Genomic DNA, 113,927 nt, shown 5'->3' with positions numbered 1-113,927 from the left:
CGATCCCCTGGCCTTCGTCGAAGCCTTCAAGGTGCGCTATCGCGTGCCGACGCTGGACGGCCTGCCACGCTTCAACGGTGGCCTGGTGGGCTACTTCGGCTACGACAGCGTGCGCTACGTCGAGCGGCGCCTGGCGGCCTGCCCCAATCCCGATCCGCTGGGTACGCCCGACATCCTGCTGATGGTGTCCGATGCCGTGGTGGTGTTCGACAACCTGGCGGGCAAGATCCACGCGATCGTGCTGGCCGATCCGGACGAGGCCGACGCCTTCGACGCCGCCCAGGCGCGTCTGGCCGACATCCTCGACCGCCTGCGCCAGCCCATCGTGCCGCGCCGCGGCCTGGATCTCGCCGCCCCGGCCGGTCCGGAGCCGAGCTTTCGTTCCAGCTTCAGCCGCGAGGATTTCGAAGGCGCGGTGCAGCGCATCAAGGACTACATCCTGGCCGGCGACTGCATGCAGGTGGTGCCCTCGCAGCGCATGTCCATAGCCTTCCAGGCGGCGCCCATCGACCTCTATCGGGCGCTACGCTGCTTCAACCCAACGCCCTACATGTATTTCTTCAACTTCGGCGACTTCCATGTGGTGGGCAGTTCGCCCGAGGTCCTGGTGCGGGTAGAGGACGGCGATATCACCGTGCGTCCCATTGCCGGGACCCGTCCGCGTGGCGCCACCGAAGAAGCCGATCTGGCCTTGGAACGCGATCTGCTGGCCGATGCCAAGGAGCTGGCGGAGCACCTGATGCTGATCGACCTGGGGCGCAACGACGTGGGCCGGGTCTCCACCACCGGCAGCGTGACCTTGACCGAGAAGATGGTCATCGAGCGTTATTCCAACGTGATGCACATCGTCAGCAACGTGACCGGTCGGCTCAAGCCCGAGCTGAGCGCCATGGACGCCCTGCGCGCCATCCTGCCGGCCGGCACCCTGTCCGGCGCGCCGAAGATCCGTGCCATGGAGATCATCGACGAATTGGAGCCGGTCAAGCGGGGCATCTACGGCGGCGCCGTGGGCTACCTGGCCTGGAACGGCAACATGGACACCGCCATCGCCATCCGCACCGCGGTGATCAAGGACGGCGAGCTGCACGTGCAGGCCGGGGCAGGGATCGTCGCCGACTCGGTGCCGGCGCTGGAGTGGGAAGAGACCCTCAACAAGCGTCGCGCCATGTTCCGCGCCGTCACCCTTGCCGAACAGTCCGTCTGAGGAATCCGCCATGCTGCTGATGCTCGATAACTACGATTCCTTCACCTACAACCTGGTGCAGTACCTGGGCGAGCTGGGCGCCGAGGTCAAGGTGGTGCGCAACGACGAGATGCCGGTCGAGGCACTTGAAGACCTGGCGCCGGAGCGCATCGTCGTCTCTCCCGGTCCCTGCACGCCCAACGAGGCGGGCATCTCCCTGGCCACTCTGGAGCGCTTCGCCGGCAAGTTGCCGGTGCTGGGCGTCTGCCTGGGGCACCAGAGCCTGGGCCAGGCCTTTGGCGGTGAGGTGGTCCGGGCCCGCGAGCCGATGCACGGCAAGACCAGCCCGGTCTACCACAACGGCGAAGGCGTCTTCGCCGGCCTGCCTAATCCCGTTACCGTGACCCGCTACCATTCGCTGGTGGTCAAGCGCGAGACCCTGCCCGAGTGCCTGGAGATCACCGCCTGGACCCAGCATCCGGACGGCAGCATGGACGAGATCATGGGCCTGCGGCACCGCGAATTCATGATCGAGGGGGTGCAGTTCCACCCCGAATCCATCCTTACCGAACATGGCCATGACCTGCTGGCCAACTTTCTCCAGCAGCAGGGAGGGCGGCGCTAGATGGACATCAAGCAGGCCCTGAATCGCATCAGCGGACAACTCGACCTCAACGTCGCCGAGATGCAGGCGGTGATGCGCCAGATCATGACCGGTGGCGCCGACGAGGCGCAGATCGGTGCCTTCCTCATGGGCATGCGCATCAAGAGCGAGACCATCGACGAGATCTGCGGCGCGGTCAGCGTGATGCGCGAGCTGGCCACCCCGGTGGTGCTGCCGAGCCTCGATCACGTGGTCGACGTGGTGGGTACCGGTGGCGATGGCGCCAATATCTTCAACGTCTCCTCCGCCTCGGTGTTCGTGGTCGCGGCGGCGGGCGGCAAGGTCGCCAAGCACGGCAATCGCGCGGTGTCCGGCAAGAGCGGCAGCGCCGATCTGCTGGAGGCCGCCGGCATCTACCTGGAGCTGACTCCGGCGCAGATCGCCCGCTGCGTCGAGCAGGTGGGCGTCGGCTTCATGTTCGCCCAGTCGCACCACAGCGCCATGCGTCACGCCGCCGGGCCGCGCCGCTCGCTGGGGCTGCGCACCCTGTTCAACATGCTCGGTCCCCTGACCAATCCGGCCGGGGTCCGGCACCAGGTGGTCGGGGTGTTCAGCGCCGCGCTGTGCCGGCCGCTGGCCGAGGTGCTGCAGCGCCTGGGCAGCCACCATGTGCTGGTGGTGCACTCCCGCGACGGCCTGGACGAATTCAGCCTGGCCGCGGCGACCCAGGTCGCCGAACTCAAGGACGGCAGCATCAGCGAATACCAGGTGCTGCCGGAGGATCTGGGCATCAAGAGCCAGACCCTGGTCGGCCTCACCGTGGACGGCCCCGAGGCCTCCCTGGCGCTGATCCGCGACGCCCTCGGCCGGCGCAAGACCGAGGCCGGGCAAAAGGCTGCCGACATGATCGTGCTCAATGCCGGCGCGGCGCTCTACGCCGCGGATCTCGCCCACAGCCTGCACGAAGGGGTACTCTTGGCCCACGACGCGCTCTACAGCGGCCTGGCCCGGGAAAAGCTGGACGAGCTCGCCCATTTCACATCCGTCTATCGCGAGGAGGGTCGCCCGTGAGTGTGCCAACCGTGTTGCAGAAGATCCTGGCCCGCAAGGCCGAGGAGATCGCCCGGCTCAAGGCTCGGACCAGCCTGGCCGAACTCGAGGCCCAGGCCCGTGCCGCCGACGCCCCGCGCGGCTTCGCCCGCGCCCTGCAGGCCCAGGTGGCGCGCAAGGAGGCAGCGATCATCGCCGAGGTGAAGAAGGCCTCGCCGAGCAAGGGTGTGATCCGTGAACACTTCGTGCCGGCCGAGATCGCCCACAGCTACGCCCTGGGCGGGGCCACCTGCCTGAGCGTGCTCACCGACGTGGACTTCTTCCAGGGTGGCAACGCCTATCTGCAGCAGGCGCGCGCCGCCTGCCAGATGCCGGTGATCCGCAAGGACTTCCTCGTCGACCCCATCCAGGTGGTGGAAGCCCGGGCCATCGGTGCCGACTGCATCCTGCTGATCGTCGCCGCGCTGGACGACGGCCTGATGGGCGAACTGGCCGCCACGGCCAAGGACGTCGGCCTGGACGTACTGGTCGAGGTGCATGACGGCGCCGAGCTGGAGCGCGCCCTGACGGTGCTGGACACCCCGCTGGTGGGGGTCAACAACCGCAACCTGCACACCTTCGAGGTCAGTCTGGAAGCCACCCTCGATCTCTTGCCGCGTATCCCCCAGGATCGCCTGGTGATCACCGAGAGCGGCATCCTCAATCGCGCCGACGTGGAGCTGATGGAGATCAACGAGGTACGCGCCTTCCTGGTCGGCGAAGCCTTCATGCGCGCCGACGAGCCGGGTCAGGAGCTGCAGCGTCTGTTCTTCCCGGATCGCCGGTTCCCGCTCAGAGACGCCTGAGGCGCCGGTCGTTCGCATAAGGCCCCGGGGATAACCCCGGGGCTTTTTTCTTTCCGCAGGGTGATCCATGTCGACTCGCGCCCACCCCGGGTGGCGGGAACGACCTCCGTGTGCCCGCTGCCGACGCAGGGCTTTGTTTCCATCGGAATAAACCCGGTTAATGGCCTCCGACTCGCTGAACCGTGGCGAGGCGCGGAGACGGCTGGCTGTCGCAGGACAAGACAGCGCTCCGCCGCACCAGGCCATCCATAACCAGGGCAAGCAAGCACCATGGCAACGGAAGAAAAAAGCGAAACACTTGATATCAGCGTCACCGATCCCTCCCGGACCGAGGAGTCGCGCCGGGATCGGCGGCTCGCCGGCACCACCGACTGGGTAGTCTTCGGCGTCACCAGCATCGCCGCGCTGGCCTTCGTGATCTGGGGCTTCGTCAGCCAGGCCAGCCTGGCCAGCAGTGCCTCGACCGCCCAGGGCTGGGTGATCACCCACTTCGGCTGGCTATTCGTGCTCACCTCCACCGGCTTCGTGGTCTTCGTCATCTGGCTGGCCGCCAGTCGCTATGGGCGGATCCCCCTGGGGCGCGACGACGAGCAGCCGGAATTCCGCACCCTCTCCTGGGTGGCGATGATGTTCAGCGCTGGCATGGGGATCGGCCTGATGTTCTTTGGCGTCGCCGAACCGCTGTCGCACTATCTCAATCCGCCGCCCGGTGGCGCCGCCGGGCAGAGCAGCGCCGCCCTGCAGGTGGCCATGGCGACCACGCTGTTCCACTGGACCCTGCATCCCTGGGCCATCTATGCCGTGGTCGGGCTGGCCATCGCCTATGGCACCTATCGGCGCGGTCGCAGCCAGCTGATCTCGGTGGCCTTTCGCCCCCTGATCGGCGAACACGCCAATGGCCCCGTCGGTCGCGTCATCGACATGATGGCGATCTTCGCCACCCTGTTCGGCTCGGCGGCCTCCCTCGGTCTGGGCGCCCTGCAGATCGCCGGTGGACTCGAACACAATGGCTGGATCGAGCAACCCGGAAAAATGCTCTACATCAGCATCATCACGGTGCTGACGGTGGCCTTCGTCATCTCCGCGGTGTCCGGGGTCGAGAAGGGCATCCAGTGGCTGTCCAACACCAACATGGTGCTGGCGGTGGCCCTGGCGCTGTTCGTCTTCGTCGCCGGTCCGACCCTGCTGATGCTCAATCTGCTGCCCACCGCCATCGGCGACTACATCGACCTCCTGCCGGAGATGATGGCGCGCACCAGCGCCAGCGGTGGCGAGGCCATGGGCAACTGGCTGTCCAGCTGGACGGTGTTCTACTGGGCCTGGTGGATTTCCTGGACGCCCTTTGTCGGCATGTTCATCGCCCGCATCAGTCGCGGTCGCACCATCCGCCAGTTCGTCACCGGCGTGCTGCTGGTGCCGAGTCTGGTCAGCGTGGTCTGGTTCGTCATCTTCGGCGGCGCGGCCATCGACGCCATGCGCCTGGGTGCCTTCACCCTGGTCGACGGCGCGGTGAACAGCAACTTCGCCCTCTACGACCTGCTGGCCAGCTATCCCTGGGTCTCGGTGACCTCGGTGCTGGTGATGGTGCTGGTGGCGATCTTCTTCGTGTCCGGCGCCGACGCCGCGTCCCTGGTGATGGGCACCCTGTCCGAGCGTGGCACTACCGAGCCTTCGCGGCGCACGGTGATCTTCTGGGGCGCCCTCACCGGCGCGGTGGCGGCGATCATGCTGGCCATCGGTGACCCGGGCAACCCGGGTGCGGCGCTCAACGGCCTGCAGAATCTGACTATTGTGGTCGCGCTACCCTTCGTGGTGGTGATGGCGCTGCTGTGCCTGGCGCTCTATCGCGATCTGCGTTGCGATCCGCTGATGCTGCGGCATCTGCGCGGTACCGAGCTGATCGAGAAGGCGGTGCTCTATGGCGCGGTCAAGCACGGCGAAGAATTCCACTTCGTCGTGGGCGAGCCCAAGGCCAAGGGCAATGACGAGAAGACCGTCGACGAAAAAGCCACGGTGCGGGTCGCGAAGGTCCAGCCGCAGGTCGAGAACTGAAGCCAGGATGGGCGGGGGGAGCGGCCCCCGCCTGCTGGCAGGGGCACGCTAAGCGGGCTCAGCGGGTGCCGAACACCACCATGGTCTTGCCCTTGACGTGGACCAGACCCTGTTCTTCGAGGGACTTCAACACGCGACCGACCATCTCGCGGGAGCAACCGACGATGCGGCCGATTTCCTGACGGGTGATCTTGATCTGCATGCCATCCGGGTGGGTCATGGCGTCGGGCTGCTTGCACAGGTCGAGCAGGGTACGGGCCACGCGACCGGTGACGTCGAGGAAGGCCAGGTCGCCGACCTTGCGGGTAGTCTGGCGCAGGCGCTCGGCCATCTGGCGACCGAGGGAGAACAGCATGTCCGGATCGTGCTGGCTCAGTTCGCGGAACTGACCGTAGCTGATCTCGGCGACTTCGCACTCGGTACGGGCACGCACCCAGGCACTGCGCTCGGGCTCGCTGCCTTCCTTGGAGAACAGCCCCATCTCGCCGAAGAAGTCCCCGGCATTGAGATAGGCGATGATCATTTCGCGGCCTTCATCGTCTTCGATGAGGATGGTCACCGAACCCTTGAGGATGAAGAACAGGCTTTCGCTGTTGTCGCCAGCGTAGATGATGGTGGTTTTTGCGGTATAGCGGCGACGCGAGCAGTGCGCTAGCAGCTTGTCGATGTGCTGTAACTTCGCGGGTGGGATGATAGCGGCCATGCTGATTCCTGAGGTTGAAAGCTAACCTGAGTCGGGGGCACCGAGGTCCGAACCGGTGCATGCACAGGCTGCGCCGGTTCCAATCCAAAGACCGGATAAGAACATGCGCAGCTTAAATGCGAGCTGAATAACCCTTCACTGCGCCCCAGTTTACGCCATCCAGCATGTTAAGCTGATCACCATTTGCATATATAAGTAGGACGAAAGCGATGAAAGCGCGCATCCAGTGGGTAGGCGAGGCCATGTTCCTCGGTGAATCCGGCAGTGGCCATGTGGTAGTCATGGACGGCCCGCCGGAAAGCGGTGGTCGCAACCTCGGCGTGCGGCCGATGGAAACCGTGCTGATCGGCCTGGGCGGCTGCGCCAGCTACGACGTGGTCAGCATCCTGCGCAAGGCGCGGCAACCGGTGGAAAGCTGCGAAGCCTTCCTCGAAGCCGACCGCGCCGACACCGAGCCGAAGGTGTTCACCCGTATCCACCTGAAGTTCGTGGTCAAGGGCCGTGGTCTCAAGGAGGCCCAGGTCAAGCGCGCCATCGAGCTGTCGGCGGAAAAGTATTGCTCGGCGTCCATCATGCTCGGTCGGGCCGGCGTCGAGATCACGCACAGCTACGAACTCGTCGAACTCGCCTGATGCTCTTGCAGGCGACGCCCTTCCAGGCGTCGCCCTCCGCGTCACCCCTTCCCGCCGACATCAATTCATCACCTGGGCCCGGCAGACTCTGGCCCCAGCCGCTGCCGATCTGCATAATGCGCCGCTCTTAAGGGGCAAGCCCCCGACAAGTACAGCCAATCGCCATCGCGAAGAGGTGTTCGCCGCCCTACGCAGCTTGCGCAATCCGCAACTGACGGGCACTCAGGACCGCGGTCAGAGACCGCACGACGGGAGCTTTACCACCGTGAAAAGCAAACTCAGGCTTCATGGTTTCAACAACCTGACCAAGACCTTGAGCTTCAACATCTACGACATCTGCTACGCCGAGACGTCGGAAGATCAACAGGCCTATGTCCAGTACATCGACGAGGAATACGACGCCGAGCGTCTGACCCAGATCCTGACCGACGTGGTCGATATCATCGGGGCCAACATCCTCAATATCGCCCGCCAGGATTACGATCCCCAGGGCGCCAGCGTGACCATCCTGATCTCCGAGCAACCGGTCGAGCCGACCGAGAGCCAGATCGAGGAGTCGCCCGGTCCGCTGCGCGAGACCATTCTCGGCCACCTGGACAAGAGCCACATCACGGTGCACACCTATCCGGAGATCCATCCGGACGACGGCATCGCCACCTTCCGCGTCGACATCGACGTTTCCACCTGTGGCGTGATCTCCCCGCTCAAGGCCCTGAACTACCTGATCCACCAGTTCGACTCGGACATCGTCACCGTGGACTACCGGGTGCGCGGTTTCACCCGCGACATCGAAGGGCGCAAGCACTTCATCGACCACGAGATCAATTCGATCCAGAACTACCTGTCCGAGGACACCCGCGCGGCCTACCAGATGACCGACGTGAACGTGTATCAGGACAACCTGTTCCACACCAAGATGCTGCTCAAGGAATTCGAGCTGGACAACTATCTGTTCGGCGACGCCTCGCGCAGCCTCTCCTCCGAACAGCGTCAGCAGATCACCCAGCGCCTCAAGCACGAGATGCGCGAGATCTTCTCCGGCCGCAACCTGCCGCGCTGATCGCTTGGGTACCCAGAAACCCCCGCCATGGCGGGGGTTTCTCGTTTCCGGGGATCAGTGATGCTCGTCGCGCGCGACCGGGGCGCCACCGGTGACGCTCTTGACCACCCGGCCGATGGTCAGGCCCTGGCCGAGGATGGAAACCAGCACCACGATGTAGGTCAGGGCGAGGATCAGATCCCGTTCCGGGCCGGCCGGCAGACTCAGCGCCAGGGCCACGGAGACCCCGCCGCGCAGGGCGCCCCAGGTGAGGATGCGCGCCGTGCCACGGGTCATGTTGCGCCAGTGCGGGCTGAGCAGCACCACCGGTGCCACGCTGATCCAGCGGGCGAAGAGGATCGCCAGGGTCACGAGCAGCGCCGCGCCCAGGTGAGCCCAGCTGAACGGCAGTACCAGCAGCTCCATGCCGATCAGGGCGAACAGCAGGGCGTTGAGGATCTCGTCGATCAACTCCCAGAAGCCGTCCAGGTAACGCCGGGTGAAGTCGCTCATTGCCTTGGTTCGCCCCAGGTTGCCGATGATCAGACCGGCCACCACCATGGCGATGGGACCCGAGACGTGCAGGTGGCTGGCCAGCGTCGAGCCGCCGATTACCAGGGCCAGCGACAGCATCACCTCGATCTGATGCTGCTCGATACTCAGCATCAGCCAGTAGCAGGCGAAGCCGATCAGCAGGCCGAACAGGATGCCGCCACCGGCTTCTTCGAGAAACAGCCAGAGCGCCGCGTTGACCGTGGGCGCCTCGCCCAGCTGGATCACCCCCAGCAGCACCGAATAGACCACCACGGCCACGCCGTCATTGAACAGCGCCTCCCCGACGATGGTGGTTTCCAGCGACTTGGGCGCGCCGGCCGAGCGGAGGATGCCGAGTACGGCGATGGGATCGGTCGGAGAGATCAGGGCACCGAAGATCAGGCAGTAGAGGATGTCGACGTGCCAGCCCAGCCAGCCGAAGATCCAGTGGCTGAGATAGCCGATCAGCACCGTCGAGATGATCACCCCGAGGGTCGCCAGGCCGCCGATGGCCCATTTGTAGTCGCGCAGATCCTTGAGATTGACGTGCAGGGCGCCGGCGAACAGCAGGAAGCCGAGCATCCAGTTCATCAGCAGGTCGTTGAAGTCGATCTGCCCGAGCAATTCGCCGATGCGGTGTTCCAGGCCGGGAAAGCCGAGCCAGGAAAGACTTTGCAGGCCGACCGAGAAGATCAGCGCGATGACCATGACGCCGATGGTGGGCGGCAGGCCGACGAAGCGATAGTTGAGGTAGGTGAGCAGCGAGGTGAAGCAGATGAAGGCAGCAGCGAGTTCAAGCATGGCGTTCCAGATCCATCAGACAGCGAGCCCCTGCGAACGCAGGGCCTAGGGGTAGGATGGGGCGGACGCCGCAAAAGTTACATTTTCGATAGCTGGCTAGCCAATCGTTCGCCGAAGAACAGCCGTGAACCGCCCTGGGCCGTCGCTGAACGGGCGGCGCCAGGGTGATCCAGAAGACGGACGGTCAGGGTGCTGCCGGCCTAGAGCGGCGCGGCTATTGCCGTGGTCGCTTCGCGCAGCGGCAACGGATGGGGGGCGGCGATGCGCGCCTCCAGCGTGGCCACGTAGCTGCGGGCATCGGCTTCGCTGAGAAAAGTGATGGCCTGCTTGTCGATGCAGACCTGCCAGGCACTGGTGGTGGACTTGCGCAGGGGACGAACCACGATCTTCATGCTGGTACCCTCGGGGACAGACGGAAAGTGGAAACCCGAGTCTAGAGCTGTTTTGATTGCAATACCGTGACATTCGTCGCTTAGCCGCTAGGCGCGCGCCTTCTGCCGTTCGGCATACCAGACCTCGAACTCTTCCGGCGGCAGCGGCGGACTGAACAGGAAGCCTTGGCATTGCTGGCAACCCAGCTTGCGCAGGATGTCCCATTGCTCGGTGGTCTCCACCCCTTCGGCGAGCACGTCGAGATCCAGCCCCTGGCCCAGAGCGACGATGGCCGCGGCGATGGCCTGGCTGCTGTGGGTGCCGCTGTCGCTGCGCAGTTCGTGCATGAAGCTCTGGTCGATCTTGAGCTTGTCCAGGGGGAAGCGGCGCAGGTAGGCCAGCGAGGAATAGCCGGTGCCGAAGTCGTCCACCGCGATGCGCACCCCCAGGGTCTTGAGGGTGGCCAGAGACAGCAGCGCCTCCTCGACATTGTTCATCAGGGTGCCTTCGGTGATCTCCAGCTCCAGATTCTCGGCCGGAAGGCGACTGCGCGCCAGGGCGCGGGAAATGGTGCTGGCCAGGTCGCGCTTGGCGAATTGCCGGGGCGAAATGTTGATCGCCAGGGTTTCCAGCTCCAGTCCCTGGGCGAGCCAGCTGTGCATCTGCTGGCAGGCGCTTTCGATGATCCAGTCGCCCAGCGGCACGATGAGTCCGGTCTCTTCGGCCAGCGGAATGAATTCGGTGGGCGGGATCAGCCCCAGCTCCGGATCCCGCCAGCGCACCAGGGCTTCCACGCCAATGGTCTGGGCGGTGCTAACGCTCATCAGCGGCTGGTAGTAGAGGACGAAGTCACCGCGCTTGAGCGCCGTGCGTAGCCGCGATTCCAGATTCAGCCGCCGCCGCGACTGCTCGGTGAGGGCCTGGGTATAGAAACGGAAGGTGTCGCGACCCTGGTCCTTGGCCTGGTGCATGGCGGTGTCGGCATTGCGAATGAGGTCATCGGCGGTGGCGCCATCGTCGGGAAAGAGACTGATGCCGATGCTGGCGTTGAGATAGATGTCGTGTTCGCCGAGGTGAAAGGGCTGCTCCAGCTTGCTGAGCATGGCCTGGGCGATCTGGGCGGCGAATTCGGGCCGGTCTATCCGTTCGATGATGACCAGATACTCGTCGCCACCGATGCGCGCCAGGGTGATGTCTTCGCTGAGCAGGGCGCGCAGGCGGGCGGCGAATTCCACCAGCAGTTCGTCACCCAGGGCATGGCCGTGGCTTTCGTTGACCGTACGGAAATGATCGAAGTCGAGGATCAGTACGGCGACCAGGTATTCCTGAGGCTCGGCCAGGGCCAGGGCGTGCTCCAGATGGGTGCGCGCCAGCAGGCGATTGGGCAGGTCGGTCAGGGGGTCGTGATGCGCCAGGTGACTCAGCCGCGCCTCGCTTTCCCGCAGGCGCGTAGTATCGCTGACGGTGACTGTATACTGCCGGGTTTCCCGGGGGTAGAGGGTGTCGATGGCGGTCCACGCCGGAAAGGTAGTGCCGTCGAGGCGCGGCCAGAGCAGTTCGCCCTCCCAGCGGCCCTCGCGGCGCACCGTGCGCCAGAGTTCGCGGTAGAAGCGCTGGTCCTGGCGACCGCCGCCGGGCAGTCCCAGCCGCTGGCCGAGCAGGGTGCCTTCCTGGGTGCCCAGCAGGCGGGCAAAGGCCGGATTCACCGCCAGGATCCAGCGGCGCTCGTCGAGCAGCAGCAGGCCGTCGCGACTGTTCTGGAACATCGCCGCGGCCTGGCGCAGGCTTTCTTCCTGCTGCTTGCGCAGGGTGATGTCCTGGGCGGTGCTGATGAAATACTGGGGCACCCCCTGGTCGTCGCGGATCAGGCGCGTGGTGACATTGGCCCAGACCGACTGGCCACTGCGATGCAGATAGCGTTTTTCCAGGGTGTAGCGGTCCTGGCCGGTGTCGACCAGTTGTTTGCGCAGGGTGGCGCCCAGGGCGCGCTCGTCCGGATGGGTCACCGAGGCGGTGTCCTTCTGCAGCAATTCCGGTTGCGAGTAGCCGAGCATCTGGCAGAAGTGGTGGTTGGCGCTCAGCCAGCGACCTTCCAGGTCGCTCAGCATGATGCCGGTGTAGGCCTGCTCGAAGATGCCGCGGTAACGCGCCTCGCTCGCGCGCTGCGCCTGGACCACGCGCTGTTGCCGGATGGCCAGCACTGCGAGGCGGGTGAATTCGGTGATCAGCGCCTGGGTTTCCGTCTCGGGCAGCCGCGCCTCTCCGTAGTAGACGCCCAGGGCGCCCACGGCGCGCTGCTGCTCGTCCTGCAAGGGCAGGGCCCAGGCGCCGCGAATGCCGGCCGCCTGGGCGGCCGGTAGCAGCTTCTGCCAGGCCGGATCCAGTTCGACATCGATGGTGAACACCGGGGCATTGGTGGTGACGGCACTGCAGCAGCCTTGGTCGTGGTGGCTGCGCGGCACGCTTTCCAGTGCCGCCTGGAAGGCGGGTGGTAGGCTCGGCGCGGCGGCGACCCGTAGATGCTCGCCCTGGTCATCCAGCAACAGGGCGACGCGCATCTCCGGATAGATCCTTTCCAGCCGCTGGGCGATGCCCTGCTGGATCTCCGCCAATGGCAGGCCGGTGAGCAGATCGTCGAGGACGTCGCTGCGGGCCTGTTGCAGCTGCTGCGCCTGGTAATCGTGATGAATGTCGGTGAGGGTGCCCTGGATCTCGCCATCGAGACCGGCGCGCAGCTCCATCTGCATCCATCGATGGCTTTCCACCGACAGGCGCAGCCGTACCACACCATTCCAGTGCAGGCGCTGACCGACGGCGAAATCATCCACCAGCTGGCGCAGTCGGGCTCCATCCTGGGGGTGGAAGGCCTGATCCAGGGGGTGGTTGAGTCGCTGGCTGGCGGGTTGGCCGGTCAGGGCTTCCCAGGCCGGATTGAGAAACTGCCAGCGGCCACGGTGATCACTGGCGAAGACCACCAGCGGCAGGTGCTGGACCAGTTCGCGATAGCGTCTCTGGCTGTCCTGCAGCGCCTGCTCGGCCAGCTTGTGGCTGGTGATGTCGACCAGGGCACCGCGCGTGGTGCCGGCTTCGTCGAAGTCGCTTTGCCAGTTGAGCCAGCGCCAGCTGTCCTGGCCATCGGCAAAATGCGCGGAGAAGTTCAGCGGGCCCTGCATGTGCTGTAGGCGTTCGAGCATGCTGTGCACATGATCGCGGTCATCGACACGGGCGCAGGCCGCGATGGTGGCGAAATCCAGCGGATCGCTGCCCTTGGGCTGGTGCAGCATCACTAGGGTGCGTTCGGAACAAAGCAGGCGGCCATCGGACGTCAGCTGCCAGTCGCCGGTATTGGTCAGGCGCTGGACGAAATCCTGGGTGGCGCGCTGGTTCTGTAGCTCTTCGATAAAGCCTTCGCGATAGCTGACCTGGCGCCGCAGCAATGCATAGAGCACCAGCGAAAGCAGACTAATGAAGGCCAGGCCCTTCAAGGTGTGCCACAGATAGACACTGTCCTGATCGCTGACCAGCAGATACAACAGCCCGTCGCTGCCGATCACCCAGAGGGCACTCAGCAGCAGATAAACCAGGGCAATGCGCGCAGGAGAAAGAGGCCGCATGCCGGATCCTCAAGGCCCGATCGCAGGTGTCGGGTTCGATTGCGCTTTGACCGGATAAAGGTATGGCAGTTCTGGCCTGGTCACGTGGAAACCTTTCCATAAGTCTGGCTTTATCGGGCAAGGTGCCCTGGTAGGCCGCTCTTCCCATCCAGGCTCAAGAGTCGTCTGACCTCGTGCAAATTACCAGGCCTATCCACCTGTCAATTGCATTTTGCCCGCCCCTTGCTTTCGTCTTATTTTCATAAGTCATTGATTAATAATGTCTTTAACGATTCTTGGAATTCGGCGCGGCCGTTGCGCTCTACATCTAGGTCGCTGCTACCAGGACCTGGCGCAGTACAACTAAGGAAAACAGGAGTCATCTCATGAAAAAGACTTTCGGTACTTTTGCCCTCGCTGCCGTTACCGCTTCCGTACTGAGCCTGCCGCTGGCCGGCGGTGCCTTTGCTGCCACCAGCCAGAACATGACCCTGGCCGCAAACAACACCATGGACAAGACCGAAGAAGCCGCGTCCGACACCTGGATCACCAGTAAGGTGAAGGCTTCCTTCCTGGCCGACGAACACATCAAGGGTACCTCGATCAAGGTCGAGACCAACAAGGGTGTCGTGTCCCTTTCCGGCACCGTGGCGACCGAAGCCCAGCGCGACCTGGCGATCAAGGAAGCCAAGGCCATCAAGGGCGTCAAGGCCGTATCGGCTGACGCGCTGAAAGCCGCCCAGTAAGAACGCCCGGTACACCCGGCACGATGGCGGCGCCGCGCGCTGCCATCACCCCTGTCCTTCGCCCCGGAAAACTGCCATGACCAGCACGACCGAAACCCTCAACGATCTGATCGAGATCGCCCGTGACGGCAAGAATTTCTACGAGCACGCCCTCACCGAAGTGAAGAACCCCGAATTGAAGGCCCTGTTCACCGAGATCGCCCAGAGCAAGGCCGAGATCATCAGCGCTCTGAGCAGCCAGGTATCGGCCTCGGGTGAAAAGCCCGCCGAACAAGGCACCTTCGCCGGCAGCTTCCGCAAATACTACACCGACGTCAAAACCTCCTTTGCCAGCAAGGAAAAGGAAGAAGTCACCTATGTCAGTGAGCTGGAAGAGCAGGAAGACCGCCTGCTGCACGCGCTGGAGCGTGCCGTTAACGAACATGCCACCCCGGATGCCCAGGCCAATCTGCGCAGCCAGCTGGAAAAGGCCCGTGCGACCCATGATCGTATGCGTGATCTGAAGCACCGTATGCAAGCCGCCCACTAAGGCGCTCGAAGAAACAGCCCCGCCTAGGCGGGGCTTTTCTTTGGGCCGGCGTTCAGCCTTGTGGCGCGCGATTGAGGCGGGCGTCGATCAGGCTGTCGACCACCGACGGATCGGCCAGGGTCGAGGTATCGCCCAGGCTGTCCAGTTCGTCGCAGGCGATCTTGCGCAGGATGCGCCTCATGATCTTGCCGGAGCGGGTCTTGGGCAGGGCGGGTGCCCACTGCAGGAATTCCGGCTTAGCGAAGCTACCGATCTCATCGGCTACCTGCTGGCGCAGGCGGGCCTTGAGTTCGTCGCTCGGCGTCACTCCTCCCTTGGTGGTGACGAAGGCATAGACCGCCTGACCCTTGACCTCGTGGGGGCAGCCGACCACAGCGGCCTCGGCCACGTCCGCATGTTCGGTCAGCACGCTCTCTACCTCGGCGGTGCCGATGCGGTGACCGGACACGTTGAGCACGTCGTCCACCCGCCCGGTGATCCAGTAGTAGCCATCCTCGTCCCGGCGTGCGCCGTCGCCGGTGAAGTAGTAACCCGGGTAGGCGCTGAAATAGGTGTCGATCAGGCGCTGGTGGTCGCCATAGACGGTGCGGATCTGGCTCGGCCAGCTGGACTTGATCGCCAGTACGCCACTGCCGGGTCCGTCGATCTCCTTGCCCTGCTCGTCCAGCAGCACCGGCTGGACGCCAAAGAAGGGCAGGGTGGCCGAACCAGGTTTCAGCGCCAGGGCGCCGGGTGGCGGGGCGATCAGGATGCTGCCGGTCTCGGTTTGCCACCAAGTGTCGACGATGGGGCAGCGCCCTTCGCCCACTACTCGGTGATACCACTCCCAGGCCTCGGGATTGATCGGCTCGCCGACGCTGCCCAGCAGCTGCAGGCTCTTGCGCGAGGTGCGCTGTACCGGCCCGTCGCCTTCGCGCATCAAGGCGCGCAGGGCGGTGGGGGCGGTGTAGAAGATGTTGACCTGGTGCTTGTCCACCACCTGCCAGAGGCGACTGGCATCGGGATAGCTCGGGACGCCTTCAAACATCAGGGTGGTGGCGCCGTTGGCCAGGGGGCCATAGACGATGTAGCTGTGGCCGGTGACCCAGCCGACATCGGCGGTGCACCAGAAGACCTGACCCTCGTGGTAGTCGAAGAGGTACTTGAAACTCAGGGTAGCGCCCAGCAGATAGCCGCCAGTGGTGTGCAGCACGCCCTTGGGTTTGCCGGTGGAACCGGAGGTGTAGAGGATGAACAGCGGATCCTCGGCGTCCATGGGCTCCGCAGGGCAGTCGGGCGACGCCGCGGTCACCGCCTGGGCATAGGGCAGGTCGCGTCCCTCCTGACGCGCCACGGCGGCGCCGGTGCGTTCGACCATGACCACGGTGTGGACCTCCGGACACTTGGCCAGGGCCTTGTCGACATTGGCCTTGAGTGGAACGCGCTTGCCGCCGCGCACACCCTCGTCGGCGGTGATCACCACCCGACAGTCGGCATCGAGGATGCGGTCGCGCAGCGCCTCGGGCGAGAAGCCGCCGAATACCACCGAATGCACCGCGCCGATGCGGGCGCAGGCGAGCATGGCGTAGGCCGCCTCAGGAATCATCGGCATATAGAGACAGACGCGGTCGCCTTTCCTGACCCCGCGATCCTTGAGCACATTGGCCAGGCGACTGACGTGCTCGTGCAACTGGCGATAGCTGATGACCTGGCTGTCGGCGGGATCGTCGCCTTCCCAGAGGATGGCAGCCTGGTCGCCGCGAGCGGCGAGGTGGCGATCAATGCAGTTGTAGGCGACGTTGAGCTGGCCGCCGCTGAACCAGCGGGTCTGGCCCTGGCGCATATCGCCGCTATGGACTTCTTCCCAGGTGCGCGACCAGTCGAGCAGGGCGCTGGCCTGCTCGCTCCAGAAGCGCTCCGGCTGTTCCACCGAGCGCTGGTAGAGCTCGCGATAACGGGCTTCGTCGAGGTGGGTGCGGGCACTCAGGCTCTCGGGCACGGGATAGCGTTGGCTCATGGCCGGCTCCTTCTTGGTGTTGTTGTGCTCTCAGTTTAGGCCGCGGATAGCCTGCCGGGGTTCAGCGAGGCGATAAAACGAAAAAGCGCCGCAGAGCGGCGCCTTTTAGAGCGGACCTTGATCGATCAGCCGCGGTGACGACCGCGGAAATAATCGATCAGGCCCTGGGTCGAACCATCGTCGGCCTTGCCTTCGCTACGGCCGATGATGTGCTGGTAGACGTCCTTGCCTAGCTCCTTGCCCAGCTCGACGCCCCACTGGTCGAAGCAGTTGATGCCCCAGATGACGCTCTGCACGAACACCTTGTGCTCGTACAGGGCCACCAGCGCACCCAGGCGCCGCGGCGAGATGCGCTCCAGCACCAGGGTGTTGCTCGGGCGGTTGCCCGGGATCACCTTGTGCGGCGCCAGCTTGGCGATCTCGGCTTCGCCCAGACCCTTCTCGCGCAGCTCGACCTCGGCTTCTTCGCGGGTCTTGCCCAGCATCAGCGCCTGGCTCTGCGACAGGCAGTTGGCATAGAGCCACTGCTGGTGATCGGCCACCGGGTTGTGGCTCACCACCGGCACGATGAAGTCGCCGGGGATCAGCTGGGTACCCTGGTGCAAGAGCTGGTGGTAGGCGTGCTGACCGTTGCAGCCGACGCCGCCCCAGATCACCGGGCCGGTCTCCACGCTCACAGGCGAGCCGTCCTGACGCACGCTCTTGCCGTTGGATTCCATGTCCAGCTGCTGCAGGTGCTTCACGAAGTTACGCAGGTGGTGGTCGTAGGGCAGGATGGCGTGACTGGTCGCGCCCCAGAAATTGCCGTACCAGACTCCCAGCAGGCCCAGCAGCACCGGCATGTTCTCTTCGAAGGGGGCGCTGGTGAAGTGCTGGTCCATGGCATAGGCGCCGGCAAGCAGGTCCTTGAAATTGGACATGCCGATGGCCAAGGCGATGGGCAGGCCGATCGCCGACCACAGCGAATAGCGGCCGCCGACCCAGTCCCACATGGGAAAGATGTTCTCTTCGGCGATGCCGAATTCCACCGCCACCTTGACGTTGCTGGAGACGGCGATGAAGTGTTTGTGCAGCTCCGGCTCCGGGCAGCCCTGGGCCAGGCACCAGGCGCGGGCGGCCTGGGCGTTCTTCAGGGTCTCCAGGGTGCCGAAGGACTTGGAGGAGACGATGAACAGGGTGGTGTCGGCGGCGAGCTTGGAGGTCACCTCGCGGAATTCGCTGCCATCGATGTTGGCCAGGTAGTGGCAACGCACGCCGCGCTGGGTGAAGGGCACCAGCGCCTCGGAGACCAGTTGCGGACCGAGGAAGGAGCCACCGATGCCGATGTTGACCACGTCGGTGATCGGCTTCTCGGTGTAGCCGCGCCAGAGGCCGTTGTGGATGCGGGTGACCAGCTGGGTCATCTGGTTCAGGACCCGGTGCACCTCGGGCATGATGTCCTGGCCGTCGATCTGCACGCTGTCGCCCACTGGGCGGCGCAGGGCGGTGTGCAGGGCGGGGCGGTGTTCGGAGGAGTTGACGTAGGCGCCGTCGAACAGGGTGTGGATGGCGCCTTCCAGGCCCGCTTCGCGAGCCAGGTTCACCAGCAGCTCGCGGGTCTGCTCGGTGATGAGATTCTTGGAATAGTCGAGGAACAGACCACTGGTGTTCAGGGAGAACTGCGTGAACCGCTGCGGGTCGGCGGCGAAGGCGTCGCGCATGCGAAAGTTCTGCATGGCCTTGCGGTGCTCTTGCAGCGCTTTCCAGGAGGCGAGCTGGGTCACGTCGAGGGGATGTTGATAGTACTCCATGGGTAGGCTTTTCCTTGGTGGCTCTTGTTTGCTGTTGTGCCCCACAAGCCGCTGGCTTGCAAGAGAAAGTCGGTGACCGCGAGACGCCGGTCGTGGCGCCGCGCTTCGAGCATGAAAAAGCCCGGTATGTTCCGGGCTTCCAGGGTTCAGTCAGGGTCGGGTGAGCTAACCTTCGGTTGCGTCACACTCGGGCCCTGCGGCGAAAGCTCAGGTTGTCGATCAGGCGGGTCTGGCCGAGGTAGGCCGCTACCAGCAGGACCAGTGCCGAGGTGTCCGGCCCGGCCGGTTGCAGGCTCAGCTGTTCACGCAGTTCCAGATAGTCCACCTTAAGCCCCTGAGCTTGCAGTTCGGCGACACCGGCGGCCAGGGTGGGCTCCACCGCGGCGCCGGCGGCGAGCTGATCGGCGAGCCGCCTGAGCAGGCTGTACAGGCAGGGCGCACTGGCGCGCTGGCCGTCATCGAGATAGCCATTGCGGGACGACAGCGCCAGGCCGTCGGTGGCCCGCACCGTGGGCTGGGCGACGATCTCGATGGGCATGTCCAGGTCCTGGACCAGCTTGCGGATCACCGCCAGCTGCTGATAGTCCTTTTCGCCAAAGACCGCCACGTCCGGTTGCGCCATCTGGAACAGCTTGGTGACCACCGTCGCCACGCCCTCGAAATGCCCGGGCCGGCGTGCGCCGCAGAGGCCTTCCGACACCTGGGGGACGTTTACCCGGGCCAGGCCGTCCATGCCACTGGGATACATCTCGGCCACCGCCGGTGCGAACAGCAGATCGCAATGGGCTTCGTTCAACTGGCGGCTGTCTTCCGCCAGGGTGCGGGGATAGGTGTCCAGATCCTCGCCGGGGCCGAACTGCAACGGATTGACGAAGATGCTCGCCACCACGAAGTCGGCGTGACGCTGGGCAGTCTCCACCAGCGCGATATGGCCGGCGTGCAGATTGCCCATGGTGGGCACCAGGCCGATGCGCAGGCCCTGGCGGCGCGCGGCGGCGACGGCGGCGCGCAGTTCGCGGACGCTATGGACCGTTTTCATGCGGAGAATCCGTGTTCGGGAGCGGGAAAGCTGCCGTTTTTGACGGCGGCGACGTAGGCCGCCAGGGCAGCCTGGATGCTGTCCTGGCCTGCCATGAAGTTACGGACGAATTTCGGCGTGCGCCCGCGCAGGGCCAGGCCGAGCATGTCGTGCAGCACCAGCACCTGGCCATCGGTGGCGGCACCGGCGCCGATGCCGATCACCGGCACCCGGGCGGCCCGGGTGATTTCCTCGGCCAGCGCCGAGGGCACGCATTCCAGCAGCAGCATGGCCGCGCCGGCTTCTTCCAGCTCCCGCGCGGCCTCGCGCAGCTGCTGCGCGCGGAGCGGATCGCGGCCCTGCACCTTGAAGCCACCGAAGACGTTGACCGACTGGGGCGTCAGGCCCAGGTGGGCGCAGACTGGCACGCCATTGGCGGCCAGGCGGCGAATCGGCTCGGCCAGCCAGGCATCGCCCTCGAGCTTGACCATCTGCGCGCCCGCCTGCATCAGGCGACCGGCGCTGGTCAGGGTCTGCTCCAGGGTGGCATAGGTCATGAACGACAGGTCGGCGACGATGAAGGCACCCGCATGACCGCGCTTGACGCAGGCGGTGTGGTAGACCATATCGTCGAGGGTCACCGGCAGGGTGCTGTCGTGACCCTGCAGCACCATGCCGAGGGAATCGCCGATCAGCAGCATCTCCACGCCGGCCTGACTGGCGGCCTGGGCGAAGGTGGCATCGTAGGCGGTCAGCATGGCGATCTTTTCGCCGCGCTGCTTGAGCCCCTGAAGGGTCGTGAGGCTGATATCAGGCATGCAAGGGGTCCTCGTGGGACGGCGCTATGGTTGTTGTCTGGGCGCCGCGGGCGCGGGGTTGCCGCGCGCAAACGGCTGCTATAGTCCCGGCGCGTCCGGTACAAGTCAATGCTCGGTGTTACGGCTGTGTTACCGGCTGAGTGACGACGGTAGCAGCCGTTCCAGGCCTTCGAAAGGGCAGGCGGACAGCAGGTCCGGCAAGCGGCGGCCGTCGGGCAGGTGCAGTGAGGGGGCCAACTCGGCCAGCGGGTATAGCACGAAGGCGCGGGCCTGGAGGTGATAGTGCGGCACCTGCAGGCGTGGCTCGTCGATCAGCCGTCCGCCGAACAGCAGGATGTCGATGTCCAGGGTGCGCGGACCCCAGCGTTCGTCCTTGCGCACGCGGCCCTGCTGCTGCTCGATGGCCTGGGTGGCGTCGAGCAGCGCCAGGGGGGCGAGGGCGGTATCTAGCGCAGCGACGGCATTGACGTAGCGCGGCTGGTCGGGCGGACCCAGGGGGTCGCTGGCATAGAAGGCGGAGACCGCCATCAGCTGACTCTCGGGCAGGCCGGCCAGGGCCTCCAGGGCGGCGTCCAGCTGCCGCCGTGGCTCGGCCAGGTTGCTGCCCAGGCCGAGATAGACCCGTTCCATCATTCGTCGCCGGCGGTGGGCGCATCCGAGGTGCGCCGCTTGCGATTGCTGCCGCCGCGGCGGCGTCGCTTGACCGGTGCGCCTTCGTCCCGGCTGAGGTTCTTGATCATCTCGCGCCGCTGGCTGTCACCGACCTCTTGGTAGCGCGTCCACCAGTCGCCCAGGCCGCCGGTCTCCTCGCCCGCGCGCTCGCGCAGCAGGAGGAAATCGTAGCCGGCGCGGAAGCGCGGATTTTCCAGCAGTTGATCGGCGCGCTTGCCCTGACGACGCGGCAGGCGTTCCTGCATGTCCCAGATCTCGCGCATCGGCAGGGTGAAGCGCTTGGGGACGGCGGTCCGTTGGCACTGCTGCACCGTCAGGTCGTGGGCGGCTTCCTGCATGGCCGGAATCGGTGCCAGACCGAGATCCTGGTGATGCCGGACACGCTCGGGCAGCGCCGGCCAGAGCAGGGCGGCGAACAGGAAGGCCGGAGTGACCGGCTTGCCTTCACGGATGCGGGTATCGGTATTGGCCAGGGCCTGGCGAATCAGGCTGCCGGCGTATTCCGGGTTGCGTTCCAGGGCTTCGCCACTGGCCGGGAACAGCGGGGCGAACAGGCCGTACTGGCAGAGCAGCTCGAAGGTGCGTTCGGCCTTGCCGCCGAGCAGCAGCTTGATGACCTCGTCGAACAGGCGCGGTGCGGGAATGTCCCGCAGCAGCGGTGCCAGGCGACTGATGGGTTCGGCGGTGGCGGTCTCGATCTGGAAGTCCAGTTTGGCGGCGAAGCGCACGGCGCGCAGCATCCGCACCGGGTCTTCCTGGTAGCGCTGCTCGGGGTCACCGATCAGGCGGATCTGCCGCAGGCGGATGTCCTGGGTGCCATTGGCGTAGTCGAGGATGCGTTCGCCGCTGCCATCGTAGTAGAGCGCGTTGATGGTGAAGTCGCGCCGCTGGGCATCCTGTTCTTGGTTGCCATAGATGTTGTCGCGCAGGATCCGGCCGCTTTCATGGCGCGAGCCCTGGGCCTCGTCCTCGGCATCGCCGGTGGGATGGTTGGCGCGGAAGGTCGCGACCTCGATGATCTCGCGGCCGAAATGCACGTGGACCAACTTGAAACGCCGGCCGATGACCCGTGCATTGCGGAATTCGGCCCGCACCTGTTCGGGCGTGGCACTGGTGGCGACATCGAAGTCCTTGGGCTCGAAGCCCAGCAGCAGGTCCCGGACGCAACCGCCCACCAGGTAGGCCTGATAACCCGCCTTTTCCAGCCGCTCGACGACGCTCAGGGCGTAGCGGCTGATGCGCTCTCGTTCCAGAGCATGCTGACTGCGGGGCAGTTCAATGGGCAAGGCAGGCGCGGGCGGAGTACGCCGCAGGGGCGAGCGCAGAGTCTGGATGAGCTTCTTCAGCATGCGAGTTTCTGTTCGGAGAGACGGCTATTCGCAATCTGGTCCACAGCGGGAACCGTTGCGCAATAGATAAGGAGGGGATCTTGAACGAGGGAGGGGAGGCTGTCAAAGGCACTGGGGGAGCCGAAGCTCCCCCCCAAAGTGGTACGTGCTTTGTTTTTATTGTTTATCCAGACCTCTTGTTTTTCTTGTGCGGTCTGTTCCGTGCGGTTACCTGCCGCCGGAAGGGCTCTGAAGTCTAGAGCCAAGAGCAAACGGATTACTTTGGAAGCTGATGCCGTCAGGATCATTCCTGCTCTGCCTGGTACGGGTGCTGCCTCGGGGCAGTTTTGTTGTTCTCTGGCCTGACATCGCGCGGACCATCCCGCTAGACGACTCTTCTCCAAAATGATCAGTTAGCTACGCCTCCGCCTGCTTGTTCTTGTTGTGCTGGAGTCGCTACGTCTTGTTTTTGTTATGGCTTGGGTACGTTCTTATTGTTCTTGTACGAGAACATAAAGCAGATGCCGTGCCAGTTTTATAAAACCCTTTATATTCAGTGGGTTACGAAAAATGTAGCCTTTTTGCCCAGGGGCTACAGGCAAATTTTCGTTACCGCTGAACCCGCCGGCTGTTACGGCGGTAACACATTGCAAAGGGTGGGGGAGGGGCTAGGGAGGTGTTACCGCGGGACGTGCAAGGCTGTCACGTCCCGGTATGGATCAGGAGGCGTCGCTGCTGGCGCTGGCCTTGCGCCGCGGGATGCCCAGGCGCTGACGACGTTCCCACAGGCACTTGCGGCTGACGCCCAGCTTGCGCGCCAGCTCGGTCTCAGTCATGTGGTCCTGATGCTCGAGCACGAAGTGCTGGAAGTAGTCTTCCAGCGACAGGTCCTCGGTGGGTTCGTGGGCGCCATTGCCGTTACCCAGTCCCGAGCTGGGCAGCGGATCCAGGTAGCTGTCGGCCAGCTCCAGTTCGCCGAGCTCGACGTCGATGCCCAACTGATCGGCATTGATTTCCTGGCCTTCGCTGAGAATCACCGAGCGCTCGATGGCGTTCTCCAGCTCGCGCACGTTGCCCGGCCAGCTGTAGTGGCGAATGGCGGCCTCGGCCTCGGCGCCGAGCTTCAGGCCTGGACGACTCATGCGCGCCGACTGGCGAGCGAGGAACACCCGGGCGATCTCCATGACGTCGCCGCCGCGTTCGCGCAGGGCGGGCAGACGCAGGGAGATGACATTGAGGCGATAGAAGAGGTCTTCGCGAAACTGGCCGATCTTGGCTAGGCCCTTTAGATCCCGGTGGGTCGCAGCGATCAGGCGCACATCGACCTTTTGTGATTGTACCGAGCCGACCCGGCGAATCTCGCCTTCCTGCAGCACGCGCAAGAGGCGTGCCTGGGCTTCCAGCGGCAATTCGCCGATCTCGTCGAGAAACAGGGTGCCGCCATCAGCCGCTTCCACCAGTCCGGTACGGCTGGCACTGGCACCGGTGAAGGCGCCCTTCTCGTGGCCGAAGAGTTCGGATTCGATCAGGGTCTCGGGAATGGCCGCGCAGTTGACCGAGATCAGCGGCGCCTTGGCCCGCCGCGACAGATTGTGCAGTGCCCGCGCCACCAGTTCCTTGCCAGTACCCGATTCGCCTTGGATCAGCACGGTGGAATCGGTGGGCGCGACCTTACGGATCTTGCCGAAGAGGTCCTGCATCGGCGCGCAGTTGCCGATGATGCCGATCTCGCCAGTGGCCGGCGCCGGCGTGACGCTTTCCTCGGCGACCATCGGCGGGCGCTGCTCGCGTTCCACCAGGATGCGCGCCACGGCCTGCAGCATCTCGTCGTGATCGAAGGGCTTGGCGATGTAGTCCACCGCACCCTGCTTCATGGAATCGACCGCCGAGCGAAGACTGGCGTAGCTGGTCATGATCAGCACCGGCTTGCCCTTGGCGAGATCGATCATCTCGGTACCCGGGGCGCCGGGCAGGCGCAGATCGCTGATGACGAGATCGAAGCTGGAAACGTCGTAGAGATCCTGGGCTTCCTGGACGGAGCCGGCTTCGCTGACACGGAACTGGTTGCGCTCGAGCAGGCGGCGCAGCGCCGAACGGATGATCTTCTCGTCTTCGACAATCAGGATATGGGCCATCAAGTGCGCTCTCTTACGGGAAGGCAAGACGACCCACGCCAGGCAGCGTGTGTTGTCGCGGTCGTCTGGACTTCCGAATGCTTTAGCAGATCCATCCAGCAGGCGGATGGGTCCGTCACGGCGCCTCCGGCAACCCGAGATAGCGCGGCAGCAGTACCCGAATGCGGGTGCCCTGGCCGGTCACGGGGTCGGTAGGACTATCGATCATTATCTGACCATAATGCTCTTCTACGATGGAATAGACCAGCGCCAAGCCAAGCCCTGTCCCCTTGCCCGGATCCTTGGTGGTGAAGAAGGGTTCGAACAGTCGACTGACGATGGCCTTGGGAATGCCGCTGCCTTCGTCTTCGACGCTCAGGGTCACGGTCTGGCCATGGGCCTCGCTGCGCACCCGGATCGGCGCGCCGGCCGGCGAGGCGTCGCGGGCGTTGGACAGCAGGTTGATCATCACCTGCACCAGGCGCTGGGGATCGCCCTGCACCAGGTGTTCCGGGTCGCAGAGATTGAAGAAGTCGACGTCCACGCTCTGCCGATTGAGCGAGAGCAGGGCGATGGCCTCCTGCGCCGCCTCGGCCACGCACACCGGTTCGTGGGCCTGCTGGCGGCCGCCGGCATGGGCGAAACTCATCAGCGACTGGACGATGCGGGTGATGCGGCGGGTCTGCTCGATGATCTGGCTGCTGATCTCGTCGATCTCTTCGTCCGCTTCGCGCTCCTCGCGCAGATTCTGCGCCAGGCAGGCGATGCCGGTGACCGGGTTGCCGATCTCGTGGGCGACGCCCGCGGCCAGCCGGCCGATGGAGGCCAGGCGCTCGGAGTGGATCAGGCGGTCTTCCAGCAGTTGCGTCTCGCTGATGTCTTCCACCACCAGCACGGTGCCATTGCTGCCCACCGCCAGGGGTTCGTCGATGGTCGCCTTGTGCAGGTTGAGCCAGCGCTGCTCGTGTTCCTGGGGCAGGCGCTGCTTGTAGAGGTGCTGCTGCGCCGGTTCGGCGAGAAAGCGCTCGAACAGGTCCTGCCAGGGATCGGGCAGGGCGCTCAGGCGCGAGCCCACCACCCGGGCGCCATCGATGCCAGTGAGTTCTTCCATGGCGCGGTTCCACATGAGGATCTCGCGGTCCCGGGCCAGGGAGCAGACGCCCATGGGCAACTCCTGCAGGGTCTGGCGGTGATAGCGGCGCAGGGCGTCCAGCTCGGCGGCAAGACCCGTCAGGCGCGACTGGTAGTCTTCCAGGCGATTCTCGATGAAGTGGATGTCTTCGGTGGCATAGGCCTCGCTTTCCGCCTTGAACGGCAGAAAGGTCTCGACGATGTCCTGGGCGACCCGCGGGCCCATCAGGCCCGAGAGGTTGGCCTCGATGCGATCGCGCAGCCGGCGCAGGGCATAGGGGCGGCGTTCGTCATAGGGCAGCAGCAGGTCGGCCAGGGCGCGCTCGACTTCCTTTTGCGCGGTCTTGGCGCCCAGCGGCTTGGCCAGCTGGGCCGCGAAGTCCTGGGGCGAGCTGGCCGCCAGTTCGCGGCGCTGCGGACGGCGGACGTTGTCCACCGCGCAGGCCTCGGCGGCGCTCTTCTCTTCTTCGCTGGCTTCGGTGAACAGCGAGACTAGGGCGAACACCAGCACGTTGACGGTCAGCGAGGCCACGGCGGCGAGGTGCCAGTTGCTGGCGCTGATGCGATAGCTGAAGACGCCGATGTGCAGCGGATTGATGTCAGCCACTAGCGGCATGAGCATGCTCAGGAACCACAGGCCCAGGCCGCACAGCAGGCCTGCGATGAAGCCCTTGCGATTGGCCGTCTGCCAGTAGAGCACCGACAGCGCGCCGGGCAGGAATTGCACGGTGGCGACAAAGGAGACGATGCCCAGGCTGGAGAGATCGCCATGGCCCTGCAGCAGGCGATAGAAGCCGTAGCTGCCGAGGATGATGGCGGCGATCAGCAGGCGCCGGGTCATGCGCAGCCAGCGATAGATGTTGCCGTCGGTGGGTGGCTGGTAGAGCGGCAGCACGATGTGGTTGAGCAGCATGCCCGACAGCGCCATGGTCACCACGATGATCAGGCCGCTGGCCGCCGACAGGCCGCCGACGAAGGCCACCAGCGCCAGCAGCGGATTGTCCAGCGCCAGGCCCACGCCCAGGGTGAAGTACTCCGGCGGCGTCGGCGAACCCAGCGCCAGGCCACCCCAGAGAATCGGCGGCACCGCCAGGCTGATCAGCAGCAGGAACAGCGGCAGGCCCCAGCTGGCGCTGACAAGCGCCTGGGGACTGAGATTCTCGGTAAAGGCCATGTGGTACATGTGCGGGGTGACGATGGCCGCGGCGAAGAACACCAGCAGCAGGATCCGCCAGGGGCCTTCCTGCAGCGGGGTGTGCAGGGTGGAGAGGGCGCTCTGGTTCTGCTGCAGCCAGGTCTCCAGGCCGTTGGGCCCGCCGAACACGGTATAGAGGGTGACGCCGCCGACGATGCCCAGGGCCAGCAGCTTGACCAGGGATTCGAAGGCGATGGCCACCACCAGGCCCTCGTGGCGCTCCTTGGAGTTGATCTGGCGCGCGCCGAAGAGCATGGCGAACAGCGTGATCAGCAGGCAGAAGCCCAGCGCCGGGGCGTCCTGGGCGCGGGCCTGCACCAGGATGCCGGTGCTGGTGGCCACCGCCTGGATCTGCAGCGCCAGCAGTGGCAGCACGGCGATCAGCATGCCCAGACTGGTCAGGGCGCCGGCCCAGGTACTGCGGAAACGGAAGGCAAAGAGATCGGCCAGGGATGCCAGCTGGTAGGCACGGGTCAGGCGCAGGATGGGGTAGAGCAATACCGGCGCCAGCAGAAAGGCGCCGCACAGCCCCAGGTAATAGGCCAGAAAGCCGTAGCCGTAGTCGTAGGCCAGGCCCACGGTGCCATAGAAGGCCCAGGCGCTGGCATAGACGCCCAGCGACAGGGTGTAGATCAGCGGATGGCGCACCAGCCGGCGCGGCACCCAGCCCTTCTCGGTCATCCAGGCGACGCCAAAGAAGATCAGCAGGTAACCGGCGCTGATCAGGACCAGTTGGGACAGACTAAAGCTCGTCGGCATCGCGCTGGCTCTGCAGGATGAAGGTCACCACGATGAGAATGAGCCACAGCAGGTAGGGCCGATACCAGGCGCCGCTGGGAGCGATCCACCAATCCATGATGGCGGGGGAGAACAGATAGATGCCTACCACGAGGAGCAGGACCAGCCGGTAGATGTACATGCGCGGTTCCCGAACGGCGATGGCGCCATGGTAAAGCAAAAGCGCTGTACCCCGGAGAGGGAGGCTTCTACCGTGAAGGCTTACTTGCCCGCTGGAGTTCGCCAATGACCAGACCCCGCCTCGCCGCCGTGCTGGAAACCGCGCTCTATGTCGCCGATCTGCCGAGGGCCCGGCGCTTCTATGACGAGGTGCTGGGCCTGGCGCCGCTGTTCGCCGACGACCGCCTGGCCGCCTATGCGCTGGGCGCCAGCGTCCTGTTGCTGTTCCAGCGGGGCACTACCGAGCAATCCGTCAGGTTGCCGGGCGGCTGCATCCCCCCTCACGGCGCCCAAGGCTGTCAGCACCTGGCCCTGGCGATCGCGGCGGATGAACTGGACGCCTGGGTCACGCACCTGGCAGCCGCCGAGGTCGCCATCGAGGAGCGTACCCAGTGGCCACAGGGCGCGATCAGCCTGTATTTCCGCGATCCGGACGGGCACCTGCTGGAACTGGTCACGCCCGGACTCTGGCCCAACTACTAGTCCGGCAGCTGGGCTTCGGCCAGGTGGGGCACCCGCGGGATCAGTGTGGCGTCCCAGTTGGCGACGCCCCAGGCCAGCACTCGGGTCGGGGGCTCCTCAGCCAGCGCCGGCTGGGTCGGCTGGCCCAGGGCGCGCAAGGCGCGTACCAGCAGGGCGCCGGCCTGTTCGGGTGGCAGCGGCGGCGAGCGGTAACTTTTGCCCAGCTTGTGGCCGTCGGGCTGGATCAGCAGCGGCACGTGCAGATAGCACGGCGCCGGATCGCCGAGCAATTCCTGCAGATAGAGCTGGCGCGGCGTGGAGTCCAGCAGGTCGGCGCCCCGCACCACGTCGGTGATGCCCTGCAGGGCATCGTCCATCACCACCGCCAGCTGGTAGGCGATCAGGCCGTCGCGACGCTGGATGACGAAGTCGCCCACCTCGCGTCCCAGGTGCTGGCGGAATTCGCCCTGCACCCGGTCGACGAAGCGGTAGTCCAGCTCAGGGGCGCGGATGCGGATGGCGGCGTCCGTCGCCGGCAGGCCGCGATTGCGGCAGTAGCCGGGGTATATCCCACCACTGCCTTCGAGCTGCTTGCGTGAGCAGTCGCAGGCATAGGCCAACCCGCTGGACAGCCACTGCGCGATGACTGCGCGATAGGCGTCCAGGCGTTCGCTCTGGCGCAGCACCGGGCCGTCCCATTCGAAGCCATAGGCCTCCAGGGTAGTGAGAATGGCCGCCTGGGCGCCCGGGACCTCACGTGGCGGATCCAGGTCTTCCATGCGCACCAGCCAGCGCCCGCCTGCGGCGCGGGCATCCAGGTAGGAGGCGAGGGCGGCAACCAGCGAGCCGAAGTGCAGATAGCCGCTGGGCGTGGGGGCGAAACGGCCGACATAGGGGCGCCTGGCCATAGCTCATCCTGTGAATGCCGGAAAAACCGAAATCTGAACAGAACAAAGGGCGCCGTAGCGCCCTCGTCGGTAAGGCAGCAGGACTCAGGTCCCGGTCTGCTTCTCGCGGATCTCGGCCAGGGTCTTGCAGTCGATGCACAGACTGGCGGTCGGACGGGCTTCCAGGCGGCGGATACCGATTTCCACGCCGCAGGAGTCGCACCAGCCGTATTCGTTGTCTTCGATCAGCTGCAGCGTCTCGTCGATCTTCTTGATCAGCTTGCGCTCGCGGTCGCGGGCACGCAGTTCCAGGCTGAATTCCTCTTCCTGGGTCGCGCGGTCGGCCGGGTCGGCGAAGTTGGCCGCTTCTTCCTTCATGTGGTGCACGGTGCGATCGACTTCTTCGCGCAGTTCCTGCTTCCACTTGTTCAGAATGCCGGTGAAGTGGGCGCGCATGCGCTCACTCATGTATTCCTCGCCCTTGGCAGGCTGGTAGGGTTCGTAGCCACGGGCCAGATGATTGTTCTGCTGATTTGCTTCGCTGGGCATGATTGACCCTCTCACTTTCGCTGATCCTGTCCACAGGCTGGATGCGTTTCCAGGCCTCTCCATGTTGGAACGCCCGGGGTCTGTGGCTGCCGATGACGTCCCGCGCAATGCCGACGCCAGGCTGAATATGTTCTCGACTGGCCAGTCGCCCTGCGGATGCAAGCCGGCGAACTTACCAGAAGCTTCCAGGGGGCGCTACTACTGGCCTCCCGCTCCGTGCCGACGCGGCGGGTGCCGGCCTGCGAAGCCTTGGTTAGAATCCCGCCTTCGCCACAAGTTCGGACCATGTCCATGTCCAATTCCTACAGCGCACGCAGCCAGGCCATCGAGCCCTTCCATGTGATGGCCCTGCTGGAGCGCGCCAACCAGCTCCAGGCCGCCGGGCACGACGTCATCCACCTGGAGATCGGCGAGCCCGATTTCACCACCGCCGCCCCGGTGATCGCCGCTGGCCAGGCCGCGCTGGCAGCCGGTCAGACCCGCTACACCGCGGCCCGCGGCCTGCCGGAATTGCGCCGCGCCATCGCCGCCTTCTATGGCGAGCGCTACGGCATCGACCTGGATCCGGAGCGGGTGCTGATCACCCCCGGCGGCTCGGGTGCCCTGCTGCTGGCCAGCGCCCTGCTGGTCGATCCCGGGCGGCACTGGCTGCTGGCCGATCCCGGCTATCCCTGCAACAGGCACTTTCTGCGCCTGGTGGAAGGCGCGGCCCAGCTGATCCCGGTCGGCGCCGACACCCGCTACCAGCTCACGGCCGAGCTGGTGGAGCGACACTGGCAAGTGGACAGCGTGGGCGCCCTGGTGGCCTCGCCGGCCAATCCGACCGGCACCCTGCTCAATCGCGATGAGCTCGCCGGGCTGTCGGCCGCCCTCAGGGCGCGGGGTGGTCACCTGGTGGTGGACGAGATCTACCACGGCCTGACCTACGGCCTGGACGCCACCAGCGTGCTGGAGGTGGACGATTCGGCCTTTGTGCTCAACAGCTTCTCCAAGTACTTCGGCATGACCGGTTGGCGCCTCGGCTGGCTGGTGGCGCCGCCCGCCGCCGTGCCGGAGCTGGAAAAACTGGCGCAGAATCTCTACATCAGTGCCTCCACCGTGGCCCAGCAGGCCGCCCTGGCCTGTTTCACCCCGGCGGCCATGGCCATCTTCGAAGAGCGGCGCACCGAATTCGCCCGCCGTCGCGACTATCTGCTGCCGGCGCTGCGTGGCCTGGGCTTCGAAATCGCCGTCGAGCCTCAGGGCGCCTTCTATCTCTATGCCGACATCTCCGCCTTTGGCGGCGACGCCTATGCCTTCTGCCAGTTCCTGCTGGAGACCGAACACGTGGCCATCACCCCCGGCCTGGACTTCGGTCGCCACCGTGCCGACACCCATGTGCGCTTCGCCTACACCCAGTCGCTGCCGCGCCTGGAAGAGGCCGTCGCCCGCATCGCCCAGGGCCTGCAGCGCTGGAGGGCCCGGTGAGATTCGATCCGCCCCTGGAGGAGGGTCGCCTGCTGCGCCGCTACAAGCGTTTTCTCGCCGACATCGAGATCGCCAGCGGTGAGGTGCTGACCCTGCACTGCCCCAATACCGGGTCCATGCTTCACTGTCAGCCGGCGGGCGCCCGGGTCTGGTTCAGTCGGGCCAGCGGTCCCAAGCGCAAGCTGCCCGGCACCTGGGAATTGGTCGAGACGGATCACGGGCGCCTGGCCTGCATCAATACCGCCCGCGCCAATCGCCTGGTGGAAGAGGCCCTGCTGGCGGGTGGCATTCCCGAGCTGGCCGGCTTCACTGCCCTGCGCCGGGAGGTGGCCTACGGCCTGGAGAACAGTCGCGCCGATTTCCGCCTGGAGTATCCCGTGGGGCCGCTGTATCTGGAGGTGAAGAGCGTCACCCTGGGTTTTGCCGACACCACGGTCGCCGCCTTTCCCGATGCCGTGACCACCCGCGGGACCCGCCATCTGCGCGAGCTGGCGGCCCTGGCCGCGGCCGGCGAGCGGGCGGTGCTGCTCTATTGCGTGCTGCTCGAAGGCATCGAGGCGGTGCGCCCGGCGGTGGAGATCGATGCCGCCTATGCCCTGGCCCTGGGCGAAGCCCGCCGGCAGGGCGTGCAGGTGCTGGCTTATGGGGCACGGCTCTCGCCTGCGGGTCTGCAGCTGGACCGACCGCTACGCCTCGCTGACTGAGCAGTCACAAAAAGCTGATCGCCCGGACAGGATCTGGCAGGCGCCTTGCTTACGGATATCGCCCATCGATCGCCGCTATCGGGCGATCCTGTCAGGAGTCTCTTGATGATCTCTGTGCTGGGCATGCTCTTGCTGGTGGCCATCGCCATCCTCTTTTCCCGCCAGCGGCGCGCCATTCGCGTGCGTACCGTGCTTGCGGCCTTTCTGTTGCAGGCGGGGCTCGGTCTGTTCGTCCTCTACATTCCCTGGGGCCAGCAGGTGCTCGGCAGCGTCTCCGGGGCCGTTTCCTCCCTGCAGCTCTATGCCGACAAGGGCATCGAATTCCTCTTCGGCGGCCTCGCCGGACCGAGGATGTTCGAGTACTTCGGTAACGGCGGCTTCGTCTTCGCCGTGCGGGTACTGCCCCTGATCGTGTTCTTCGGCAGCCTGATCGCGGTGCTCTACTACCTGGGCATCATGGGCTGGATCATCCGTGTGGTGGGCGGGGCCTTGCACGCCCTGCTCGGCACCAGTCGGGTGGAATCCACCACGGTCACCGCGACGCTGTTTCTCGGCCAGTCGGAAATGCCGCTGGTGGTGCGGCCCTTCATCGCCGATCTCACCCGCTCGGAGCTGTTCGCCATCATGGTCGGCGGGTTCGCCGCGGTGGCCGGTTCGGTGCTGCTGGGCTACGCCGGCATGGGCGTGGAACTCAAGTACCTGATCGCCGCCAGCTTCATGGCCGCCCCGGGCGGATTGCTGATGGCCAAGCTGATGGAGCCGGAGACCGAGCAGCCGCGCGACCAGGCCATGAAGACCCTGGGGGAGGGCGAGGAGCGTCCGGCCAACGTCATAGATGCGGCCGCCGAAGGCGCCCAGGTCGGCCTGCGCATCGCCCTGGCGGTCGGTGCCATGCTGCTGGCCTTCATCGCCCTGATCGCCCTGCTCAACGGCATCCTCGGCTGGTGCGGCGCCTGGTTCGGCGTGCCGCAGCTGAGCATGCAACTGGTGCTGGGCTATCTGCTGGCGCCGGTGGCCTTCCTCATCGGCGTGCCCTGGAACGAGGCGGTGCAGGCCGGTGGCTTCATCGGCCAGAAACTGGTGCTCAACGAATTCGTCGCCTATGCCGACCTCTCGACCTACCTCGACCCGGTCAAGTCGGCGGCGGCTGGCGTCCAGCCGCTCTCGGCGCACACCCAGGTCATCGTCACCTTCGCCCTCTGCGGCTTCGCCAATCTCTCCTCCATCGCCATCCAGCTCGGCGGCCTGGGCGGCATCGCCCCGCAGCGGCGTCACGAACTGGCTCAGCTGGGCCTGCGCGCCATGCTTGGCGGCACCCTGGCCAACCTGATGAGCGCGGCCCTGGCCGGCTTCTTCATCGGCCTCTAGGTCGATGTCGATTGGACCATCGGATCCACTTTATGGTGCACAGCTGGCCTGGGTGCGCCAAAACGTAACAGCGGATGACCGTGACGTGCTCCTGCTTCGCCGCCACGCATTGTCCGCGGCTTCTCAAGGCTTTCGCTCAGGAACCCTGCTCATGACGTTTTCCCGCCCCCGTCGCGTGCGCTTCGGCGCCTTATCGCTTCTGCTCTGCTGCAGCACTCAGCTGTTGGCCGCTCCCGCTGTCGCGACCGACAGCGCCCAGGGCGAGACCGCCAGTCCCGCCGCGCAACAGACGGAAAATCGCTCGCCCTATCTATCATCCTGGTACAACCAGGATCTGACCCTGATCGGCAGCAAGGACATCAGCTTCGGCCCGCAGCCCGTGGACGACGCCTATCTGGAGTACGAGTACTTTGGCCGCAAGGGGCCCTTCGAACTCTATGGCTACATCGACGTGCCCAAGGTGCTGGGCATCGGCAACAGCCACGACTCTGGCGTCTGGGACCGCGGTTCGCCCCTGTTCATGGAGCACGAACCGCGGATTTCCCTCGATCAGCTCACCGGCCGCTCGCTGGCCTTCGGGCCGTTCAAGGAGTGGTACCTGGCGTTCGACTGGATCTACGATCACGGCAGCAGCCAGGCCAGTCGGCAGAACACCCTCTACGCCGGCTTCGGCACCGACATCAAGACCCATACCCCAGTGCTGCTGTCCGCCAACCTCTACGGCCGCCGCCAGTGGGAAAACTATGGCGCCGCCAACGAAAATTCCTGGGACGGCTATCGGGCCCAGCTCAAGTACATCTGGCCGCTGGCCAAGTTCGACAACGGCGCCTCCCTGACCTATGTCGGCTTCACCAACTTCGATTTTGGCTCCAAGCTGGGCGACGAGCCAGGACGTACGGCCAATGCCACCGTATCCACCAACGTGCTGCTCTATGCCTTCACCCACCTGCGCTTCATGTTCGCGGCACGGCACTTCCACAATGGCGGCAACTGGCGCGACGGCACCGAGCTGAACTTTGGCGAGGGCGATTTCGAGGGTCGCTCCAACGGCTGGGGCTACTATGCGGGGGTGGGTTATCAATTCTGATCTGGAGACTGTCATGAGCACCAACATGCCTGCGCACCTCGCCGCACTGCTTCCGGAAGCGGTCGCTGCAGCCGAGCGCGCCTACTGTCCGCATTCGGAATTTCCCGTGGGCGCCGCGCTGCTGACCGCCGAGGGCGAGGTCATCCATGGCTGCAACGTGGAAAACATCTCCTACGGCCTGACCAACTGCGCCGAGCGCAGCGCCCTGTTCGCCGCCATCAGCCGGGGCCTGCCGCCGCGCAGCTTCACTGCCATGGCCATCCATGCGCCGGGCGTCCCCCTGATCAGTCCCTGCGGTGCCTGCCGGCAGGTGCTGCTGGAGCTGATGGCGCCCGATGCGACCATCGTCTGCAGCGGCAGCGAACCCGGCCGTACCCGCACCTGGACCCTGGCCGAGCTGCTGCCCGGCGCCTTTGACGACTTCTAAGGAGTCCGCCCATGTGGCTCGCCCAGGAAGTGATCCGCCAGAAGCGCGATGGCCTGGAGGTGTCCGCTGCGGACCTTCAGCGCCTGGTCAGCGGCATCGTCGATGACAGCCTCAGTGAAGGCCAGATCGCCGCCTTCGCCATGGCTACCCTGCTGCGCGGCATGACCGCTGCGGAGCGCACCGCCCTGACCCTGGCCATGCGCGACAGCGGCCAGGTGCTGCACTGGGACCTGCCGGGGCCGGTGGTGGACAAGCATTCCACCGGCGGCGTGGGCGATCTCACCAGCCTGGTGCTGGCGCCGCTGCTCGCCGCCTGTGGCTGCCATGTGCCGATGATCTCCGGGCGCGGCCTGGGCCATACCGGCGGCACCCTCGACAAGCTGGAGAGCATCCCCGGCTATCGTATCCGTCCTGGCCTCGCGTGCTTTCGCCAGGTGGTGGCCGAGGTGGGTTGCGCCATCGTCGGTCCGGACGCCGATCTGGCCCCGGCCGATCGCCGTCTCTATGCCATCCGCGACGTCACTGCCACGGTGGAATCGGTGGACCTGATCACCGCCTCCATCCTGGCCAAGAAGCTGGCCGCCGGCCTGGACGTGCTGGTCATGGACGTCAAGACCGGCGGCGGCGCCTTCATGGCTGAGCAGGAAGCCGCCCTGCGCCTGGCCGACAGCATCGTCGAGGTCGCCGAGGCGGCAGGTGTCCGTACCCGCGCCCTGGTCACCGACATGGGCCAGCCCCTGGCGCGCAGCGCCGGCAATGCCCTGGAAGTGGAGGAGGCGATCGCCCTGCTGGCCGGCGAGGTGCGCAGCGCGCGTCTCTGGCGGGTGATCCAGGCGCTGGCCGGGGAAGCGCTGCAACTGGCCGGACTGGCCGACGATGCCATCGTGGCCGAGCGCCTGGTGCTGGAGGCCTGGCAGAGCGGCGCCGCCCTGGCGCGTTTCGCGGCGATGAACCTGGCCCTGGGCGGCCCGTCCGACCTGACCGAGCGGCCCTGGCAGCATCTCCCTCGGGCTCCGGTCGTGCGCGCCGTCCATCCGGCCCGCCCGGGCTGGGTGCAGCAGGTCGATACCCGTGCCCTCGGTCTGCTGGTGGTCGAACTGGGTGGCGGTCGACAGCGCCCAGAAGATGAAGTGGATTCCGCCGTAGGCCTGGCTGATCTGGCATTGCCCGGCGAGTGGGTGGATCAGGATCGGCCGCTGGGCCTGGTCCATGCCCGCGATACCGCCAGCGCAGCGCGGGCTGTCGCGCAGTTGCAGGCGGCCTATGTCCTGGGTGAGGAGCGACGGACAGAGCATGCATTGCCCGTGCTGGACCGGCGCTAGCGCCGGATTTCAGGCAAAAAAAGACCCGGCAGAGCCGGGTCCAAAACCGTGATTAGCCTGATGAGGAGATAACCCGAAGACCACTGCTGGACCTCCAGTTATCGACCGATCTCGCGACCGGCTGACTTGAATAATAACAATTCTCATTCCATCGTCAAGCGTATTCGAGAATATTTCTTAATTACTGCCAGCGGGGCGCTCCGGGGCAGTGCGCAGGCGGGTGACTTCCTTATTCAGCGTGTCGATATGGCGCGCCATGTTCTCGATCAGGCTGTGGGCGATGCGCGGGGTGGTCTCCATCAGCGAGACGAACTGATCCTGGGGAATCACCAGCACGGTGCAGACGGTCTTGGCGATGACGCTGGCGGTACGCGGCGTATGGGTGAAGACCGCCAGGGCGCCGACGATCTCGTCCTGGCAGACCTCGCCGACCTTGCAGCCATCCACCCAGGCCTCGGCATGGCCTTCGGTGATGACGAAGACGTGCTCGGCGGAGTCGCCCTGGCGGATGATGACCTCGCCGGCGGCATAGCGACGGAAGCCGGTCGCCGGCTGGGTGACTGGCGGCTTGAGCCGGATCAGCGCCTGGGCCAGCAGCGACTGCTGGCCCAGCATGTACCTCAGCAGGGCATCGCGCTGGACCGGCGTGGCGGTGGCCGCCGCGAGAAAGGTCTCGCGGTCGTAGGGCAGCACCCGCACGTCGGCCTCGCTTTCGTAGTTGAGGATCGGCAGGTCCAGGGTGCGCCCCAGGCCGATCAGATCGCCCTCGCCGAGCTGGAACAGCGCCCGCTGATCCAGCACCACCCGCAGCGGGCCGCGCTGGATCAGATAGACCTCGTCATTGCGCATCCAGTCCTGCAGTAGGGCGGCGGGACTCAGCTGCAGCGGCTGCCGACTCGGCGCCACACCACTGACCAGCCGCGCCGGAATGGCCTGCAGCGCCTGACGCAGCTGATCGACATAGGGAGGCTGATCGCCGATGAGGTACATGGTGCCAATTCCTTCTTGTTACGCAGAGGCTGTGACGTGGGTCGCACGATAAGCCGCTCGTCGGCGACCGTAAATCCACAACTCCACGAGCTGTGACGGAACGCTTGTTCTGCCTCCCAGGAGGTCGCGGTCAGACCGGCGCGCGACCCAGGCGGCGCAGCAGTCGAGCCGGCAGGGCCTCCAGCTGTCCCGCGCGCTCCAGCTCCACCACCAGCGCCCGATCCTGCTCGGCGGGTTCGAGCGGATCCTGCGCCTGGCGCTGGGCTGCCACCACCGCGAGGGTGGCTTCGGAAGGATCGGTCCCCTCGGCCTGGCGCTCCTGCAGCCAGCGGGCGATGAGTTCGTCGTCCGCCTGGCAGTCGATGATCAGCAGGGGGGCGGCCTGGGCTTCGGCCAGGGCCTGGGCCGCGGCGCGCTGGGCCTGCTTGAGATAGGTGGCGTCGAGCACCAGCGGATAGCCGGCCGCCAGCACCTGGGCGCCGATCTCGTGCAGTCGCGCATAGGTGGCTTCGCCGGCTGCGGCGCTGTAACGGGTGGCTTCGTCGCTGTCGACATAGAGGCGCTGGCGCTCGACATCGGATCTCAGGCGAATGGCGCCGAGCGCCTCGACCAGGGCCAGGGCCACGGTGCTCTTGCCGATGCCCGAGACGCCATGCATCACCGCCGCGAAGGGCTGGGGCACCTGGGTGTAGCCCTCGGCCAGGGCCGTGTAGCTGCGATAGCTGGCGAGGATCTCGGCCCGCAGCGCCGGCTCCTCGGCCTGACCCAGGCGGAACAGGGCGATCTTGGCGCGCACCATGGCGCGATAGGCCTTGTAGAAGTCGAGCAGGGCAAGACCGGCATAGTCGCCGGTCGCCTCGAAGTAGGCGTTGACGAATCTGTTGCTCAGCGCCTTGAGACCCCGGTCTTCCAGGTCCATGGCCAGGAAGCCGGCATCGCCCATGGTGTCGGTCAGGCGGAAGGGCTCGTTGAACTCGATGCAGTCGAACAGCACCACCTCGCCGTCGAGCAGGGTGGCGTTGGCCAGGTGGATGTCGCCGTGGCATTCGCGGATGAAGCCGTCTCGGCAGCGGGTCTCGAACAGCGGCAGCAGGCGGGCGTAGCTGGCTTCGGCCCAGGCTTCCAGCTGATCGAGCTGCTTGAGGTCGGCCGCCTCGCCGAGCATGGCGCGGATCTGCTCGAAATTCTGCCGCACCGGCGCCATGGCGGCGTCCGGGGTGCACAGCGGATGCTCGGTCGCCACCTGGGGCGCTGCCAGGTGGAAGCGGGCGATCTGGGCGGCCAGGGCATCGATGTGCGCCTCGGTCAGTTCGCCGCGTTGCTGCACTTCGCTGAGCAGCTGGCTCTGGGGGAATTCGCGCATGCGCAGGGCGTATTCGATCACCGGACCGCTGCCATCCAGCTCGGGAGCGCCTTCGCTGCCGGTGATGGCCACCACGTCCCGGTAGAGATCGCGGGTCAGGCGCTGATTGAGGCGCAGCTCCTCACGGCAGAAGTGACCGCGGGCCTCCAGGTCGGTGAAGTCGAGGAAACCGAAGTTCACCGGCTTCTTGATCTTGTAGGCGACCTCGCCGGTCAGCACGACCCAGGAAATATGGGTTTCGATCACCCGGAACGCCGAGGTGGGATGGGGATAGAGCGCCGGGTTCTGCAGGGCGGAAATCAGGAGCTGGCTCACGGGCGGTCCTTGTAGGAAATGGATGGCGGCATTATCGCTGCCAGGGCGGTCCACGCAAGCCAAGACACCGGGAAGGGGCATCCTTGAACCCCAGCTGACGAAGCGCTTGTGGGCCGCTGTCGGCCAACGGGCAAGTGCGTATAATGCGCCGCCATGAAGCGACCCCGATCCTCTCGTTCCCGCAAGCGCAAGACCTTTGACTGGCGCCGTCTGTCCGGCTGGGCAGTCAAGCTTGGTCTGGTCGCGCTGGTAGCCCTGGCTGGCGTATGCATCTATCTGGATGCCGTGGTCCAGGAAAAATTCTCCGGCAAGCGCTGGACCATCCCGGCCAAGGTCTATGCCCGGCCGCTGGAATTGTTCAATGGCGTCAAGCTCAGCCGTGACGACTTCCTCACCGAACTCGATGCCCTCGGCTATCGCCGCGAGAAGACCGTGGACGGCCCCGGCAGCGTCTCCGTGGGTGCCTCCACGGTCGAGCTGAACACCCGCGGCTTCCAGTTCTACGAAGGCGTCGAACCGGCCCGGGCGATCCGCGTGCGCTTCGCCGGCGGCACCGTCTCCGGCGTCAGCGCCCTGGATGGCAGCAACCTGGCCGTGGCCCGCCTGGAACCGCTGATGATCGGCGGCATCTATCCGGCGCATAACGAGGATCGCATCCTCATCAAGCTCGACCAGGCGCCACCGCACCTGGTCGATGGCCTGGTGGCCGTCGAGGACCGCGAGTTCTGGCATCACCACGGCGTCTCGCCCAAGTCCATCGCGCGCGCCGTCTGGGTCAACGCCACCAGCGGCCAGGTGCGCCAGGGTGGCAGTACCCTGACCCAGCAGCTGGTCAAGAACTTCTATCTCACCAACGAGCGCAGCATCACCCGCAAGGGCACCGAAGCCCTGATGGCGCTGCTGCTGGAGCTGCACTACAGCAAGCAGGAAATCCTCGAGGCCTATCTCAACGAGGTATTCCTCGGTCAGGATGGCTCGCGCGCCATCCACGGCTTCGGTCTGGCCGCCCAGTACTTCTTCGGCCAGCCCTTCAGCGAACTGAAACTGCATCAGGTCGCCCTGCTGGTCGGTCTGGTGAAGGGCCCGTCCTACTACAACCCGCGTCGCTATCCCGAGCGCGCCATGGCCCGCCGCAATCTGGTACTCGACCTCATGGCCGAGCAGGGCGTGGTCAGCGCCACCGAGGCCGAGGCCGCCAAAGCCCGCCCGCTGGGCATCACCAAGGCCGGCAGCCTGACCAACAGTTCCTTCCCGGCCTTCGTCGACCTGGTCAAGCGTCAGCTCAAGCAGGACTACCGCGACGAAGACCTCACCGAGGAAGGGCTGCGCATCTTCACCAGCTTCGACCCCATCCTGCAGACCAAGGCCGAAGCGGCCATGGCCGAGGCTTTGAAGCGCATCGATGGTCGCAAGGGCGCGGAAAACGTCGAGTCGGCCATGGTGGTGACCAATCCGGAAACCGGTGAGGTCCAGGCGCTGCTGGGTGGCCGCGATCCGCGCTTCGCCGGCTACAACCGCGCCCTCGATGCGGTGCGCCAGGTCGGTTCGCTGATCAAGCCGGCGGTCTATCTCACCGCCCTGGAACGCCCCAGCAAGTACACCCTGACCACCCTGATCCAGGACGAGCCCTTCTCGGTGAAAGGCGCCGACGGCCAGGTCTGGCGGCCGCAGAACTACGAGCACAAGGCGCACGGCACCATCTTCCTCTATCAGGGGCTGGCGCATTCCTACAACCTCTCCACGGCGCGCCTGGGCCTGGACCTGGGGCTGCCCGAGGTGCTCAAGACCGTCGAGCGCCTGGGCGTGAGTCGCGCCCTGCCGCCTTACCCGGCGACCCTGCTCGGTGCCGGCGCCCTGACGCCCATGGAAGTGGCGACCATGTACCAGACGCTGGCCAACGGCGGCTTCAATACCCCGCTGCGCAGCATCCGCAGCGTGCTCGACGCCAATGGCGAGCCGCTCAAGCGCTATCCGTTCCAGATCGAGCAGCGCTTCGATACCGGCGCCATCTACCTGGTGCAGTACGCCATGCAGCGTGTCATGCGCGAGGGCACCGGCCGCTCGGTCTACAACCAGATCCCCACCAGCGTGAACCTGGCGGGCAAGACCGGTACCACCAACGATTCCCGCGACAGCTGGTTCTCCGGCTTCAGCCAGGATCTGCTGGCGGTGGTCTGGCTGGGTCGCGACGACAACGGCAAGACACCACTGACCGGTGCCACCGGCGCCCTGCAGGTCTGGAGCAACTTCATGCGCCGCGCCGATCCGGTCTCCCTGGATATGCCGGTGCCGGACAACATCACCCAGGCCTGGGTCGATGCCACCACCGGCCGCGGCACGGACCCCTCGTGTCCCAATGCCGTGCAGATGCCTTATATTCGCGGCAGTGAACCGCCAGCGGGCGCCTCCTGTGGCGCGCCGGCCGCACCTGCCACCGGTGGTAACGGCAACAGCGGCAGTCCGGTCATGGATTGGGTCAAGGGTTGGTTGAATTGAGAGGTCCCAAGGTGACGAAAGCAGTCTGGCCGGTGATGATCGCCGGTGTTCTCCTCGCCGGTTGCGCCGCGCCGCAGCGTGGCGCCATCCCCGTGGTCGATTCCGGCGGTCCGGTGTCCAACGGCGAACTCTATCGCCAGGGCAACAACCGGCCCCTGCCGGCGCAGCGCCAGGCTCCGGTGGCCGCAGCGCCCAGTGCGCCGGCCGATGCCGGGGTGACCGTCATGGTGCCGGGCGGCAGTTCCGCGCCCCTGGAGACCTATGCCGCGCCGGCGGCCTCGGCGCCGCTGATCACCTCGTCCAGCCCCAGCGCGCCGCCCGCCCAGGCGCCGGTGCAGCCCAGCTATTCGCAGCCGGTCTATCCGCCCGCCACTCAGGGCGCCGCCGCTGCCAGCAGCGCGCCGACTGGCATCCCCTCCGCCAGCACTTCCACGGGCGGCGGCCTGGCTGCCGACGAGCAGCTCGACGGTCCGGTGCTGGCCCTGCTGACCACCGCCCAGCAACAGCAGGGTGGTGGCGATCTCAACGGCGCCTCCTCGAGCCTGGAGCGTGCCCAGCGCATCGCGCCGCGCGAGCCCCAGGTGCTCTATCGCCTGGCCCAGGTGCGCCTGGCGCAGAACGATCCGGCCCAGGGCGAGCAACTGGCCCGTCGCGCCCTGACCTACGCCAATGGGCGTCCGGCCCTGCAGGCCAGTCTCTGGCAGCTGATCGCCCAGGCCCGCGAAGCCCAGGGCGATGCCTCCGGGGCCGCCCTGGCCCGGCAGAAGGCGCAGGTGGGTACCTGATGGACGAGCGCCTGCCCGCCCTGGCCGATCAGCTGCTGCAGATCGAGCGTGAATTGCGCCTGCTCGGCTGGTGGTCGGCGCAGGCGCCCAGCGCCGAGGCCCTGGCCAGCCAGGAGCCCTTCTGCGTCGATACCCTGAGCTTTGCCCAGTGGCTGCAGTGGATCTTCGTGCCACGGATGAAGCTGATCATCGAAAGCGATGCGGTGCTGCCGGCGCGCTCGGGCATCCGGCCGATGGCCGAGATGGTCTACCAGGGCAATCTCGATCCGGTCCTGCCCCTGCTCGCGTCCCTGGCCGAATTCGACCGCATCATCGAAGGCCCCTGAGCTACTTGCCGCAGTTCTGCTCGATGGACAGCTGGGTCTCGGCCAGCCGCTGCTGACGCTCCTCTTCGCTCAGCCGCCGCGTTTCGCCACGACCGGACTGCACCAGGATGCGTGGATTGTTGCGCAGCTGCGCCAGATTCTGGCGCGCCTGGTCGCACTGCTCCTTGAGCTTGTTCTGCTCCTCGCGCACCTGCGCCTTCACCTGGCGATCCAGCTCCTGCTGCTGGGCATCGTTGGACACCGACGGCTGCTGGGCGCCGTTGGGCATCTTGTAGGTGGGCGCAGTGCCACCGCCATTGATCTGCGGCGCCGTCTTCACGTCCACCTCGTTGGCCTTCTGGCCCTCGGGCGGCTGGGCACTGAAATGGGTGACACCCTTGTCGTCGGTCCACTTGTAGACCTGCGCGGCCTGGGCGGACAGGCTGCAGGCGAAAGCCAGGGCGGAAAGCCAGAAGATCGAGCGCATGGGAATCCTGGAAGGGGAGAGGACAGGACTTCACTATAAGAGGAGACGTCGACCTTTTCATCACGGCTGATCGCCGACGACCGATTGCGCCCGGTTGCACCTTTCGGCTTGACTTGCACCGGTCGAATGCGAACAATCCAAAGTTCGCTGTAGCGAGTCGGCCCAAAGCTGACTGCTCGGCAGACCATGAGGTGCCTACCCGCGCCGCCACAGTCAAATACCCTGCACCGCGTTACCTCGCGTCGGGTGGAAGCTCCAGCATTCATCGGAATCTTCCAACAAGGCTTTCTAGGCAGCTGAATCGTCGGTGACCACCGTCGCCCATGCTCTGCCTTGCAGTCAACCGAACCTTGAGCGTCCACCAATGGGCGCTCGCCATGCGTGGAATGAGGTGATACGTGGAGCTATTAACTGGCGCTGAGATGGTCGTCCGCTTCTTGCGCGACGAGGGCGTGAAACACATCTACGGGTACCCGGGCGGTGCCCTGCTGCACATCTACGACGCCCTGTTCAAGGAACCGGCGCTCAACCACATCCTGGTTCGTCACGAGCAGGCCGCCACCCACATGGCCGACGGCTATGCCCGCGCCACCGGCAAGGCCGGCGTGGTCCTGGTGACCTCCGGCCCCGGTGCGACCAATGCCATCACCGGCATCGCCACCGCCTACATGGACTCCATCCCCATGGTGGTCCTGTCCGGGCAGGTGCCGAGCAACATGGTGGGCACCGACGCCTTCCAGGAAACCGACATGGTCGGCATCTCCCGGCCGATCGTGAAGCACAGCTTCATCATCAAGCATCCCTCCGAGATCCCCGAAGTCCTCAAGAAGGCCTTCTACCTCGCCGAGTCCGGCCGTCCCGGTCCGGTGGTGGTCGACATCCCCAAGGACATGGGCGATCCGACCAAGAAATTCGAATACGTCTATCCGAAGAAGATCAAGCTGCGCTCCTACAATCCGGCGCAACGCGGTCATTCCGGGCAGATCCGCAAGGCCATCGAGATGCTGGTGGCGGCCAAGCGCCCGGTTCTCTACGCCGGTGGCGGTGTCATCCTCGGCGGCGCCTCCGCGGCCCTCACCGAGCTGGCGCGCCTGCTCAACCTGCCGGTCACCAATACCCTGATGGGGCTCGGTGGCTATCCGGGCAGCGATCGCCAGTTCCTCGGCATGCTCGGCATGCACGGCAGCTACCCGGCCAACCTGGCCATGCACCACAGCGACGTCATCCTCGCCGTGGGCGCACGCTTCGATGACCGCGTCATCAACGGCGCCACGCGCTTCTGCCCGAACGCCAAGATCATCCACGTCGACATCGACCCGGCGTCGATCTCCAAGACCATCAAGGCCGACGTGCCCATCGTCGGTCCGGTCGACAGCGTCCTCACCGAGATGGTCGCCGTGGTCCGCGAACTGAGCGAGAAGCCCCACGCCGAAAGCCAGGCCGCTTGGTGGAAGCAGATCGAGGAATGGCGTGGCGGTCGCGAGATGTTCCCCTACGACAAGGGCGACGGCAGCATCATCAAGCCGCAGACGGTCATCGAGACCCTGTACGACGTCACCGCGGGCGATGCCTACATCACCTCGGACGTGGGCCAGCACCAGATGTTCGCCGCCCAGTACTACCGCTACGACAAGCCCAATCGCTGGATCAACTCCGGCGGCCTCGGCACCATGGGCTTCGGCTTCCCGGCGGCAATGGGCGTCAAGCTCAACTTCCCGGACGCCGACGTCGCCTGCGTCACCGGTGAAGGCAGCGTGCAGATGAACATCCAGGAACTCTCCACCTGCATGCAGTACGACCTGCCGGTGAAGATCGTCTGCCTTAACAACGGTGCCCTGGGCATGGTCCGCCAGTGGCAGGATATGCAGTACAGCAGCCGCTACTCCCACTCCTACATGGAATCCCTGCCGGACTTCGTCAAGCTGGCCGAGGCCTATGGCCACGTCGGCATGCGCATCGAACGTCTGGAAGACCTCAAGCCGATGATGGCCGAGGCCTTCGCCATGAAGAATCGCCTGGTCTTCCTCGACATCGCCGTGGACAACACCGAACACGTCTATCCGATGCAGATCAAGGATGGCGCGATGCGCGACATGTGGCTGAGCAAGACGGAGCGGACCTGAACATGAGACACATCATCTCCCTGCTGCTGGAAAACGAGCCCGGCGCCCTGTCCCGCGTGGTCGGCCTGTTTTCCCAGCGCAACTACAACATCGAAAGCCTCACGGTCGCCGCGACCGAAGATCCGACCCTGTCGCGCCTGACCCTGACCACCATCGGCCAGGAAGAGACGGTCGAGCAGATCACCAAGAACCTCAACAAGCTCATCGAGGTGGTGAAACTGGTCAACCTGTCCGAGAGCGCCCACATCGAGCGCGAACTCCTGCTGATCAAGGTCAAGGCCACTGGCGCCCAGCGCGCCGAGGTCAAGCGCACCACCGATATCTTTCGCGGCCAGATCGTCGATGTCGGCAGCAGCGTGTATACCATTCAGCTGGCGGGCACCAGCGAGAAGATCGACAGCTTCATCCAGGCGATCGGCGCCGCGTCCATCCTCGAGGTGGTGCGTAGCGGCGTGACCGGAATTTCCCGTGGCGACAAAGCCCTGAGCATCTGATACCCCCCTTTTCCAGGAGAACCTGCAATGCGCGTTTACTACGACAAAGACTGTGACCTTTCCATCATCCAGGGCAAGAAGGTCGCCATCATCGGCTACGGCTCCCAGGGCCACGCCCACGCCTGCAACCTGAAGGACTCCGGCGTCGACGTCGTCGTCGGCCTGCGCAGCGGCTCGGCCACCGTGGCCAAGGCCGAGGCCCATGGCCTGACCGTCAAGCCGGTCAAGGACGCGGTCGCCTCCGCCGACGTGGTCATGATCCTGACCCCCGACGAATTCCAGTCCAAACTGTACAAGGACGAAGTCGAGCCGAACCTGAAGCAAGGCGCCACCCTGGCCTTCGCCCACGGTTTCGCCATCCACTACAACCAGGTCGTGCCCCGCGCTGACCTGGACGTCATCATGATCGCGCCCAAGGCCCCGGGTCACACCGTGCGCTCCGAGTTCGTCAAGGGCGGCGGCATCCCTGATCTGGTCGCCGTCCACCAGGACGCTTCCGGCAATGCCAAGAACGTCGCCCTGTCCTACGCCTGCGGTGTCGGCGGCGGCCGTACCGGCATCATCGAGACCACCTTCAAGGACGAGACCGAAACCGACCTGTTCGGCGAACAGGCCGTGCTGTGCGGTGGTGCGGTCGAGCTGGTCAAGGCCGGTTTCGAAACCCTGGTCGAAGCCGGCTACGCGCCGGAAATGGCCTACTTCGAGTGCCTGCACGAACTGAAGCTGATTGTCGACCTCATGTACGAAGGCGGCATCGCCAACATGAACTACTCGATCTCCAACAACGCCGAGTACGGCGAGTACGTGACCGGCCCCGAGGTGATCAACGCCGAGTCGCGCGCCGCCATGAAGAATGCGCTCAAGCGCATCCAGAACGGCGAGTACGCCAAGATGTTCGTGGCCGAGGGTGCGTCCAACTACGCTTCCATGACCGCCTACCGTCGCAACAACGCGGCTCACCCGATCGAGCAGGTCGGCGAGAAGCTGCGGGCCATGATGCCCTGGATCGCGTCGAACAAGATCGTCGACAAGACCAAGAACTGATCGGGCAGGGCGTCAGCCCTGTAACGAACAGTAAAGACGCGGCTTCGGCCGCGTTTTTTATTGCACTGCCCACGACCCCGGCAATGCCTTAGCATGGGAGGTTAGGCTGAACCCTATCCTCAAGAGGTCAGTCCAATCCGTCAGGTAATGCCCAAGGAAAATCCATGAGCGAGCGTCCCGAAGAAACCCCGTCCAACACCAACACCGACGGCCTCATCCCCGTGGATGAACACATCGAGGAGACGCAGGACGCCCAGGGGCGCAAGATCAGACGCCGTGGCGTGTACCTGCTGCCCAACCTCTTCACCACCGCGGCGCTCTTTGCCGGCCTCTATTCGATCATCAAGGGTGTTGCGGCTCAGACCGCCTTCATCCAGGGGCAATACGAGATTGCCTCCGCCGGTTTCTCGGCCGCTGCCGCTGCCATCTTTATCGCCATGGTTCTTGATGGCCTGGATGGCCGCGTCGCCCGGATGACCAACACCCAGAGCGCCTTCGGCGAGCAGTACGATTCGCTCTCCGACATGGTCGCCTTCGGCGTTGCGCCGGCGATCCTGGCCTTCCAGTGGGCACTGAGCGGCCTGGGTAATGTCGGCTGGGCCGTTGCCTTCATCTATGTGGCAGGCGCCGCCTTGCGTCTGGCGCGCTTCAACACCCAGATCGGTTCCGTGGACAAGCGCTACTTCATCGGCCTGGCCAGTCCTTCCGCGGCTGCCTTGGTGGCCGGTACCGTCTGGTGCTTCAGTGACTTCGGCATCCAGGGCTCCAAGCTGTCCCTGCTGGTAGCCCTGATGGTCGCCGCGGCTGGCATGCTCATGGTCAGCAACTTCAAGTACTGGAGCTTCAAGACCCTGGGCCTGAAAGGGCGGGTGCCCTTTGTGGTCATCCTGATCGCCGTGCTGGTCTTCGCCGTGGTCTTCACCGACCCGCCGCGCGTGCTGCTGCTGGGCTTCCTGGCCTATGCCGTCTCCGGCCCCTTCACCACCCTCTGGCGCAATCGCCGTGTCGGCCGCGGCTAGCCGCACGAGAGGTCTATAGGAAAGGGGGCTGCGTAAGCAGCCGCCTTTCTTTTTTGGCCTTTGTGAAAATAACCAGTTGACCTGTCCTGAAACTCCCCTATAATGCGCCCCACTTCCGGCGCAGACGCTGAAGCGGCTTGAAAATCAAGCACTTAGGTCTGAGCCGGGCGAGGGGTCCACGGACTCTTCGCTGTTTGGTCTTCACCTCCGGGTGATGGCGAGATGAAGCGGAGGGGGTTGACAGCGTCTCAGGATGCTGTAGGATTCGCCTCCCGCTGCCGAGATTGGCTAGATCGATCAGGCAAGCGCAAGTGGTTGAGTTGAAACGAAAAAGTTCAAATCAACGCTTGACAGGATGTGAGGGTAGCGTAGAATGCGCGCCTCGGTTAGCGACACGGTCGCAACCAACTGCTCTTTAACAAGTTGAATCAAGCAATTCGTGTGGGTGCTTGTGAGATAAGTCTGATGTCGCAAGATTATCAGCAACACAAGTAACTCGTGAATTCATGAGTTTTTTGCGATTGCTGAGCCAAGTTTAGGGTTTTCTCAAAACCCGATCAGTCTACTTAACTGAAGAGTTTGATCATGGCTCAGATTGAACGCTGGCGGCAGGCCTAACACATGCAAGTCGAGCGGATGAGAGGAGCTTGCTCCTCGATTCAGCGGCGGACGGGTGAGTAATGCCTAGGAATCTGCCTAGTAGTGGGGGACAACGTTTCGAAAGGAACGCTAATACCGCATACGTCCTACGGGAGAAAGTGGGGGATCTTCGGACCTCACGCTATTAGATGAGCCTAGGTCGGATTAGCTAGTTGGTAGGGTAAAGGCCTACCAAGGCGACGATCCGTAACTGGTCTGAGAGGATGATCAGTCACACTGGAACTGAGACACGGTCCAGACTCCTACGGGAGGCAGCAGTGGGGAATATTGGACAATGGGCGAAAGCCTGATCCAGCCATGCCGCGTGTGTGAAGAAGGCCCTCGGGTCGTAAAGCACTTTAAGTTGGGAGGAAGGGCTTACAGCGAATACCTGTGAGTTTTGACGTTACCGACAGAATAAGCACCGGCTAACTTCGTGCCAGCAGCCGCGGTAATACGAAGGGTGCAAGCGTTAATCGGAATTACTGGGCGTAAAGCGCGCGTAGGTGGCTTGATAAGTTGGATGTGAAATCCCCGGGCTCAACCTGGGAACTGCATCCAAAACTGTCTGGCTAGAGTGTGGTAGAGGGTAGTGGAATTTCCAGTGTAGCGGTGAAATGCGTAGATATTGGAAGGAACACCAGTGGCGAAGGCGACTACCTGGACTAACACTGACACTGAGGTGCGAAAGCGTGGGGAGCAAACAGGATTAGATACCCTGGTAGTCCACGCCGTAAACGATGTCAACTAGCCGTTGGGATCCTTGAGATCTTAGTGGCGCAGCTAACGCATTAAGTTGACCGCCTGGGGAGTACGGCCGCAAGGTTAAAACTCAAATGAATTGACGGGGGCCCGCACAAGCGGTGGAGCATGTGGTTTAATTCGAAGCAACGCGAAGAACCTTACCTGGCCTTGACATGCTGAGAACTTTCCAGAGATGGATTGGTGCCTTCGGGAACTCAGACACAGGTGCTGCATGGCTGTCGTCAGCTCGTGTCGTGAGATGTTGGGTTAAGTCCCGTAACGAGCGCAACCCTTGTCCTTAGTTACCAGCACGTTATGGTGGGCACTCTAAGGAGACTGCCGGTGACAAACCGGAGGAAGGTGGGGATGACGTCAAGTCATCATGGCCCTTACGGCCAGGGCTACACACGTGCTACAATGGTCGGTACAAAGGGTTGCCAAGCCGCGAGGTGGAGCTAATCCCATAAAACCGATCGTAGTCCGGATCGCAGTCTGCAACTCGACTGCGTGAAGTCGGAATCGCTAGTAATCGTGAATCAGAACGTCACGGTGAATACGTTCCCGGGCCTTGTACACACCGCCCGTCACACCATGGGAGTGGGTTGCTCCAGAAGTAGCTAGTCTAACCTTCGGGAGGACGGTTACCACGGAGTGATTCATGACTGGGGTGAAGTCGTAACAAGGTAGCCGTAGGGGAACCTGCGGCTGGATCACCTCCTTAATCGAAGATGTCAGCTTGCTGGCAAGCACCCACACGAATTGCTTGATTCACTGATAGAAGAGCAATTGAGTTAGTTAGACTCAAGGTAAGACGATTGGGTCTGTAGCTCAGTTGGTTAGAGCGCACCCCTGATAAGGGTGAGGTCGGCAGTTCGAATCTGCCCAGACCCACCAATCGATGGGGCCATAGCTCAGCCGGGAGAGCGCCTGCCTTGCACGCAGGAGGTCAGGAGTTCGATCCTCCTTGGCTCCACCATCTCCACCTACCGCTAACGCGATTGCTTGAAAAGCTCAGACATGAGCGTTTGATGCGCCTTCCGGTGCAGCACAAACTCTGATGTCTGGTCTTTGATCAGAACTGTTCTTTAAAAAATTGGGAAAGTGATAGAAGTAGACTGCATTAACTGTTTTCACTGGCAGTTAGTGTCGTCAAGGTAAAATCTTGCGAACTCAAGCGCAAGTTTTCGGCGAAATGTCGTCTTCACTCATGTAACGCCTGCAGATCGGTAGCGTCCTTGTGACGCCAGCGAGATTGCTTGGGGTTATATGGTCAAGTGAAGAAGCGCATACGGTGGATGCCTTGGCAGTCAGAGGCGATGAAAGACGTGATAGCCTGCGATAAGCTTCGGTGAGGTGGCAAATGACCTGTGACCCGGAGATCTCTGAATGGGGAAACCCACCTAGCATAAGCTAGGTATCTTAACCTGAATCCATAGGGTTAAGAGGCGAACCAGGGGAACTGAAACATCTAAGTACCCTGAGGAAAAGAAATCAACCGAGATTCCCTTAGTAGTGGCGAGCGAACGGGGACCAGCCCTTAAGTTGATTTGAGAGTAGCGGAACGCTTTGGAAAAGGCGGCCATAGTGGGTGATAGCCCTGTACGCGAAACGCTCTTATCAATGAAATCGAGTAGGACGGGGCACGAGAAACCCTGTCTGAATATGGGGGGACCATCCTCCAAGGCTAAATACTCCTGACTGACCGATAGTGAACCAGTACCGTGAGGGAAAGGCGAAAAGAACCCCGGAGAGGGGAGTGAAATAGAACCTGAAACCGTATGCGTACAAGCAGTGGGAGCCTACTTTGTTAGGTGACTGCGTACCTTTTGTATAATGGGTCAGCGACTTATTTTCAGTGGCGAGCTTAACCGAATAGGGGAGGCGTAGCGAAAGCGAGTCTTAATAGGGCGTTTAGTCGCTGGGAATAGACCCGAAACCGGGCGATCTATCCATGAGCAGGTTGAAGGTTAGGTAACACTGACTGGAGGACCGAACCCACTTCCGTTGAAAAGGCAGGGGATGACTTGTGGATCGGAGTGAAAGGCTAATCAAGCTCGGAGATAGCTGGTTCTCCTCGAAAGCTATTTAGGTAGCGCCTCATGTATCACTCTGGGGGGTAGAGCACTGTTTCGGCTAGGGGGTCATCCCGACTTACCAAACCGATGCAAACTCCGAATACCCAGAAGTGCCGAGCATGGGAGACACACGGCGGGTGCTAACGTCCGTCGTGAAAAGGGAAACAACCCAGACCGTCAGCTAAGGTCCCAAAGTCCTGGTTAAGTGGTAAACGATGTGGGAAGGCTTAGACAGCTAGGAGGTTGGCTTAGAAGCAGCCACCCTTTAAAGAAAGCGTAATAGCTCACTAGTCGAGTCGGCCTGCGCGGAAGATGTAACGGGGCTCAAACCAGGCACCGAAGCTACGGGTATCACCTTTGGTGATGCGGTAGAGGAGCGTTCTGTAAGCCTGTGAAGGTGAGTTGAGAAGCTTGCTGGAGGTATCAGAAGTGCGAATGCTGACATGAGTAACGACAATGCGAGTGAAAAACTCGCACGCCGAAAGACCAAGGGTTCCTGCGCAACGTTAATCGACGCAGGGTGAGTCGGTCCCTAAGGCGAGGCTGAAAGGCGTAGTCGATGGGAAACGGGTTAATATTCCCGTACTTCTAGTTACTGCGATGGGGGGACGGAGAAGGCTAGGCCAGCTTGGCGTTGGTTGTCCAAGTTTAAGGTGGTAGGCTGACTGTTTAGGTAAATCCGGACAGTTAAGGCCGAGAGCTGATGACGATCCTTCTTTTAGAAGGAGAAGTGGTTGATGCCATGCTTCCAGGAAAAGCCTCTAAGCTTCAGGTAACTAGGAACCGTACCCCAAACCGACACAGGTGGTCGGGTAGAGAATACCAAGGCGCTTGAGAGAACTCGGGTGAAGGAACTAGGCAAAATGGCACCGTAACTTCGGGAGAAGGTGCGCCGGTGAGGGTGAAGGGTTTACCCCGTAAGCTCATGCCGGTCGAAGATACCAGGCCGCTGCGACTGTTTATTAAAAACACAGCACTCTGCAAACACGAAAGTGGACGTATAGGGTGTGACGCCTGCCCGGTGCCGGAAGGTTAATTGATGGGGTTAGCGCAAGCGAAGCTCTTGATCGAAGCCCCGGTAAACGGCGGCCGTAACTATAACGGTCCTAAGGTAGCGAAATTCCTTGTCGGGTAAGTTCCGACCTGCACGAATGGCGTAACGATGGCGGCGCTGTCTCCACCCGAGACTCAGTGAAATTGAAATCGCTGTGAAGATGCAGTGTATCCGCGGCTAGACGGAAAGACCCCGTGAACCTTTACTGTAGCTTTGCACTGGACTTTGAGCTTGCTTGTGTAGGATAGGTGGGAGGCTTTGAAGCGTGGACGCCAGTCTGCGTGGAGCCATCCTTGAAATACCACCCTGGCAATCTTGAGGTTCTAACTCTGGTCCGTTATCCGGATCGAGGACAGTGTATGGTGGGCAGTTTGACTGGGGCGGTCTCCTCCTAAAGAGTAACGGAGGAGTACGAAGGTGCGCTCAGACCGGTCGGAAATCGGTCGTAGAGTATAAAGGCAAAAGCGCGCTTGACTGCGAGACAGACACGTCGAGCAGGTACGAAAGTAGGTCTTAGTGATCCGGTGGTTCTGTATGGAAGGGCCATCGCTCAACGGATAAAAGGTACTCCGGGGATAACAGGCTGATACCGCCCAAGAGTTCATATCGACGGCGGTGTTTGGCACCTCGATGTCGGCTCATCACATCCTGGGGCTGAAGCCGGTCCCAAGGGTATGGCTGTTCGCCATTTAAAGTGGTACGCGAGCTGGGTTTAGAACGTCGTGAGACAGTTCGGTCCCTATCTGCCGTGGACGTTTGAGATTTGAGAGGGGCTGCTCCTAGTACGAGAGGACCGGAGTGGACGAACCTCTGGTGTTCCGGTTGTCACGCCAGTGGCATTGCCGGGTAGCTACGTTCGGAAGAGATAACCGCTGAAAGCATCTAAGCGGGAAACTTGCCTCAAGATGAGATCTCACTGGAGCCTTGAGCTTCCTGAAGGGCCGTCGAAGACTACGACGTTGATAGGTCGGGTGTGTAAGCGCTGTGAGGCGTTGAGCTAACCGATACTAATTGCCCGTGAGGCTTGACCATATAACACCCAAACAATCTGACCGCGGTCAGAGCGTGAGGAAGACGACGCCGAAAACCGGCGCGTGGGTTCGCAAGACCCCAAAGACGAGTTGTCTACTTCGATCACAGACCCAATTGGGCCAGCCAGGCAGCTTTATCGCCTGGTCAGCCAACCGAATTGCTTGACGAACATAGAGCATTGGAACCACCTGATCCCTTCCCGAACTCAGAAGTGAAACGATGCATCGCCGATGGTAGTGTGGGGTTTCCCCATGTGAGAGTAGGTCATCGTCAAGCGCCTAACACCCAGCACCCCCGCTCAGTTCATTCTGGCGGGGGTGTTGTCTTTGGGGCGGGAAAAGTTTGACCGGGCGTCAGGGCGCTTGAGTGCTGGGAGCGGATAATCGGCTAGCGGAAGCCTGATGCGGCGTCGCTGAGGTGGCCCTCACCCTAGCCCTCTCCCGGGGGGAGAGGGGACCAAAAGGGCGCGGCGGCGTTGGAGCAGTGCCTGCTAGGCAGGTGCTGCTTTACGTCCGCAAGAGCCCAAGAGCCCAAGAGCCCCAACAGCCCGGCTGCGCCGGGCTGTTGTGTTGGAAGCGCGGCACAGAATCATCGTAGGTTGGCGCTGAGCGCAGCGAAGCCCAACAATCAGCTCCGCTGCAGGGATCAAGCGAACGGCGGCGGGTCGGGGCGGTGAGGGGCAGGGGTTGGCTTCCGGAGGTTGGGCTTCGCTGTGCTCAGCCCAACCTACCGCATCTTTACGTGAGCAAGAAAAAGCCCGGCATTGGCCGGGCTTTTTGCGTTCTGGAAGGTGCCGAGGATTACTCCCGGTCACGTTCCAGCAAGGGCTTAAGGAAGTGGCCGGTATAAGACTTCTTGTTCGCCGCGACCTCCTCGGGTGTACCTGTCGCGATGATCTGACCACCCTTCGAACCGCCTTCCGGACCCAGGTCCACCAGCCAGTCGGCGGTCTTGATGACATCGAGGTTGTGCTCGATCACCACCACGGTATTGCCGTGATCCCGCAGGCGATGCAGAACGTCCAACAGCTGCTGGATATCGGCGAAGTGCAGACCGGTAGTGGGCTCGTCAAGAATATAGAGTGTCTTGCCGGTATCACGTTTGGACAACTCCCGCGCCAGCTTCACACGCTGGGCCTCGCCGCCTGACAGGGTCGTAGCGCTCTGGCCGAGACGGATATAGGACAGGCCGACATCCATCAGCGTCTGCAGCTTGCGCGCCAGGGCCGGGATGGACTCGAAGAAGGCATGGGCCTCTTCGATGGTCATGTCCAGGACCTCGGTGATGGTCTTGCCCTTGTACTTCACCTCTAGGGTCTCGCGGTTGTATCTCTTGCCCTTGCAGACGTCACAGGCGACATAGACGTCCGGCAGGAAGTGCATCTCCACCTTGATCACGCCGTCGCCCTGGCAGGCCTCGCAGCGGCCGCCCTTGACGTTGAAGGAGAAGCGCCCCGGGGTGTAGCCGCGGGAGCGGGATTCCGGGACGCCGGAGAACAGTTCGCGAATCGGGGTGAAAAGACCGGTGTAGGTCGCCGGGTTGGAACGTGGCGTCCGGCCGATGGGGCTCTGGTCGATGTCCACCACCTTGTCCAGGTGCTGCATGCCGTCGAAGCTGTCATGGGCGGCGACTTCCAGGGTCGTCGCGCCATTGAGCGCCGTGGCGGTCAGCGGGAAGAGGGTGTTGTTGATCAGAGTCGACTTGCCGGAGCCGGATACCCCGGTCACGCAGGTCAGCAGGCCAACGGGAATCTCCAGATTGACGTTCTGCAGGTTGTTGCCGCGGGCACCCTTGAGCTTCAGCAGCTTCTTCTTGTCCCGCGGTGTGCGCTTGGCGGGGACTGCGATCTTCTTGCGGCCCGACAGGTACTGCCCGGTCACCGAGTCGGGGTGCTGCATAACCTGGTCGGGCGTACCTTCCGCAATGATCTGGCCGCCGTGTACGCCGGCGCCCGGACCTATGTCGATGACATAGTCCGCCAGGCGGATGGCATCCTCATCGTGCTCGACGACGATGACGGTGTTGCCCAGGTCGCGCAGATGGGTCAGGGTGCCCAGCAGGCGTTCGTTGTCGCGCTGGTGGAGGCCGATGGAAGGCTCGTCGAGGATGTACATGACGCCCACCAGACCCGCACCGATCTGGCTGGCCAGGCGGATACGCTGCGCCTCGCCGCCGGACAGGGTGTCGGCGCTACGATCCAGGGTCAGGTAGTCCAGGCCGACGTTGACCAGGAACTGCAGGCGCTCGCGGATCTCCTTGAGGATCTTGTCGGCGATCTGCTGCCGCTGGCCCCTGAGGGTGAGGTCTTGGAAGTACTGGGTGGCATCGCCCACGGGCAGGCGGGTGACCGCCGGCAGGGTCTTGTCGCCGACCCACACATGCCGGGCTTCGCGGCGCAGGCGGGTGCCATTGCAGTCCGGGCAATGCTGGGTGCTCAGATACTTCGCCAGCTCTTCGCGCACGCTCTGGGATTCAGTCTCGCGATAACGCCGCTCCAGATTCGGCAGGATGCCTTCGAAGGGGTGGGCACGCTTGACGATGTCGCCGCGGTCATTCAGATAGCGGAAGTTGACGCTCTCGCGTCCGGAGCCGCTGAGGACCGCCTTGCGATGCTTGTCATCGAGACCCTTGAAGGGTTCGTCCAGGCTGAAGCCATAGTGACTCGCCAATGAGCCGAGCATCTGGAAGTAGTAGACGTTGCGCCTGTCCCAGCCGCGGATGGCGCCTTCGCTGAGGCTGAGCTCCTCGTTGACCACCCGGCGGGCATCGAAGAACTGCTTCACGCCCAGGCCGTCGCAGGTCGGACAGGCACCGGCAGGGTTGTTGAAGGAAAACAGCTTGGGCTCCAGCTCGCCGATGGAAAAGCCGCAGATCGGACAGGCGAAGCGCGCGGAGAAGACGATCTCCTCACCCTTCCCGCCTTCCATGGGCGCGATGATGGCGATGTCGTCGGCCAGCTTCAGCGCCGTCTCGAAGGATTCCGCCAGGCGTTGCTGGAGGTCTTCGCGCACCTTGAAGCGATCCACGACCACCTCGATGGTGTGCTTCTTCTGCTTGTCGAGCTTGGGCAGTTCGTCCATCTCGTGCAGACGGCCATTGACGCGGACGCGGACGAAGCCCTGGGCGCGCAATTCCTCGAATACCGAGAGGTGTTCACCCTTGCGCTCGCGCACGATGGGGGCGAGCAGCATCAGTCGCTCGCCTTCCGGCATGGCCAGCACCTGATCGACCATCTGGCTGACGGTCTGGGCTTCCAGGGGCACGTCGTGTTCCGGGCAGCGGGGCGTACCGACGCGCGCATAGAGCAGACGAAGGTAGTCGTAGATCTCGGTGATGGTACCCACGGTGGAGCGCGGGTTGTGCGAGGTGGATTTCTGCTCGATGGAGATCGCCGGGGACAGGCCTTCAATGGTGTCCACGTCGGGCTTTTCCATCATCGACAGGAACTGCCGGGCATAGGCCGACAAGGATTCCACGTAGCGGCGCTGGCCTTCGGCATAGAGGGTGTCGAACGCCAGCGAAGACTTTCCGGAACCGGACAGGCCGGTAATGACGATGAGCTTGTCCCGGGGGAGGGTAAGGTCGATGTTCTTCAGATTATGGGTGCGGGCCCCACGGATGAGGATTTTATCCACGTAGACTTCTGCCTCGTTTTGGCGGCGCTTCAATAGGAAAGAGGTCTCGTCCCGGGCTGCGGCTATCTGCCGCGCCTGTGAGAGAGGGGGTAAGGCTGGTAAAATTGGTGGCCCGACAGCGGTGATCGGGCGTTCGTGATCCTGGCGGTCGGGAACGTTCGGACGAGCGCTCGGCTATCTTCACCGCTTCCTCCCTAAATGGTCATTGTCACGACTGTTTTAAAGCTGTGTGGCGACGTAAAAGCCTGTCGCCGACGAGAGGATTATCAATGCTCGACAAGCGCAGTGAAGCCATGAACGGCGTCGAACGCCGTGCCGCCCTGGGGCTGGCTCTGGTCTTCGCCTTTCGTATGCTCGGTATGTTCATGGTGCTCCCGGTCCTGGCGACCTATGGTCAGGAGTTGGCTGATGCCACCCCGGCGCTGATTGGCCTGGCCATAGGTGCCTATGGTTTGACCCAAGCGGTTCTGCAAATTCCCCTGGGGACGCTGTCCGATCGCATCGGTCGACGCCCCATCATCATTGGTGGACTGCTGGTGTTCGCCCTTGGTGCCGCCATTGCCGCCAATGCCCACTCGATCTGGGGCGTCATCGCCGGTCGTATCGTGCAGGGCGGCGGTGCCATTTCGGCCGCCATCATGGCACTGCTGTCGGATCAGACCCGCGAGCAGCATCGCACCAAGGCCATGGCTACCATCGGCATGAGCATCGGCGTGTCCTTTGCCGTGGCGATGGTGGCCGGACCGCTGCTGACCCGTGCCTATGGTCTGGCCGGTCTGTTCTGGGCGACCTGCGGACTGGCACTGGTCGGCTTGCTGATCGTGCTGTTCCTGGTTCCTCACCAGGCTTCGCCCTTTGCCCATCGGGAGTCGAATCTGGCGCGCCAGGCGCTGGGCGCCACCCTGCGCAATCGCGATCTGCTGCGGCTGGACTTCGGTATCCTGGCGCTGCACGCTGTGCTGATGGCCAGTTTCGTCGTCCTGCCGCTGGCCCTCGCCGAACACGCCGGCCTGCCCAAGGAAGAGCACTGGTGGGTTTACCTGACCGCACTGGTGGTCGGCTTCTTCGCCATGGTTCCCTTCATCATCTATGGTGAAAAGAAGCGACGGATGAAGCGCGTGCTGGTGGGTGCCATCAGTGTGCTGGTGCTCTGCGAGCTGTACTTCTTCTTTTTCAGCGACAGCCTGGTGGCCCTGGTCATTGGCATCGTGGTGTTCTTTACCGCCTTCAACCTGCTGGAGGCCTCGCTGCCGTCACTGGTGAGCAAGGTGGCACCTGCAGGCGGCAAGGGCACCGCCATGGGGATCTATTCCACCAGTCAGTTCCTTGGTTCTGCATTGGGCGGTATCCTCGGTGGCTGGCTGTTCCAGCATGGTGGCCTGTCCACCGTCTTCCTGGGTTGTGCGGCGCTTTGCCTGGGATGGGCGGTGGTAGCTGGCACGATGCGAGAACCGCCCTATGTCACCAGTCTGCGTTTGCCGGTTACGCCCGCGCTAGTCAACGACCAGGGATTGGTCGGACGCCTGTTGGCCCTGGCCGGAGTGACCGACGCGGTAATGGTGGCGGAAGAACAAGCCGTCTACATCAAGATCGATACTAAAATCGTCGATCGGGCGCAATTGGAGCGACTGGTAAGCCAAACGCCAGTCGCCGCTTGATCGACAGCCCTATCAGGAGATTCATATGGCCCGTGGCGTCAACAAAGTCATCCTCGTCGGCAATGCCGGCGCCGATCCCGAAACCCGCTACATGCCCAATGGCAATGCGGTGACCAATGTCACCCTGGCCACCAGCGAAAGCTGGAAGGACAAGCAGACCGGCCAGCAGCAGGATCGCACCGAATGGCACCGTGTGGTGTTCTTCGGTCGTCTGGCAGAGATCGCCGGCGAGTACATCCGCAAGGGCTCCCAGGTCTATGTCGAAGGCAGCCTGCGTACCCGCAAGTGGCAGGGTCAGGACGGTCAGGATCGCTACACCACCGAAATCGTGGTCGATATCAACGGCAACATGCAGTTGCTGGGTGGCCGCGGTGGCAATGCCGGTGGCAACGATGAATACAACCAGAGCGCCCCTGCGCCCCAGCAGCAGCGTGCCCCTCGTCCCCAGCAGTCGGCTCCGCAGTACGACAACGGTGGCAATGGCGGCTCTGGCAACAGTCGTCCTCAGCAGCAGCCCAAGCCCCAGCAGCAGCCGGCTCAGCAGGACTACGACAGCTTCGACGACGACATTCCCTTCTAGGGCCTCGTTGATCAGGCAAAGAAAAAGGGCAGCCAGTGGCTGCCCTTTCTTTTTGGTGGAGGCGGGGGGATTTGAACCCCCGTCCGCCAGCTCTCCGCTATCGGTTCTACATGCTTAGCCCTGTCTACTGAGTTAACCCATTGCGGCCCGACGGGCAGGGTGCTTTGGGCGAGCTGTATAAGTTTTAGCCGTTACGTCTACAGCGAACTTGGCGGCGATCCTGTTCTATCTGACAGTCGTTTCGGGTTTACAGGCATCCCCTAGCGACTGCTAGCCGCGTTAAGCAGCTAGAGCGTAGTTGTCGTCGTTGGCAACTATAAGTTTGCAGCAGCGAATTTACGAGTTCTGCTACCAGCTCGGCATGCCCCTCAAGTTTCGTTACCGGCGTCGAATCCTAATCGCCCCCAAAACTTGCTGGTCGTTCACTATAGGAATTCCAGCCGTCCTGCGCAAGTCATTGCTGACGAAACGTTTTTTTAGCCGCTTGGCTACTTGGCGTCCTTGCGGATGGCGCGCTGGATCTCACGGTCGGAATCGCGCTCGCGTTCAGTGGCACGCTTGTCGAATTCTTTCTTGCCCTTGGCCAGGGCGATCTCGCACTTGACCAGGTGTTTTTTCCAGTAGAGCGACAGCGCTACGCAGGCGTAGCCCTTCTGCTGCACCGCGCCAAACAGCTTGCCCAGCTCGCGCTTGTTCAGCAGTAGCTTGCGGGTGCGGGTAGGGTCCGCGATGACGTGGGTACTGGCAGTCTGTAGCGGGGTGATGTGGCTGCCGAGCAGCCAAGCTTCGCCGTCCTTGAGCAGCACATAGCTGTCGGTCAGCTGCGCCTTGCCGGCTCTTAGGCTCTTGACCTCCCAGCCTGCCAGGGAAACACCTGCCTCGAAGCGGGTGTCGACGAAGTATTCGTGTAGCGCTTTCTTGTTCTGCGCGATGCTACCGGGGGAGACTTTCTTTTGCTTGGCCATGATTCCAGGGTACAGCGAGTCGGGGGAAATGTCGCCACGCGCTTGAGCGGGTATGAGCAAACACGGACAATACCGCGGTTCTGGACCGTGGCAGGCTGGTGCGGGAGTAAAATGCGAGCGCCGCCCTCAAATTCAAGGTCCGACACCGATATCGCTATTCTACGAGGTTCCGATGAGCTCGCACATCCAACGTTCGGCGTTGCTTCCCTATCCTGCTTCAGCGCTCTATGCGCTGGTTAATGACGTGGACCGTTATCCGGAGTTCCTGCCGTGGTGCTCGTCCGCCCAGATTCTGGAGCAGAACGAAGGTCTGATGCGCGCCGGTCTCACCGTGGCCAAGGGCGGCCTCAGTCAGCAGTTCACGACCCGCAATACCCTGGTGCCGGACGAGTCCATCACCATGGATCTGGAGAAGGGGCCCTTCAAGCAGCTGCATGGCGTCTGGACATTCAAGGCACTGGGCGACAAGGCCTGCAAGATCTCGCTGGATCTGTCCTTCGAATATGACAGCGCCATCGTGCGTGCGACCCTGGGCCCGCTGTTCAATCAGGCGGCCAATACCATGGTGGATGCCTTCTGCCAGCGTGCCCGAGCCCTCTATGGCTGAGCGTCTCGCCATCGAGGTAGCGCTGGCGCTGACTGAGCGGCAATGGCTATTGAGTCTGGAGCTGGAGGAGGGCGCCACGGTCGCGCAGGCAGTGTTGGCTTCGGGTCTGCTCGACCAGCTGACGCCAGAGCAGCGCGAAGGCTATCGGGTCGGCATCTTTGGCAAGCAGGTCGCCAAGCCGGAAGAAAGGAAGCTGCTCGAAGGCGAGCGGGTCGAGATCTACCGCCCGCTGCTTGCGGATCCCAAGGAGAGTCGCAAGCGGCGGGCCGAAAAGGCTAGAGCCAAGACTGGACTCTAGCTGGAGATCACTGGCCGTCGGTACGGATGCGGTCGGGGGTCGGGATGGCAGCCGGCCGAGCGCTATCGATCTCTTTCTGAATAGTGTCTTCGGTCGAGCCGGGCACGGCGGGGGTTTCCGGTGCTGCCGCAGGCGCAGCAGCGGGTTGCGCCGGCGCGGTGGGATCCACGCTGGTACCACTGTCGGTACCCATGATCTGCTGTTCACGGGTGGTGCCGGGCATGAAATCGCCAGCCAGGCTGCTCAACTGGTTGTCACCGTTGAACACCAGGCTGACACGCTCCTGTTTCCGCTGACCACCGGCTGCTTGCAGGCTGTACAGATAGTCCCAGCGATTGGGATGGAAGGTGTCCTGGATCAGCGGCGAACCCATGATAAACCGGACCTGTTGTCGGGTCATTCCGGGGCGCAACTGGTCTATCATGTCCTGGGTGACGACGTTGCCCTGCTGGATGTCGATCTTGTAAACCCCCGGCAGAGAGCAGCCGGCGAGCATGGCTAGGCCCATCAGAGAGAGCCCGGTCAGCGTTTGCTTGAGGTTTTGCATCGGTGGGAGACTTCCACTATCTTGCTGGGCAACGAAGCACCGATCATACCCGTATTCCCGAGGGCTGCGAAAGCACTCGGCACCGAGAAAGAGCATGGTAGAGAACAACGAACTCCGCAAAGCGGGTCTGAAAGTGACCCTGCCGCGCGTCAAGATATTGCAGATGCTGGACACCACCGAGCAGCGCCACATGAGCGCTGAAGACGTTTACAAGGCGCTGATGGAAGCAGGCGAGGACGTGGGGCTGGCAACGGTCTATCGGGTCCTTACCCAGTTCGAAGCGGCTGGTCTGGTGGTGCGCCACAATTTCGATGGCGGTCACGCCGTGTTCGAGTTGGCCGACACCGGACACCACGATCACATGGTGGATGTGGATACCGGCGAAGTCATCGAGTTCACCGATGCCTCGATCGAAAAGCGTCAGCGCGAGATCGTCGAAGAGCATGGTTTCGAGCTGGTCGATCACAACCTCGTGCTGTACATCCGTCAGCGCAAGTGAAGATCCAGACATGAAAAAGGCGACTCCGAGTCGCCTTTTTCATGTCTGTTGGCAGCCTGCGTCTAGCGGCTGACCACCAGCTTGCGGGCATGGGCGAGGGATTCGCGGGTAAGGTCGACGCCGCCGAGCATGCGCGCCACTTCCTCCACACGGCGCGCCCGGTCCAGTTTTGCAACCGCCGTACGGGTCTCGTCGGTGCCGCGCTCCTTGTGCACGAAAAGATGCTGATGCCCCTGGGCCGCTACCTGGGGCAGGTGGGTGACCGTCAGTACCTGGCCGCGCTCGCCCAGCTGCCGCAACAGCTGGCCGACCACCTCGGCAGTCGGGCCGCCGATGCCGACGTCCACTTCGTCGAACACCAGCGTGGGCGTGCGCGAGGTCTGGGCTGTGATGACCTGGATGGCCAGACTGATCCGTGACAGTTCGCCACCGGAAGCGACCTTGGCCAGTGGGCGCAGGGGCTGGCCCGGGTTGGCGCTGACGCGGAATTCGACCCCCTCGTTGCCCACAGGCTGAGGTTCGCCGGTGCTGCCCGGCGAGAGGGTGATACTGAAGCGGCCACCTGGCATGCCCAGGCGCTGCATTTCGGTTTCGACCGCTGCGGCCAGCTCCGGCGCCCGTTGCTCGCGCAGACGGCTCAATTCGCCGGCCTTTTCCTGGTAGTGGCGCTCGAAGGCGGCCAGCTCTTCCTGCAGGCGCTCCAGAGCGACGTCGTCGGCATCCAGCGATTGCAGTTCGTTGCGCAGCTGTTCGTGCAGCTCCAGCAGGGCTTCGGGTTGCACGCGATGCTTGCGGGCGAGGCTGTAAACGCTGTCGAGACGCTCCTGTACCGCCTGCTGGCGCTCCGGGTCGGCTTCGAAATGATCGACGAAGCGATTGAGTTCGTTCATCGCCTCCTCGATCTGGATCTGCGCGGAGGCGAGCAGGTTGCTGGCTTCCTGGATCTGCGCGGGCGGGCGGTCGAAGGCAGTCAGGCGTGCCACGCTGGCATTGAGCGCTGACTGGGCATTGCCCTGCTCGTTCTCGGTACAGAGGTCCATGGCCTGGCGGCAGGCCAGCAGGATGTGCTCGGCACTCGCCAGATCGCTCTGCTCCTGCTCCAGGGCCTGCAGCTCGCCCTCGACCAGGGCGAGGTTGTCGAGTTCTTCCAGCTGATAGCTGAGCAGCTGATGGCGGGCGCGTTGCTCGTCACCGTTGCGGGTCAGGCGCTCCAAGGTCTGGCGCACCTGGCGCCAGCGCTGGGCGGCGAGTTGCACCTGGCGCACCAGCTCGCCCGCGCCGGCGTATTCGTCCAGCAGGCGGCGATGGGTATCGAGACCGAGCAGCGATTGGTGTTCGTGCTGGTTGTGGATGTCGATCAGCAGACCGCCGAGGGTCTTGAGGTCGGCCAGCGGGCAGGGCGAGCCATTGATATAGCCGCGCGAGCGTCCTTCGCGGGTGATGACGCGGCGCAGCAGGCAGGGCCCGTCCTGCTCCAGGTCTCGCTCGGCGAGCCATTGGCGCGCCTCGGGTATGTCGGTGGTGTCGAAGCTGGCCAGGACATCGGCCTTGTCGGCGCCAGGCCTTACCGCATCGCTGTCGGCGCGGTCGCCCAGGGTGAGGCCGAGGGCATCGAGCATGATGGACTTGCCGGCGCCGGTTTCGCCGGTGATCACGGTCATGCCGCGCTCGAGGTCGAGGTCGAGGTGTTCGACGATGGCGTAGTTGCGGACGGACAGATGCACCAGCATGCGACGATCTCCGAAAGCGGTTTTCTGGTTGTTTATACAGTGCCTCTCGGGCACTGGCAATCCATACAGCTCTTGAAGCGCCGGCCGGCGGCCCCATATAGGCGCCATCGATCAAGGCATCGTCCATTAGCGGGCGCGCCCACCGGCATTATCACAGGAGGACTCCATGGCCGACGAACAGAACTCCCAGACCCCCGAGCACGAAGCAGCCGCTCAGGGCGACGTCCAGCACGAGGATCTCGCCACCCGCGTCGCCACGCTCGAAGAGCAGCTCGCTGCTGCCCAGGATCAGTCGCTGCGCAGCGTCGCCGAACTGCAGAACGTGCGTCGTCGCGCCGAGCAGGATGTGGAGAAGGCGCACAAGTTCGCGCTGGAAAAATTCGCCGGCGATCTCCTGCCGGTGCTCGACAGCCTGGAGCGTGGCCTGGAGTTGTCCAACGCCAGCGACGAGGCCCTCAAGCCCATGCGTGAAGGCATGGAGCTGACCTTGAAGATGCTGCAGGACACCCTCAAGCGCTATCAGGTCGAGGCCGTCGATCCCCACGGCGCGCCCTTCAACCCGGAGCACCACCAGGCCATGGCCATGGAGGAGAGCGCTACCGCCGAGCCGGGCAGCGTGCTCAAGGTGTTTCAAAAGGGCTATCTGCTCAATGGTCGCCTGCTGCGGCCGGCGATGGTGGTAGTCAGCAAGGCACCTGCGGCGCAGCAGCCGAGCATCGACGAAAAGGCTTGAAATTCTTTCGCTCGGCCCCATCTGGTAGGCAAGCGAACATCAAAGGCCCCCTGAGCGGGCCGCGCGGAATCTGAGATTTCTGGAGAAGACTACATGGGCAAGATCATCGGTATCGACCTGGGGACGACCAACTCCTGCGTCGCGATCCTCGAAAACGGTAACGTCAAGGTACTGGAAAACGCCGAAGGCACCCGTACCACGCCGTCCATCATCGCCTACACCAACGATGGCGAGACCCTGGTCGGCCAGCCGGCCAAGCGCCAGGCGGTGACCAATCCGCAGAACACCCTGTACGCGGTCAAGCGTCTGATCGGTCGGCGTTATGAAGAAAACGTCGTGCAGAAAGACATCGAGATGGTCCCCTACAAGATCGTCAAGGCCGACAACGGTGACGCCTGGGTCGAGGCCAAGGGCCAGAAGATGGCGCCGCCCCAGGTGTCTGCCGAAGTCCTGAAAAAGATGAAGAAGACCGCCGAGGACTACCTGGGCGAAGCCGTGACCGAGGCGGTCATCACCGTACCGGCCTACTTCAACGACAGCCAGCGCCAGGCCACCAAGGATGCCGGTCGCATCGCCGGTCTGGACGTCAAGCGCATCATCAACGAGCCCACCGCGGCTGCCCTGGCCTATGGCCTGGACAAGGCCAAGGGCGACCACACCGTGATCGTCTATGACCTGGGCGGCGGCACCTTCGACGTGTCGGTCATCGAGATCGCCGAGGTCGATGGTGAGCATCAGTTCGAGGTGCTGGCCACCAACGGCGACACCTTCCTGGGTGGCGAAGACTTCGACATCCGCCTCATCGACTATCTCGTCGAAGAATTCAAGAAAGAAAGCGGCATGAACCTCAAGGGTGACCCGCTGGCCATGCAGCGCCTGAAGGAAGCTGCCGAGAAGGCCAAGATCGAGTTGTCCTCGGCTACCCAGACCGACGTCAACCTGCCGTACATCACCGCCGATGCCAGCGGTCCCAAGCACCTGAACGTCAAGGTCTCCCGCGCCAAGCTGGAGTCCCTGGTGGAAGAGCTGGTCGAGCGCACCATCGAGCCGTGCCGCACTGCCCTGAAGGACTCCGGCCTGGACGTCTCCGACATCCACGAGGTCATCCTAGTGGGCGGTCAGACCCGCATGCCGCTGGTGCAGAAGCGCGTAGCCGACTTCTTCGGCAAGGAAGCGCGCAAGGACGTCAACCCGGATGAAGCCGTCGCCATCGGTGCCGCCATCCAGGGCGCCGTGCTGGCCGGCGACGTCAAGGACGTGCTGCTGCTGGACGTCACTCCGCTGACCCTGGGCATCGAGACCATGGGTGGCGTGATGACCGCGCTGATCGAGAAGAACACCACCATCCCGACCAAGAAGTCGCAGGTGTTCTCCACCGCCGACGACAACCAGGGCGCCGTGACCATCCACGTGCTGCAGGGCGAGCGCAAGCAGGCCGCGCAGAACAAGTCGCTGGGCAAGTTCGACCTGGCCGAGATCCCGCCGGCGCCGCGTGGCGTGCCGCAGATCGAGGTGACCTTCGACATCGACGCCAACGGCATCCTCAACGTGTCCGCCAAGGACAAGGCCACCGGCAAGCAGCAGTCCATCGTCATCAAGGCGTCCTCCGGTCTGTCCGAGGACGAGATTCAGCAGATGGTGCGTGACGCCGAGGCCAATGCCGACGAGGATCGCAAGTTCGAAGAGCTGGCTGCCGCCCGCAACCAGGGTGATGCCCTGGTGCACGGCACCCGCAAGATGCTGACCGAGGCCGGTGACAAGGCCACCGCGGAAGAGAAGAGCACCATCGAGAAGGCCATCGGCGAACTGGAAACCGCGGTACGCGGCGACGACAAGGATGCCATCGAAGCCAAGATGAATGCCCTGTCCCAGGCCTCCGCGCCGCTGGCCCAGAAGCTCTATTCCGAGCAGGGTGCTGCCGCGGGTGCCGAAGGCGCCTCGGCCAAGGCGGACGGTGATGCCAAGAAGCCCGGCGACGACGTGGTCGATGCCGAGTTCGAGGAAGTGAAGGACAACAAGTAAGCCGCGTGCTTACCGCACCTGACGGGCTTCGGCCCGTCGGATCCGCCACGCGGGAGCCTGCTCCCGCGTTGGCGTGTCTGGAGGGTGAGAAAATTTAAGGTGCAGAAAGTCTATGGCCAAACGTGATTACTATGAGGTGCTCGGGGTCGAGCGCGGCGCCAGCGAAGCCGAGCTCAAGAAGGCCTACCGACGCCTGGCGATGAAATACCACCCGGATCGCAATCCGGGTGACGCGGCTGCCGAGGAGCAGTTCAAGGAGGCCGCCGAGGCCTACGAAGTGCTGTCCGATGCGGGCAAGCGCTCGGCCTACGACCAGTATGGCCATGCTGGCGTCGATCCGAGCATGGGTGGCGGCGGTTTCGGTGGTGCGGCGGGTGGCGCGAGCTTCTCCGACATCTTCGGCGACGTCTTCAGCGACTTCTTCGGCGGGCGCGGTGGTGCCGGTGGGCGTGGCGGTCCGCAGCGTGGTGCCGACCTGCGCTACACCCTGGACTTGGATCTGGAAGAGGCGGTGCGCGGGACCACGGTCACCATTCGCGTGCCCACCCTGGTCGAGTGCAAGGTCTGCGACGGCAATGGCGCCAAGCCGGGTACCTCGGCGTCCACCTGCCCTACCTGCGGCGGCATCGGTCAGGTGCGCATGCAGCAGGGCTTCTTCTCGGTGCAGCAGACCTGCCCGCGCTGCCACGGCAGCGGCAAGATCATTCCCGAGCCTTGCAACGCCTGCCATGGTCAGGGACGTGTGGAAGAGCAGAAGACCCTGTCGGTCAAGGTGCCGGCGGGCGTCGACACTGGCGACCGTATCCGCCTGACCGGCGAGGGCGAGGCCGGGACCCTGGGTGGTCCGAGCGGCGATCTCTACGTGGTGGTCAATGTGCGCGAGCACTCGATCTTCCAGCGCGACGGCAAGCATCTCTATTGCGAGGTGCCGATCAACTTCACCGATGCCGCCCTGGGTGGCGAGCTGGAAGTGCCGACCCTGGATGGCCGCGTCAAGCTGAAGATCCCCGAGGGGACCCAGACCGGCAAGATGTTCCGCCTGCGTGGCAAGGGCGTGACGCCCGTGCGTGGCGGTGGCGCCGGCGACCTGATGTGCAAGGTGGTGGTGGAGACTCCGGTCAACCTGAGCCGGCGGCAGCGCGAGCTGCTCGAGGAATTCCGCAACACCCTGCAGAGCGACAGCTCCCATTCGCCCCGGGCCAGTGGCTGGTTCGACGGCATGAAGCGCTTCTTCGACGACCTCTAAACCGGCAGGGGCGTCGTCGCGAGGCGGCGCCCGGCCAGCAGCCTGGAGCTGATGATGCGACGTATAGCTGTAATGGGCGCCGCGGGGCGCATGGGCAAGACCCTGATCGAAGCGGTCCAGCAGACCCAGGGCGCTGCCGGCCTGACCGCCGCGGTGGATCGTCCCGAGAGCAGCCTGGTGGGTGCCGACGCGGGAGAGCTCGCCGGCATCGGCCGTAACGGGGTGATGCTGTCGGGTGACCTGGCGCGGGTGCTGGATGATTTCGATGTCGTCATCGACTTCACCCACCCCAATGTGACTCTGCAGAATCTGGCGCTCTGCCGCAAGGCGAAGAAGGCCATGGTGATCGGCACCACCGGCTTCACCGCCGAGCAGAAGCTGACCCTGCTGGAGGCCAGCAAGGAAATCCCCATCGTCTTCGCGGCCAACTTCAGCGTCGGCGTCAATCTCTGTCTCAAGTTGCTGGATACCGCTGCCCGGGTGCTGGGTGACGAGGTCGATATCGAGATCATCGAGGCGCATCACAGGCACAAGGTCGATGCGCCTTCGGGTACTGCCCTGCGCATGGGCGAGGTCGTTGCCCAGGCGCTGGGTCGTGATCTGGAAGAAGTGGCCGTCTATGGCCGGGAAGGCCAGACCGGTGCCCGCGATCGCCAGACCATCGGCTTCGCCACCGTACGTGCCGGCGACGTGGTGGGCGATCACACGGTGCTGTTCGCCAGTGAAGGCGAGCGGGTCGAGATCACCCACAAGGCGTCCAGTCGCATGACCTTCGCCAAGGGCGCCGTACGCGCAGCCCTCTGGCTCAAGGACAAACAACCGGCGCTATATGACATGCAGGACGTGCTGGAGTTGCGCTGAACCGCTCGCGGGGGTGCCAGCCGTGATCAATTCCTGTACAATGCAGCTTTAGTGTATCCACTAAAAGCTAGCGCAGAATGAAATCACAACATTAAAACGGGATGACTCTTCGAGATGTCATCCCGTTTTTTTGCACCCTGCGTTTGCCCGCCAAGGCTTGATTTTCGGAGGTCTTCTTGACTAAGCCAGCCATACTCGCACTTGCCGATGGCAGCATCTTTCGCGGTGAATCCATCGGTGCCGACGGCCACACGGTCGGCGAAGTGGTGTTCAACACCGCCATGACCGGCTACCAGGAAATCCTGACCGATCCTTCCTATGCGAAGCAGATCGTCACCCTGACCTATCCGCACATCGGCAACACCGGCACCACGCCGCAGGATGGCGAGGCCGCCCAGGTCTGGGCTGCCGGACTGATCATCCGTGACCTGCCGCTGCTGGCCAGCAACTGGCGCAACAAGCAGTCGCTGCCGGACTATCTCAGGGAAAACGGCACCATCGCCATCGCCGGCATCGACACCCGTCGACTGACCCGCATCCTCCGCGAGAAGGGCGCCCAGGATGGCTGCATCCTCACCGGCGAAGACGCCACCGAAGAGCGCGCCCTGGAACTGGCCCGCGCCTTCCCCGGCCTCAAGGGCATGGACCTGGCCAAGGAAGTCAGCGTCAAGGAGCGCTACGAATGGCGTTCCAGCGTCTGGTCGCTGGAGACCGACAGCCACGCCGAGATCCCGGCCGAGCAGCTGCCCTATCACGTGGTGGCCTTCGACTACGGCGTCAAGCTGAACATCCTGCGCATGCTGGTGGCCCGCGGCTGCCGCATCACCGTGCTGCCGGCCCAGACCCCGGCCAGCGAAGCCCTGGCGCTGCAGCCCGACGGTGTCTTCCTGGCCAATGGCCCGGGCGATCCCGAGCCCTGCGACTACGCCATCAAGGCGATCCAGGACGTCCTGGAAACCGAGATTCCGGTGTTCGGCATCTGCCTGGGCCACCAGTTGCTGGCCCTGGCTTCCGGCGCCAAGACGGTGAAGATGCCCAATGGTCACCACGGCGCCAACCATCCGGTGCAGGATCTCGACAGCGGCGTGGTGATGATCACCAGCCAGAACCACGGTTTCGCCGTGGACGAGGCCAGTCTGCCGGCCAATGTGCGGGCCACCCACAAGTCGCTGTTCGACGGCACCCTGCAGGGCATCGAGCGTACCGACAAGGTCGCCTTCAGCTTCCAGGGTCACCCCGAGGCGAGCCCTGGTCCGCACGACGTGGCACCGCTGTTCGACAAGTTCATCCAGGCCATGGCGGCACGCCGCTAAGACGGAAGGAGGGTAAGGCTCATGCTGGCGAATCTGGGTGTCATCGACTTCTGGACCTACGTGGTCGGGACCCTGTTCGTCATCCTGCTGCCCGGCCCCAACTCCTTCTTCGTGCTTGCCACCAGCGCCCAGCGCGGTATCCGCAGCGGTTACCAGGCGGCTTCCGCGGTGTTCCTCGGTGACGCCGTGCTGATGCTGCTCTCCGCCCTGGGCGTCGCCTCGCTGCTCAAGGCCGAGCCACTGTTCTTCCAGATCCTTAAGTATCTGGGCGCGGCCTATCTGTTCTACCTCGGCTGGGGCATGTTGCGCGGCGGACTCAAGTCCTGGCGCAGTCCGGCCCAGGGCCAGGCCGAGGCGACCCTGCGCGAAGACGTCCACCAGCCGTTCCGCAAGGCCCTGCTGCTGAGTCTGTCGAACCCGAAGGCGATCCTGTTCTTCGTCTCCTTCTTCATCCAGTTCGTGGACCCCGGTTACGCCCATCCGGCGCTGTCCTTTCTGGTGCTGGGCGCGGTCCTGGAAGCCATCAGCTTCTGCTACCTGTCGTTCCTGATTTTCTGCGGCGTTCGCCTGGCGGCCTGGTTCCGTCAGCGGCGTCGCCTCAGCGCGGGCGCCACCGGTGGCGTCGGCGCCCTGTTCGTGGGGTTCGGTGTGAAGTTGGCCACCGCGACCCTGACCTGATTACCTGCATTCGAGAAGCCCATGCCTAAGCGTACAGACATCAAGAGCATCCTGATCCTCGGGGCCGGCCCCATCGTCATCGGCCAGGCCTGCGAATTCGACTATTCCGGCGCCCAGGCCTGCAAGGCCCTGCGCGAGGAAGGCTTCCGCGTCATCCTGGTGAACTCCAATCCGGCCACCATCATGACCGACCCGTCGATGGCCGACGCCACCTACATCGAGCCGATCAAGTGGGCCACCGTGGCCAAGATCATCGAGAAGGAGCGCCCCGACGCCCTGCTGCCGACCATGGGTGGCCAGACCGCGCTGAACTGCGCCCTGGATCTGGAGCGCCATGGCGTGCTGGCGAAGTTCGGCGTCGAGATGATCGGCGCCAACGCCGATACCATCGACAAGGCCGAGGATCGCTCGCGCTTCGACAAGGCCATGAAGGACATCGGTCTGGCCTGTCCGGTCTCGGGCATCGCCCACAGCATGGAAGAAGCCTACGGCGTGCTGGAGAAGGTCGGCTTCCCCTGCATCATTCGCCCGTCCTTCACCATGGGCGGCACCGGTGGCGGCATCGCCTACAACCGGGAAGAATTCGAAGAGATCTGCAATCGCGGTCTGGACCTGTCGCCGACCAACGAACTGCTGATCGACGAATCCCTGATCGGCTGGAAGGAATACGAGATGGAGGTGGTCCGTGACAAGAAGGACAACTGCATCATCGTCTGCTCCATCGAGAACTTCGATCCCATGGGCGTGCACACCGGTGACTCCATCACCGTGGCGCCGGCGCAGACGCTGACCGACAAGGAATACCAGATCCTGCGCAACGCCTCCCTGGCGGTGCTGCGCGAGATCGGCGTCGAGACCGGCGGCTCCAACGTCCAGTTCGGCATCTGCCCGGACACCGGGCGCATGGTGGTGATCGAGATGAATCCGCGGGTGTCGCGTTCCTCGGCGCTGGCCTCCAAGGCCACCGGCTTCCCCATCGCCAAGATCGCCGCCAAGCTGGCGGTCGGCTACACCCTGGACGAGCTGCAGAACGACATCACCGGCGGTCGTACCCCGGCGTCCTTCGAGCCGGCCATCGACTATGTGGTCACCAAGATCCCGCGCTTCGCCTTCGAGAAGTTCCCCAAGGCCGACGCCCGTCTGACCACCCAGATGAAATCCGTGGGCGAGGTCATGTCCATCGGCCGTACCTTCCAGGAATCCCTGCAGAAAGCCCTGCGCGGTCTGGAAGTGGGCGTGGTCGGCTTCGATCCCAAGCTGGACCCGACCGATCCCGAGGCCGACAGCACCCTCAAGCGCGAGCTGACCGTGCCCGGTGCCGATCGCATCTGGTACATCGGCGACGCCTTCCGTCAGGGCTACAGCCTGGACAAGGTCTTCGAACTGACTCGTATCGATCCCTGGTTCCTGGTGCAGATCGAAGACCTGATCAAGGACGAGGAGCGCATCAAGACCCTGGGCCTGGCCGACCTCGACTACGACCTGATGCGCAAGCTCAAGCGCAAGGGCTTCTCCGATGCGCGTCTGGCCAAGCTGCTCGGCGTCACCGAGAAGAACCTGCGGGCCCATCGCCACAAGCTCAAGGTGCTGCCGGTATACAAGCGGGTGGACACCTGCGCCGCCGAATTCGCCACCGACACCGCCTACCTCTACTCCACCTACGAGGAAGAGTGCGAGGCCAAGCCCAGCGGTCGCGACAAGATCATGATCCTCGGCGGCGGTCCCAACCGCATCGGTCAGGGCATCGAGTTCGACTACTGCTGCGTGCACGCGGCCCTGGCCATGCGTGAAGACGGCTACGAGACCATCATGGTCAACTGCAACCCGGAAACCGTCTCCACCGACTACGACACCTCCGACCGCCTGTTCTTCGAGCCGGTGACCCTGGAGGACGTGCTGGAGATCGTTCGCGTCGAGCAGCCCAAGGGCGTCATCGTCCAGTACGGCGGCCAGACCCCGCTCAAGCTCTGCCGCGCCCTGGAAGAAGCAGGCGTGCCCATCATCGGCACCAGCCCCGACGCCATCGACCGCGCCGAAGACCGCGAGCGCTTCCAGCAGATGGTGCAGCGTCTGAATCTGCGTCAGCCGGCCAACGCCACCGCGCGCAGTGAAGACGAGGCCCTGGCCCTGTCCAAGAACATCGGCTATCCGATGGTGGTCCGTCCCTCCTACGTGCTGGGCGGTCGGGCGATGGAAATCGTCTACCAGGAAGAAGAGCTCAAGCGCTACATGCGCGAAGCGGTGAAGGTGTCCAACGACAGTCCCGTGCTACTCGACCACTTCCTCAACTGCGCCATCGAGGTAGACGTGGATGCGGTGTGCGACGGCAAGACCGTGGTGATCGGTGCCATCATGCAGCACATCGAACAGGCCGGCGTGCACTCCGGTGACTCCGCCTGTTCGCTGCCGCCCTATTCGCTGCCCAAGCACATCCAGGACGAGATCCGCGAGCAGGTCAAGAAGATGGCCCTGGAACTCGGCGTGATCGGTCTGATGAACGTGCAGATGGCCGTGCAGGGTGAAGACATCTACGTCATCGAGGTCAACCCGCGCGCTTCCCGTACCGTGCCCTTCGTCTCCAAGTGCATCGGCGAGTCCCTGGCCAAGGTGGCCGCCCGGGTCATGGCCGGCAAGACCCTGGCCGAGGTGGGCTTCACCCAGGAGATCATCCCGCCGTTCTTCAGCGTCAAGGAAGCGGTGTTCCCCTTCAACAAGTTCCCCGGCGTCGACCCCATCCTCGGCCCGGAAATGAAGTCCACCGGCGAGGTGATGGGGGTCGGCGACAGCTTCGGCGAAGCCTTCGCCAAGGCCCAGCTGGGCGCCAACGAGATCCTGCCGAATTCCGGTTGCGCCTTCATCAGCGTGCGGGACGATGACAAGCCCGAAGCCGTGCAGGTCGCCCGCGATCTGGTCGGCCTCGGCTTCGAGGTCGTGGCCACCGCCGGTACCGCGCGGGTGATCGAGGCCGCCGGTCTGCCGGTGCGCCGCGTGAACAAGGTGACCGAAGGCCGTCCCCACGTGGTCGACATGATCAAGAACGACGAGGTCACCCTGATCATCAACACCACCGAAGGCCGGCAGTCCATTGCTGATTCCTATTCGATCCGCCGCAACGCGCTGCAGCACAAGCTCTGCTGCACCACCACCATTGCCGGCGGCCAGGCCATTTGCGAAGCTTTGAAATTCGGCGCCGAGAAGACCGTGCGCCGTCTGCAAGATCTGCATGCAGGAGTGAAGGCATGACCAAGTACCCGATGACCGTCCAGGGCGCTCGCGCCCTGGAAGACGAACTCAAGCATCTCAAGACCGAGTTGCGCCCACAGATCACCCAGGCCATCGCCGAGGCGCGCGAGCTGGGTGACCTCAAGGAGAACGCCGAATACCATGCCGCCCGTGAGCAGCAGGGTATGGTCGAGGCGCGTATCCGCGATATCGAAGGTCGCCTGCAGAACGCTCAGGTGATCGACGTGGCCGCCTTGCCGCACACCGGCAAGGTGATCTTCGGCACCACCGTGGAGATCGCCAACACCGAGACTGACGAGACGGTGACCTACCAGATCGTTGGTGACGACGAGGCGGATATCAAGCAGAGCAAGCTGTCGGTGGGTTCGCCCATCGCGCGCGCGCTGATCGGCAAGGAAGAAGGGGACGTGGTGGTGGTGAAGACCCCGGGTGGCAATGTCGAATACGAAATTGTCGCCGTCCGTCACGTCTGATCACCGCGCCGGCGGCTGGCTCGCCAGGCTGCTCGCCGCCGCCTGGCAGCTGGCCCAGGTGTTCTGGGTCGGCCCGCTGGTCGCCCTGCACCTGTGCATCCCCGTGGCGCTGGCCCAGGCGGGCTGGGCGCCGCTGCTGATCCAGTCCGGACGTGAAGAATTGCTGCGCATGATGCTCAGCGCCGCAGGCGGTGGGGTCTTTACCCAGATCGTGGTGCTGGTGTGGTGGGCAGGTGTGGGCGCCTTGTGGCGTGACCTGCGCGGCCAGCTGCTGCTGGCCAGTGCACTGGCGGTGCTGCTGCAGAACGAACTGGCGCGCTTCTGGACCGGGCCGACCGCCCTGGCCGGCTACCTGGTTCTGCTGCTCTGCGGACTGATCCTGGTGCTGCAGCCCGTTCCCGGGCGTGCGCCGGGCAATCAGGCGGTGTAGCGCACCACGTTGGACAGATTGCGATTCTGCTCGCGGGCCTTGCGATAGATCAGCGCCATCTTGCCGATCACCTGCACCAGCTCCGCCTTGCTCGACGCGCACAACTCGTCGATCAGGGCCCGGCGGTCATCACGCTCGGTGACGGCCAGCTTGATCTTGATCAGTTCGTGATCGTTCAGCGCGCGGTCGAGTTCACCCAGTACGCCTTCGCTCAGGCCGTTCTCGCTGATGGTGACCACCGGCTTGAGTTGATGACCGATCGCCTTGAACCGCTTTTTGAGCTCGTTGTTGAGCGCCATAATTCACCCCGGATAAAAGCCGAACAGTTTATCCCAGCTGCCCGGTGCCGCCCAGCGATACGCGACAACGTGACGGTGGCCCCCGACAGAACCGGCCTCGCCGGCTCAAGGGATACCGCCACGAGCGCAGGCGTCAGGTCACTGTGAGGCATGACCGTAGTGGATGGACTCGCGGCTGGAAGCAAGCCACCCGGGGGATCTGCCTGGGCAGTTCGCAGGGCCAGATACCAGGTGTCAGGCGGGAGGCCTTGTTATTTCCGTCCTGGCCCCCATATGAGCGAGCGGAGTACGGCGGGCTGATCTAGGGCTCTCCGTGTCGCGGGACCAGATCGCGCCAGCAATAGCTATTGGGTCGCGGTTTTAGGGGCAATTGAGAGAATTGATGGCCGCAACGTCTGCCTTGCCCTAGAGTCAAAGGCAGGAGACTCATATAGCGTTACAGACGATGTCTGCCGTGGGCCAGGCTTTGTGTAGTAACTTACCGGTCACTGCCGGTTTCGCTTCGAACGGTTTACCCACGAAACCGGCGCAGAGGGTAGTCAATTGAACGACATGGCAAAGAATCTGATCCTGTGGCTGATCATCGCCGCGGTGCTCGTCACCGTGATGAACAACTTCTCCAGCCCCAACGAACCCCAGACGCTCAGCTATTCCGACTTCATCCAGCAGGTGAAGGACGGGCAGATCGAGAGCGTGACCGTGGATGGCTATGTCATCACCGGCAAGCATCGTGACGGCGATCCCTTCAAGACCATCCGTCCGGCGATCCAGGACAATGGCCTGATCGGCGATCTGGTGAACAACAGCGTCACCATCACCGGCAAGCAGCCCGAGCAGCAGAGCATCTGGACTCAGCTGCTGGTGGCCAGCTTCCCGATCCTGGTGATCATCGCGGTCTTCATGTTCTTCATGCGCCAGATGCAGGGAGGCGCTGGTGGTCGCGGCGGCCCCATGAGCTTTGGCAAGAGCAAGGCGCGGCTGTTGTCGGAAGATCAGGTCAAGACCACCTTCGCCGACGTCGCCGGGTGCGACGAAGCCAAGGAAGAAGTCACCGAGCTGGTCGAATTCCTGCGTGATCCGGGCAAGTTCCAGCGCCTCGGCGGGCGTATTCCGCGCGGTGTACTGATGGTCGGTTCGCCGGGTACCGGCAAGACGCTGCTGGCCAAGGCCGTGGCGGGCGAGGCCAAGGTGCCGTTCTTCACCATTTCCGGCTCGGACTTCGTCGAGATGTTCGTCGGTGTCGGCGCCAGCCGTGTCCGCGACATGTTCGACCAGGCCAAGAAGCATGCGCCCTGCATCATCTTCATCGACGAGATCGATGCGGTCGGTCGCCATCGTGGCAACGGCATGGGCGGTGGTCACGACGAGCGCGAGCAGACCCTGAACCAGCTGCTGGTCGAGATGGACGGCTTCGAGATGAACGATGGCATCATCGTCATCGCAGCCACCAACCGGCCTGACGTACTGGACCCGGCACTGCTGCGTCCCGGTCGTTTCGATCGCCAGGTCGTGGTCGGTCTGCCGGACATCCGCGGCCGCGAGCAGATCCTCAAGGTGCACATGCGCAAGGTGCCGATTGGCGAGCGCGTCGACGCGGGCGTCATCGCGCGGGGTACCCCGGGTTTCTCCGGTGCCGACCTTGCCAACCTGGTCAATGAGGCCTCCCTGTTCGCCGCTCGTTCCAACAAGCGCACCGTTGATATGCGTGAGTTCGAGCTGGCCAAGGACAAGATCATGATGGGCGCCGAGCGCAAGACCATGGTCATGTCCGAGAAGGAAAAGCGCAACACTGCCTATCACGAAGCGGGCCATGCCATCGTGGGTCGCCTGGTGCCCGAGCACGATCCGGTCTACAAGGTCTCCATCATTCCCCGTGGCCGGGCCCTGGGCGTGACCATGTTCCTGCCCGAGGAAGATCGCTACAGCCTGTCCAAGCGGGCGCTAGAAAGCCAGATCTGTTCGCTGTTCGGTGGCCGTATCGCCGAAGAGATGACCCTGGGCTTCGAAGGCGTCACCACGGGCGCTTCCAACGACATCATGCGGGCGACCTCCCTGGCGCGAAACATGGTGACCAAGTGGGGCCTGTCCGAGAAGCTCGGTCCGCTGCTGTATGGTGAGGAAGAGAACGAAGGCTACTTGGGTCGTTCGGGGGGTGGTGGCGCCGGCAACATGTCGGGAGAGACCGCCAAGCTGATCGATCTGGAGATTCGTCGCATCATCGACGACTGCTATAACACTGCCAAGCGGCTGCTGGACGAGAATCGCGACAAGCTCGAACTCATGTCCGATGCCCTGATGAAGTACGAGACCATCGATTCGGACCAGATCGACGACATCATGGCGGGCAAGGTGCCGCGTGAGCCGCGCGACTGGCATGACCGGGGTGGTCCTACCGGTGATTCGCCGGCACCGCAAAGCGGTAGCGATCGTCCTGAAACGCCCATCGGTGGTCCGGCCGGAGAACACTGAAACACCCATGTTCAATCCGTTCCCTTCGACCCGATTGCCTTGCGGCAATCGGGTTCTTGTTTTTGACGCGCCCAAAGTCATGGGCATCCTCAACGTGACGCCCGATTCCTTCTCCGACGGCGGTCGCTATACGGCTGTCGACAGCGCGTTGCGCCATGCCGAGGCGATGATGACGGCCGGTGCTGCCATCATCGATGTGGGTGGAGAGTCCACGCGACCAGGGGCGCCCCCGGTGTCCGAGGTCGAGGAGCTCGAGCGTGTCGTGCCGGTGGTCGAGGCGATCGCCCGAGAGCTGGATGTCGTCATCTCCATGGACACCTCCTCGCCGGTAGTCATGCGGGAAGGTGCTCAGGCAGGGGCCGGTCTGATCAATGATGTCCGCTCGCTGCGCCGGCCCGGCGCCCTGGAGGCTGCCGCCGCGACCGATCTGGCGGTCTGCCTGATGCACATGCGGGGCGAGCCCGGCACCATGCAGCAGGCGCCCGTCTATGCTGACGTCGCCGGCGAAGTCGGCGCCTTTCTCGCCGAGCAGATTGCCCGTTGCGAAGCGGCCGGGATCTCCCGTGGGCGGCTGGTGCTGGATCCGGGCTATGGCTTTGCCAAGACCCTGGAGCACAACCTCGAGCTGTTCAGACGACAAACCGAGTTGCTCGCCTTTGGGCTACCCTTGCTGGTGGGCGTTTCTCGCAAGAGCATGATCGGCGCGGTTACCGGGCGACCCGTAGAGGGGCGCCTGGCAGGCAGTCTGGCCCTGGCGGCGCTGGCGCTGGCCAAGGGTGCGCAGATCCTCAGGGTCCATGATGTGGCGGAAACGGTGGACGCGGTGAAGATGATCACCGCGGTCGAAGGCTTCAGGCAGGAACAGAACTGATGGCAAGAAAGTATTTTGGAACCGATGGTATTCGCGGCAAGGTCGGAACGTATCCCATCACCCCCGAGTTCATGCTCAAGCTGGGCTGGGCGGCGGGTATCGCCTTTCGCAGTCGCGGCGGTTGTCGAGTGCTGGTGGGCAAGGACACCCGCAACTCCGGCTACATGTTCGAATCGGCACTGGAAGCCGGTCTTTCCGCTGCCGGTGCCGACGTCATGCTGCTGGGTCCCATGCCGACGCCGGGTATCGCCTATCTGACGCGGACCTTCCAGGCCAGCGCCGGCATCGTTATCAGTGCTTCGCACAATCCCTACTACGACAATGGCATCAAGTTCTTTTCCGGCGCCGGCACCAAGCTGCCCGATGAACTGGAAACCATGATCGAGGAGCTGCTCGACACGCCCATGACCGTGGTCGATTCGGCGCGTATCGGCAAGGTCTCGCGCATCAACGATGCCGCGGGTCGTTACATCGAATTCTGCAAGAGCAGCGTGCCGACCGGGACCAGTTTCGCCGGTATGAAGATCGTGCTGGACTGCGCCAATGGCGCCACCTACAAGATCGCACCCAGCGTCTTCCGTGAGCTCGGAGCTGATGTCAGCGTGCTCGGGGTGCAGCCGGACGGTCTCAATATCAACAAGGATTGCGGTTCCACCCATCTGGAGGGGCTGCAACAGGCGGTGCTCGACCAGCACGCCGACATCGGCATCGCCTTCGACGGCGACGGTGATCGAGTGCTGATGGTGGATCACACTGGATCGGCAGTGGATGGCGATGAGCTGCTCTATCTGATCGCCCGCGATCTCAAGCGTCGTGGTCGCCTCGAGGGTGGGGTGGTCGGTACCCTGATGAGCAATCTCGGTCTCGAGCTGGGGCTGGCCGAACTGGATATTCCCTTCGTGCGCGCCAAGGTAGGCGATCGCTATGTGATGGCCGAGCTGCTGGAGCGCAACTGGGTGCTGGGCGGCGAGAATTCCGGGCATGTGGTCTGCTGCCAGTACACCACCACCGGCGACGCCACCATCGCCGCGCTGCAGGTACTCATCGCCCTGCGCAATGCCGGCCAGACCCTGGCCCAGGCGCGCATGGCGCTGCGCAAGTGCCCACAGGTGCTGATAAACGTGAGGTTCGGTGGCGGCCAGGATCCCTTGGAGAACCCGCGGGTCAAGCAGGCCAGTGCCGAGGTAACCGAGAAGATGGCCGGCAAGGGACGGGTACTGCTGCGCAAATCCGGTACCGAGCCGCTGCTGCGCGTCATGGTCGAAGGCGAGAACGAGCGCGAGGTGCGCGCCTATGCCGAGGCCCTCGCCGAGCTGGTAAGCGAGGTATGTGCTTGATTTGCTTGCATGCCTGTTTTTGATTGAGTAACATCTGCGCCCACTTCGCTCCCTGAGGTAAAACGCATGCGTCGTTCCCTGGTTGCCGGTAACTGGAAAATGCATGGCTCGCTGCAAGGCGTGTCGGCGCTGGTCGCAGGCTTGAAAGGGTTGGATGGCGCAGCGGGTGTCGATGTCGTGGTGATCCCGACATTTGTGCATCTGCCGGGGGTGGCTGAAGCGTTGGCGGCAACGTCGCTGATGGTGGGGGCTCAGACTTGTGCCTCCGTCGCGGGCGAAAAGGCTCTGACTGGCGAGGTGTCCTCGACCCAGTTGGCAGAATTCGGTTGCCGTTACGTACTGGTTGGACACTCCGAGCGGCGTGCACTGCTGGGCGAGGATGATGCGGTGGTGGCGAAGAAATTCGCGGCCATTCAGGAGGGCGGGATGATTCCCGTGCTCTGTGTCGGCGAAACCCGTGAAGAGCGGGAGGCTGGGCGCACTTTGGGCGTGGTAGGTGGCCAGCTGAAGGCGGTCATCGAGGCGGTTGGAGTGGCAGCTTTTGCCAATGCCGTCGTGGCCTACGAGCCGGTTTGGGCGATAGGTACGGGGCTCACGGCAACGCCGGAGCAGGCGCAAGAGGTTCATGCGGCGATTCGTGCCCTGGTGCGCGAAGCCGATGCTGAGGTCGCTGAAGGCCTTCAGCTGTTGTATGGCGGCAGTGTCAAGGCTGCCAGTGCTGCCGAGTTGTTCGGCATGCCGGATATTGATGGGGGGCTGGTGGGTGGAGCCTCCCTGAATGCTGAAGAGTTCAGTGCGATTTGCCGCGCTGCAGGACGTGGATAATGTTGGAAACTGCAGTAGTTGTGATCCACTTGCTGATGGCGCTTGGCCTGATCGTGCTGGTATTGATGCAGCAGGGCAAGGGTGCCGAAGCCGGTGCATCCTTTGGTGCGGGCGCCTCGGGTACCGTGTTTGGTAGTCAAGGTTCTGCTACCTTTCTAAGTCGTTTTACTGCTATACTAGCCGCGGTTTTTTTCGCGACTAGCCTGGGTCTGGGGTATTACGCCAAAGACCGTGCGCTGGGTCTGCGTGAGGTGGGTTTGCCCACTCAGCCAGTCCAGCAGGCTCCTCAGCCGAAACAGGATGGTAACGATGTTCCTCTGAGCCAGCCACGTGCTGCCCAGGGTGGTACTTCCGGGGACGTGCCCCAGGAGTCCAAGTAGGTTTAAAAGGTTTCATGCCGAAGTGGTGGAATTGGTAGACACGCTATCTTGAGGGGGTAGTGGCCATAGGCTGTATGGGTTCGAGTCCCATCTTCGGCACCAAATAGCAAAGACGTCCTGCAGGACGCGGCGAGAATAGAGTAGGTTGACTCCTTGAGTTCAGTTGAATATAATCTCGCTCCAGCTTTGACGCGGGGTGGAGCAGTCTGGTAGCTCGTCGGGCTCATAACCCGAAGGTCGTTGGTTCAAATCCAGCCCCCGCAACCAGTTATTTAAAGCCCCTTTTTAGGGGCTTTTTGTTGGCTGGACAGTTCGGGTCGCGCTTTCTTGCGCAGACCTCTTAGGGATGGGCGTAATGCCCATTTTTTATTCTCAAAAAACGCGAGGCAACCAGGTGTCGAGCAAGCTAGAACAGTTGCAGGCCTTGCTGGCCCCCGTCGTCGAGGCGCTTGGCTATGTCTGCTGGGGTGTCGAGTACATCTCCCAAGGGCGGCATTCGCTACTGCGTGTCTACATCGATCATCCCAACGGCATTCTCGTCGAAGATTGCGAGGCTGTCAGTCGCCAGGTAAGTGGCGTACTCGATGTGGAAGATCCGATCACCAATGAATACACCCTTGAGGTGTCTTCCCCCGGTATGGATAGACCGCTGTTCACCCTGGTGCAATTCGCTGCCCACGTCGGTGAACAGGTCAAGGTCAAACTTCGGTCGCCCTTCGAAGGGCGGCGTAATTTCCAGGGTTTGCTGCGCGGTGTGGAAGACCAGGACGTCGTGGTGCAGGTGGACGAGCATGAATATCTGCTGCCCATCGAGATGATCGACAAGGCCAACGTCGTTCCCCGTTTCGAGTGATTTGAGCGCGAGACCGCGGATCCCAAGGATTGCGAATACGAGGCGTAAGATGAGCAAAGAAGTTCTGCTGGTAGTGGAATCTGTTTCGAACGAGAAGGGTGTTCCACCCGGCGTCATCTTCGAGGCACTGGAGTTGGCTCTCGCCACGGCTACCAAGAAGCGCTACGAAGAAGATGTGGATCTGCGGGTGTCGATCAACAGACACAACGGCAGCTACGAAACCTTCCGCCGCTGGACCGTGGTGGAAGACCAAGACTATCAGTTGCCCGATTCGCATCTGACGGTGGAAGACGCCCAGGAAGAGCATCCCGGCGTCAAGGCCGGTGAAGTGATCGAAGAGAAGATCGAGTCCATCGAGTTCGGTCGGATTGCCGCCCAGACCGCCAAGCAGGTGATCGTGCAGAAGGTGCGCGAGGCCGAGCGGGCTCAGGTTGTGGACGCCTATCGCGAGAAGGTCGGCGAGATCATCTCGGGTACCGTCAAGAAGGTCACCCGTGACAGCGTGATCGTCGACCTGGGCAACAATGCCGAGGCGCTGCTGCCGCGCGAGCACATCATTCCCCGCGAGACCTTCCGCATGGGCGTGCGTCTGCGTGCCCTGCTCAAGGAAATCCGTACGGAAAACCGCGGTCCGCAGCTGATGCTGTCGCGTACCGATCCGCAGATGCTGATCGAGCTGTTCCGCATCGAAGTACCGGAAATTTCCGAACAGCTGATCGATGTCATGGCGGCTGCCCGGGATCCGGGTTCGCGGGCCAAGATCGCCGTCCGTTCCAAGGACAAGCGCATCGATCCCCAGGGTGCCTGCATCGGCATGCGCGGTTCGCGTGTCCAGGCGGTATCCGGTGAACTGGGTGGCGAGCGGGTCGACATCGTCCTCTGGGACGACAACCCTGCGCAGTTCGTCATCAATGCCATGGCCCCGGCCGAAGTCGCTTCGATCATCGTCGACGAAGACAGCCGTACCATGGATATCGCCGTCGCCGAGGACAACCTGGCCCAGGCCATCGGTCGTGGCGGTCAGAACGTGCGCCTGGCCAGTCAGCTGACCGGCTGGACGCTCAACGTGATGACCGAGGCGGATATCAACGCCAAGCAGCAGGCGGAGACCGGCGACATCATCCAGCGCTTCATCGACGAGCTGGATGTCGACGAGGAGCTGGCTCAGGTACTGGTGGAAGAAGGCTTCACCTCCCTCGAGGAAGTGGCCTACGTGCCCATGGAAGAGATGCTCAACATCGATGGCTTCGACGAAGACATCGTCAACGAGCTGCGTACCCGGGCCAAGGATCGCCTGCTTACCCGGGCCATCGCGACCGAAGAACAGAAGAGCCCCAGCGAAGATCTGCTGACCCTCGACGGCATGGATCCCCAGCTCGCCAGCGCGCTGGCCCAGCGTGGCGTGGTCAATCGCGAAGAGCTCGCCGAGCAGTCGATCGACGACCTGCTCGACATCAACGGCATGACCGAAGAGCGTGCCGGCAAGCTGATCATGGCTGCCCGTGCCCATTGGTTCGAGTAAGCGGCGCAGTCTGAGGAGAGAAGTGCATGACGCAAGTCACGGTGAAAGAACTGGCCCAAACGGTCAATACGCCGGTGGAACGTCTGCTACAGCAGATGCGCGAGGCAGGTCTGACGCACAGCAGTGCTGAGCAGTTGGTGAGCGATGCGGAAAAGCAGGCCCTGCTGACGCACCTGAAGGGGACCGCGCAGCTCGACGAGCCAAGCAAGATCACCCTGCAGCGCAAGACCCAGACCACGCTGAAAGTGGCCGGCAGCAAGACAGTCAGCGTCGAAGTGCGCAAGAAGAAGACCTTCGTCAAGCGCAGCACCGCTGAACTCGAGGCCGAACAGCGCCGCGAGCAGGAAGCCCAGCGCGCCGCCGAAGAGGCCGCTGTCCAGGCACGTGCCGAGGAAGAAGCCCAGCGCGCTGCCGAGGCCGCTGCCCAGCAGCAGGCCGAAGCCGCGGCTCAGGCCACGCAGCAGGCGGTCCCCGCCGAGGCTGCAGCCCCTGCCGCGCCGGAAGCCCCGGCCGTGGTGGCCGAGCAGCAACCCGCTGCCGCGCCTGCCGCCGAGGTCAAGAAAGCCGACCCGGCTGGTGAGCGCAAGCGCGAAGAACCGCGTCGTCCCGTGCATCCTGCCCCGAGCAGCAAGCGCGAAGAAGACGAGCGCCGTGAGCGCAAGAATGCCCAGCATCGCCCGTCGATCAAGGACAAGGTCGCAGCTCCCCGTACCGTGCGCAGTGGCGACGACGAGGAAGAGGGCTTTGGCCGGCGTGGCGGTCGCGGTGGCAAATCGCGACTCAAGAAGCGAAACCAACACGGGTTCCAGAGCCCGACAGGACCTGTAGTGCGCGAAGTCAATCTAGGTGAGACCATCACCGTCTCTGAGCTAGCTCAGCAGATGTCGGTGAAGGCCGCCGAAGTCATCAAGTTCATGTTCAAGATGGGGTCTCCCGCCACCATCAACCAGGTGCTCGACCGCGAGACGGCGCAGCTGGTGGCCGAAGAGCTGGGCCACAAGGTCAAGCTGGTCAACGAGAACGCCCTGGAAGACCAGCTGGCCGAGTCCCTCAAGTTCGAGGGTGGCAAGGCCCTGCACCGTGCGCCGGTGGTGACCGTCATGGGTCACGTCGACCACGGCAAGACCTCGCTGCTGGACTACATCCGTCGCGCCAAGGTCGCGTCGGGCGAAGCCGGTGGCATCACTCAGCACATCGGTGCCTACCACGTCGAAACCGAGCGTGGCATGGTGACCTTCCTGGATACCCCTGGTCACGCCGCGTTCACCGCGATGCGTGCCCGTGGTGCCAAGGCCACCGACATCGTCATCCTGGTCGTCGCGGCCGATGACGGCGTCATGCCGCAGACCGAGGAAGCCATCCAGCACGCCAAGGCGGCGGGTGTCCCCATCGTCGTGGCGGTCAACAAGATCGACAAGCCCGATGCCGATCCGGATCGCGTCAAGCACGATCTGGCCGGTCGTCAGGTCATCCCGGAAGAGTGGGGCGGCGATACCCAGTTCGTGCACGTCTCGGCCAAGGCCGGTACCGGTGTGGACGAGCTGCTCGAAGCCATCCTGCTGCAGGCCGAAGTCCTGGAGCTGACCGCTACGCCGGAAGCACCCGGTCGCGGTGTGGTCATCGAATCGCGCCTGGACAAGGGTCGTGGTCCGGTCGCTACCGTGCTGGTCCAGAACGGTACCCTGCGGCAGGGCGACATGGCGCTGGTCGGCGTCAACTTCGGCCGCATCCGTGCCATGCTCGACGAGAACGGCAAGCCGATCAAAGAAGCCGGCCCGTCCATCCCGGTCGAGATTCTCGGCCTGGACGGCACCCCGGATGCCGGTGACGAACTCACCGTGCTGACCGACGAGAAGAAGGCGCGCGAAGTGGCGCTGTTCCGTCAGGGCAAGTTCCGCGAGATCAAGCTGGCCCGCGCTCACGCCGGCAAGCTCGAGAACATCTTCGAGAACATGGGCCAGGACGAGAAAAAGACCCTCAACATCGTGCTCAAGTCCGATGTGCGCGGCTCCCTCGAGGCGCTGCAGGGTTCGCTGTCCGGTCTGGGCAACGACGAAGTCCAGGTACGTGTGGTCGGCGGTGGCGTCGGTGGTATTACCGAGAGCGATGCCAACCTGGCGCTGGCGTCCAATGCCGTGCTGTTCGGCTTCAACGTCCGGGCCGATGCCGGGGCGCGGAAGATCGTCGAGCAGGAAGGCCTCGACATGCGCTACTACAACGTCATCTACGACATCATCGAAGATGTGAAGAAGGCGCTGACCGGCATGTTGGGCAGTGACGTCCGGGAGAACATCCTGGGTATCGCTGAAGTACGTGACGTCTTCCGTTCGCCCAAGTTCGGCGCTGTCGCCGGCTGCATGGTCACCGAGGGCATGGTGCACCGCAACCGTCCGATTCGCGTCCTGCGCGAAGACGTGGTCATCTTCGAAGGCGAGCTGGAATCCCTGCGTCGCTTCAAGGATGACGTGGCCGAAGTGCGTGCCGGCATGGAATGCGGTATCGGCGTGAAGAGCTACAACGACGTCCGCGTCGGCGACAAGATCGAAGTGTTCGAAAAGGTTCAGGTCGCCCGTTCGCTGTAACGACGACTCTGCACCAGGACGGCAGGTCGCGGACCTGGCAGAACCCTGCCAGGTCCGGACTTGCCGTTCGCGTTTCCAAGGTTCATGGCTGGCAGGCCTGACGTCTGCGGCCTTTTGTACGAGAGTTTCGACATGGCCAAAGAATTCAGCCGTACCCAGCGTATCGGTGATCAGATACAGCGCGAACTGGCGCTGTTGATCCATCGCGAAATCAAAGATCCACGGCTGGGCATGGTGACCATCACCGGCGTGGACGTGGCCCGGGATCTGTCCCATGCCAAGGTGCACATCACCGTGCTGGGCAAGGACGATGACCCCGAGGCGATCAAGCAGAATATCGCCATCCTCAAGGATGCCTCCGGCTTCCTGCGACAGCAGTTGGGCCGGGCGATGAAGCTGCGGACCGTTCCGCAATTGGGTTTCCAGTATGACGAGAGCATCCGTCGCGGCGCCCAGCTGTCGGCGTTGATCGAGCGGGCGGTCGCCGAAGACCGTCGGCAGGACGGGGAGGAGTAGGGTGGCCCAGGTCAAGCGAATTCGCCGGCAGGTGCATGGCGTGCTGGTGCTGGACAAGCCGCGCGGCTTTTCCTCCAATGCCGCCCTGCAAAAGGTCCGCTGGCTGCTCAATGCCGAAAAGGCCGGGCACACCGGTAGCCTGGATCCCCTGGCCACCGGCGTACTGCCGCTGTGCTTTGGCGAGGCGACCAAGTTTTCCCAGTACCTGCTGGATGCCGACAAGGGCTACAGCACCGTGGCGCAACTTGGCGTCACCACCACCACCGGCGATGCCGAGGGTGAGGTGCTGGAGCGACGGGCGGTCGCGGTCGACGAAGCGGCCATCCAGGGCGCGCTACCGGCCTTCCGGGGCCAGATAGAGCAGATTCCGCCGATGTATTCGGCGCTGAAGCGCGACGGGCAGCCGCTCTACAAGCTGGCGCGTGCGGGCGAAGTAGTGGAGCGCGAGCCGCGTTCTGTTACTATTGCCCGGCTGGAACTGCTGGCGTTGCAGGAAGATCGCGCGACGTTGGAAGTGGCCTGCAGCAAGGGCACCTATGTGCGCACCCTGGTCGAAGACCTCGGCGCCCTGCTCGGCTGCGGTGCCCATGTGGCCGAGTTGCGCCGTACCCAGGCCGGCCCCTTCGGTCTGGCGCAGGCCATCAGCCTGGAAGAGCTGGAGGCGGTGCACGCCGAAGGCGGTTCCGCAGCGCTGGATCGCTTCCTGCTGCCGGTCGACAGTGGCCTGGAGCACTGGCCGCTGGTGCAGTTGACTCAGCACAGCGCCTACTACTGGTTGCACGGTCAGCCCGTCCGGGCGGCCAATGCACCGAAATTCGGCTTGATGCGGGTGCAGGACGACCAGGGTCGTTTCATCGGCATCGGCGAGATTGATGACGAGGGGCAGGTTGCCCCCCGTAGACTGATTCGGTCCTAGACCGATACCGAGGGTGGCTGTCAGCAGGCACGGTCACACCTCTTTCCTAAGCACGGGACCTATCCCGGCCTGTTCCTCAGAGGAGCCCTATCATGGCACTGAGCGTTGAAGACAAAGCCCAGATCGTAAACGAGTTCAAGCGCGCCGAAGGCGACACCGGTTCGCCGGAAGTGCAGGTTGCCCTGCTGTCCGCCAACATCGACAAGCTGCAAGGTCACTTCAAGATCAACGGCAAGGATCACCACAGCCGTCGTGGTCTGATCCGCATGGTCAACCAGCGTCGTAAGCTGCTGGACTACCTGAAGTCCAAAGACACCTCTCGTTACAGCGCACTGATCGCTCGCCTGGGCCTGCGTCGTTAATACGATGCAGACCTGCTGCAAGCAGTCTGAAGCTGGAGGTCGGCTCGCGCCGGCCTCCGGCTTTTTTGCTTGAAAGGCCGGCAGAATCGGCCTGCGTCACCCCGGAGATCAGCGAGGGTCCGAATCCCTCTGGTCGCCCCTGTTTCCCCCAAGGCAATAAAGAGAAGGAAAGACTGTGAATCCAGTAATCAAGCAATTCAAGTTCGGTGAGCAGAACTTCACCCTGGAAACCGGCCGCATCGCGCGCCAGGCGACCGGTGCCGTGCTGGTCTCCACCGATGACGTCAGCGTGCTGGTCACCGTGGTCGGTGCCAAGCAGCCCGCCGTCGGCAAGGACTTCTTCCCGCTGTCCGTGCACTACCAGGAGAAGACCTACGCCGCTGGCCGTATCCCCGGTGGTTACTTCAAGCGTGAAGGCCGTCCTTCCGAGAAGGAAACCCTGACCTCGCGCCTGATCGATCGTCCGATCCGTCCGCTGTTCCCCGAAGGCTTCCTCAACGAAGTCCAGGTGGTCTGCACCGTGGTCAGCACCAACAAGAAGTCCGATCCGGACATCGCCGCCATGATCGGCACCTCCGCCGCCCTGGCCATTTCCGGTATCCCCTTCGCCGGTCCGATCGCCGCCGCCCGCGTGGGCTACCACAGCGAACTGGGCTACCTGCTGAACCCCAGCTACGAGCAGCTGCAGAGCTCCAGCCTGGACATGGTCGTGGCCGGTACCCGTGACGCCGTGCTGATGGTGGAATCCGAAGCCGACGAGCTGACCGAAGACCAGATGCTGGGCGGCGTGCTGTTCGCCCACGAAGAATTCCAGGTGGCCATCGAGGCCATCAGCCAGTTCGCTGCCGAAGCCGGCAAGCCGACCTGGAACTGGCAGGCGCCTGCCGAGAACACCGCCCTGATCGAAGCCGTCAAGGCCGAAGTCGGCGACGCCGTGTCCCGTGCCTACACCATCACCATCAAGCAGGATCGCTATGCGGCCCTGGGTGCCCTGCGTGACCAGGCCATCGCCAAGCTGGCCGGTGAGAACGGTCAGTACAGCGAAGCCGAGGTCAAGGAGACCTTCGGTCTGCTGGAATACCGCACCGTGCGCCAGAACATTGTAGACGGCAAGCCGCGTATCGACGGTCGCGACACCCGCACCGTTCGCCCGCTGCAGATCGAAGTCGGTCCGCTGAAGAAGACCCATGGTTCGGCACTGTTCACCCGTGGCGAAACCCAGGCCCTGGTCACCGCGACCCTGGGTACCGCCCGTGACTCGCAGCTGCTGGACACCCTGGAAGGCGAGCGCCGTGACAGCTTCATGCTGCACTACAACTTCCCGCCCTTCTCGGTCGGCGAGTGCGGCCGCATGGGCAGCCCGGGCCGTCGCGAGATCGGTCACGGCCGTCTGGCCCGTCGTGGCATCCAGGCCATGCTGCCGACCCAGGACGCCTTCCCCTACAGCATCCGCGTAGTCTCCGAGATCACCGAGTCCAACGGCTCCAGCTCCATGGCCTCGGTCTGCGGTGCCTCTCTGGCGCTGATGGATGCCGGTGTGCCGGTCAAGGCCCCGGTTGCCGGTATCGCCATGGGTCTGGTCAAGGAAGGCGAGAAGTTCGCCGTCCTGACCGACATCCTGGGTGACGAAGATCACCTGGGCGACATGGACTTCAAGGTGGCCGGTACTGCCAAGGGCGTCACCGCCCTGCAGATGGACATCAAGATCAACGGCATCACCGAAGAGATCATGGAGATCGCTCTGGAGCAGGCGCTGGAAGCGCGTCTGAACATCCTGGGTCAGATGAACCAGGTGATCTCCGAGTCGCGTGCCGAGCTGTCCGAAAATGCCCCGACCATGCTGGCGATGAAGATCGACCAGGACAAGATCCGCGACGTGATCGGCAAGGGTGGCGCCACCATCCGTGGTATCTGCGAAGAGACCAAGGCGTCGATCGACATCGAAGACGACGGCACCATCAAGATCTACGGCGAGACTCGCGAAGCCGCTGAAGCGGCCAAGCAGCGCGTCCTGGGCATCACTGCCGAGGCCGAGATCGGCAAGATCTACGTCGGCAAGGTGGAGCGCATCGTCGACTTCGGCGCCTTCGTCAGCATCCTGCCTGGCAAGGATGGCCTGGTGCACATCTCGCAGCTGAGCGATCAGCGCATCGAGAAGGTCACCGACGTGCTGAAAGAAGGTCAGGAAGTGAAGGTGCTGGTGCTGGACGTGGACAACCGCGGTCGCATCAAGCTGTCGATCAAGGATGTGGCGGCGGCGGAAGCCTCCGGCGTCTAAGACGATCCTGAATAAAAAACCCGGCCTCGGCCGGGTTTTTCGTTTCTGGTGCGGGATGAAGTTCACGGTGGATATCCTCATCGCGGCCGTGGCGGTCCGCCGATGCGGCCGCTCCTACAGAGAGTGATGTTTTGTAGGAGCGGCCCATGGCCGCGATCAGCAAACGGCAAGCGGTCGCACCTGCGAACCGCCATGGTCACGATTGGCCAGTGCATCAAGCCTTCTCGCGAATCCATTCGATAAAGCTGCGCACCTTGGGCACCTCGGCCATCTGTTCCGGATAGGCCAGCCAGTAGGCATGGGGGCTGGCCAGGCGATGGGGCCAGGCGAGCACCAGGCGACCGGAAGCCAGTTCTTCGGCGACCAGGAATTCCGGGAGCAGGGCCACCCCGCAGCCTTCCTGGGCGGCGCGGGCGCAAAGGGTGAAGGTGTCGAAGCGCGGGCCGTGGTGGCTGTGCACCTCGTCGCGCCCGAGGCTGGCGTACCAGTCGTGCCAGGATTCCGGGCGGGTGGTGTTCTGCAGCAGGACGAAGTCCACCAGTTGCTCGGGTCCGGCGATGCCCTCGGCGGGTAGCAGGTCCGGCGCGCAGACCGCGACCATGTGCTCGTGCAGCAGCAATTCGCACTCGGCGCCCGGCCAGCTGCCGTGGCCGTAGAACAGCGCCACGTCATGGCGGGGGTCGCGGAAGTCCACCGGTTCCAGGGCGCTGGAGACATCCAGGTGGATGTTGGGAAAGCGCAGGCGCCAGCCCTTGAGCCGCGGCACCAGCCAGCGCTCGCCAAAGGTCGGCGGGGTGGCCACGCGCAGCACCTCGGTCTCGCCGCCATAGGACCTCAGATAGCGCGCCGACATCTCCAGCTGATTGAGGATCTTGTCCACCTCGGCGAGGTAGAGGGCGCCCGCCGGGGTAAGCTGCAGGCGGCGACGGACCCGGCGAAATAAACTGTGCTGCAGCAGGTCCTCGAGCTGGGCGACCTGTTTGCTGACGGCGCTCTGGGTCAGCGCCAATTCGTCGGCCGCGCGGGTGAAGCTCAGATGACGCGCGACCGCCTCGAAGCACTGCATGGCGGTGATGGACGGCAGGTGGCGGCGTTGCATGAGCGGACTCGCGGCATGAAAAAAGGGAATGATATGCCGAGCAAAGGTCGGTTGTCCGGCGCCGCTGGGCTGACCATACTCAGGGACGATTCCCTTTCCGCGGAGACCTCAGCATGAGCAAGGCCCTGTTGGAACGCCTCGGCGTTTCTGCCCAGCACTACACCCAAGGCGAGCACCGGGTGCATTCCCCCATCGATGGCAGCCAACTGGGCAGCGTCGCCCTGGAAAGCGCCGCCGAAGTGGAGCAGAAGATCTCCCGTGCCGAGCGCGCCTTCCAGGCCTGGCGCGCGGTACCGGCGCCGCGCCGGGGCGAACTGGTGCGGCTGCTGGGTGAAGAACTGCGCGCGCACAAGGCCGATCTCGGCGAACTAGTGTCCTGGGAAGCCGGCAAGATCACCCAGGAGGGCCTGGGCGAAGTCCAGGAGATGATCGACATCTGCGACTTCGCCGTTGGCCTGTCGCGCCAGCTCTATGGTCTGACCATCGCCTCCGAGCGTCCCGGTCACCACATGCGCGAATCCTGGCAGCCGCTGGGCGTGGTGGGCATCATCAGTGCCTTCAACTTCCCGGTGGCGGTCTGGTCGTGGAACGCTGCCCTGGCCCTGGTCTGCGGCAATCCGGTGATCTGGAAGCCTTCGGAAAAGACCCCGCTGACCGCCCTGGCCTGCCAGGCGCTGTTCGAGAAGGCCCTGGCGCGCTTTGGCGATGCCCCGGCCGATCTGAGTCAGGTCATCGTCGGTGATCGCGCCGCCGGTGAGGCTCTGGTGGACGATCCGCGGGTGGCGCTGGTGAGCGCCACGGGTAGCACCCGCATGGGTCGCGAGGTAGGACCGCGGGTTGCAGCGCGCTTCGGCCGCAGCATCCTTGAGCTGGGTGGCAACAATGCCATGATCCTCGCGCCGAGCGCCGATCTGGACATGGCGGTACGCGCCATCCTGTTCAGCGCCGTCGGTACCGCCGGCCAGCGCTGCACCACCCTGCGCCGGCTGATCGCCCACCGTTCGGTGAAGGACGAGATCGTCGCCCGGTTGAAGACCGCCTATGCCAAAGTCCGCATCGGCCATCCGCTGGAAGGCAACCTGATCGGTCCGCTGATCGATGCGGCCAGTTTCCAGGCCATGCAGGGTGCACTGGAACAGGCGCGTGGCGAGGGTGGTGTGGTCTACGGCGGCGAGCGTCAGCTGGCTGAGCAGTATCCCGAGGCCTACTACGTGGCGCCGGCCATCGTCGAGATGCCCGAGCAGAGCGAGGCGGTGCGCCATGAGACCTTCGCCCCCATCCTCTATGTGCTGATCTATGACGATTTCGACGAGGCGGTGGCGCTGAACAACGCCGTGCCCCAGGGCCTGTCGTCCTGCATCTTCACCACCGACGTGCGCGAGGCCGAGGCCTTCATGTCGGCGACCGGCAGCGACTGCGGCATCGCCAACGTCAACATCGGACCGAGCGGTGCCGAGATCGGTGGCGCCTTCGGTGGCGAGAAGGAAACCGGTGGCGGTCGCGAATCCGGCTCCGACGCCTGGAAGGCCTACATGCGCCGCCAGACCAACACCGTCAACTATTCCCGCGAACTGCCGCTGGCCCAGGGCATCGTCTTCGACTGAGTGGGTCCGCCAGGAGCGCAGAGAATGCAGTTGCGTGAAGAGTGCCTGTGGGAGCGGCTGTATCCGGCGGTGCCGGGGGCGTCGTTGCAGGGCGAGCGTGACACCGAGGTCTGCGTTATCGGCGGTGGCTATACCGGCCTGTCCACCGGCCTGCACCTGGCGCAGGCCGGGCGGCGGGTGGTGGTGCTGGAAGCCCATGGCGTCGGCCATGGCGGCTCCGGACGCAATGTCGGGCTGGTCAATGCCGGCATGTGGATCTCGCCGGACGAAGCCGTGGCGACCCTGGGGCCGGAGGTCGGAGAGCGCCTGCTGGGCGTGATGGGCGATGCGCCGAGTCAGGTATTCGGTCTCATCGAGCGCTATGGCATCGATTGCCAGCCGCGCCGCGCCGGCACCCTGCACATGGCGCACAGCGCCAAGGGCCTGGCCGATCTGGGGCAGCGTGCCGAGCAATGGCAGCGGCGCGGTGCCCGGGTCGAGCTGCTGGAAGGGGATGCCTGTTACAGCGCCTGCGGCACGCGCGACATCAGTGGCGCACTGCTCGATCATCGCGCTGGCACCCTGGTGCCCATGGGTTATGCCCTGGGCCTGGCCAGGGCGCTGCGTCAGGAAGGCGGCGAGCTGTTCGAGCGGAGCGCGGTACAGCGCCTGCAGCGGGTCGGCGAACGCTGGCAGGTGGAAACCCCACAGGGACGAGTCACCGCCGACCAGGTGGTGATCGCTTCCAATGCCTACACCGAAGGCGAGTGGACCACCCTGCGGACGCAATTCTTCCCGGGCTACTACTACCAGGTGGCCTCGCGGCCGCTCGGTCCGGAAGCGGATTTCATCCTGCCCAAGGGCCGTGGTTCCTGGGATACCCGGACGGTGCTCAGCAGCATCCGCCGCGATGCCGATGGCCGTCTGCTGCTAGGCAGTCTCGGCAACATGGCGGGGCGGCCGGCCGGCTTCATCCGCGCCTGGGCCGATCGTATCCAGCGACACTATTTCCCGGCGCTCGGGAAGGTCGAGTGGGAGTGCAACTGGACGGGCCGTATCGGCTTCACGCCCGATCATCTGATGCGACTGTTCGAGCCGGCGCCGGGGTTGCTGGCTGTGTCCGGCTACAACGGTCGCGGGGTGACCACGGGCACGGTGGTGGGGCAGGCCTTTGCCCGCTATCTGTGCAGTGGCGATCGCCACGACCTGCCGCTGCCCCTGGCGTCGCTGGATGCCAATCCGGTCGGCCAGTGGCGCAGTCTGATGTACGAAGCCGGCTTCACCCTCTATCACGCGGGGCAGTGCCTGCGCGTGGTGCTCTAGCGACCCCGCCATACCCGCTGTCACCGGCCCTCGGGCCAGGCGATAACGCCCCGAAGCGGCCGATTTGCGCATCTAGACCTGTGCAAGTCGGCCGCTTTTTCATGGCTGTTCATAACCGCCAGCAGGCTGAGAGAACGGCGGATTTCCCAGGGGCCTGAGGCCGCAGGATCATGGTTACTTTGGTGGCACAGTGTGGGGACGGTGTTACGTTTTGGTGCGAAACAGGTGCAACCGGGTTGCTATCTGGTAACAAACCGCTGCCTTTTGCCTGTTCCGCTGCTACCGCTTTGCAGAATTATCCAGACTAATGAGCCAGTTAAGACAAAAGTCTAAGGCGCAGTCGAGTCCACTGGCAGCAGCCCTCGCCGCCTGCAAACGAAGGTTTTGGCTCATCGCGGTGGCGGCAAATGGCCTTTGCGCCCGGTACACAGCTGGGTGATGGCACAGGCTTTGCTCCGGCGAACAGGCCAACCACCCTCTGGAGCACACCTCCCATGTCGAAGATTTACAGAAAAGGCATTCTGGCTCTCGCTATCGGTTCTGCGTTCACTCTCTCCTCCCTGGCGCATGCCGACATCGTGATCGGTGTCGCCGGTCCCTACACCGGGGCCAGTGCCGCCTATGGCGAGCAGTTCTGGAAGGGGGCTACCCAGGCCGCGGCGGACATCAACGCCGCCGGTGGCATCAATGGCGAGAAGATCAAGCTGGTGCAGGGCGACGACGCCTGCGAGCCCAAGCAGGCCGTGGCCGTGGCCAACCGCCTGGTGGACTCGGAGAAGGTCAAGGCCGTGATCGGCCACTTCTGCTCCTCCAACACCATGCCCGCCTCGGAGATCTACGACGAAGCCGGCATCATCTCCATCACCCCGGCGTCCACCAACCCCAAGATCACCGAGCGTGGCCTGACCGGCGTGTTCCGCATGTGCGGACGTGACGACCAGCAGGGCATCGTGGCCGGCGACTACATCGTCGATACCCTCAAGGCCAAGAAGGTCGCCATCATCCACGACAAGGACACCTACGGTCAGGGCCTGGCCGACGCCACCAAGGCGCAGCTCAACAAGCGCGGCGTGAAAGAGGTGCTCTACGAGGGTCTGACCCGCGGCGAGAAGGACTTCAACTCCCTGGTCACCAAGATCCGTGCCTCCGGCGCCGACGTGGTCTACTTCGGCGGCCTGCACCCCGAAGCCGGTCCGCTGGTACGCCAGATGCGCGAGCAGGGCGTGACCGCCAAGTTCGTCTCCGGCGACGGCATCGTCTCCGCCGACCTGGTCACCACCGCCGGTGGCGCCCAGTACACCAAGGGCGTGCTGATGACCTTCGGCGCCGACCCGCTGCAGAACCCCGCCGGCAAGACCGTGGTGGAAACCCTGCGCAAGTCCGGCTACGAGCCCGAGGGCTATACCCTCTACTCCTACGCCTCGCTGCAGGCCGTGGCCGCCGCCTTCAACGGCATCAAGGGCACCGACGGCGCCAAGGCCGCCGAGTGGCTGAAGTCCCACAGCGTCAACACCGTACTGGGTGAGAAGAGCTGGGACAGCAAGGGCGACCTCAAGGTCTCCGACTACGTGATGTACGAATGGGACGACAAGGGCAAGTACCACCAGCTGCCCTGATCCTCGCGTGAATCCGCCAGCCGCCACCTCGTCTCCGCCCCAGGACGAGGCGGTGGCTGGCGGCCCTCGTCATCCATCCAGCGCGAGACTGCAAACGTGGACGGTATCTTCCTGCAACAACTGGTCAACGGCCTGACCCTGGGCTCGGTCTACGGACTCATCGCCATCGGCTACACCATGGTCTATGGCATCATCGGCATGATCAACTTCGCCCACGGCGACGTGTATATGGTGTCGGCCTATCTCGCCGCCATCGGCATCGCCCTGCTGAGCGTGTTCGGCCTGCATTCCTTCCCGGTGCTGATCCTCGGCACCCTGATCTTTACCGTGGTGGTCACCTCCGTGTACGGCTGGGCCATCGAGCGCATCGCCTACAAGCCGCTGCGCAACTCCACGCGCCTGGCCCCGCTGATCTCGGCCATCGGCATGTCGCTGATCCTGCAGAACTACGTGCAGCTCGCCCAGGGCGCGCGCCAGCAGGGCGTACCGACGCTGCTCGACGGCGCCCTGCGCCTGCACATCGGCGAAGGCTTCGTGATCATCACCTACACCAAGATCTTCATCATCCTGGCCTCCATCATCGGCATGGGGCTGCTCACCTACGTGATCCAGAAGACCACCCTCGGTCGCATGTGCCGGGCCACCCAGCAGGATCGCAAGATGGCGCAGATCCTCGGCATCAACACCGACCGGGTGATCTCCTACGTCTTCATCATCGGCGCGGCCATGGCGGCGCTGGCCGGGGTGCTGATCACCCTCAACTACGGCACCTTCGACTTCTATGCCGGCTTCATCATCGGCATCAAGGCCTTTACCGCGGCGGTGCTCGGCGGCATCGGTTCGCTGCCCGGCGCCATGCTCGGCGGGATCATCCTCGGCATCTCCGAAGCCCAGTTCGCCAGCCTGGTGAACTCGGACTACAAGGACGTCTTCAGCTTTTCGCTGCTGGTGGCGATCCTGATCTTTAGGCCCCAGGGGCTGCTCGGCAAACCCCAGGTCACGAAGGTGTGAATCCATGAGTCAGACGTCTTCCTCCTTCGATCTCAAGGTCGTGCTGCGCGACACCTTCATGGTCGGCCTGGTCTCGCTGATCCTGTTCGGCCCCATCGTCGGCATCGTGCTCGACGGCTACGGCTACAACGTCCAACCCGGCCGCGTCGGCATCATGGTCGCGGTGGTCATGGCCGGTCGCTTCCTGCTCAGCCTGTTCGGCCAGACCGCCAAGGGCCGCGACTGGATCGAGTCCTTCAAGCGCAACGACGGTGGCGTCCACGTGCTGCCGCCGGGACACAAGTCCAACCTCAGATTCATCCTGCCCATCATCATCCTGGTGGCCATCGCCTTTCCCTTCCTGGCCACCAAGTACTGGCTGACGGTGATCATCCTCTGCCTGATCTACGTGCTGCTGGGCCTGGGCCTGAACATCGTGGTGGGCCTGGCCGGTCTGCTCGACCTCGGCTACGTCGGCTTCTATGCCATCGGCGCCTACGGCCTGGCGCTGGGTTACCAGTACCTCGGCCTGGGCTTCTGGACCATGCTGCCGCTCGCCGCGGTGCTGGCCGCGGTAGCGGGGGCGATACTGGGGTTCCCGGTGTTGCGCATGCACGGGGATTACCTGGCCATCGTCACCCTCGGCTTCGGCGAGATCATCCGCCTGGTGCTCAACAACTGGCTGGAAGTGACCAAGGGCCCCAACGGCATCGCCGCGCCTTCGCCGACCTTCTTCGGCATCGAATTCGGGCGTCGGGCGAAGGAGGGCGGAGTGCCCATCCATGAGCTGCTGGGCATCAGCTACAACCCCAACGCGACGATGATCTTCATTTACACCGTGCTGTTCCTGGTGGTGCTGCTGGTGCTCTACATCAAGCACCGCCTGACCCGCATGCCGGTCGGTCGCGCCTGGGAAGCCCTGCGCGAAGACGAGATCGCCTGCCGCGCCATGGGCCTGAACCATGTGCTGGTCAAGCTCTCGGCCTTCATGATCGGTGCCTCCACCGCCGGCCTGGCCGGGGTGTTCTTCGCCACCTACCAAGGCTTCATCAACCCGGCCTCGTTCAACTTCTTCGAGTCGGTGCTGGTGCTGGCCATCGTGGTGCTGGGCGGCCTGGGTTCCACCGTCGGGGTGGTGGTCTCGGCCTTCGTCATGACCCTGCTGTTCGAACTGCTGCGTGAATTCGGCGACATCCGCATGCTGGTGTTCGGCGTGCTCATGGTGGTGATGATGATGTGGCGGCCGCGTGGCCTGATCCGTATCGCCCGCAGTGGCTTCGCGATTCGCAAGGGAGTGGCGCCGTGAGCGACAACATTCTGACCGTAAAGGGTCTGGGCATGAGATTCGGCGGCATCAAGGCCCTCTCGGACGTGAGCTTCGAGATCCAGCGCCAGTCCATCACCGCGCTGATCGGCCCCAACGGCGCCGGCAAGACCACGGTGTTCAACTGCCTGACCGGCTTCTACAAGGCCACCGATGGCGAGATCCGCCTGGACACCGCTGACGGTCGCTCGACCCGCGTCGGCAAGATCATGGGCGAGCGCTTCCAGGCGGCCGACTTCGTCAATCCGGTGCAGTTCGGCAGCCGGCTCTGGTACAAGATGTTCGGCGGCACCCACCTGGTGAACCGCGCCGGTCTCGCCCGCACCTTCCAGAACATCCGCCTGTTCAAGGAGATGTCGGTGGTGGAGAACCTGCTGGTGGCGCAGCACATGCAGTGCAACCGCAACCTCATCACCGGCATCCTCAACACCCCTGGCTATCGCCGCGCCGAGGAAAAGGCGCTGGACACGGCCTTCTACTGGCTGGAGGTAGTGGACCTGGTGGATCACGCCAACCGCCTGGCCGGCGAACTCTCCTACGGTCAGCAGCGCCGTCTGGAAATCGCCCGCGCCATGTGTACCCGTCCGGAGATCGTCTGCCTGGACGAACCCGCCGCCGGCCTCAACCCGGCCGAGACCGAAGCCCTGGCCGGGATGATCCGCCTGTTGCGCGACCAGCACCGCATCACCGTGGTGCTGATCGAGCACGACATGGGCATGGTGATGAACATCTCCGACCACATCGTGGTGCTGGATCATGGCCAGGTCATCGCCCGTGGCCTGCCAGCCGACATCCGCAACGATCCCAAGGTCATCGCCGCCTACCTCGGCGCCGAAGAAGAGGAGGTGGCATGACCACGCCGATCCTGGAATTTCGCAACGTCGACGTCTTCTACGGGCCGATCCAGGCCCTGAAGAGCGTCTCCCTGTCCATCAACGAAGGCGAGACGGTGAGCCTGATCGGCTCCAATGGCGCCGGCAAGTCCACCCTGCTGATGTCCATCTTCAGCCAGCCCCAGGCGCGCAATGGGCAGATCCTCTACCGGGGCGAGGACATCACCCGCAAGAACGCCCACTACGTGGCCTCCAACGGCATCGCCCAGTCGCCGGAGGGGCGCCATGTGTTCCCTGACATGACGGTCGAGGAGAATCTGCTGATGGGCACCATCCCCATCGGCACCCGCTGGGTGGACGAGGACATGCAGCGCATGTTCGAGCTCTTCCCGCGCCTCAAGGAGCGCCGCAACCAGCGCGCCATGACCATGTCCGGCGGCGAGCAGCAGATGCTGGCCATCGCCCGGGCGCTGATGGCGCGACCCAAGCTGCTGCTGCTCGACGAGCCCAGCCTGGGCCTGGCGCCCATCGTGGTGAAGCAGATCTTCCAGATCCTGCGCGAGCTGGCGCAGAGCGGCATGACCATCTTCCTGGTAGAGCAGAACGCCAACCATGCCCTGCGCCTGTCCGACCGTGCCTATGTGATGGTCACCGGCGAGATCCGCATGAGCGGCAGTGGCCAGGAATTGCTGGCCAATCCCCAGGTGCGCGAAGCCTACCTGGGCGGCCACTAGCGGTGGCGGCGGTCCGCGGTCGCTGTCTGGTCGCGGGCCAGGCCCGGGGACGCCTGGCCTGGGCGCCCCTGGGTCTGAGTTTCTGGGGTGGCGTCGATCCGGCCAGCGGCCGGGTGATCGATCGCCACCATCCCCTGCACGGCCTGGAACTGGCCGGACGCATCCTCGCCATTCCCAGCGGTCGTGGTTCCTGCACCGGCAGCGCCGTGCTGCTGGAGCTGTTGCTGGCGGGCCGCGGGCCGGCAGCCTTGCTGCTGGCCGAGCCGGACGAGATCCTCAGCCTGGGTGCCATCGTCGCGGAAGAACTCTTCGGTCGCTCCCTGCCGGTCGTCAGCCTGGGCGCCGAGGCCTTCGCGGCCCTCGCCGGGCAGGACGAGATCGCGGTAAACGATGGCTGGGTCGGCGCGCCCGGAGAGCGCTTTCCCGGCACCGCTACCGAAGCCCCTGCCGCTTTGCAGCTCAGCGCGACCGACCGAGCCAAGCTGGCGGGCGCCGAGGGCCAGGCCGTGCAGGCGGCGATGAAGATCCTGGTGCGCATGGCGCACCTGCAGGGCGCTCGCGAATTGCTCGACATCACCCAGGCCCATATCGACGGCTGCATCTACACCGGCCCGGCCAGCCTGGCCTTCGCCCAGCGACTGGTGGAGTGGGGCGGTCGAGTACGGGTGCCCACCAGCCTCAATGCGGTATCGGTGGATCAGCGTCGCTGGCGCGCGCAGGGCGTGGATCCAGCGTTGGGCGAACCGGCCAGCGCCCTGGCCGAGGCCTATGTGGCCCTGGGCTGCCGTCCCACCTTCACCTGTGCGCCCTATCTGCTGGACAGCGCCCCGATCCTGGGCGAGCAGGTGGTCTGGGCCGAATCCAATGCCGTGGTCTTCGCCAACAGCGTGCTGGGGGCGCGTACCCAGAAGTACGCCGACTTCCTCGATATCTGCACCGCCCTGACCGGTCGAGCACCCCTGGCCGGCTGCCATCTGGACAGCGGCCGCCGCGCGGGCAAGGTCTTCCGGATCAGCGTACCCGAGGGTCATGACGACGCCTTCTATCCGCTGCTCGGCTACTGCATCGGCCTGCGTTCGCCCACCCGGATCCCCGCGGTGCTCGGGCTGGAACAGGCCCAGCCCAGCCGCGACGAGCTCAAGGCCTTTGGCGCCGCCTTCGCCACCACCTCGGCGGCGCCGCTGTTCCATCTGGTCGGGGTGACGCCCGAGGCGCCGATCCTGGCCGCGGTCGCGGCGCCCGAGCTGGAGGTCGAGGACATAGATCTGGCGGACCTGCGCCAGGCCTGGGCCGAACTGGACAGCGCCGCTGCGCGTGAGGTGCAGCTGGTGGCCCTGGGCAATCCACATTTTTCCGCCGAGGAATGCCAGCGCCTGGCCGAGCTCTGCCGCGGCCGGCAGCGGCATCCCGCGGTGGCCCTGGTGATCACCCTGGGGCGAGACGTGCGCGCCGCGGCCGAACGGGCCGGTAGCCTGGCCGAGCTGGAAGCCTTCGGCGCCCAGCTGGTAGGGGACACCTGCTGGTGCATGCTCGGCGAGCCCTTGGTGCCGCCCGCGGCCCGTACCCTGCTGACCAATTCCGGCAAGTTCGCCCACTACGGCCCGGGCCTTACCGGTCGCGAGCTGCGCTTCGCCGGCCTCGCCGCCTGTGTCGAGGCGGCCTGCACCGGACTGGCGCCGGCCGAGCCGCCCGCCTGGCTGGTCCGCGCGGACTTATCCACCTGAAGCCCGGTCCGAGTTCTGTACAGGAATTCCGTGGATCGTCCTGTGGATAAGCTTGGCATAGCCGGGCGTGAGGCCCAGCGCACCTGGCCTGGCGGAAACTGTTCAAAAATTCGCCAGTTCGCGGAAAACCGTGCAATTCCAAGGCGTTATAACTGATCCGCTGGATTCCCGGTGATCTGAGTATTCGCCTGACCAATGACCCTGAGCTATCGTGGGCCTCGGCCAAACTCCCTCGCAGAAGGAATCTTTCATGTCTTCGATCTTCATCACCGGCGCCACCTCCGGCTTCGGCGCCGCCACTGCCCGCCGCTTCGCCAAGGACGCCTGGTCGATCGTCATCACCGGCCGCCGCGAGGATCGCCTGCACGCCCTGGCCGAGGAACTGTCCGGCCAGGCCAAGGTGCTGCCGCTGGTGCTGGACGTCCAGGATCGCGCGGCCGTGGAAGCCGCGGTCGCCGGCCTGCCGGAGGAATTCAACCAGTTGCGCGCCTTGGTCAACAATGCCGGTCTGGCGCTGGGCAACACGCCGGCGCAGAGCTGCGACCTGGACGACTGGGACACCATGGTCGATACCAACATCAAGGGCATGCTCTATTGCACCCGTCTGCTGTTGCCGCGACTGATCGCCCATGGCGCCGGCGCCGGCATCGTCAACCTGGGCTCGGTCGCGGGTGACTATCCCTATCCGGGCAGCCACGTCTATGGCGCCACCAAGGCCTTCCTCAAGCAGTTCAGCCTGAGCCTGAGATCCGACCTGCTCGGTACCGGGGTGCGGGTGACCAACATCGAGCCCGGGCTGTCGGAAAGCGAGTTCTCGGTGGTGCGCTTCGGTGGCGACAAGGCCAAGGCCGATGCCGTCTATGCCGGAACCGAGCCCCTGACGCCGGACGACATCGCCGAATCCATCCACTGGACGCTGAACCAGCCCAGGCACGTCAACATCAACCGCATCCAGTTGATGGCGACCTGCCAGGCGTTCAACAACTTCAACATCCACCGCCAGAGTTAAGGGCGCTCGCTAGAGCACCTTCACTGCCCGGCCGATGAACTGGATCGGCCCGGTGGGTCGGCCGGTGGGCGAGCCGCCCTGGTCTTCCAGGGTGAGTTCGAACAACTGGTTGGCTTCCAGCGGCGGCAGCCGGTCCAGCGGTACCTGCAGAGTACGCCCAGGCTGGACCAGACCCAGAGATACCGGGCCCTGCCAGGCATCGGCCTTGGTCCAGAATTGCAGGGTCTTGCCGCTCGGCACGGCATCGCGCCCCAGCGGAATCAACTGCAGGTCATGGGCGCTGGCAGTCTGGATCACCCAGCCGGGCGTGCGATCGCTGGGCGCCGCCAGCACCACCAGGTAGCTTGGCGTGGGTACCGGGCGCAGCAGTAGCAGCACCGCGAGCACCAGACTGGCGGCCAGCCCTGCCGCACTCAGACCCTGCCAGAGCGCCAGCCGTTGCCACAGCGACTCGCGCCGGATGACGACCCGGGTGTCGGCCTCACCCAGACTGCGCTCGATGCGCGGCCAGAGATTCGCGCCGGGCTCGACGGGTGGCACCCGCTCGGCCAGCGGCTGCAGGCGCGCCTCCCAGCGCGCCACGGCGGCGGCCAGCAGGGCGTCCGTCGCCAGCGCAGACTCCACGCGACGACGCTCTTCGGCGTCCAGGGTACCGAGCACGTATTCGCCGGCCAGGCGTTCGCGTTCTTCGTCCGGGGGCAGGGTGGCGTCGCTGTTCATGTCATGCACTCCCTGAGCGCCTTGAGACCACGCGTGATCCAGCTCTTCACCGTACCCAGGGGTGCCTGCAGGCGCTGGGCGATCTCGCCATGGGAGCAGCCGTCCAGGTAGGCGGCCAGGATGGCCTCCCGCCGCGGTGCTTCCAGGTTCTGCAGGCAGCCCTCCAGGCGGCGACCGTCGGCCTCTCGCGCCGGATCGGCAGACTCGGCCAGGGGTTCCCAGCCGTCCGCCAGGGGCACGAGGCGCTGCCGATCGCGCAAGGCGTTGAGCGCCAGGTTGCGGGCCACGCTGCACATCCAGCCGCGGGCCGAACCGCGCTCCTGGGCGAACCCGGCGGCGCCGCGCCAGATGCGCAGAAAGGCATCGTGGAGGATGTCCTCGGCCAGCCCGCGATCGCGTACCAGGCGCAGGACGATACCCAGCAACAGCGGCGCCTCGTTCTGATAGAGGCGCTGCAGGGCGGCGCGCTCGCCCCGGGCACAGGCGGCGAGCAGGGTGGCTGGATCAGGGGAACGTTCGGTCACGAGGGCGCGCGCCAGGCTGGGGACGCCAGGGTGGCGACCGGATCGGCCGAGCCTAGCCGATCCGCTCCTGGCTGTCCCCTGGACCTCAGCCCTTCTTCCAGAACAGATAGTCGGCCTGGTAGTTCACGGTCTGCTGTTCGCCCTTGTTGGCCGAGGTGCAGGCCTTGGCCGGCGCGACACCACCCTTGAGCGCGGTGCGCTGGATGTAGGTGGTGCCCTGGAAGGCGCCCTTGCCCTCGGCGGGCGCGGCCTCCACCAGCTGATAGGGCAGGTTGCCGGCGCCGGCGGGAGCGATGGCCAGTTGCTTGCCGACCACCTTGGAGCCGTCGGCGGCTTCCCAGGTGGCCGGCGGACCGTAGTAGCGCCCCACCTGCTTGCCCTGGCGATCATGCAGGTCGGCCTTGGGGCCGACAAAGAACCACTCGGTCTGGCCGGGCATGTCCTTCTTGTCGCGGCATTCGTAGACGATGGTGCCCTTGCCCACGGTTTCCAGCATCAGGCTGTTGCCGGCGGGCACGCGGACGGCCTCGGGCAACTCGCCCTGGGCCAGCAGCGGGGTGCTCAGCAGGGCGGTCAGGACCAGGATGCTGCAACGGCTGGAGGTGTTGTTCATGCGCTTGCTCCGGATTGAGAGGGGGCACAGTCGGCTGGACTGTAGGGGCTATACCCGGCAGCCGGCGTTTTGGATGCAGCTGTCATGAAAAATCTTCAATTCAGCGGCATAGTCGCGACCGCCTCATCGCCGAACCGCTCTGTCCTGGGGTTCCTGTCAGCCTGCCGTCAGCCTGGTTTCAGCGATCCCTAAGGTTGTTCGGCGATAGTGGTGCCGAGGCGCGAGCCCGTCCTTCCCAGCCTGCCGGAGTCCTGCCGCGTGTCGTCCATCCCGAGTCTGGCGCGCCTGCGCCTGGAAAGTCTGGCGCTGTGTCTGCTGGCGGTGCCCCTGTTCACCCTGGGGTTGTGGGAGCAGCCCTTCATTGGCTTCGACGGCCGCTTCGCACTCTTCGCCCAGGAGATGTTTCGCCACGGGGCCAGTGCCTTCCCGACCAGCTACGGACAGCCCTATCCGGACTATCCCGCCACTTCGACGCTGCTGATAGACGTCTTCGCCCAGCTGTTCGGCGAGGTCAATCGCCTGGCCACGGTGATTCCCACCGCGCTGGCCTCGGCGGCCATCGTCGGTCTGCTCTATCGTCTGCTGGCCGAACGGTCCCGCGCCTGGGGCCTGCTGGCAGTGCTGGTGCTGCTGCTCACCAACGGTTTCCTGGCCAAGGCCCGTTCGATCTGCCTCGATCAGTTCGTCACCCTGGCGGCGCTGGGCTGCTTCTATCTGCTGTGGAGCGCCGACCAGCGCGGCCTGTCCCGGCGGCGCGGCCTGGTGTTCCTGTGCATGGCCGCCGGCTTCGCCGTGCGCGGACCGCTGGGGTTGATCGAGCCCTGTGGCGTGGTCTGTGTCTACTGGCTGGTGCAAGGTGACTGGCGGCGCAGCTTCGGCTACGGGCTGGTGGGCGCCGTGGTGCTGGCGCTGTGCTGCGCCCTGCTGTTCGGCCTGGCCTGGCGTACCGGCGGCCCAGTCTTCGTCGAGGACGTGCTGCGCATGCAGGTTTCCGGGCGGCTGGACGACACCGACGGCGCCGGCTATCCCTGGTGGTACTTCCTGCAACTGGGGCTCTATCGCTATGCGCCGGCCTTTCCCCTGGCACTGCTGGCCTTGCCGACGCTGAGGCACCACTGGCGACTGCGCCAGACCCAGGCGGACAGCCGCCTGCTGCTCCAGCTGGCCGGCTTCGCCACGCTGATCCTGGTGGCCCTGTCGATACCCACCTTCAAGAAGCCCTATTACATCCTGCCGGCCATCCCGGCCTGCGCCGCCCTCGGCGCCTGGGTGCTGCTGCAGGGGCAGGGTGCCCTGGCCTGGGTACGGCGGCTGTTCCTGCCGCTGCTGGTGATCTTTCCGCTGGTGCTCGGGGTGCTGGTCAAGCTGCAGCAACCCAAGCTGCAGGCCGCGGGCTGGTGGCCTGAACTGGATCTGCGCTTCCTGCTGGGCGCCTTCGCCATCCTGACGCTGTTCGCCCTGGTGGCCGCCTGGCGCGAGCGCGGCGCCTTCCGCCTGGGCATGCCCCTGGCCGCGGCAGCCCTGGCGCAATGGCTGCTGGTGGTGCTGGCACTGGATCCGATGCAGGCGCTGCGCTACGACACCCGCGCCTTCGTTACCCGCCTGGAAAGTCTGCGCCAGGGGGAGCCCGGGCAACTGGTGTTCCTTGGCCTGGGCCAGGACACCAAGGCCTTTCGCTACCTGATGAATCTGGACTACGACGTGCCCCTGCCGACCTTCCTCGATATCGGCCAGGCGGCGCAGCTCGCCCAGGTCGCCCGACCCGCCTATGTGCTGCTCGACGCCGACAGCCAGGCGGCCCTGGCCGGCACTCCGCTGGCCAGCCGCCGACCGGTATTGGAAGGCCGCTTCAACGACAACCGCTGGCAGGCCTACTACCTGCCCTGAGGCCGCTGTGATGACCGATTCACCCGATTTCAAACGTCGCCGGCTGTGCCTGGCGCTGGCTGGTCTGCCGCTGCTGGCCGCCTGCAAGCCCACCCAGCGCTACGGCCTGCCGGAACACCGCGCACTCTGGTTCGAACGGCATGCCTTCGCGCCGCTGGCGCCGCTGCCGTCGCGCAGCAGCTTCCTGCTCGGTGTCCTGCCGGATACCCAGTACTACAGCGAGAACAACCACGAGATGCTGCCCAATGGCCGGCGGGTGGAGCGCTATGGTCATCTGGGCTATTCGCCGGCACTGGCCTTTCATGCCCAGACCTATTGGCTGGCGCACAACGCCGCGGCGCTGAACCTGCCGTTCGTGGTGCACCTGGGCGATCTGGTGGAAAACGCCGAGCAGCGTGGCGAATGGGCCCTGGCCAGTCACGCCATGGCACGGCTGGAGCAGGCCGGGGTGCCCTACAGCGTCATGACCGGCGACCATGATGTCGTCGAACTTTACACCGAGGATCGTCTGCGTGACGGTCGCGAACTCTTCACCCAGTACTTCGGCCGCGAGCGAGCGGCGCGCCAGGCCACCTTCATCGAGCGCGATGTCACCGGCCTCAACGAGGCCCATCGTTTCTCGGCGCTGGGGCAGGGCTTCCTGTTGCTGACCCTGGACTGGTGCCCCTCGGACCAGAGTCTGGACTGGGCTCAGGGCATGCTGGATCGCTATCCGCACCTGCCGACCATCCTCGCCTCGCACAACATCGTCGACCTGGTGAACGGCCAGGCCGTGCTCTCCACCCGGCGCAACGACACCGGGGTGCGGCTATGGAACCGGCTGATCCGCCGCAACGACCAGATCTTCCTGACCCTCAACGGCCACAACCACGGCAGCGGTCATCTGCGGCTGACCAATGACCTGGGCCATCCGGTGGATCTGCTGCTGATCAACTACCAGACCGAATACGCCGGCGGCAACGGCCTGCTGCGGCTGCTGGAACTGGACCTGGCGCGGGGCCGGCTGGAGGCCTTCACCTATTCGCCCTGGGTCGCCTATCGGCAGCAGAGCGGCGACCTGCCGGTGCGGCTGGGCAGCGATCCGCGCGACACCTATTCAGCCGAGGTGCTGGCACCCCTGGCCTCGCCGCAGTTCGACAACAGATTCGTGCTCGAGGTGGATTTCGCCACACGCTTCGCCGGCTTTGGCGGCTATACCGCGCAGTTGCCGGCGGTGGCGGAAGAGGGCGTGCTGGCGCGACTGCGCCAGCAGCTGGGGATCGCCTGACGGATCAGGCGGCGAGCAGCCAGCCCCCGGCCACAGCGGTGGCGACGCCGGCCAGTCGCACCAGCGGTGTGGCCGCCTGGGGCAGGTAGCGCACCACGGCATAGCCCAAGCCATGCAGGGTGGCGGTGGCGGCGACGAAGCCCAGGGCATAGGCCCAGGGATTGCCCATCTCCGGCAGCTCCAGACCATGGGCCACGCCATGGAACAGCGCGAAGGCGGCGGTCAGGCCGACGGCGGCGGCCACCGGCGGACGGGCGGCCAGGGCCATCAGCAGGCCCAGCGCCAGCACCGAGGCGGCGATGCCGGTCTCCAGCAAGGGCAGCTCCAGCCCGGTGAAGCCCAGCAGGCCGCCGATCAGCATGGTGCCGACAAAGGTGCAGGGCAGCGCCAGGCGCGCCTTGCCCTGCTGCTGGGCGGCCCAGAGACCCACGGCGAGCATGGCCAGCAGGTGGTCGAGACCGGTCAGGGGGTGCAGCACCCCGGCGGCCAGGCCATTCTCGGCATGACCCGGATGGGCAAAGGCCAGGGCCGGGGCGAGCAGCAGGGCGGCGGTGGCGAGGATCTTGGCGTGTTTCATGGGGGCTCCTTGAGTGATGAAATCCTGGACTCAGAACCTGCTCACGACCTGCTGCGCGTCGGCCAAACGGCGTTGAAAAGTCCTTCGGAATGCTCATTTACCATTTGTAAACTCCGCTTCCTCAGGCCTTTTCGCCTTGTTTGTCTCTAGCTCGCGAGGTCGTGAGCAGGTTCCTAGGTGGCGGTCAGCAGACCCTGCTTCTCGATGAAGGCGATGATCTCTTCCAGGCCCAGACCGGTCTTCTGATTGCTGAAGACGAAGGGCTTGTCGCCGCGCATCTTGCGGGTGTCGCGATCCATCACCTCCAGGGAGGCGCCGACCTGTTCCGCCAGGTCGATCTTGTTGATCACCAGCAGATCCGACTTGCAGATGCCGGGGCCACCCTTGCGCGGCAGCTTGTCGCCGGCCGAGACGTCGATGACGTAGAGGGTCAGGTCGGACAGCTCCGGGCTGAAGGTAGCGGACAGGTTGTCGCCGCCGGACTCCACCAGGATCAGGTCCAGGCCGGGAAAGCGGCGGTTGAGCTGATCCACCGCTTCCAGGTTGATGGAGGCGTCTTCGCGGATGGCGGTGTGCGGACAGCCGCCGGTTTCCACACCCAGGATGCGCTCGGGCGCCAGGGCTTCGTTGCGCACCAGGAAATCGGCGTCCTCGCGGGTGTAGATGTCGTTGGTCACCACCGCCAGGTTGTAGCGCTCGCGCAGGGCGCGGCAGAGGGCCAGGGTGAGGGCGGTCTTGCCGGAGCCGACCGGTCCGCCGATACCGACGCGCAGGGGTTGGGTAGTCATCAGGAGATCTCCTAGGAACGGAACAGGCGGCTGTACTGCCGCTCGTGGGCCATGCTGCTGAGGGCCAGGCCGAAGGGGGCGCCGCCCCAGGTCGCTTCGGGCAGGGCCGCGGCCTGCTCGGCCACGGCGGTCAGGGTCGGCAGCAGAAGGGAGGTGAGGCGCTGGGCGGCTTGCTGGCCCAGCGGCAGGGTTTTCATCAGTACCGCCAGCTGATTTTCCAGCCAGGTCCACAGCCAGGCGTCCAGGGCGGCCCGGGGGGCGATGGCCCAGGCCCGGGCGGCCAGCGCCCAACCCAGGGCGAAGGTCGGGGCCAGCTCGCCGAGCAGACGGCGGCTGGCGTCATCCAGTTCCGGCAGTCCGAGCAGCAGCTGCGCCAGGGAATAGCCGGTCTGGCGACTTTCCAGCTGGAATTCCGCGGTCTCGCGACTGGCACGGTGACGCAGGGCCAGTGCGCCCAGGCGAGTCCAGTCGCCCTCCGCGGCGGCTTGGCAATGTGCCAGCAGCAGCGGCGCCTCGAAGCGGGCGAGATTGAGTTCGAGGCTGTCACGCAGCCAGGTTTCGGCCTCCACCGCACTGCGGATCAGGCCGCTGTCGATGGCCAGTTCCAGTCCCTGGGAATAGCTGTAGCCGCCAATCGGCAGCTGGGGACTGGCCAGGCGCAGCAGGGCGAAGGGCGAATTCACGTGCGCACGCCGAAGTGGTGCAGCTTGGGTGCGTAGTTGAAGCCTTCCTCACCATGGCGCGAGTGATGGTGACCGCCGCCGTAGGCGCCGTGCTCGGGCTGGAAGCCGGCCTCGATCTCGCTGACCCGGGCGCCGAGCTGCTCCAGCATGGCCTTGAGCACATAGTCGTCCAGCAGCCGCAGCCAGCCGTCACCGATCTGCAGGGCGACGTGGCGATTGCCCAGGTGGTAGGCGGCGCGGGTCAGTTCGAAGGCGCTGGCGCAGGTCACATGCAGCAGTTTTTCCGGCCGGGCGACGATGCGCACGATGCGGCCATCGCGGGCTTCCAGACAGTCGCCATCGGCCAGCGGCGGTTGTCCGCGTTCGAGGAACAGGCCGACGTCTTCGCCAGCGATGGTGGTGGCTCTCAGGCGACTCTTGCTGCGGGCGTCGTAGGTGAGGTGGAGTTCGGCGTCCCAGGTATCCCGGGGTGCGCAGCGGCTTTGGACGACCAGCATGGCAGGACTCTTGGCAGTTTTGCCCAGCTCTACAGCAAGGGGCCTGCCAAGGCGCGCAAGTCGCCTGGTTCTGGGGCGCTGAAAGTTGACCTGGCAATCAGGTTGCTCTTATTTGGTGCGCCATTGCATCGGCTAGCAGGGCGACGCCCTCCTTTGGGGCATTGGTGCGCTCGCCGCGCCGCCAGTGCTTGCTACCGATCAGGATCAGCTTGAGTTGCTGCACCATCTTCGCCGCCGGCCACAGCGGTGGCGGTGTGGTCAGCGGCGGCGGATCGATCAGCTCCGGCAGGGTGGCGAACACCGTCTTCACCACCAGGTCGGCCAGGACATCGATCTGCGACGGACTCAGATGGGGCAGCCGACCCAGGGCGAGCAGGTCGCGGGCCAGGTCCTGGGTGATGCGCTGGCGCAACTCGGCGATGGCCTGGCGCACGGCCTGGGAGCCGCCGTATTGCTCACGGGCGAGAAAGAGGAACTGATCGCGGTTGTCGCTCACGGCGCCGAGAAAGATCTCCACCGAGGCCTCGATCATGCCGCGCTGCTGCAATTCGTGATGACGCACCTGGCGCAGGGCGTCGCGGAAGGTGTCGCCCACCTCGGCCACCAGGGCCAGGCCGAAGGTTTCCATGTCGCTGAAGTGGCGATAGAAGCCCGCCGGGACGATGCCGGCCTGGCGACTCACCTCGCGCAGGCTGAGACTGCCGAAGCCGCGGCCGCTGTTCATCAGCAGGCGCGCCGATTCCAGCAGCGCCTGGCGCGTTTGCAGCTTCTGCTGGGCACGGATCGACATGGAGAGATTCCGGAAGAGAAGGCGGCACTGTAGCAAAGGATGCCCCTGCTGACTCCAAGGGTTTTCCACGACCGCCGGGTGGTAGTCTCTGGCCCGAGCCTTGCCTTGAGAGCGTCATGAATCTCGACAACCGCATCAAATTCCGGCATCTGCTGTGTTTCCTGGAGATCGCCCAGCAGCGCAGCTTCGCCAAGGCGGCCGATGCCATCGCCGTGTCCCAGCCGGCCATTTCCAAGACCATCCGCGAACTCGAGGAGATTCTCGAGGTGCGCCTGTTCGAGCGTGGCAAGGGCGAGGTGACCCTCACCGAGGCCGGCCTGCTGTTCCTGCGCCATGCCGGTCCCTGCGTCCAGGCCCTGCGTGAGGGAATGGAGCTGGTGCGCGGCGGCGAGGCCGGTGGCCTGGTACGGGTCGGGGTCCTGTCGACGGTGGAAAGCCAGGTGCTGCCCGAGGTCCTGGCGCGGCTGCACGAGCGGCATCGGCAATTGATCGTCAACGTCGCCACCGGTCCCAGCGCCTACCTGCTGGGGCAGTTGCGTGTCGGCGATCTGGATCTGGTGGTCGGTCGCATGACCGACAGCCCCGACATCCACGGCCTCGACTTCGAGCACCTCTATACCGAGGCCCTGACCCTGGTGGTCCGTCCGGGGCATCCGCTGAGCCAGGCGCTGCCAGCGGACCTGGCGACCCTGGCGCGCTATCCCCTGGTGCTGCCGTTGCCCGGTACCACCATCCGCCGCCACGCCGAGAGTCTCTTCGTGCAATGCGGCATTCCGCTCAGTCCCCAGCGGCTGGAAACCCTGTCGCCGACCCTCAGCCGCCAGTATGTCCGCCAGAGCGAGGCGCTGTGGATCGCCCCGCGGGATGCGGTACGTCGCGACCTGGCCAGCGGCGAGTTGATCGAGGTGGAACTTGGCGTCCGCGAAGCCGGCGGCTCGGTCGGCATCTGCCGCAACGGCAGCGTGTCCCTGTCGCTGGCCACCCAGAGATTTTGCGATGTCCTGCGCGAGGTAGCCGGGGAGTTGACACTTAACCATTAGGTTATGGGTCAGGGCGCAGCTTTCAATTCAGCCAGGCGCCGCCCTGGGCCACACTGGGATCAGCCAGCCCTTGGCCCCGATCCTTCCGTGGAGCATTCCAATGCATAACAAGCCCCACGACGTTCGCTACGTCGCCCGTGATCGAACCTGGCATCCCCAGGCCTATACGCCCACCTACAAATCCTCGATTCCCCGCTCGCCGCGCCAGGCGCTGGTCAGTCTGCAGCACCAGACCGCTTCCGAGCGCAGCGGCCCGGATTTCTCGCGGCTGCCGCTCGGGCCGCACGACAACGACCTGCTGCTCAACTTCGGCACCGGTCAATTGCCCCAGGGCGAACGCATCATCCTGTTCGGCACCCTGCGTGACCAGTTCGGCAAGCCGGTACCCAATTCCCTGGTGGAGATCTGGCAGGCCAACGCCGGCGGCCGCTACCGGCACAAGAACGACGTCTACCTGGCGCCGCTCGATCCCAACTTCGGTGGCGTCGGCCGCACCCGTACCGACAGCCAGGGCAACTACGTCTTCCGCACCGTCCGCCCGGGTCCCTATCCCTGGCGCAACGGCAGCAACGACTGGCGGCCGGCGCACATCCATGTCTCGGTCATGGGCCCGGCCATCGCCACCCGGCTGATCACCCAGCTCTATTTCGAGGGTGATCCGCTAATTCCGCTGTGCCCCATCGTCAAGTCCATCGCCGATCCTGACGCGGTGCAGACCCTCATCGCCCGCCTGGACATGAGCATGGCCAATCCCATGGACTGCCTGGCCTATCGCTTCGACATCGTCACCCGCGGCGCGCGGCAGACGTTCTTCGAACATCACTGAGGACGCCGACATGACCCCCAACCGCCACGACCTGCTGCCGGAAACCCCCTCCCAGACCGCCGGCCCCTATGTGCATATCGGCCTGGCCCTGGCCGCCGCCGGCAATCCCACCCGCGCGGTCGAGATCTGGAACGAGCTGGCCAAGCCCGATGCCCCCGGCGAGCACATCCTGCTCACCGGCCAGGTGTTCGACGGCAACGGCAACCTGGTGCGCGATTCCTTCCTGGAGTTCTGGCAGGCCGACCACGAGGGTCAGTACGACCCGGTCTACGACGTGGAAAAGGCCTTCAACGGCTTCGGTCGTACCGCCACCACCTTCGACGCCGGTGACTGGACGCTGTACACCATCAAGCCCGGCCAGGTCGCTGACCAGCGCGGCCAGCCCATGGCGCCGCACATCAACGTCACCCTGTTCGCCCGCGGCATCAACATCCATCTGCAGACCCGCCTCTACTTCGACGATGAAGCCGAGGCCAATGCCCGCTGCCCGGTCTACAACCTGCCGGAACCGGAGCGCCGCCCCACGCTGCTGGCGCGCCGTTGCGAGATCGATGGCTGCCTGGCCTATCGCTTCGACATCCATCTGCAGGGTCCGCAGGAAACCGTCTTCTTCGATATCTAGCGTTGCAGACAGCAAAAAGCCCTGCCGAGGCAGGGCTTTTTCGTAGGCGCCAACCGCAGGTCAGATGCGGTAGGTGGTCTTGGTCATCACCTTGGACACCAGGCTCATGCCGTATTTGACCGGCGTGGGAAAGCGCCAGCCACCGGCCGCCAGGGCGTGCTCGGCGTGTTGCTCCTCGTCGATACGCATCTGTTCCAGCACCGCACGGGACTTGGCGTCGGCTGCCGGCAGCTTGTCCAGGTGCTCGTCCAGATGGCGGCAGACCTGATCCTCGGTGGCGGCGACGAAGCCCAGACTCAGGCGATCGCTGATCAGTCCGGCACCGGCGCCGATCCCGAAGGACAGCCCATAGAACAGCGGATTGAGCAGGCTGGGGCGCTCACCCAGGGCGCGGATGCGCTGCTCGCACCAGGCCAGGTGATCAATCTCTTCGTCTGCCGAACGCTCCATTTCCTCCCGGACTTCCGGCAACTTGGCAGTCAGCGCCTGACCCTGGTACAGCGCCTGGGCGCAGACCTCGCCGGTGTGGTTGATGCGCATGAGGCCGGCCGCGTGACGGCGTTCCTCGTCGCTCAGCTCGGCATCCTTGAGTGGAATGGCCGGCGAGCTGCGCGTGGGAGCGCCACTGAAGGGCGTCAGGGTACGCAGAGCGGTATCGGCCTGGATCAGCAATCGATCGAGGGGGGAGTAGAGGCGCTTGGATCTCAAGGTGATCTCCTTGGCGGGCGAAGGGAGGAGAGAACGTGGCTCAGCCCGGAGGCCAGGTCATCTGCCGCTTGCCCAGCACATGCATATGGATGTGATAGACCGTCTGGCCCCCCAGGGCGTTGCAATTCATCGCGACGCGGAAGCCTTCTTCGCAGCCCTGCTCCTGCGCCAGGCGCTGGGCGGTGAAGAGGATATGGCCGGCGAGCTGCTTGTCATTGGCCTCGCTGAGGTCGTGCAGGGTCGCGATGTGCTTCTTGGGGATGACCAGAAAGTGCACGGGCGCCTGCGGGGCGATGTCATGGAAGGCCATGACCTGATCATCCTCGTAGAGCACCTTGGCCGGAATGTCCCCGGCGACGATCTTGCAGAACAGACAATCCACGTCGATCTCCTGCTGGCTGAATAGACCTTGAGTGTACCAGCGGCTACCGCCCACCGGCAGGTTCGACTGGCGGGATCACCCTTACGCGGGTTGAAAGAGT

General features: G+C 64.3%; 98 protein-coding genes, 4 tRNA genes, 3 rRNA genes and 1 other RNA gene (2 of these 106 cut by a window edge). 70 read left to right on the top strand and 36 right to left on the bottom strand.

The window, feature by feature from the left end; all coding sequences use genetic code 11:
* The 5 genes from trpE to AABM56_RS20985 form a co-directional block, all read left to right on the top strand.
* A protein-coding gene (gene trpE / locus AABM56_RS21005) for an anthranilate synthase component I (protein WP_133861937.1) crosses the window boundary here: on the top strand, positions 1-1,204 show its 3' portion. 275 nt of this gene lie to the left of the window's left edge; 1,204 of the gene's 1,479 nt are visible here — the last part of the coding sequence; the start codon falls outside the window, past its left edge; the stop codon is at positions 1,202-1,204.
* A gap of 10 nt (positions 1,205-1,214) precedes the next feature.
* Entirely contained in the window at positions 1,215-1,808 is a 594-nt protein-coding gene (locus tag AABM56_RS21000) for an aminodeoxychorismate/anthranilate synthase component II (RefSeq protein WP_158891520.1), read from the top strand.
* Positions 1,809-2,858, top strand: a complete 1,050-nt coding sequence (trpD, locus tag AABM56_RS20995) for an anthranilate phosphoribosyltransferase (RefSeq protein ID WP_017640366.1) — start codon at positions 1,809-1,811, stop codon at positions 2,856-2,858. It abuts the gene before it with no gap.
* Complete coding sequence (gene trpC / locus AABM56_RS20990; RefSeq protein WP_263259362.1) at positions 2,855-3,682, top strand: indole-3-glycerol phosphate synthase TrpC; 828 nt, start codon at positions 2,855-2,857, stop codon at positions 3,680-3,682. The genes trpD and trpC overlap by 4 nt, the downstream gene beginning before the upstream one ends.
* 270 nt (positions 3,683-3,952) lie before the next feature.
* Positions 3,953-5,734, top strand: a complete 1,782-nt coding sequence (locus AABM56_RS20985) for a BCCT family transporter (protein WP_133861934.1) — start codon at positions 3,953-3,955, stop codon at positions 5,732-5,734.
* Positions 5,735-5,792: 58 nt separating this feature from the next.
* On the opposite strand, the gene crp is transcribed toward AABM56_RS20985, so the two are convergent.
* Positions 5,793-6,437 carry a cAMP-activated global transcriptional regulator CRP gene (crp, locus tag AABM56_RS20980; RefSeq protein ID WP_017640369.1) on the bottom strand — a complete coding sequence of 215 codons (645 nt, stop codon included), beginning with the start codon at positions 6,435-6,437 and terminating at the stop codon, positions 5,793-5,795.
* 209 nt (positions 6,438-6,646) lie between these two features.
* Between crp and AABM56_RS20975 the strand changes: the two genes are divergently transcribed.
* Positions 6,647-7,069 (top strand): OsmC family protein, encoded by a 423-nt coding sequence (locus AABM56_RS20975; RefSeq protein WP_133861933.1) that lies wholly within the window; start codon positions 6,647-6,649, stop codon positions 7,067-7,069.
* Positions 7,070-7,334: 265 nt separating this feature from the next.
* On the top strand, positions 7,335-8,129 hold the full coding sequence (gene speD, locus AABM56_RS20970; protein ID WP_007159721.1) for an adenosylmethionine decarboxylase: 795 nt from the start codon (positions 7,335-7,337) through the stop codon (positions 8,127-8,129).
* Positions 8,130-8,183: 54 nt separating this feature from the next.
* Here speD and AABM56_RS20965 read toward each other — a convergent pair whose 3' ends face one another.
* From AABM56_RS20965 to AABM56_RS20955, 3 genes are all read right to left on the bottom strand, one after another.
* Entirely contained in the window at positions 8,184-9,443 is a 1,260-nt protein-coding gene (locus AABM56_RS20965) for a sodium:proton antiporter (RefSeq protein WP_133861932.1), read from the bottom strand.
* Positions 9,444-9,643: 200 nt separating this feature from the next.
* On the bottom strand, positions 9,644-9,835 hold the full coding sequence (locus AABM56_RS20960) for a hypothetical protein (protein WP_133861931.1): 192 nt from the start codon (positions 9,833-9,835) through the stop codon (positions 9,644-9,646).
* An 87-nt stretch (positions 9,836-9,922) separates the two neighbouring features.
* Positions 9,923-13,429, bottom strand: a complete 3,507-nt coding sequence (locus AABM56_RS20955; protein WP_263259363.1) for an EAL domain-containing protein — start codon at positions 13,427-13,429, stop codon at positions 9,923-9,925.
* 365 nt (positions 13,430-13,794) lie between these two features.
* Here AABM56_RS20955 and AABM56_RS20950 point away from each other — a divergent pair, with 365 nt between their 5' ends.
* Positions 13,795-14,154, top strand: coding sequence for a BON domain-containing protein (locus AABM56_RS20950; protein WP_017640375.1), 360 nt, complete (start codon positions 13,795-13,797; stop codon positions 14,152-14,154).
* A 76-nt stretch (positions 14,155-14,230) separates the two neighbouring features.
* On the top strand, positions 14,231-14,683 hold the full coding sequence (locus AABM56_RS20945) for a PA2169 family four-helix-bundle protein (protein ID WP_133861929.1): 453 nt from the start codon (positions 14,231-14,233) through the stop codon (positions 14,681-14,683).
* Positions 14,684-14,735: 52 nt separating this feature from the next.
* Here the strand turns inward: AABM56_RS20945 and acs are convergent, their stop codons facing one another.
* From acs to AABM56_RS20900, 9 genes are all read right to left on the bottom strand, one after another.
* Positions 14,736-16,679 (bottom strand): acetate--CoA ligase, encoded by a 1,944-nt coding sequence (acs, locus tag AABM56_RS20940; RefSeq protein ID WP_133861928.1) that lies wholly within the window; start codon positions 16,677-16,679, stop codon positions 14,736-14,738.
* Positions 16,680-16,804: 125 nt separating this feature from the next.
* Complete coding sequence (gene pgi / locus AABM56_RS20935) at positions 16,805-18,469, bottom strand: glucose-6-phosphate isomerase (protein WP_133861927.1); 1,665 nt, start codon at positions 18,467-18,469, stop codon at positions 16,805-16,807.
* Between the two features lie 181 nt (positions 18,470-18,650).
* Positions 18,651-19,508, bottom strand: coding sequence for a pantoate--beta-alanine ligase (panC, locus tag AABM56_RS20930; RefSeq protein WP_133861926.1), 858 nt, complete (start codon positions 19,506-19,508; stop codon positions 18,651-18,653).
* Positions 19,505-20,305 carry a 3-methyl-2-oxobutanoate hydroxymethyltransferase gene (gene panB, locus AABM56_RS20925; protein WP_133861925.1) on the bottom strand — a complete coding sequence of 267 codons (801 nt, stop codon included), beginning with the start codon at positions 20,303-20,305 and terminating at the stop codon, positions 19,505-19,507. Before panB ends, panC begins: the two co-directional genes overlap by 4 nt.
* Before the next feature lie 129 nt (positions 20,306-20,434).
* Positions 20,435-20,935: a 2-amino-4-hydroxy-6-hydroxymethyldihydropteridine diphosphokinase gene (gene folK, locus AABM56_RS20920; RefSeq protein ID WP_133861924.1), complete on the bottom strand. Its 501-nt coding sequence runs from the start codon at positions 20,933-20,935 to the stop codon at positions 20,435-20,437.
* Entirely contained in the window at positions 20,935-22,326 is a 1,392-nt protein-coding gene (locus AABM56_RS20915; protein WP_263259364.1) for a polynucleotide adenylyltransferase PcnB, read from the bottom strand. Before AABM56_RS20915 ends, folK begins: the two co-directional genes overlap by 1 nt.
* Positions 22,327-23,024: 698 nt before the next feature.
* The gene (locus AABM56_RS20910; RefSeq protein WP_133861922.1) at positions 23,025-24,440 is read right to left on the bottom strand and encodes a sigma-54 dependent transcriptional regulator; all 1,416 of its coding nucleotides are present in this window, start codon (positions 24,438-24,440) and stop codon (positions 23,025-23,027) included.
* Between the two features lie 115 nt (positions 24,441-24,555).
* Positions 24,556-27,504, bottom strand: a complete 2,949-nt coding sequence (locus AABM56_RS20905) for a sensor histidine kinase (RefSeq protein ID WP_133861921.1) — start codon at positions 27,502-27,504, stop codon at positions 24,556-24,558.
* On the bottom strand, positions 27,488-27,664 hold the full coding sequence (locus tag AABM56_RS20900; RefSeq protein ID WP_007159707.1) for a hypothetical protein: 177 nt from the start codon (positions 27,662-27,664) through the stop codon (positions 27,488-27,490). The genes AABM56_RS20905 and AABM56_RS20900 overlap by 17 nt, the downstream gene beginning before the upstream one ends.
* Before the next feature lie 104 nt (positions 27,665-27,768).
* Here AABM56_RS20900 and AABM56_RS20895 point away from each other — a divergent pair, with 104 nt between their 5' ends.
* Positions 27,769-28,185, top strand: a complete 417-nt coding sequence (locus AABM56_RS20895; protein ID WP_133861920.1) for a VOC family protein — start codon at positions 27,769-27,771, stop codon at positions 28,183-28,185.
* On the opposite strand, the gene gluQRS is transcribed toward AABM56_RS20895, so the two are convergent.
* Entirely contained in the window at positions 28,182-29,072 is an 891-nt protein-coding gene (gene gluQRS / locus AABM56_RS20890) for a tRNA glutamyl-Q(34) synthetase GluQRS (protein WP_347883675.1), read from the bottom strand. The two genes, AABM56_RS20895 and gluQRS, sit on opposite strands and share 4 nt — an antisense overlap.
* Before the next feature lie 84 nt (positions 29,073-29,156).
* A complete protein-coding gene (gene dksA, locus AABM56_RS20885) occupies positions 29,157-29,600 on the bottom strand; it encodes an RNA polymerase-binding protein DksA (protein ID WP_007159704.1) in 444 nt (147 codons plus the stop codon).
* Positions 29,601-29,891: 291 nt separating this feature from the next.
* Here dksA and AABM56_RS20880 point away from each other — a divergent pair, with 291 nt between their 5' ends.
* The 6 genes from AABM56_RS20880 (at position 29,892) to deoA (ending at position 35,975) form a co-directional block, all read left to right on the top strand.
* Positions 29,892-31,067 (top strand): pyridoxal phosphate-dependent aminotransferase, encoded by a 1,176-nt coding sequence (locus AABM56_RS20880; protein ID WP_347883674.1) that lies wholly within the window; start codon positions 29,892-29,894, stop codon positions 31,065-31,067.
* Positions 31,064-31,771 (top strand): DNA/RNA nuclease SfsA, encoded by a 708-nt coding sequence (gene sfsA, locus AABM56_RS20875; RefSeq protein WP_347883673.1) that lies wholly within the window; start codon positions 31,064-31,066, stop codon positions 31,769-31,771. The genes AABM56_RS20880 and sfsA overlap by 4 nt, the downstream gene beginning before the upstream one ends.
* A gap of 105 nt (positions 31,772-31,876) precedes the next feature.
* Positions 31,877-33,139 (top strand): NupC/NupG family nucleoside CNT transporter, encoded by a 1,263-nt coding sequence (locus AABM56_RS20870; protein WP_133861916.1) that lies wholly within the window; start codon positions 31,877-31,879, stop codon positions 33,137-33,139.
* Between the two features lie 151 nt (positions 33,140-33,290).
* Positions 33,291-34,226 (top strand): nucleoside-specific channel-forming protein Tsx, encoded by a 936-nt coding sequence (locus AABM56_RS20865; protein ID WP_347883672.1) that lies wholly within the window; start codon positions 33,291-33,293, stop codon positions 34,224-34,226.
* A gap of 13 nt (positions 34,227-34,239) precedes the next feature.
* Complete coding sequence (locus AABM56_RS20860) at positions 34,240-34,653, top strand: cytidine deaminase (protein ID WP_133861915.1); 414 nt, start codon at positions 34,240-34,242, stop codon at positions 34,651-34,653.
* Between the two features lie 11 nt (positions 34,654-34,664).
* Positions 34,665-35,975, top strand: coding sequence for a thymidine phosphorylase (gene deoA, locus AABM56_RS20855; protein WP_133861914.1), 1,311 nt, complete (start codon positions 34,665-34,667; stop codon positions 35,973-35,975).
* A 177-nt stretch (positions 35,976-36,152) separates the two neighbouring features.
* Here the strand turns inward: deoA and AABM56_RS20850 are convergent, their stop codons facing one another.
* Both AABM56_RS20850 and AABM56_RS20845 read right to left on the bottom strand, forming a co-directional pair.
* Positions 36,153-36,965, bottom strand: a complete 813-nt coding sequence (locus tag AABM56_RS20850) for a cyclic nucleotide-binding domain-containing protein (RefSeq protein WP_133861913.1) — start codon at positions 36,963-36,965, stop codon at positions 36,153-36,155.
* Between the two features lie 130 nt (positions 36,966-37,095).
* Positions 37,096-38,643 carry a bifunctional aminoglycoside phosphotransferase/ATP-binding protein gene (locus tag AABM56_RS20845; RefSeq protein ID WP_133861912.1) on the bottom strand — a complete coding sequence of 516 codons (1,548 nt, stop codon included), beginning with the start codon at positions 38,641-38,643 and terminating at the stop codon, positions 37,096-37,098.
* A 153-nt stretch (positions 38,644-38,796) separates the two neighbouring features.
* On the opposite strand from AABM56_RS20845, the gene mrcB reads away from it, so the two are divergent.
* The 3 genes from mrcB to AABM56_RS20830 are packed head-to-tail and all read left to right on the top strand — an operon-like array spanning position 38,797 to position 42,250.
* A complete protein-coding gene (mrcB, locus tag AABM56_RS20840; RefSeq protein ID WP_263259366.1) occupies positions 38,797-41,139 on the top strand; it encodes a penicillin-binding protein 1B in 2,343 nt (780 codons plus the stop codon).
* 35 nt (positions 41,140-41,174) lie between these two features.
* On the top strand, positions 41,175-41,924 hold the full coding sequence (locus tag AABM56_RS20835; protein ID WP_133862055.1) for a M48 family metallopeptidase: 750 nt from the start codon (positions 41,175-41,177) through the stop codon (positions 41,922-41,924).
* Complete coding sequence (locus AABM56_RS20830) at positions 41,924-42,250, top strand: YqcC family protein (RefSeq protein WP_133861910.1); 327 nt, start codon at positions 41,924-41,926, stop codon at positions 42,248-42,250. The genes AABM56_RS20835 and AABM56_RS20830 overlap by 1 nt, the downstream gene beginning before the upstream one ends.
* A 1-nt stretch (position 42,251) precedes the next feature.
* Here the strand turns inward: AABM56_RS20830 and AABM56_RS20825 are convergent, their stop codons facing one another.
* On the bottom strand, positions 42,252-42,716 hold the full coding sequence (locus AABM56_RS20825) for a DUF4124 domain-containing protein (protein WP_133861909.1): 465 nt from the start codon (positions 42,714-42,716) through the stop codon (positions 42,252-42,254).
* A gap of 398 nt (positions 42,717-43,114) precedes the next feature.
* Between AABM56_RS20825 and AABM56_RS20820 the strand changes: the two genes are divergently transcribed.
* The 9 genes from AABM56_RS20820 (at position 43,115) to rrf (ending at position 53,216) form a co-directional block, all read left to right on the top strand.
* A complete protein-coding gene (locus AABM56_RS20820; RefSeq protein ID WP_133861908.1) occupies positions 43,115-44,839 on the top strand; it encodes an acetolactate synthase 3 large subunit in 1,725 nt (574 codons plus the stop codon).
* A gap of 2 nt (positions 44,840-44,841) precedes the next feature.
* A complete protein-coding gene (gene ilvN, locus AABM56_RS20815; RefSeq protein ID WP_007159690.1) occupies positions 44,842-45,333 on the top strand; it encodes an acetolactate synthase small subunit in 492 nt (163 codons plus the stop codon).
* Between the two features lie 27 nt (positions 45,334-45,360).
* Positions 45,361-46,377 (top strand): ketol-acid reductoisomerase, encoded by a 1,017-nt coding sequence (gene ilvC, locus AABM56_RS20810; RefSeq protein ID WP_133861907.1) that lies wholly within the window; start codon positions 45,361-45,363, stop codon positions 46,375-46,377.
* A gap of 164 nt (positions 46,378-46,541) precedes the next feature.
* Positions 46,542-47,396 carry a CDP-diacylglycerol--serine O-phosphatidyltransferase gene (gene pssA, locus AABM56_RS20805; protein ID WP_133861906.1) on the top strand — a complete coding sequence of 285 codons (855 nt, stop codon included), beginning with the start codon at positions 46,542-46,544 and terminating at the stop codon, positions 47,394-47,396.
* 567 nt (positions 47,397-47,963) lie between these two features.
* A 16S ribosomal RNA gene (locus AABM56_RS20800) occupies positions 47,964-49,500 on the top strand.
* A 96-nt stretch (positions 49,501-49,596) separates the two neighbouring features.
* Positions 49,597-49,673 (top strand) — tRNA-Ile (locus AABM56_RS20795).
* A gap of 6 nt (positions 49,674-49,679) precedes the next feature.
* Positions 49,680-49,755: transfer RNA gene (locus tag AABM56_RS20790), tRNA-Ala, on the top strand.
* 292 nt (positions 49,756-50,047) lie between these two features.
* Positions 50,048-52,940: ribosomal RNA gene (locus AABM56_RS20785) — 23S ribosomal RNA — on the top strand.
* 160 nt (positions 52,941-53,100) lie between these two features.
* A 5S ribosomal RNA gene (gene rrf, locus AABM56_RS20780) occupies positions 53,101-53,216 on the top strand.
* The 16S, 23S and 5S rRNA genes sit together here with 2 tRNA genes alongside, the layout of an rRNA operon.
* Before the next feature lie 524 nt (positions 53,217-53,740).
* On the opposite strand, the gene uvrA is transcribed toward rrf, so the two are convergent.
* Positions 53,741-56,575, bottom strand: a complete 2,835-nt coding sequence (gene uvrA / locus AABM56_RS20775) for an excinuclease ABC subunit UvrA (protein ID WP_133863026.1) — start codon at positions 56,573-56,575, stop codon at positions 53,741-53,743.
* 269 nt (positions 56,576-56,844) lie between these two features.
* On the opposite strand from uvrA, the gene AABM56_RS20770 reads away from it, so the two are divergent.
* On the top strand, positions 56,845-58,233 hold the full coding sequence (locus AABM56_RS20770) for an MFS transporter (protein ID WP_273806708.1): 1,389 nt from the start codon (positions 56,845-56,847) through the stop codon (positions 58,231-58,233).
* Positions 58,234-58,258: 25 nt separating this feature from the next.
* Positions 58,259-58,813, top strand: a complete 555-nt coding sequence (ssb, locus tag AABM56_RS20765) for a single-stranded DNA-binding protein (protein WP_093257079.1) — start codon at positions 58,259-58,261, stop codon at positions 58,811-58,813.
* A gap of 53 nt (positions 58,814-58,866) precedes the next feature.
* Here the strand turns inward: ssb and ssrA are convergent.
* Together ssrA and smpB are read right to left on the bottom strand one after the other, a co-directional pair.
* Positions 58,867-59,219: a transfer-messenger RNA gene (gene ssrA / locus AABM56_RS20760) on the bottom strand.
* Positions 59,220-59,301: 82 nt separating this feature from the next.
* On the bottom strand, positions 59,302-59,778 hold the full coding sequence (gene smpB / locus AABM56_RS20755; RefSeq protein ID WP_007162671.1) for an SsrA-binding protein SmpB: 477 nt from the start codon (positions 59,776-59,778) through the stop codon (positions 59,302-59,304).
* Positions 59,779-59,950: 172 nt separating this feature from the next.
* Here smpB and AABM56_RS20750 point away from each other — a divergent pair, with 172 nt between their 5' ends.
* The gene (locus AABM56_RS20750) at positions 59,951-60,385 is read left to right on the top strand and encodes a type II toxin-antitoxin system RatA family toxin (RefSeq protein ID WP_133863028.1); all 435 of its coding nucleotides are present in this window, start codon (positions 59,951-59,953) and stop codon (positions 60,383-60,385) included.
* Positions 60,378-60,683, top strand: coding sequence for an RnfH family protein (locus tag AABM56_RS20745; protein ID WP_263259643.1), 306 nt, complete (start codon positions 60,378-60,380; stop codon positions 60,681-60,683). Before AABM56_RS20750 ends, AABM56_RS20745 begins: the two co-directional genes overlap by 8 nt.
* Before the next feature lie 7 nt (positions 60,684-60,690).
* On the opposite strand, the gene AABM56_RS20740 is transcribed toward AABM56_RS20745, so the two are convergent.
* Complete coding sequence (locus AABM56_RS20740; RefSeq protein ID WP_347883671.1) at positions 60,691-61,230, bottom strand: outer membrane protein assembly factor BamE; 540 nt, start codon at positions 61,228-61,230, stop codon at positions 60,691-60,693.
* 94 nt (positions 61,231-61,324) lie between these two features.
* Here AABM56_RS20740 and fur point away from each other — a divergent pair, with 94 nt between their 5' ends.
* Positions 61,325-61,729, top strand: a complete 405-nt coding sequence (gene fur / locus AABM56_RS20735) for a ferric iron uptake transcriptional regulator (RefSeq protein ID WP_007162667.1) — start codon at positions 61,325-61,327, stop codon at positions 61,727-61,729.
* Positions 61,730-61,791: 62 nt separating this feature from the next.
* Here the strand turns inward: fur and recN are convergent, their stop codons facing one another.
* Entirely contained in the window at positions 61,792-63,459 is a 1,668-nt protein-coding gene (recN, locus tag AABM56_RS20730) for a DNA repair protein RecN (RefSeq protein ID WP_133863031.1), read from the bottom strand.
* Positions 63,460-63,625: 166 nt separating this feature from the next.
* Between recN and grpE the strand changes: the two genes are divergently transcribed.
* The 9 genes from grpE (at position 63,626) to AABM56_RS20685 (ending at position 74,458) form a co-directional block, all read left to right on the top strand.
* Positions 63,626-64,192 carry a nucleotide exchange factor GrpE gene (gene grpE, locus AABM56_RS20725; RefSeq protein ID WP_133863032.1) on the top strand — a complete coding sequence of 189 codons (567 nt, stop codon included), beginning with the start codon at positions 63,626-63,628 and terminating at the stop codon, positions 64,190-64,192.
* A 93-nt stretch (positions 64,193-64,285) separates the two neighbouring features.
* A complete protein-coding gene (dnaK, locus tag AABM56_RS20720; protein WP_133863033.1) occupies positions 64,286-66,214 on the top strand; it encodes a molecular chaperone DnaK in 1,929 nt (642 codons plus the stop codon).
* A gap of 112 nt (positions 66,215-66,326) precedes the next feature.
* Positions 66,327-67,460, top strand: coding sequence for a molecular chaperone DnaJ (dnaJ, locus tag AABM56_RS20715; RefSeq protein WP_007162663.1), 1,134 nt, complete (start codon positions 66,327-66,329; stop codon positions 67,458-67,460).
* Positions 67,461-67,514: 54 nt separating this feature from the next.
* Positions 67,515-68,321 (top strand): 4-hydroxy-tetrahydrodipicolinate reductase, encoded by an 807-nt coding sequence (gene dapB, locus AABM56_RS20710; protein WP_133863034.1) that lies wholly within the window; start codon positions 67,515-67,517, stop codon positions 68,319-68,321.
* A gap of 176 nt (positions 68,322-68,497) precedes the next feature.
* Positions 68,498-69,634 (top strand): glutamine-hydrolyzing carbamoyl-phosphate synthase small subunit, encoded by a 1,137-nt coding sequence (gene carA, locus AABM56_RS20705; protein ID WP_187980469.1) that lies wholly within the window; start codon positions 68,498-68,500, stop codon positions 69,632-69,634.
* Between the two features lie 24 nt (positions 69,635-69,658).
* Positions 69,659-70,312 (top strand): leucine efflux protein LeuE, encoded by a 654-nt coding sequence (gene leuE / locus AABM56_RS20700; protein ID WP_165904698.1) that lies wholly within the window; start codon positions 69,659-69,661, stop codon positions 70,310-70,312.
* Positions 70,313-70,333: 21 nt separating this feature from the next.
* On the top strand, positions 70,334-73,555 hold the full coding sequence (gene carB, locus AABM56_RS20695) for a carbamoyl-phosphate synthase large subunit (protein WP_133863036.1): 3,222 nt from the start codon (positions 70,334-70,336) through the stop codon (positions 73,553-73,555).
* Positions 73,552-74,028 (top strand): transcription elongation factor GreA, encoded by a 477-nt coding sequence (gene greA, locus AABM56_RS20690; protein WP_133863037.1) that lies wholly within the window; start codon positions 73,552-73,554, stop codon positions 74,026-74,028. Before carB ends, greA begins: the two co-directional genes overlap by 4 nt.
* Complete coding sequence (locus AABM56_RS20685) at positions 74,006-74,458, top strand: hypothetical protein (RefSeq protein WP_133863038.1); 453 nt, start codon at positions 74,006-74,008, stop codon at positions 74,456-74,458. Before greA ends, AABM56_RS20685 begins: the two co-directional genes overlap by 23 nt.
* On the opposite strand, the gene AABM56_RS20680 is transcribed toward AABM56_RS20685, so the two are convergent.
* Positions 74,446-74,757, bottom strand: coding sequence for a YhbY family RNA-binding protein (locus AABM56_RS20680; protein WP_133863039.1), 312 nt, complete (start codon positions 74,755-74,757; stop codon positions 74,446-74,448). The genes AABM56_RS20685 and AABM56_RS20680 overlap by 13 nt on opposite strands.
* Positions 74,758-75,309: 552 nt before the next feature.
* Between AABM56_RS20680 and ftsH the strand changes: the two genes are divergently transcribed.
* The 14 genes from ftsH to pnp all read left to right on the top strand — a co-directional run bounded on the left by ftsH (position 75,310) and on the right by pnp (position 89,668).
* Complete coding sequence (gene ftsH / locus AABM56_RS20675; RefSeq protein WP_347883670.1) at positions 75,310-77,226, top strand: ATP-dependent zinc metalloprotease FtsH; 1,917 nt, start codon at positions 75,310-75,312, stop codon at positions 77,224-77,226.
* Positions 77,227-77,233: 7 nt separating this feature from the next.
* Positions 77,234-78,097 (top strand): dihydropteroate synthase, encoded by an 864-nt coding sequence (gene folP / locus AABM56_RS20670; protein ID WP_133863041.1) that lies wholly within the window; start codon positions 77,234-77,236, stop codon positions 78,095-78,097.
* Positions 78,097-79,434: a phosphoglucosamine mutase gene (glmM, locus tag AABM56_RS20665; RefSeq protein WP_263259640.1), complete on the top strand. Its 1,338-nt coding sequence runs from the start codon at positions 78,097-78,099 to the stop codon at positions 79,432-79,434. Before folP ends, glmM begins: the two co-directional genes overlap by 1 nt.
* A gap of 66 nt (positions 79,435-79,500) precedes the next feature.
* Positions 79,501-80,259: a triose-phosphate isomerase gene (gene tpiA / locus AABM56_RS20660; RefSeq protein ID WP_133863043.1), complete on the top strand. Its 759-nt coding sequence runs from the start codon at positions 79,501-79,503 to the stop codon at positions 80,257-80,259.
* Positions 80,259-80,639, top strand: a complete 381-nt coding sequence (gene secG / locus AABM56_RS20655) for a preprotein translocase subunit SecG (protein ID WP_133863044.1) — start codon at positions 80,259-80,261, stop codon at positions 80,637-80,639. The genes tpiA and secG overlap by 1 nt, the downstream gene beginning before the upstream one ends.
* A 16-nt stretch (positions 80,640-80,655) precedes the next feature.
* A tRNA-Leu gene (locus AABM56_RS20650) sits at positions 80,656-80,741 on the top strand.
* Positions 80,742-80,829: 88 nt separating this feature from the next.
* A tRNA-Met gene (locus AABM56_RS20645) sits at positions 80,830-80,906 on the top strand.
* 127 nt (positions 80,907-81,033) lie between these two features.
* Entirely contained in the window at positions 81,034-81,492 is a 459-nt protein-coding gene (rimP, locus tag AABM56_RS20640) for a ribosome maturation factor RimP (protein WP_263259639.1), read from the top strand.
* A gap of 49 nt (positions 81,493-81,541) precedes the next feature.
* Entirely contained in the window at positions 81,542-83,014 is a 1,473-nt protein-coding gene (gene nusA, locus AABM56_RS20635) for a transcription termination factor NusA (protein WP_017640621.1), read from the top strand.
* A 26-nt stretch (positions 83,015-83,040) separates the two neighbouring features.
* Positions 83,041-85,596, top strand: a complete 2,556-nt coding sequence (infB, locus tag AABM56_RS20630) for a translation initiation factor IF-2 (RefSeq protein ID WP_133863046.1) — start codon at positions 83,041-83,043, stop codon at positions 85,594-85,596.
* 132 nt (positions 85,597-85,728) lie between these two features.
* The gene (rbfA, locus tag AABM56_RS20625; protein ID WP_133863047.1) at positions 85,729-86,112 is read left to right on the top strand and encodes a 30S ribosome-binding factor RbfA; all 384 of its coding nucleotides are present in this window, start codon (positions 85,729-85,731) and stop codon (positions 86,110-86,112) included.
* Position 86,113: 1 nt separating this feature from the next.
* Positions 86,114-87,028, top strand: a complete 915-nt coding sequence (gene truB / locus AABM56_RS20620; protein WP_133863048.1) for a tRNA pseudouridine(55) synthase TruB — start codon at positions 86,114-86,116, stop codon at positions 87,026-87,028.
* Between the two features lie 92 nt (positions 87,029-87,120).
* The gene (rpsO, locus tag AABM56_RS20615) at positions 87,121-87,390 is read left to right on the top strand and encodes a 30S ribosomal protein S15 (protein WP_133863049.1); all 270 of its coding nucleotides are present in this window, start codon (positions 87,121-87,123) and stop codon (positions 87,388-87,390) included.
* Positions 87,391-87,565: 175 nt separating this feature from the next.
* Complete coding sequence (gene pnp, locus AABM56_RS20610) at positions 87,566-89,668, top strand: polyribonucleotide nucleotidyltransferase (protein WP_133863050.1); 2,103 nt, start codon at positions 87,566-87,568, stop codon at positions 89,666-89,668.
* A 214-nt stretch (positions 89,669-89,882) separates the two neighbouring features.
* Here the strand turns inward: pnp and AABM56_RS20605 are convergent, their stop codons facing one another.
* Positions 89,883-90,767, bottom strand: a complete 885-nt coding sequence (locus AABM56_RS20605) for a LysR substrate-binding domain-containing protein (RefSeq protein ID WP_133863051.1) — start codon at positions 90,765-90,767, stop codon at positions 89,883-89,885.
* A 113-nt stretch (positions 90,768-90,880) separates the two neighbouring features.
* On the opposite strand from AABM56_RS20605, the gene AABM56_RS20600 reads away from it, so the two are divergent.
* The 9 genes from AABM56_RS20600 (at position 90,881) to AABM56_RS20560 (ending at position 101,903) form a co-directional block, all read left to right on the top strand.
* Positions 90,881-92,371: an aldehyde dehydrogenase family protein gene (locus AABM56_RS20600; protein WP_133863052.1), complete on the top strand. Its 1,491-nt coding sequence runs from the start codon at positions 90,881-90,883 to the stop codon at positions 92,369-92,371.
* Between the two features lie 24 nt (positions 92,372-92,395).
* Positions 92,396-93,673, top strand: a complete 1,278-nt coding sequence (locus AABM56_RS20595) for an FAD-binding oxidoreductase (protein WP_263259638.1) — start codon at positions 92,396-92,398, stop codon at positions 93,671-93,673.
* 494 nt (positions 93,674-94,167) lie between these two features.
* Complete coding sequence (locus AABM56_RS20590) at positions 94,168-95,289, top strand: branched-chain amino acid ABC transporter substrate-binding protein (protein WP_058792644.1); 1,122 nt, start codon at positions 94,168-94,170, stop codon at positions 95,287-95,289.
* Between the two features lie 96 nt (positions 95,290-95,385).
* Complete coding sequence (locus AABM56_RS20585) at positions 95,386-96,300, top strand: branched-chain amino acid ABC transporter permease (RefSeq protein ID WP_007162639.1); 915 nt, start codon at positions 95,386-95,388, stop codon at positions 96,298-96,300.
* Positions 96,301-96,304: 4 nt separating this feature from the next.
* Entirely contained in the window at positions 96,305-97,585 is a 1,281-nt protein-coding gene (livM, locus tag AABM56_RS20580) for a high-affinity branched-chain amino acid ABC transporter permease LivM (protein WP_133863054.1), read from the top strand.
* Positions 97,582-98,457 (top strand): ABC transporter ATP-binding protein, encoded by an 876-nt coding sequence (locus tag AABM56_RS20575; protein WP_133863055.1) that lies wholly within the window; start codon positions 97,582-97,584, stop codon positions 98,455-98,457. The genes livM and AABM56_RS20575 overlap by 4 nt, the downstream gene beginning before the upstream one ends.
* Complete coding sequence (locus AABM56_RS20570; protein WP_007162636.1) at positions 98,454-99,170, top strand: ABC transporter ATP-binding protein; 717 nt, start codon at positions 98,454-98,456, stop codon at positions 99,168-99,170. Before AABM56_RS20575 ends, AABM56_RS20570 begins: the two co-directional genes overlap by 4 nt.
* 2 nt (positions 99,171-99,172) lie before the next feature.
* Complete coding sequence (locus AABM56_RS20565; protein WP_133863056.1) at positions 99,173-100,894, top strand: aconitase family protein; 1,722 nt, start codon at positions 99,173-99,175, stop codon at positions 100,892-100,894.
* A 250-nt stretch (positions 100,895-101,144) separates the two neighbouring features.
* The gene (locus tag AABM56_RS20560) at positions 101,145-101,903 is read left to right on the top strand and encodes an SDR family oxidoreductase (protein WP_133863057.1); all 759 of its coding nucleotides are present in this window, start codon (positions 101,145-101,147) and stop codon (positions 101,901-101,903) included.
* Positions 101,904-101,912: 9 nt separating this feature from the next.
* On the opposite strand, the gene AABM56_RS20555 is transcribed toward AABM56_RS20560, so the two are convergent.
* The 3 genes from AABM56_RS20555 to AABM56_RS20545 all read right to left on the bottom strand — a co-directional run bounded on the left by AABM56_RS20555 (position 101,913) and on the right by AABM56_RS20545 (position 103,760).
* The gene (locus AABM56_RS20555; RefSeq protein WP_133863058.1) at positions 101,913-102,623 is read right to left on the bottom strand and encodes an anti-sigma factor; all 711 of its coding nucleotides are present in this window, start codon (positions 102,621-102,623) and stop codon (positions 101,913-101,915) included.
* On the bottom strand, positions 102,620-103,147 hold the full coding sequence (locus tag AABM56_RS20550) for a sigma-70 family RNA polymerase sigma factor (protein ID WP_133863059.1): 528 nt from the start codon (positions 103,145-103,147) through the stop codon (positions 102,620-102,622). Before AABM56_RS20550 ends, AABM56_RS20555 begins: the two co-directional genes overlap by 4 nt.
* 85 nt (positions 103,148-103,232) lie before the next feature.
* The gene (locus tag AABM56_RS20545) at positions 103,233-103,760 is read right to left on the bottom strand and encodes a DUF3455 domain-containing protein (protein WP_059313387.1); all 528 of its coding nucleotides are present in this window, start codon (positions 103,758-103,760) and stop codon (positions 103,233-103,235) included.
* Positions 103,761-104,018: 258 nt separating this feature from the next.
* Here AABM56_RS20545 and AABM56_RS20540 point away from each other — a divergent pair, with 258 nt between their 5' ends.
* Positions 104,019-105,647: a glycosyltransferase family 39 protein gene (locus tag AABM56_RS20540; RefSeq protein ID WP_166655945.1), complete on the top strand. Its 1,629-nt coding sequence runs from the start codon at positions 104,019-104,021 to the stop codon at positions 105,645-105,647.
* 10 nt (positions 105,648-105,657) lie between these two features.
* Entirely contained in the window at positions 105,658-106,914 is a 1,257-nt protein-coding gene (locus tag AABM56_RS20535) for a metallophosphoesterase (RefSeq protein ID WP_133863061.1), read from the top strand.
* A gap of 4 nt (positions 106,915-106,918) precedes the next feature.
* On the opposite strand, the gene AABM56_RS20530 is transcribed toward AABM56_RS20535, so the two are convergent.
* The 5 genes from AABM56_RS20530 to AABM56_RS20510 form a co-directional block, all read right to left on the bottom strand.
* The gene (locus AABM56_RS20530; RefSeq protein WP_347883669.1) at positions 106,919-107,491 is read right to left on the bottom strand and encodes a HupE/UreJ family protein; all 573 of its coding nucleotides are present in this window, start codon (positions 107,489-107,491) and stop codon (positions 106,919-106,921) included.
* A gap of 173 nt (positions 107,492-107,664) precedes the next feature.
* The gene (ureG, locus tag AABM56_RS20525; protein ID WP_133863063.1) at positions 107,665-108,279 is read right to left on the bottom strand and encodes an urease accessory protein UreG; all 615 of its coding nucleotides are present in this window, start codon (positions 108,277-108,279) and stop codon (positions 107,665-107,667) included.
* Between the two features lie 11 nt (positions 108,280-108,290).
* The gene (locus tag AABM56_RS20520; protein WP_263259636.1) at positions 108,291-108,962 is read right to left on the bottom strand and encodes an urease accessory protein UreF; all 672 of its coding nucleotides are present in this window, start codon (positions 108,960-108,962) and stop codon (positions 108,291-108,293) included.
* Positions 108,959-109,459: an urease accessory protein UreE gene (ureE, locus tag AABM56_RS20515; protein ID WP_133863065.1), complete on the bottom strand. Its 501-nt coding sequence runs from the start codon at positions 109,457-109,459 to the stop codon at positions 108,959-108,961. Before ureE ends, AABM56_RS20520 begins: the two co-directional genes overlap by 4 nt.
* 97 nt (positions 109,460-109,556) lie before the next feature.
* Positions 109,557-110,249: a TetR family transcriptional regulator gene (locus tag AABM56_RS20510; protein ID WP_187980450.1), complete on the bottom strand. Its 693-nt coding sequence runs from the start codon at positions 110,247-110,249 to the stop codon at positions 109,557-109,559.
* 116 nt (positions 110,250-110,365) lie between these two features.
* Here AABM56_RS20510 and pcaQ point away from each other — a divergent pair, with 116 nt between their 5' ends.
* The 3 genes from pcaQ to pcaG all read left to right on the top strand — a co-directional run bounded on the left by pcaQ (position 110,366) and on the right by pcaG (position 112,737).
* The gene (pcaQ, locus tag AABM56_RS20505) at positions 110,366-111,289 is read left to right on the top strand and encodes a pca operon transcription factor PcaQ (RefSeq protein ID WP_133863067.1); all 924 of its coding nucleotides are present in this window, start codon (positions 110,366-110,368) and stop codon (positions 111,287-111,289) included.
* Between the two features lie 100 nt (positions 111,290-111,389).
* The gene (pcaH, locus tag AABM56_RS20500) at positions 111,390-112,115 is read left to right on the top strand and encodes a protocatechuate 3,4-dioxygenase subunit beta (RefSeq protein ID WP_133863068.1); all 726 of its coding nucleotides are present in this window, start codon (positions 111,390-111,392) and stop codon (positions 112,113-112,115) included.
* Positions 112,116-112,125: 10 nt separating this feature from the next.
* Positions 112,126-112,737 (top strand): protocatechuate 3,4-dioxygenase subunit alpha, encoded by a 612-nt coding sequence (pcaG, locus tag AABM56_RS20495; protein ID WP_133863069.1) that lies wholly within the window; start codon positions 112,126-112,128, stop codon positions 112,735-112,737.
* Between the two features lie 60 nt (positions 112,738-112,797).
* Here pcaG and coq7 read toward each other — a convergent pair whose 3' ends face one another.
* The 3 genes from coq7 to AABM56_RS20480 all read right to left on the bottom strand — a co-directional run.
* Entirely contained in the window at positions 112,798-113,445 is a 648-nt protein-coding gene (gene coq7, locus AABM56_RS20490) for a 2-polyprenyl-3-methyl-6-methoxy-1,4-benzoquinone monooxygenase (RefSeq protein ID WP_133863070.1), read from the bottom strand.
* A gap of 40 nt (positions 113,446-113,485) precedes the next feature.
* Positions 113,486-113,827 carry a histidine triad nucleotide-binding protein gene (locus AABM56_RS20485; RefSeq protein ID WP_059313399.1) on the bottom strand — a complete coding sequence of 114 codons (342 nt, stop codon included), beginning with the start codon at positions 113,825-113,827 and terminating at the stop codon, positions 113,486-113,488.
* 81 nt (positions 113,828-113,908) lie between these two features.
* Positions 113,909-113,927, bottom strand: partial view of an SDR family oxidoreductase gene (locus tag AABM56_RS20480; RefSeq protein ID WP_133863071.1) — the 3' portion only. It continues 770 nt past the right edge of the window; 19 of the gene's 789 nt are visible here — the last part of the coding sequence; its start codon lies off the right edge, out of view; the stop codon is at positions 113,909-113,911.

The sequence above is a fragment of the Pseudomonas aestiva genome (assembly GCF_039908605.1).
Lineage (GTDB): Bacteria > Pseudomonadota > Gammaproteobacteria > Pseudomonadales > Pseudomonadaceae > Chryseomonas > Chryseomonas aestiva.
Note: the sequence above shows the minus strand (reverse complement) of the source record. Positions and strands in the feature narration are given on the sequence as shown.

Excerpts from the sequence above, each read along its gene's own strand:
- AABM56_RS21000 (WP_158891520.1), top strand. The coding sequence starts at position 1,215 with ATGCTGCTGATGCTCGATAACTACGATTCCTTCACCTACAACCTGGTG.
- trpD (WP_017640366.1), top strand. The coding sequence starts at position 1,809 with ATGGACATCAAGCAGGCCCTGAATCGCATCAGCGGACAACTCGACCTC.
- AABM56_RS20985 (WP_133861934.1), top strand. The coding sequence starts at position 3,953 with ATGGCAACGGAAGAAAAAAGCGAAACACTTGATATCAGCGTCACCGAT.
- crp (WP_017640369.1), bottom strand. The coding sequence starts at position 6,437 with ATGGCCGCTATCATCCCACCCGCGAAGTTACAGCACATCGACAAGCTG.
- AABM56_RS20975 (WP_133861933.1), top strand. The coding sequence starts at position 6,647 with ATGAAAGCGCGCATCCAGTGGGTAGGCGAGGCCATGTTCCTCGGTGAA.
- AABM56_RS20965 (WP_133861932.1), bottom strand. The coding sequence starts at position 9,443 with ATGCTTGAACTCGCTGCTGCCTTCATCTGCTTCACCTCGCTGCTCACC.
- AABM56_RS20960 (WP_133861931.1), bottom strand. The coding sequence starts at position 9,835 with ATGAAGATCGTGGTTCGTCCCCTGCGCAAGTCCACCACCAGTGCCTGG.
- AABM56_RS20955 (WP_263259363.1), bottom strand. The coding sequence starts at position 13,429 with ATGCGGCCTCTTTCTCCTGCGCGCATTGCCCTGGTTTATCTGCTGCTG.
- AABM56_RS20950 (WP_017640375.1), top strand. The coding sequence starts at position 13,795 with ATGAAAAAGACTTTCGGTACTTTTGCCCTCGCTGCCGTTACCGCTTCC.
- AABM56_RS20945 (WP_133861929.1), top strand. The coding sequence starts at position 14,231 with ATGACCAGCACGACCGAAACCCTCAACGATCTGATCGAGATCGCCCGT.
- acs (WP_133861928.1), bottom strand. The coding sequence starts at position 16,679 with ATGAGCCAACGCTATCCCGTGCCCGAGAGCCTGAGTGCCCGCACCCAC.
- pgi (WP_133861927.1), bottom strand. The coding sequence starts at position 18,469 with ATGGAGTACTATCAACATCCCCTCGACGTGACCCAGCTCGCCTCCTGG.
- panC (WP_133861926.1), bottom strand. The coding sequence starts at position 19,508 with ATGAAAACGGTCCATAGCGTCCGCGAACTGCGCGCCGCCGTCGCCGCC.
- panB (WP_133861925.1), bottom strand. The coding sequence starts at position 20,305 with ATGCCTGATATCAGCCTCACGACCCTTCAGGGGCTCAAGCAGCGCGGC.
- folK (WP_133861924.1), bottom strand. The coding sequence starts at position 20,935 with ATGGAACGGGTCTATCTCGGCCTGGGCAGCAACCTGGCCGAGCCACGG.
- AABM56_RS20915 (WP_263259364.1), bottom strand. The coding sequence starts at position 22,326 with ATGCTGAAGAAGCTCATCCAGACTCTGCGCTCGCCCCTGCGGCGTACT.
- AABM56_RS20910 (WP_133861922.1), bottom strand. The coding sequence starts at position 24,440 with ATGGCCCATATCCTGATTGTCGAAGACGAGAAGATCATCCGTTCGGCG.
- AABM56_RS20905 (WP_133861921.1), bottom strand. The coding sequence starts at position 27,504 with ATGCCGACGAGCTTTAGTCTGTCCCAACTGGTCCTGATCAGCGCCGGT.
- AABM56_RS20900 (WP_007159707.1), bottom strand. The coding sequence starts at position 27,664 with ATGTACATCTACCGGCTGGTCCTGCTCCTCGTGGTAGGCATCTATCTG.
- AABM56_RS20895 (WP_133861920.1), top strand. The coding sequence starts at position 27,769 with ATGACCAGACCCCGCCTCGCCGCCGTGCTGGAAACCGCGCTCTATGTC.
- gluQRS (WP_347883675.1), bottom strand. The coding sequence starts at position 29,072 with ATGGCCAGGCGCCCCTATGTCGGCCGTTTCGCCCCCACGCCCAGCGGC.
- dksA (WP_007159704.1), bottom strand. The coding sequence starts at position 29,600 with ATGCCCAGCGAAGCAAATCAGCAGAACAATCATCTGGCCCGTGGCTAC.
- AABM56_RS20880 (WP_347883674.1), top strand. The coding sequence starts at position 29,892 with ATGTCCAATTCCTACAGCGCACGCAGCCAGGCCATCGAGCCCTTCCAT.
- AABM56_RS20870 (WP_133861916.1), top strand. The coding sequence starts at position 31,877 with ATGATCTCTGTGCTGGGCATGCTCTTGCTGGTGGCCATCGCCATCCTC.
- AABM56_RS20865 (WP_347883672.1), top strand. The coding sequence starts at position 33,291 with ATGACGTTTTCCCGCCCCCGTCGCGTGCGCTTCGGCGCCTTATCGCTT.
- AABM56_RS20860 (WP_133861915.1), top strand. The coding sequence starts at position 34,240 with ATGAGCACCAACATGCCTGCGCACCTCGCCGCACTGCTTCCGGAAGCG.
- deoA (WP_133861914.1), top strand. The coding sequence starts at position 34,665 with ATGTGGCTCGCCCAGGAAGTGATCCGCCAGAAGCGCGATGGCCTGGAG.
- AABM56_RS20850 (WP_133861913.1), bottom strand. The coding sequence starts at position 36,965 with ATGTACCTCATCGGCGATCAGCCTCCCTATGTCGATCAGCTGCGTCAG.
- mrcB (WP_263259366.1), top strand. The coding sequence starts at position 38,797 with ATGAAGCGACCCCGATCCTCTCGTTCCCGCAAGCGCAAGACCTTTGAC.
- AABM56_RS20835 (WP_133862055.1), top strand. The coding sequence starts at position 41,175 with ATGATCGCCGGTGTTCTCCTCGCCGGTTGCGCCGCGCCGCAGCGTGGC.
- AABM56_RS20830 (WP_133861910.1), top strand. The coding sequence starts at position 41,924 with ATGGACGAGCGCCTGCCCGCCCTGGCCGATCAGCTGCTGCAGATCGAG.
- AABM56_RS20825 (WP_133861909.1), bottom strand. The coding sequence starts at position 42,716 with ATGCGCTCGATCTTCTGGCTTTCCGCCCTGGCTTTCGCCTGCAGCCTG.
- ilvN (WP_007159690.1), top strand. The coding sequence starts at position 44,842 with ATGAGACACATCATCTCCCTGCTGCTGGAAAACGAGCCCGGCGCCCTG.
- ilvC (WP_133861907.1), top strand. The coding sequence starts at position 45,361 with ATGCGCGTTTACTACGACAAAGACTGTGACCTTTCCATCATCCAGGGC.
- pssA (WP_133861906.1), top strand. The coding sequence starts at position 46,542 with ATGAGCGAGCGTCCCGAAGAAACCCCGTCCAACACCAACACCGACGGC.
- AABM56_RS20770 (WP_273806708.1), top strand. The coding sequence starts at position 56,845 with ATGCTCGACAAGCGCAGTGAAGCCATGAACGGCGTCGAACGCCGTGCC.
- ssb (WP_093257079.1), top strand. The coding sequence starts at position 58,259 with ATGGCCCGTGGCGTCAACAAAGTCATCCTCGTCGGCAATGCCGGCGCC.
- smpB (WP_007162671.1), bottom strand. The coding sequence starts at position 59,778 with ATGGCCAAGCAAAAGAAAGTCTCCCCCGGTAGCATCGCGCAGAACAAG.
- AABM56_RS20750 (WP_133863028.1), top strand. The coding sequence starts at position 59,951 with ATGAGCTCGCACATCCAACGTTCGGCGTTGCTTCCCTATCCTGCTTCA.
- AABM56_RS20745 (WP_263259643.1), top strand. The coding sequence starts at position 60,378 with ATGGCTGAGCGTCTCGCCATCGAGGTAGCGCTGGCGCTGACTGAGCGG.
- AABM56_RS20740 (WP_347883671.1), bottom strand. The coding sequence starts at position 61,230 with ATGCAAAACCTCAAGCAAACGCTGACCGGGCTCTCTCTGATGGGCCTA.
- fur (WP_007162667.1), top strand. The coding sequence starts at position 61,325 with ATGGTAGAGAACAACGAACTCCGCAAAGCGGGTCTGAAAGTGACCCTG.
- recN (WP_133863031.1), bottom strand. The coding sequence starts at position 63,459 with ATGCTGGTGCATCTGTCCGTCCGCAACTACGCCATCGTCGAACACCTC.
- grpE (WP_133863032.1), top strand. The coding sequence starts at position 63,626 with ATGGCCGACGAACAGAACTCCCAGACCCCCGAGCACGAAGCAGCCGCT.
- dnaK (WP_133863033.1), top strand. The coding sequence starts at position 64,286 with ATGGGCAAGATCATCGGTATCGACCTGGGGACGACCAACTCCTGCGTC.
- dnaJ (WP_007162663.1), top strand. The coding sequence starts at position 66,327 with ATGGCCAAACGTGATTACTATGAGGTGCTCGGGGTCGAGCGCGGCGCC.
- dapB (WP_133863034.1), top strand. The coding sequence starts at position 67,515 with ATGCGACGTATAGCTGTAATGGGCGCCGCGGGGCGCATGGGCAAGACC.
- carB (WP_133863036.1), top strand. The coding sequence starts at position 70,334 with ATGCCTAAGCGTACAGACATCAAGAGCATCCTGATCCTCGGGGCCGGC.
- greA (WP_133863037.1), top strand. The coding sequence starts at position 73,552 with ATGACCAAGTACCCGATGACCGTCCAGGGCGCTCGCGCCCTGGAAGAC.
- AABM56_RS20680 (WP_133863039.1), bottom strand. The coding sequence starts at position 74,757 with ATGGCGCTCAACAACGAGCTCAAAAAGCGGTTCAAGGCGATCGGTCAT.
- ftsH (WP_347883670.1), top strand. The coding sequence starts at position 75,310 with ATGGCAAAGAATCTGATCCTGTGGCTGATCATCGCCGCGGTGCTCGTC.
- folP (WP_133863041.1), top strand. The coding sequence starts at position 77,234 with ATGTTCAATCCGTTCCCTTCGACCCGATTGCCTTGCGGCAATCGGGTT.
- glmM (WP_263259640.1), top strand. The coding sequence starts at position 78,097 with ATGGCAAGAAAGTATTTTGGAACCGATGGTATTCGCGGCAAGGTCGGA.
- tpiA (WP_133863043.1), top strand. The coding sequence starts at position 79,501 with ATGCGTCGTTCCCTGGTTGCCGGTAACTGGAAAATGCATGGCTCGCTG.
- secG (WP_133863044.1), top strand. The coding sequence starts at position 80,259 with ATGTTGGAAACTGCAGTAGTTGTGATCCACTTGCTGATGGCGCTTGGC.
- nusA (WP_017640621.1), top strand. The coding sequence starts at position 81,542 with ATGAGCAAAGAAGTTCTGCTGGTAGTGGAATCTGTTTCGAACGAGAAG.
- infB (WP_133863046.1), top strand. The coding sequence starts at position 83,041 with ATGACGCAAGTCACGGTGAAAGAACTGGCCCAAACGGTCAATACGCCG.
- rbfA (WP_133863047.1), top strand. The coding sequence starts at position 85,729 with ATGGCCAAAGAATTCAGCCGTACCCAGCGTATCGGTGATCAGATACAG.
- rpsO (WP_133863049.1), top strand. The coding sequence starts at position 87,121 with ATGGCACTGAGCGTTGAAGACAAAGCCCAGATCGTAAACGAGTTCAAG.
- AABM56_RS20605 (WP_133863051.1), bottom strand. The coding sequence starts at position 90,767 with ATGCAACGCCGCCACCTGCCGTCCATCACCGCCATGCAGTGCTTCGAG.
- AABM56_RS20600 (WP_133863052.1), top strand. The coding sequence starts at position 90,881 with ATGAGCAAGGCCCTGTTGGAACGCCTCGGCGTTTCTGCCCAGCACTAC.
- AABM56_RS20595 (WP_263259638.1), top strand. The coding sequence starts at position 92,396 with ATGCAGTTGCGTGAAGAGTGCCTGTGGGAGCGGCTGTATCCGGCGGTG.
- AABM56_RS20590 (WP_058792644.1), top strand. The coding sequence starts at position 94,168 with ATGTCGAAGATTTACAGAAAAGGCATTCTGGCTCTCGCTATCGGTTCT.
- livM (WP_133863054.1), top strand. The coding sequence starts at position 96,305 with ATGAGTCAGACGTCTTCCTCCTTCGATCTCAAGGTCGTGCTGCGCGAC.
- AABM56_RS20570 (WP_007162636.1), top strand. The coding sequence starts at position 98,454 with ATGACCACGCCGATCCTGGAATTTCGCAACGTCGACGTCTTCTACGGG.
- AABM56_RS20560 (WP_133863057.1), top strand. The coding sequence starts at position 101,145 with ATGTCTTCGATCTTCATCACCGGCGCCACCTCCGGCTTCGGCGCCGCC.
- AABM56_RS20555 (WP_133863058.1), bottom strand. The coding sequence starts at position 102,623 with ATGAACAGCGACGCCACCCTGCCCCCGGACGAAGAACGCGAACGCCTG.
- AABM56_RS20545 (WP_059313387.1), bottom strand. The coding sequence starts at position 103,760 with ATGAACAACACCTCCAGCCGTTGCAGCATCCTGGTCCTGACCGCCCTG.
- AABM56_RS20535 (WP_133863061.1), top strand. The coding sequence starts at position 105,658 with ATGACCGATTCACCCGATTTCAAACGTCGCCGGCTGTGCCTGGCGCTG.
- AABM56_RS20530 (WP_347883669.1), bottom strand. The coding sequence starts at position 107,491 with ATGAAACACGCCAAGATCCTCGCCACCGCCGCCCTGCTGCTCGCCCCG.
- ureG (WP_133863063.1), bottom strand. The coding sequence starts at position 108,279 with ATGACTACCCAACCCCTGCGCGTCGGTATCGGCGGACCGGTCGGCTCC.
- ureE (WP_133863065.1), bottom strand. The coding sequence starts at position 109,459 with ATGCTGGTCGTCCAAAGCCGCTGCGCACCCCGGGATACCTGGGACGCC.
- AABM56_RS20510 (WP_187980450.1), bottom strand. The coding sequence starts at position 110,249 with ATGTCGATCCGTGCCCAGCAGAAGCTGCAAACGCGCCAGGCGCTGCTG.
- pcaQ (WP_133863067.1), top strand. The coding sequence starts at position 110,366 with ATGAATCTCGACAACCGCATCAAATTCCGGCATCTGCTGTGTTTCCTG.
- pcaH (WP_133863068.1), top strand. The coding sequence starts at position 111,390 with ATGCATAACAAGCCCCACGACGTTCGCTACGTCGCCCGTGATCGAACC.
- pcaG (WP_133863069.1), top strand. The coding sequence starts at position 112,126 with ATGACCCCCAACCGCCACGACCTGCTGCCGGAAACCCCCTCCCAGACC.